The organism is Streptomyces sp. NPDC002754, assembly GCF_053592315.1.
Genome location: NZ_JBSFVM010000007.1, coordinates 1 through 115,343 on the forward strand (window position 1 = coordinate 1; position 115,343 = coordinate 115,343).

At 69.9% G+C, this 115,343-nt stretch carries 89 protein-coding genes, 1 tRNA gene, 1 rRNA gene, 1 pseudogene and 1 riboswitch (1 of these 93 running past the window's edge); of the genes and pseudogenes, 60 read left to right on the forward strand and 32 right to left on the reverse strand.

Annotation, left to right across the window (positions count from 1 at the left end):
- The first annotated feature begins 163 nt into the window (after window positions 1–163).
- From rrf to ACWD2L_RS17210, 3 genes are all read left to right on the forward strand, one after another.
- Window positions 164–280, forward strand: a 5S ribosomal RNA gene (gene rrf, locus ACWD2L_RS17200).
- A gap of 119 nt (window positions 281–399) precedes the next feature.
- Window positions 400–1,065 (forward strand): DegT/DnrJ/EryC1/StrS family aminotransferase, encoded by a 666-nt coding sequence (locus ACWD2L_RS17205; protein ID WP_351333077.1) that lies wholly within the window; start codon window positions 400–402, stop codon window positions 1,063–1,065.
- Between the two features lie 84 nt (window positions 1,066–1,149).
- Window positions 1,150–1,222: transfer RNA gene (locus ACWD2L_RS17210), tRNA-Thr, on the forward strand.
- Between the two features lie 62 nt (window positions 1,223–1,284).
- Here the strand turns inward: ACWD2L_RS17210 and ACWD2L_RS17215 are convergent.
- Window positions 1,285–3,906: a SpoIIE family protein phosphatase gene (locus ACWD2L_RS17215; RefSeq protein ID WP_351332886.1), complete on the reverse strand. Its 2,622-nt coding sequence runs from the start codon at window positions 3,904–3,906 to the stop codon at window positions 1,285–1,287.
- Between the two features lie 378 nt (window positions 3,907–4,284).
- On the opposite strand from ACWD2L_RS17215, the gene ACWD2L_RS17220 reads away from it, so the two are divergent.
- The 9 genes from ACWD2L_RS17220 (at window position 4,285) to ACWD2L_RS17260 (ending at window position 18,685) form a co-directional block, all read left to right on the forward strand.
- Window positions 4,285–9,834, forward strand: coding sequence for a HAMP domain-containing protein (locus ACWD2L_RS17220; RefSeq protein WP_351332888.1), 5,550 nt, complete (start codon window positions 4,285–4,287; stop codon window positions 9,832–9,834).
- A gap of 274 nt (window positions 9,835–10,108) precedes the next feature.
- Window positions 10,109–10,789: a response regulator gene (locus tag ACWD2L_RS17225; RefSeq protein ID WP_351332890.1), complete on the forward strand. Its 681-nt coding sequence runs from the start codon at window positions 10,109–10,111 to the stop codon at window positions 10,787–10,789.
- 136 nt (window positions 10,790–10,925) lie between these two features.
- The gene (locus tag ACWD2L_RS17230; RefSeq protein ID WP_351332893.1) at window positions 10,926–13,703 is read left to right on the forward strand and encodes a DNA translocase FtsK; all 2,778 of its coding nucleotides are present in this window, start codon (window positions 10,926–10,928) and stop codon (window positions 13,701–13,703) included.
- 216 nt (window positions 13,704–13,919) lie between these two features.
- On the forward strand, window positions 13,920–14,774 hold the full coding sequence (locus ACWD2L_RS17235) for a helix-turn-helix domain-containing protein (RefSeq protein ID WP_351332895.1): 855 nt from the start codon (window positions 13,920–13,922) through the stop codon (window positions 14,772–14,774).
- A 66-nt stretch (window positions 14,775–14,840) separates the two neighbouring features.
- Entirely contained in the window at window positions 14,841–16,301 is a 1,461-nt protein-coding gene (gene rimO / locus ACWD2L_RS17240) for a 30S ribosomal protein S12 methylthiotransferase RimO (protein WP_351332896.1), read from the forward strand.
- Window positions 16,298–16,978, forward strand: coding sequence for a CDP-diacylglycerol--glycerol-3-phosphate 3-phosphatidyltransferase (gene pgsA, locus ACWD2L_RS17245; RefSeq protein WP_351332899.1), 681 nt, complete (start codon window positions 16,298–16,300; stop codon window positions 16,976–16,978). The genes rimO and pgsA overlap by 4 nt, the downstream gene beginning before the upstream one ends.
- Window positions 16,975–17,544: a CinA family protein gene (locus tag ACWD2L_RS17250; protein WP_351332901.1), complete on the forward strand. Its 570-nt coding sequence runs from the start codon at window positions 16,975–16,977 to the stop codon at window positions 17,542–17,544. The genes pgsA and ACWD2L_RS17250 overlap by 4 nt, the downstream gene beginning before the upstream one ends.
- A gap of 109 nt (window positions 17,545–17,653) precedes the next feature.
- Window positions 17,654–18,034: a helix-turn-helix domain-containing protein gene (locus tag ACWD2L_RS17255; protein WP_351332903.1), complete on the forward strand. Its 381-nt coding sequence runs from the start codon at window positions 17,654–17,656 to the stop codon at window positions 18,032–18,034.
- A gap of 177 nt (window positions 18,035–18,211) precedes the next feature.
- The gene (locus tag ACWD2L_RS17260; RefSeq protein ID WP_351332906.1) at window positions 18,212–18,685 is read left to right on the forward strand and encodes a Dps family protein; all 474 of its coding nucleotides are present in this window, start codon (window positions 18,212–18,214) and stop codon (window positions 18,683–18,685) included.
- Between the two features lie 462 nt (window positions 18,686–19,147).
- On the opposite strand, the gene ACWD2L_RS17265 is transcribed toward ACWD2L_RS17260, so the two are convergent.
- The 3 genes from ACWD2L_RS17265 to ACWD2L_RS17275 all read right to left on the reverse strand — a co-directional run bounded on the left by ACWD2L_RS17265 (window position 19,148) and on the right by ACWD2L_RS17275 (window position 25,744).
- Window positions 19,148–19,924, reverse strand: coding sequence for an SDR family NAD(P)-dependent oxidoreductase (locus ACWD2L_RS17265; protein ID WP_351332907.1), 777 nt, complete (start codon window positions 19,922–19,924; stop codon window positions 19,148–19,150).
- 117 nt (window positions 19,925–20,041) lie between these two features.
- Window positions 20,042–20,848, reverse strand: a complete 807-nt coding sequence (locus tag ACWD2L_RS17270; RefSeq protein WP_351332910.1) for an Fpg/Nei family DNA glycosylase — start codon at window positions 20,846–20,848, stop codon at window positions 20,042–20,044.
- A gap of 45 nt (window positions 20,849–20,893) precedes the next feature.
- Complete coding sequence (locus tag ACWD2L_RS17275) at window positions 20,894–25,744, reverse strand: ATP-dependent helicase (RefSeq protein WP_351332912.1); 4,851 nt, start codon at window positions 25,742–25,744, stop codon at window positions 20,894–20,896.
- An 88-nt stretch (window positions 25,745–25,832) separates the two neighbouring features.
- Between ACWD2L_RS17275 and ACWD2L_RS17280 the strand changes: the two genes are divergently transcribed.
- The 3 genes from ACWD2L_RS17280 to ACWD2L_RS17290 are packed head-to-tail and all read left to right on the forward strand — an operon-like array spanning window position 25,833 to window position 27,858.
- Window positions 25,833–26,852, forward strand: a complete 1,020-nt coding sequence (locus ACWD2L_RS17280) for an AraC family transcriptional regulator (protein WP_351332915.1) — start codon at window positions 25,833–25,835, stop codon at window positions 26,850–26,852.
- Entirely contained in the window at window positions 26,783–27,553 is a 771-nt protein-coding gene (locus tag ACWD2L_RS17285; RefSeq protein ID WP_351332918.1) for an AzlC family ABC transporter permease, read from the forward strand. Before ACWD2L_RS17280 ends, ACWD2L_RS17285 begins: the two co-directional genes overlap by 70 nt.
- Complete coding sequence (locus ACWD2L_RS17290) at window positions 27,550–27,858, forward strand: AzlD domain-containing protein (RefSeq protein WP_351332921.1); 309 nt, start codon at window positions 27,550–27,552, stop codon at window positions 27,856–27,858. The genes ACWD2L_RS17285 and ACWD2L_RS17290 overlap by 4 nt, the downstream gene beginning before the upstream one ends.
- On the opposite strand, the gene ACWD2L_RS17295 is transcribed toward ACWD2L_RS17290, so the two are convergent.
- Together ACWD2L_RS17295 and ACWD2L_RS17300 are read right to left on the reverse strand one after the other, a co-directional pair.
- A complete protein-coding gene (locus tag ACWD2L_RS17295) occupies window positions 27,848–29,137 on the reverse strand; it encodes an MFS transporter (RefSeq protein WP_351332924.1) in 1,290 nt (429 codons plus the stop codon). The genes ACWD2L_RS17290 and ACWD2L_RS17295 overlap by 11 nt on opposite strands.
- Complete coding sequence (locus ACWD2L_RS17300; protein ID WP_351332927.1) at window positions 29,137–30,555, reverse strand: alkyl sulfatase dimerization domain-containing protein; 1,419 nt, start codon at window positions 30,553–30,555, stop codon at window positions 29,137–29,139. Before ACWD2L_RS17300 ends, ACWD2L_RS17295 begins: the two co-directional genes overlap by 1 nt.
- Before the next feature lie 157 nt (window positions 30,556–30,712).
- On the opposite strand from ACWD2L_RS17300, the gene ACWD2L_RS17305 reads away from it, so the two are divergent.
- Window positions 30,713–31,891, forward strand: a complete 1,179-nt coding sequence (locus tag ACWD2L_RS17305; protein ID WP_351332930.1) for a PucR family transcriptional regulator — start codon at window positions 30,713–30,715, stop codon at window positions 31,889–31,891.
- Window positions 31,892–31,937: 46 nt separating this feature from the next.
- On the opposite strand, the gene ACWD2L_RS17310 is transcribed toward ACWD2L_RS17305, so the two are convergent.
- A complete protein-coding gene (locus tag ACWD2L_RS17310) occupies window positions 31,938–32,888 on the reverse strand; it encodes a hypothetical protein (protein WP_351332933.1) in 951 nt (316 codons plus the stop codon).
- 79 nt (window positions 32,889–32,967) lie between these two features.
- On the opposite strand from ACWD2L_RS17310, the gene ACWD2L_RS17315 reads away from it, so the two are divergent.
- Complete coding sequence (locus tag ACWD2L_RS17315; RefSeq protein ID WP_351332936.1) at window positions 32,968–33,162, forward strand: DUF3046 domain-containing protein; 195 nt, start codon at window positions 32,968–32,970, stop codon at window positions 33,160–33,162.
- A 57-nt stretch (window positions 33,163–33,219) separates the two neighbouring features.
- The gene (locus tag ACWD2L_RS17320; RefSeq protein ID WP_351332939.1) at window positions 33,220–34,455 is read left to right on the forward strand and encodes an AI-2E family transporter; all 1,236 of its coding nucleotides are present in this window, start codon (window positions 33,220–33,222) and stop codon (window positions 34,453–34,455) included.
- 6 nt (window positions 34,456–34,461) lie between these two features.
- Here ACWD2L_RS17320 and ACWD2L_RS17325 read toward each other — a convergent pair whose 3' ends face one another.
- Both ACWD2L_RS17325 and ACWD2L_RS17330 read right to left on the reverse strand, forming a co-directional pair.
- The gene (locus tag ACWD2L_RS17325) at window positions 34,462–35,226 is read right to left on the reverse strand and encodes a hypothetical protein (RefSeq protein ID WP_351332942.1); all 765 of its coding nucleotides are present in this window, start codon (window positions 35,224–35,226) and stop codon (window positions 34,462–34,464) included.
- 82 nt (window positions 35,227–35,308) lie between these two features.
- Window positions 35,309–36,223 carry an aminoglycoside phosphotransferase family protein gene (locus ACWD2L_RS17330; RefSeq protein WP_351332945.1) on the reverse strand — a complete coding sequence of 305 codons (915 nt, stop codon included), beginning with the start codon at window positions 36,221–36,223 and terminating at the stop codon, window positions 35,309–35,311.
- Between the two features lie 244 nt (window positions 36,224–36,467).
- Here ACWD2L_RS17330 and recA point away from each other — a divergent pair, with 244 nt between their 5' ends.
- Window positions 36,468–37,589, forward strand: coding sequence for a recombinase RecA (recA, locus tag ACWD2L_RS17335; RefSeq protein WP_351332948.1), 1,122 nt, complete (start codon window positions 36,468–36,470; stop codon window positions 37,587–37,589).
- 6 nt (window positions 37,590–37,595) lie between these two features.
- Complete coding sequence (gene recX, locus ACWD2L_RS17340) at window positions 37,596–38,378, forward strand: recombination regulator RecX (protein WP_351332951.1); 783 nt, start codon at window positions 37,596–37,598, stop codon at window positions 38,376–38,378.
- A 130-nt stretch (window positions 38,379–38,508) separates the two neighbouring features.
- Here the strand turns inward: recX and ACWD2L_RS17345 are convergent, their stop codons facing one another.
- From ACWD2L_RS17345 to ACWD2L_RS17380, 8 genes are all read right to left on the reverse strand, one after another.
- Window positions 38,509–38,910 carry a rhodanese-like domain-containing protein gene (locus ACWD2L_RS17345; RefSeq protein ID WP_451190186.1) on the reverse strand — a complete coding sequence of 134 codons (402 nt, stop codon included), beginning with the start codon at window positions 38,908–38,910 and terminating at the stop codon, window positions 38,509–38,511.
- Entirely contained in the window at window positions 38,901–39,470 is a 570-nt protein-coding gene (locus ACWD2L_RS17350) for a cupin domain-containing protein (RefSeq protein WP_351332956.1), read from the reverse strand. The genes ACWD2L_RS17345 and ACWD2L_RS17350 overlap by 10 nt, the downstream gene beginning before the upstream one ends.
- Before the next feature lie 82 nt (window positions 39,471–39,552).
- The gene (locus ACWD2L_RS17355; protein WP_323187227.1) at window positions 39,553–39,642 is read right to left on the reverse strand and encodes a putative leader peptide; all 90 of its coding nucleotides are present in this window, start codon (window positions 39,640–39,642) and stop codon (window positions 39,553–39,555) included.
- A gap of 85 nt (window positions 39,643–39,727) precedes the next feature.
- A complete protein-coding gene (locus tag ACWD2L_RS17360; protein ID WP_351332960.1) occupies window positions 39,728–41,413 on the reverse strand; it encodes an FAD-dependent monooxygenase in 1,686 nt (561 codons plus the stop codon).
- Between the two features lie 212 nt (window positions 41,414–41,625).
- A complete protein-coding gene (locus ACWD2L_RS17365; protein WP_351332963.1) occupies window positions 41,626–42,624 on the reverse strand; it encodes an amino acid ABC transporter permease in 999 nt (332 codons plus the stop codon).
- Window positions 42,621–43,268 (reverse strand): amino acid ABC transporter permease, encoded by a 648-nt coding sequence (locus ACWD2L_RS17370; protein WP_326021166.1) that lies wholly within the window; start codon window positions 43,266–43,268, stop codon window positions 42,621–42,623. Before ACWD2L_RS17370 ends, ACWD2L_RS17365 begins: the two co-directional genes overlap by 4 nt.
- Before the next feature lie 144 nt (window positions 43,269–43,412).
- A complete protein-coding gene (locus ACWD2L_RS17375; RefSeq protein WP_351332965.1) occupies window positions 43,413–44,333 on the reverse strand; it encodes a glutamate ABC transporter substrate-binding protein in 921 nt (306 codons plus the stop codon).
- Window positions 44,334–44,426: 93 nt separating this feature from the next.
- The gene (locus tag ACWD2L_RS17380; RefSeq protein WP_351332969.1) at window positions 44,427–45,206 is read right to left on the reverse strand and encodes an amino acid ABC transporter ATP-binding protein; all 780 of its coding nucleotides are present in this window, start codon (window positions 45,204–45,206) and stop codon (window positions 44,427–44,429) included.
- 247 nt (window positions 45,207–45,453) lie between these two features.
- Here ACWD2L_RS17380 and ACWD2L_RS17385 point away from each other — a divergent pair, with 247 nt between their 5' ends.
- Entirely contained in the window at window positions 45,454–46,140 is a 687-nt protein-coding gene (locus ACWD2L_RS17385) for a response regulator transcription factor (RefSeq protein ID WP_351332971.1), read from the forward strand.
- Window positions 46,141–46,161: 21 nt separating this feature from the next.
- Window positions 46,162–47,676 carry a sensor histidine kinase gene (locus ACWD2L_RS17390; RefSeq protein ID WP_351332974.1) on the forward strand — a complete coding sequence of 505 codons (1,515 nt, stop codon included), beginning with the start codon at window positions 46,162–46,164 and terminating at the stop codon, window positions 47,674–47,676.
- On the opposite strand, the gene ACWD2L_RS17395 is transcribed toward ACWD2L_RS17390, so the two are convergent.
- Entirely contained in the window at window positions 47,655–48,650 is a 996-nt protein-coding gene (locus tag ACWD2L_RS17395) for a TAXI family TRAP transporter solute-binding subunit (RefSeq protein WP_351332976.1), read from the reverse strand. The two genes, ACWD2L_RS17390 and ACWD2L_RS17395, sit on opposite strands and share 22 nt — an antisense overlap.
- Window positions 48,651–48,795: 145 nt before the next feature.
- Between ACWD2L_RS17395 and miaB the strand changes: the two genes are divergently transcribed.
- On the forward strand, window positions 48,796–50,328 hold the full coding sequence (gene miaB, locus ACWD2L_RS17400) for a tRNA (N6-isopentenyl adenosine(37)-C2)-methylthiotransferase MiaB (RefSeq protein ID WP_351332978.1): 1,533 nt from the start codon (window positions 48,796–48,798) through the stop codon (window positions 50,326–50,328).
- Window positions 50,329–50,413: 85 nt separating this feature from the next.
- Window positions 50,414–51,130 (forward strand): class III extradiol dioxygenase subunit B-like domain-containing protein, encoded by a 717-nt coding sequence (locus ACWD2L_RS17405; RefSeq protein ID WP_351332981.1) that lies wholly within the window; start codon window positions 50,414–50,416, stop codon window positions 51,128–51,130.
- Between the two features lie 79 nt (window positions 51,131–51,209).
- On the opposite strand, the gene ACWD2L_RS17410 is transcribed toward ACWD2L_RS17405, so the two are convergent.
- Together ACWD2L_RS17410 and ACWD2L_RS17415 are read right to left on the reverse strand one after the other, a co-directional pair.
- Window positions 51,210–51,494 (reverse strand): antitoxin, encoded by a 285-nt coding sequence (locus ACWD2L_RS17410; protein ID WP_351332983.1) that lies wholly within the window; start codon window positions 51,492–51,494, stop codon window positions 51,210–51,212.
- A gap of 43 nt (window positions 51,495–51,537) precedes the next feature.
- Window positions 51,538–51,816, reverse strand: coding sequence for a hypothetical protein (locus ACWD2L_RS17415; RefSeq protein ID WP_351332985.1), 279 nt, complete (start codon window positions 51,814–51,816; stop codon window positions 51,538–51,540).
- Window positions 51,817–51,998: 182 nt separating this feature from the next.
- Here ACWD2L_RS17415 and miaA point away from each other — a divergent pair, with 182 nt between their 5' ends.
- From miaA to hflX, 6 genes are all read left to right on the forward strand, one after another.
- On the forward strand, window positions 51,999–52,937 hold the full coding sequence (miaA, locus tag ACWD2L_RS17420) for a tRNA (adenosine(37)-N6)-dimethylallyltransferase MiaA (protein ID WP_351332988.1): 939 nt from the start codon (window positions 51,999–52,001) through the stop codon (window positions 52,935–52,937).
- Window positions 52,938–53,045: 108 nt separating this feature from the next.
- Entirely contained in the window at window positions 53,046–53,513 is a 468-nt protein-coding gene (locus ACWD2L_RS17425; protein ID WP_351333083.1) for a hypothetical protein, read from the forward strand.
- 67 nt (window positions 53,514–53,580) lie between these two features.
- Window positions 53,581–54,450, forward strand: a complete 870-nt coding sequence (gene dapF / locus ACWD2L_RS17430; RefSeq protein WP_351332991.1) for a diaminopimelate epimerase — start codon at window positions 53,581–53,583, stop codon at window positions 54,448–54,450.
- Window positions 54,451–54,589: 139 nt separating this feature from the next.
- The gene (locus tag ACWD2L_RS17435; RefSeq protein WP_351332994.1) at window positions 54,590–56,719 is read left to right on the forward strand and encodes a RelA/SpoT family protein; all 2,130 of its coding nucleotides are present in this window, start codon (window positions 54,590–54,592) and stop codon (window positions 56,717–56,719) included.
- Between the two features lie 78 nt (window positions 56,720–56,797).
- Window positions 56,798–58,252: a M1 family metallopeptidase gene (locus ACWD2L_RS17440; protein ID WP_351332997.1), complete on the forward strand. Its 1,455-nt coding sequence runs from the start codon at window positions 56,798–56,800 to the stop codon at window positions 58,250–58,252.
- A 176-nt stretch (window positions 58,253–58,428) separates the two neighbouring features.
- Window positions 58,429–59,937 (forward strand): GTPase HflX, encoded by a 1,509-nt coding sequence (hflX, locus tag ACWD2L_RS17445; RefSeq protein ID WP_351333000.1) that lies wholly within the window; start codon window positions 58,429–58,431, stop codon window positions 59,935–59,937.
- 111 nt (window positions 59,938–60,048) lie between these two features.
- On the opposite strand, the gene ACWD2L_RS17450 is transcribed toward hflX, so the two are convergent.
- A complete protein-coding gene (locus ACWD2L_RS17450; protein ID WP_351333003.1) occupies window positions 60,049–61,272 on the reverse strand; it encodes a trypsin-like serine peptidase in 1,224 nt (407 codons plus the stop codon).
- 462 nt (window positions 61,273–61,734) lie between these two features.
- Between ACWD2L_RS17450 and ACWD2L_RS17455 the strand changes: the two genes are divergently transcribed.
- From ACWD2L_RS17455 to ACWD2L_RS17475, 5 genes are all read left to right on the forward strand, one after another.
- Window positions 61,735–63,150 (forward strand): diaminobutyrate--2-oxoglutarate transaminase family protein, encoded by a 1,416-nt coding sequence (locus ACWD2L_RS17455; protein WP_351333086.1) that lies wholly within the window; start codon window positions 61,735–61,737, stop codon window positions 63,148–63,150.
- Window positions 63,151–63,249: 99 nt separating this feature from the next.
- Entirely contained in the window at window positions 63,250–65,250 is a 2,001-nt protein-coding gene (locus tag ACWD2L_RS17460) for an IucA/IucC family protein (protein WP_451190050.1), read from the forward strand.
- Between the two features lie 15 nt (window positions 65,251–65,265).
- Window positions 65,266–66,129: a GNAT family N-acetyltransferase gene (locus ACWD2L_RS17465; RefSeq protein WP_351333006.1), complete on the forward strand. Its 864-nt coding sequence runs from the start codon at window positions 65,266–65,268 to the stop codon at window positions 66,127–66,129.
- A gap of 40 nt (window positions 66,130–66,169) precedes the next feature.
- Window positions 66,170–68,104 carry an IucA/IucC family protein gene (locus ACWD2L_RS17470; protein WP_351333009.1) on the forward strand — a complete coding sequence of 645 codons (1,935 nt, stop codon included), beginning with the start codon at window positions 66,170–66,172 and terminating at the stop codon, window positions 68,102–68,104.
- Between the two features lie 40 nt (window positions 68,105–68,144).
- Window positions 68,145–70,121 carry an ATP-dependent DNA helicase gene (locus ACWD2L_RS17475; protein WP_351333011.1) on the forward strand — a complete coding sequence of 659 codons (1,977 nt, stop codon included), beginning with the start codon at window positions 68,145–68,147 and terminating at the stop codon, window positions 70,119–70,121.
- Between the two features lie 101 nt (window positions 70,122–70,222).
- Here ACWD2L_RS17475 and lexA read toward each other — a convergent pair whose 3' ends face one another.
- Window positions 70,223–71,008 carry a transcriptional repressor LexA gene (gene lexA / locus ACWD2L_RS17480; protein WP_327661174.1) on the reverse strand — a complete coding sequence of 262 codons (786 nt, stop codon included), beginning with the start codon at window positions 71,006–71,008 and terminating at the stop codon, window positions 70,223–70,225.
- Between the two features lie 530 nt (window positions 71,009–71,538).
- On the opposite strand from lexA, the gene nrdR reads away from it, so the two are divergent.
- Together nrdR and ACWD2L_RS17490 are read left to right on the forward strand one after the other, a co-directional pair.
- Window positions 71,539–72,084 (forward strand): transcriptional regulator NrdR, encoded by a 546-nt coding sequence (nrdR, locus tag ACWD2L_RS17485; RefSeq protein ID WP_351333092.1) that lies wholly within the window; start codon window positions 71,539–71,541, stop codon window positions 72,082–72,084.
- Between the two features lie 136 nt (window positions 72,085–72,220).
- Entirely contained in the window at window positions 72,221–75,121 is a 2,901-nt protein-coding gene (locus ACWD2L_RS17490; RefSeq protein WP_351333015.1) for a vitamin B12-dependent ribonucleotide reductase, read from the forward strand.
- A 116-nt stretch (window positions 75,122–75,237) separates the two neighbouring features.
- Here ACWD2L_RS17490 and ACWD2L_RS17495 read toward each other — a convergent pair whose 3' ends face one another.
- The gene (locus ACWD2L_RS17495; protein WP_351333017.1) at window positions 75,238–75,777 is read right to left on the reverse strand and encodes a TerD family protein; all 540 of its coding nucleotides are present in this window, start codon (window positions 75,775–75,777) and stop codon (window positions 75,238–75,240) included.
- 147 nt (window positions 75,778–75,924) lie between these two features.
- Between ACWD2L_RS17495 and ACWD2L_RS17500 the strand changes: the two genes are divergently transcribed.
- The 3 genes from ACWD2L_RS17500 to ACWD2L_RS17510 all read left to right on the forward strand — a co-directional run bounded on the left by ACWD2L_RS17500 (window position 75,925) and on the right by ACWD2L_RS17510 (window position 78,218).
- The gene (locus tag ACWD2L_RS17500) at window positions 75,925–76,530 is read left to right on the forward strand and encodes a YdbC family protein (RefSeq protein WP_351333020.1); all 606 of its coding nucleotides are present in this window, start codon (window positions 75,925–75,927) and stop codon (window positions 76,528–76,530) included.
- Between the two features lie 110 nt (window positions 76,531–76,640).
- Entirely contained in the window at window positions 76,641–77,300 is a 660-nt protein-coding gene (locus tag ACWD2L_RS17505; protein ID WP_351333023.1) for a histidine phosphatase family protein, read from the forward strand.
- Between the two features lie 12 nt (window positions 77,301–77,312).
- The gene (locus ACWD2L_RS17510; protein WP_351333026.1) at window positions 77,313–78,218 is read left to right on the forward strand and encodes an ADP-ribosylglycohydrolase family protein; all 906 of its coding nucleotides are present in this window, start codon (window positions 77,313–77,315) and stop codon (window positions 78,216–78,218) included.
- Between the two features lie 30 nt (window positions 78,219–78,248).
- Here ACWD2L_RS17510 and ACWD2L_RS17515 read toward each other — a convergent pair whose 3' ends face one another.
- Complete coding sequence (locus ACWD2L_RS17515) at window positions 78,249–79,805, reverse strand: MFS transporter (protein ID WP_451190058.1); 1,557 nt, start codon at window positions 79,803–79,805, stop codon at window positions 78,249–78,251.
- A gap of 256 nt (window positions 79,806–80,061) precedes the next feature.
- On the opposite strand from ACWD2L_RS17515, the gene ACWD2L_RS17520 reads away from it, so the two are divergent.
- From ACWD2L_RS17520 to ACWD2L_RS17530, 3 genes are read left to right on the forward strand one after another with little or no spacing between them, the layout of a single operon-like run.
- Window positions 80,062–80,688 (forward strand): TetR/AcrR family transcriptional regulator, encoded by a 627-nt coding sequence (locus ACWD2L_RS17520; protein WP_351333098.1) that lies wholly within the window; start codon window positions 80,062–80,064, stop codon window positions 80,686–80,688.
- Window positions 80,689–80,739: 51 nt separating this feature from the next.
- On the forward strand, window positions 80,740–81,441 hold the full coding sequence (locus ACWD2L_RS17525; protein ID WP_351333028.1) for a ribonuclease HII: 702 nt from the start codon (window positions 80,740–80,742) through the stop codon (window positions 81,439–81,441).
- A gap of 45 nt (window positions 81,442–81,486) precedes the next feature.
- Window positions 81,487–82,146 carry a hypothetical protein gene (locus ACWD2L_RS17530; protein ID WP_351333101.1) on the forward strand — a complete coding sequence of 220 codons (660 nt, stop codon included), beginning with the start codon at window positions 81,487–81,489 and terminating at the stop codon, window positions 82,144–82,146.
- A gap of 81 nt (window positions 82,147–82,227) precedes the next feature.
- On the opposite strand, the gene ACWD2L_RS17535 is transcribed toward ACWD2L_RS17530, so the two are convergent.
- Window positions 82,228–82,866, reverse strand: a complete 639-nt coding sequence (locus tag ACWD2L_RS17535) for a hypothetical protein (protein ID WP_351333031.1) — start codon at window positions 82,864–82,866, stop codon at window positions 82,228–82,230.
- Window positions 82,867–83,090: 224 nt separating this feature from the next.
- Window positions 83,091–85,253, reverse strand: coding sequence for a RecQ family ATP-dependent DNA helicase (locus ACWD2L_RS17540; protein ID WP_351333034.1), 2,163 nt, complete (start codon window positions 85,251–85,253; stop codon window positions 83,091–83,093).
- Window positions 85,254–85,385: 132 nt separating this feature from the next.
- Between ACWD2L_RS17540 and ACWD2L_RS17545 the strand changes: the two genes are divergently transcribed.
- The 7 genes and pseudogenes from ACWD2L_RS17545 to ACWD2L_RS17575 all read left to right on the forward strand — a co-directional run bounded on the left by ACWD2L_RS17545 (window position 85,386) and on the right by ACWD2L_RS17575 (window position 96,229).
- Window positions 85,386–86,795, forward strand: a complete 1,410-nt coding sequence (locus ACWD2L_RS17545) for a DUF4192 domain-containing protein (protein WP_451190063.1) — start codon at window positions 85,386–85,388, stop codon at window positions 86,793–86,795.
- A 167-nt stretch (window positions 86,796–86,962) separates the two neighbouring features.
- Window positions 86,963–89,145, forward strand: a pseudogene (locus tag ACWD2L_RS17550) (glycogen debranching N-terminal domain-containing protein).
- A 107-nt stretch (window positions 89,146–89,252) separates the two neighbouring features.
- The gene (locus tag ACWD2L_RS17555; protein WP_351333039.1) at window positions 89,253–90,014 is read left to right on the forward strand and encodes an NUDIX hydrolase; all 762 of its coding nucleotides are present in this window, start codon (window positions 89,253–89,255) and stop codon (window positions 90,012–90,014) included.
- 223 nt (window positions 90,015–90,237) lie between these two features.
- Entirely contained in the window at window positions 90,238–92,181 is a 1,944-nt protein-coding gene (locus ACWD2L_RS17560) for an ATP-binding cassette domain-containing protein (protein WP_351333042.1), read from the forward strand.
- A gap of 163 nt (window positions 92,182–92,344) precedes the next feature.
- Window positions 92,345–93,229: a FadR/GntR family transcriptional regulator gene (locus ACWD2L_RS17565; RefSeq protein ID WP_351333044.1), complete on the forward strand. Its 885-nt coding sequence runs from the start codon at window positions 92,345–92,347 to the stop codon at window positions 93,227–93,229.
- A 456-nt stretch (window positions 93,230–93,685) separates the two neighbouring features.
- Window positions 93,686–95,236, forward strand: coding sequence for an RNA polymerase sigma factor (locus ACWD2L_RS17570; protein WP_351333047.1), 1,551 nt, complete (start codon window positions 93,686–93,688; stop codon window positions 95,234–95,236).
- A gap of 159 nt (window positions 95,237–95,395) precedes the next feature.
- Window positions 95,396–96,229 (forward strand): serine protease, encoded by an 834-nt coding sequence (locus tag ACWD2L_RS17575; protein WP_451190067.1) that lies wholly within the window; start codon window positions 95,396–95,398, stop codon window positions 96,227–96,229.
- 102 nt (window positions 96,230–96,331) lie between these two features.
- Here the strand turns inward: ACWD2L_RS17575 and ACWD2L_RS17580 are convergent, their stop codons facing one another.
- On the reverse strand, window positions 96,332–96,562 hold the full coding sequence (locus ACWD2L_RS17580; protein WP_266714963.1) for a DUF7455 domain-containing protein: 231 nt from the start codon (window positions 96,560–96,562) through the stop codon (window positions 96,332–96,334).
- 440 nt (window positions 96,563–97,002) lie between these two features.
- On the opposite strand from ACWD2L_RS17580, the gene ACWD2L_RS17585 reads away from it, so the two are divergent.
- From ACWD2L_RS17585 to ACWD2L_RS17610, 6 genes are all read left to right on the forward strand, one after another.
- Entirely contained in the window at window positions 97,003–99,126 is a 2,124-nt protein-coding gene (locus tag ACWD2L_RS17585) for a DNA gyrase/topoisomerase IV subunit B (RefSeq protein WP_351333051.1), read from the forward strand.
- Window positions 99,127–99,321: 195 nt separating this feature from the next.
- Window positions 99,322–99,828, forward strand: a complete 507-nt coding sequence (locus ACWD2L_RS17590) for a DUF1453 domain-containing protein (protein ID WP_351333052.1) — start codon at window positions 99,322–99,324, stop codon at window positions 99,826–99,828.
- A complete protein-coding gene (locus ACWD2L_RS17595; RefSeq protein WP_451190071.1) occupies window positions 99,825–100,982 on the forward strand; it encodes a sensor histidine kinase in 1,158 nt (385 codons plus the stop codon). Before ACWD2L_RS17590 ends, ACWD2L_RS17595 begins: the two co-directional genes overlap by 4 nt.
- Window positions 100,979–101,686 carry a response regulator transcription factor gene (locus ACWD2L_RS17600; protein WP_351333054.1) on the forward strand — a complete coding sequence of 236 codons (708 nt, stop codon included), beginning with the start codon at window positions 100,979–100,981 and terminating at the stop codon, window positions 101,684–101,686. The genes ACWD2L_RS17595 and ACWD2L_RS17600 overlap by 4 nt, the downstream gene beginning before the upstream one ends.
- Window positions 101,687–101,791: 105 nt before the next feature.
- On the forward strand, window positions 101,792–102,325 hold the full coding sequence (locus tag ACWD2L_RS17605) for a DUF485 domain-containing protein (protein WP_351333055.1): 534 nt from the start codon (window positions 101,792–101,794) through the stop codon (window positions 102,323–102,325).
- The gene (locus ACWD2L_RS17610; RefSeq protein ID WP_351333058.1) at window positions 102,322–103,932 is read left to right on the forward strand and encodes a solute symporter family protein; all 1,611 of its coding nucleotides are present in this window, start codon (window positions 102,322–102,324) and stop codon (window positions 103,930–103,932) included. Before ACWD2L_RS17605 ends, ACWD2L_RS17610 begins: the two co-directional genes overlap by 4 nt.
- A gap of 16 nt (window positions 103,933–103,948) precedes the next feature.
- On the opposite strand, the gene ACWD2L_RS17615 is transcribed toward ACWD2L_RS17610, so the two are convergent.
- The 4 genes from ACWD2L_RS17615 to ACWD2L_RS17630 form a co-directional block, all read right to left on the reverse strand.
- The gene (locus tag ACWD2L_RS17615) at window positions 103,949–104,626 is read right to left on the reverse strand and encodes a response regulator (RefSeq protein WP_351333061.1); all 678 of its coding nucleotides are present in this window, start codon (window positions 104,624–104,626) and stop codon (window positions 103,949–103,951) included.
- Entirely contained in the window at window positions 104,623–106,275 is a 1,653-nt protein-coding gene (locus ACWD2L_RS17620) for a sensor histidine kinase (RefSeq protein ID WP_351333063.1), read from the reverse strand. The genes ACWD2L_RS17615 and ACWD2L_RS17620 overlap by 4 nt, the downstream gene beginning before the upstream one ends.
- Before the next feature lie 176 nt (window positions 106,276–106,451).
- On the reverse strand, window positions 106,452–106,688 hold the full coding sequence (locus tag ACWD2L_RS17625; protein WP_351333065.1) for a hypothetical protein: 237 nt from the start codon (window positions 106,686–106,688) through the stop codon (window positions 106,452–106,454).
- A gap of 129 nt (window positions 106,689–106,817) precedes the next feature.
- Complete coding sequence (locus tag ACWD2L_RS17630) at window positions 106,818–107,348, reverse strand: DUF6082 family protein (RefSeq protein WP_351333068.1); 531 nt, start codon at window positions 107,346–107,348, stop codon at window positions 106,818–106,820.
- 344 nt (window positions 107,349–107,692) lie between these two features.
- Here ACWD2L_RS17630 and ACWD2L_RS17635 point away from each other — a divergent pair, with 344 nt between their 5' ends.
- Entirely contained in the window at window positions 107,693–108,805 is a 1,113-nt protein-coding gene (locus tag ACWD2L_RS17635) for a CobW family GTP-binding protein (RefSeq protein ID WP_351333070.1), read from the forward strand.
- A 13-nt stretch (window positions 108,806–108,818) separates the two neighbouring features.
- Here ACWD2L_RS17635 and ACWD2L_RS17640 read toward each other — a convergent pair whose 3' ends face one another.
- Entirely contained in the window at window positions 108,819–111,275 is a 2,457-nt protein-coding gene (locus ACWD2L_RS17640; RefSeq protein WP_351333072.1) for a DNA gyrase/topoisomerase IV subunit A, read from the reverse strand.
- A 294-nt stretch (window positions 111,276–111,569) separates the two neighbouring features.
- Here ACWD2L_RS17640 and ACWD2L_RS17645 point away from each other — a divergent pair, with 294 nt between their 5' ends.
- The 3 genes from ACWD2L_RS17645 to ACWD2L_RS17655 all read left to right on the forward strand — a co-directional run.
- Window positions 111,570–112,913, forward strand: coding sequence for a M16 family metallopeptidase (locus ACWD2L_RS17645; RefSeq protein ID WP_351333105.1), 1,344 nt, complete (start codon window positions 111,570–111,572; stop codon window positions 112,911–112,913).
- 17 nt (window positions 112,914–112,930) lie between these two features.
- On the forward strand, window positions 112,931–114,298 hold the full coding sequence (locus ACWD2L_RS17650; RefSeq protein ID WP_351333107.1) for a M16 family metallopeptidase: 1,368 nt from the start codon (window positions 112,931–112,933) through the stop codon (window positions 114,296–114,298).
- Between the two features lie 239 nt (window positions 114,299–114,537).
- Window positions 114,538–114,699: riboswitch (cyclic di-AMP (ydaO/yuaA leader) on the forward strand.
- Between the two features lie 13 nt (window positions 114,700–114,712).
- Window positions 114,713–115,343, forward strand: partial view of a M23 family metallopeptidase gene (locus ACWD2L_RS17655; protein ID WP_351333074.1) — the 5' portion only. The gene runs 170 nt beyond the window's last position; 631 of the gene's 801 nt are visible here — the first part of the coding sequence; its start codon is at window positions 114,713–114,715; its stop codon lies off the right edge, out of view.

Here is a 115,343-nt window from a genome sequence, read left to right on the forward strand (position 1 = left end):
TTGATAGGCCAGATCTGGAAGCACCGCAAGGTGTGGAGGTGACTGGTACTAATAGGCCGAGGGCTTGTCCTCAGTTGCTCGCGTCCACTGTGTTGGTTCTGAAACCACGAACAACCCCGTATGTCGGGCCACGACTACGGTGCGGTTGACAGTTTCATAGTGTTTCGGTGGTCATAGCGTGAGGGAAACGCCCGGTTACATTCCGAACCCGGAAGCTAAGCCTCACAGCGCCGATGGTACTGCAGGGGGGACCCTGTGGGAGAGTAGGACGCCGCCGAACTAATTTTAGAGAAAGAGCTGGTCCCCGAACCTTTTGGTTCGGGGACCAGCTCTTTTTTGTTGCGCTTCACCCGTCGTTCACGTCGCCTGGGCACGATCCCTGTCATGGGCACAGTTGAAATGCTGCGAGCCGCAGGTGTCGGTACCGGGGACGAAGTCATCGTGCCGGCCTTCGGGAACGCCGAGGTCGCAGAGGGCGTCGTGCGGGCGGGAGCCGTGCCGGTCTTCGCCGACATTCACCCGGAGACGTACTGCATCGATCCCTCCCACGTTGCCGCCGGCGTGAGCGCACGCACCGCGGCGGTTGTCGCCGTACACCGTTTTGGGCACCGGGCGGATCTTGCTGGTCTGCGGGAGCTGGGCCGGCGGCATGGACTGCTGGTCCTGGAAGAGCCGGGCGAGTCCGAGAAGTCGTACGACGAGGTGGCTCAACGCCGCGTCCACGCCGCCTATTTGAGTGCGAGGCTCACCGGCGTACGGACCCCTGTGGGGGAGGAAGGGCACACCTATCAGCAGTACGTGGTGCGGGTGCCCGGTAATGGGCGGCCGGATCGGGATGCTTTCGCGCGGGTGTTGCGTGGGAAGGGCGTCGAGTGCCGGGTGCCGGTGAAGACGCCGGTGCACCGACTGCCCGGATTGCGATGCGACATCGCACTTCCGGAAACCGAGCTGGCCGCCGACGAGACGCTTGCTCTGCCGATCGAAGCGGCAATGTCGCGGCGGCAGTTGCAACGGGTCGTACATGCCTGCAACGCATTGGGCGGACTACTGCAACCGGCCTTCTAGGACGCACTACTCGGTGGTCCGTAGGGGGTCCAACATCAGGTAAGCTTTGTTCCGTTGCCGAGCGGGAAACCGCGAAAGCGACAGGCCCCTATAGCTCAGTCGGTAGAGCGTCTCCATGGTAAGGAGAAGGTCAGCGGTTCGATTCCGCTTGGGGGCTCGTTCGTTCAAGGCCTCCGCCCATTGGGCGGAGGCCTTTTTTGCTGTCCCGTCCCGGCGGGCTCAGTCGTGGTGCAGGCCGGGCACGCGCATCGCGAGGATCGCCATGTCGTCCGACGGAGCGTCAGCGGCGAAGCGCTCCACCGCGCGCATGATGCGTGCGGCAACGGCCCCTGCCGTGAGGCCCGTACAGGTGGAGAGGACATCCGCCAGGCCGTCGTCGCCGAGCATGCGGCTGCCCTCACGGCGCTCGGTGATGCCGTCCGTGACGCAGAGCAGCACGTCGCCCGGGTCGAGCGTCAGCGTCTGCTCGTACAGCTCCAGGTCGTCCATGACGCCGAGCAGCGGCTGGGGCTCCGCGTACGGTGCGACGGAACCGTCCTGGCGCAGGCGCAGCGGGAGCGGGTGGCCGGCGCAGACCATCTTCAGGATCGCCGAGCCGTCCTCCTGCGGCCACAACTCCCCGTAGAGCAGGGTCAGGAAACGGCTGCGGGCGCCCTCGTCGAGGATCGCCGCGTTGAGGCGCTCCAGGACCGCGGGGCCGCCGAAGCCCTCGCGAGCGAGCAGGCGCAGGGCGTGGCGGGCCAGGCCGGTGACGGCCGCAGCCTCCGGGCCCGTGCCACAGACGTCGCCGATGGCGAAGCCGTACGCGCCGTCCCGGATGGGGAACAGGTCGTAGAAGTCGCCGCCCACCTCGTTGCCCTCGCCGGCCGCGCGGTAGATGACCTCCACCTCGACACCGGGGACGTCGGGCAACTCCGGGGGCAGGAGGCTGCGCTGGAGGGACTGGCTGATCGCCATGCGCTCCGAGTAGAGGCGCGCGTTGTCGAGGGCGAGGGCCGCCCTGCGGCTCAAGTCCTCGGCCAGCTCCAGGATTTCCTGGCGGAAGTGTTCGTCCGTCGGCTTGCCGAGGGTCAGCATGCCGATGACGCGGTTGCGGGCCACCAGGGGGAGCACGACGGTCTCGCCGCCGACCGCTGAGGCCGTCTGGAGCGTCGTGCCGATGCCGGAGCTGACGCTGGCCGGTTCGCCGAGCCCCAGGCTCCTCATGGACGTACGCAGAGCCGCCTGGTGGGCGGCTTCCGCGGGGGCCGCCCAGACGCGGGCGCCGGGAGTCGGGACCGGGTCCGGCGGGGCGATCTTCGAAAGGAGTGCCTTCAAGCCGTCGATACGCTCCTCGTCCTCGTGCAGCACATAGGAGAGGTACGGCTCCGAGGCCTGATCGGCGATCGTGTAGACGGCGCACCACGTGGCGAGGGTTGGAACCGTCATCTGGGCCATGAGCGCCAGGGTTTGGTCCCTGTCGAGCGTTCCCGCCAGGAGGTCGGAGGCTTCGACGAGGAAGCTGAGCGAGCCGCGGCGGAGCTTTTCGAGTTCGCCGAGGCGGGCCGATTCGACGGCCAGCGCGATGCGGTCGGCGGCGAACTGTAGGCGCAGTGCTTCTTCGTTGGAGTAGCGGTCGGGGGATTCCGCCGCCACTCCTAGGGAGCCCGTAAGCCGGCCTTCTACCTTGAGGGGCACCGTGACGACCGAGCGCATGCCCGTGCCGTTCAGGAGCGGGACGGCGCCTGGCACTTGGGTCAGGTCCTCGTGCACGGCGGGCATCCGGGCCGAGCCGTAGCGGTTGGGGCCGACTTCCACGGGCACGCGCGCGAAGCGCTGCCGTGCGGAGGGCAGGCCCGTCGACGCGCGGACCTCCAGCTCCGTCTCGTCGTCCGTGGCGAGCAGGAGGAACGCGGAGTCGCCGTCGAGCATGTCGCGGGCGCGCTCGACGGTGCGCTGGAGCAGCCCGTCGAGGTCGTCGGGGGCCGGCGAGCCGATGAAGACCTCGAACGGGTCGGAGCCCTGGCTGTCCGAGTGCGTCGCGGGGTCGGGCGAGGGGAGGCGCAGCGGGGTCTGGAGGATGGCCCGCTCGTGATCGCGTACCAGGAGGCACACGGTCGACGGCTCGCCGTCGGTGTCGCGGACACGCAGGTGCGAGGCGTACACGGGCGTCACACGGCCATTGGCGGTGCGGATGCCGTAACTGCCCTCCCAGCGCGAGAGCTGCAGCGCCTCGACGATGCCGGTGCTGGTGCCGGGCGTGTGCGGCCATGCCGCGAAGTCCGTGAGGGGCTTGCCGGTGACCTGCTCGGCCGCGTACCCGAAGAGCTCCTCCGCGTCCTCGTTCCACCCGGTGATCGCGCCGACCCGGTCGATCTGGACGACGGCCACGCGGACCCGCTCGTCCGCGAGCGGGAGGAGGTCGATGGGGAGGTTGGGGCCTGCGGCGCGGGTGCCCACCGAGCGCTCGGGCAGGTCGAGTTGGAACCAGACCCGCTTGTGCATGGCCGAATAGTCGACGCCCCAGCGGCCGGCGAGCGCGGCGCAGAGCTGGAGGCCGCGGCCGCCCTCGCGGTCGGGGCTGCCCATGTTCATGCCGGACGACTGAATCGGAATCTCGCGCTCCGGATAGCGGTCGGAGACCTCGATGCGGACGTGATCCTCACTTCGCAGGCACAGAACCTCCGCGGATGTGCCCGCGTGAACTACGGCATTTGTCACGAGTTCGCTGGTCAGGACGACGGCGTCGTCGATGATGTCGGCATGGCCCCACCCTTGGAGGGTGTCGCGCACGAAGGAGCGGGCGGTCGCGACGGATCGCCCGACCGGTTCGAAAGTGGCAGCCGCGCGCGCGGTGATCACAGAACTCCCTGTACGAGTTGTACTCGTTGTCCGAGTGTCGAGGCCCAGGTCTCCCGTACCCATGTCTCGGCCGCCCCTCCGATGCCCGCTCGTTTTTCGCCACCGCCCAGGCCGGGCAGACCGGGGTGGGTGGACAGCCGCTGCCAAGGTTACTTACCTTCGCCGTCCATGCGGATGCCGGTCGTCTGTCTTTCCGCCCGGAGGGTGTGCGGACGGTGTGCGAAGCTGCCGAACTGTTATGGCCTGGTTCAGCCATGGTGAAACACTGGGCAAGCTTCCATAGAAGAACGCATTGAACTGTCGATGCGGCGGTAGAAGCGAATCCGAGAAACCCGAGCTACCCGAGCAGTACAGGTCGACCCCTGCGGGAGGGACACAGTGGAGTCTGGCGCAGCGACGCGGAGCAAAAAGACGCGCGCAGAAGACGGACAGTCCCTGGCAAAACAGCGCAAAACGCGCGGTGGCGGCGGAACGACGACGGTGGATACCGCGGCGCTGAACAGGCTGCTCGCAGGCCTTGTCGCGATGAGAGACGGCAACGCCCGCAAGCGCCTGACCGTCAGCGGCGACGGAGTGATGTCGGAGATCGCGGCCGTCTTCAACGAGGTGGCCGACCGAAATCTGCACCTGACGGGTGAGATCTCGCGGGTGCGCCGCATGGTGGGCCGCGAGGGCAAGCTCACCGAGCGGCTCGAGACGGGCGCCTGTGAGGGTTCCTGGGCCACCGCGATCAATGCGTCCAACGCGCTCGTGGACGACCTCGTACGGCCCGTCTCAGAGGTCGGGAGGGTGCTCTCGGCGGTCGCGGACGGCGATCTGTCGCCCCGTATGGAGCTGCGGGCCCAGGTGCCGGAAGGGAAGCCGGAGGCGCACGGGCATCCGCTGCGCGGCGAGTTCCTGAAGGTCGGCCGGACGGTCAACAATCTCGTCGATCAGCTCTCCACGTTCACCGACGAGGTCACGCGCGTGGCCAGCGAGGTGGGTACCGAGGGCAAGCTCGGCGGGCAGGCGCGCGTACGTGGAATGTCCGGTTCGTGGAAGGATCTCACGGATTCCGTCAACACCATGGCGTACCGGCTGACCGCGCAGGTACGTGACATTGCTCTCGTCACCACCGCGGTGGCCAAGGGTGACTTGTCTCGAAAGGTCACGGTTCACGTCGCGGGCGAGATGCTCGAGCTGAAGAACACCGTGAACACGATGGTGGACCAACTGTCGTCGTTCTCCTCCGAGGTCACGCGTGTGGCCCGCGAAGTGGGTACGGAGGGTGAGCTCGGCGGCCAGGCGCAGGTGCCCGGTGTGGCCGGAGTGTGGAAGGACCTCACCGATTCGGTGAACCTCATGGCCGGCAACCTGACCGCGCAGGTGCGTGGAATCGCTCAGGTCACCACGGCCGTGGCCAATGGTGACCTGTCGCAGAAGGTCACGGTGTCGGCGCGCGGCGAGGTCGCCCAGCTGGCCGAGACCATCAACCAGATGACGGAGACCCTGCGAACTTTCGCGGACGAGGTCACGCGTGTGGCGAACGAGGTCGGCGCCGAGGGGCAGCTCGGCGGTCAGGCCAACGTGCCGGGAGCCGCCGGCACGTGGAAGGACCTCACCGATTCGGTGAACACGGTTTTCCGAAACCTCACAACTCAGGTGCGGGACATCGCCACCGTCACGACGGCGGTGGCCAACGGCGATCTGTCGCAGAAGGTCACCGTCGACGTCGCGGGCGAGATGCTCGAGCTGAAGAACACCGTGAACACGATGGTGGACCAGCTGTCCGCCTTCGGTTCCGAAGTGACGCGTGTGGCCCGGGAGATCGGTGTCGAGGGTGAGCTCGGCGGTCAGGCTCTCGTGCCGGGAGCAGCCGGGACGTGGAAGGACCTGACCGACTCCGTCAACACGGCGTTCCGGAACCTCACCGGACAGGTGCGCAACATCGCCCAGGTGACGACGGCGGTGGCGAACGGTGACCTGTCGCAGAAGGTCACCGTCGACGTCTCCGGCGAGATGCTTCAGCTGAAGAACACCGTGAACACGATGGTGGACCAGCTGTCGAGCTTCGCCGACCAGGTGACGCGGATGGCGCGTGACGTGGGCACGGAGGGCCGACTCGGCGGTCAGGCCCGCGTGGACGGCGTGAGCGGCACGTGGAAGGAACTGACCGATTCCGTCAACTTCATGGCCGGAAACCTGACTTCACAGGTACGGCAGATCGCTCAGGTCACGACCGCGGTGGCGCGGGGTGATCTGTCGCAGAAGATCGACGTGGATGCCCGCGGCGAGATCCTGGAGCTGAAGAACACCATCAACACGATGGTCGACCAGCTCTCCGCCTTCGCCGACCAGGTGACCCGCGTGGCCCGCGAGGTGGGCACGGAAGGCCGCCTGGGCGGCCAGGCCCAGGTGCCCGGCGTCGCAGGCGTGTGGCGCGACCTGACGGATTCCGTGAACGGCATGGCCGGCAACCTCACGGCGCAGGTGCGCAACATCGCCCAGGTGGCCACGGCGGTGGCGCGGGGTGATCTGTCGCAGAAGATCGACGTGGACGCGCGCGGCGAGATCCTGGAGCTGAAGAACACCCTCAACACGATGGTGGACCAGCTGTCGGCCTTCGCCGAGCAGGTGACGCGGGTGGCCCGCGAGGTGGGTACGGACGGCATCCTCGGCGGACAGGCCGAGGTGCAGGGTGTGTCGGGTACGTGGAAGGACCTGACGCAGTCCGTGAACGGCATGGCCAACAACCTGACGCTTCAGGTGCGCAACATCGCCGAGGTCACGACGGCCGTGGCGCGAGGCGACCTCTCCAAGAAGATCACCGTCGACGCCAAGGGCGAGATCCTCGAACTCGTCACCACGGTGAACACGATGGTGGACCAGCTCTCGGCGTTCGCGGAGCAGGTGACGCGGGTGGCCCGTGAGGTGGGCACCGAGGGGCAGCTGGGCGGCCAGGCCCGGGTGCCGGGCATCACCGGCATCTGGAAGGACCTGAGCGACAACGTCAACCTGATGGCCAACAACCTGACCATGCAGGTGCGCAACATCTCCCAGGTCGCCAACGCGGTGGCCAACGGCGACCTGACCCGGCAGGTCACCATCGAGGCGCGCGGCGAGGTCGCGCAGCTCGCCGACACGTTCAACACGATGGTACGGACCCTGAGTTCGTTCGCCGACCAGGTCACCAAGGTGGCCCGCGAGGTGGGCACGGACGGCATCCTCGGCGGCCAGGCCCGCGTACCCGGAGTGTCCGGTACGTGGAAGGACCTGACCGAATCCGTGAACGGCATGGCCTCGAACCTGACCGGACAGGTGCGCAACATCGCGATGGTCACGACCGCCATCGCCAAGGGCGACCTGACCAAGAAGATCGACATCGACGCGCGCGGCGAGATCCTCGAGCTGAAGACCACGATCAACACGATGGTGGACCAGCTGTCGTCGTTCGCGGAGCAGGTGACCCGGGTGGCCCGTGAGGTGGGCACCGAGGGTCAGTTGGGCGGCCAGGCGCGGGTGCGCGACGTGGACGGCACGTGGCGCGACCTGACCGAGTCGGTGAACGAGATGGCCGGGAACCTGACCCGTCAGGTGCGCGCCATCGCGGCCGTCGCCACCGCGGTGACCCGCGGCGACCTCAACCTCAAGATCGACGTCGATGCCGCGGGCGAGATCCAGGTCCTGCAGGACAACATCAACAAGATGATCTCGAACCTGCGCGACACCACGATCGCCAACGAGGAGCAGGACTGGCTCAAGGGCAACCTGGCCCGTATCTCGGGTCTGATGCAGGGCCGTCGCGACCTCGACGACGTGGCGGGGCTCATCATGAGCGAGCTGACGCCGGTGGTGTCGGCGCAGCACGGCGCGTTCTTCCTGGCGCTGCCGCTGGACGACAGCGCCGACGTGGCGATCGCGGACGAGGACGCGTACGAGCTGCGCATGTGCGGGAGCTACGGCTACTCCATGGGCTCCATGCCGACGGCGTTCCGGCCCGGCGAGACGCTCATCGGGACGGCCGCGCAGGAGCGGCGCACGATCCTTGTGGACAACGCGCCCAGTGGCTACCTGAAGATCGCCTCCGGGCTCGGCGAGGCGCCGCCGGCACAGGTCATCGTGATCCCCGTGCTGTTCGAGGACACGGTGCTCGGTGTGATCGAGCTGGCGTCGTTCACGCCGTTCACGCAGATCCAGAAGGACTTCCTCGGGCAGATCGCCGAGATGATCGCGACGAGCGTCAACACGATCTCCGTCAACACGAAGACGGAGGTCCTGCTGCGGCAGTCGCAGGAACTGACCGAGCAACTCCGTGAGCGTTCCGCCGAGTTGGAGAACCGGCAGAAGGCCCTCCAGGCGTCCAACGCCGAGCTGGAGGAGAAGGCCGAACTGCTCGCCCAGCAGAACCGTGACATCGAGGTGAAGAACACCGAGATCGAGGACGCGCGGCAGGTCCTGGAGGAGCGCGCCGAGCAGCTCGCCGTCTCGATGCGCTACAAGAGCGAGTTCCTCGCCAACATGTCGCACGAGCTGCGCACGCCGCTCAACTCGCTGCTCATCCTTGCCAAGTTGCTGGCCGACAACGCCGACACGAACCTCACCCCGAAGCAGGTCGAGTTCGCCGAGACGATCCATGGAGCGGGTTCCGACCTGCTCCAGCTGATCAACGACATCCTGGACCTGTCGAAGGTCGAGGCGGGCAAGATGGACGTCTCTCCGACGCGCATCGCCCTGGTGCAGCTTGTCGACTACGTAGAGGCCACGTTCCGGCCGCTGACGGCGGAGAAGCAACTCGACTTCTCCGTAAGGGTGTCGCCGGAACTGCCCACTACGTTGCACACCGACGAACAGCGGCTCCTTCAGGTGCTGCGCAACCTGCTCTCCAACGCGGTGAAGTTCACCGACTCCGGTGCCGTCGAGCTGGTCATCAGGCCGGCCGGCGCCGACGTACCGAACGCGATCCGTGAACAGCTCCTGGAAGCGGGCTCGTTGACCGAGGTCGACGGGGACGTGATCGCCTTCTCGGTGACCGACACCGGAATCGGCATCGCGGCCAGCAAGATGCGCGTCATCTTCGAGGCGTTCAAGCAGGCCGACGGCACGACGAGCCGCAAGTACGGCGGTACGGGCCTCGGTCTGTCCATCAGCCGGGAGATTGCCCGCCTCCTGGGCGGCGAGATCCACGCGCAGAGCGAGCCCGGACGCGGCTCGACCTTCACGCTGTACCTGCCGATGCACCCGAGCGAACTGCCGCCCCAGGGGTACGCGCAGCTCGCGCCGACCATCGAACCGGGGGAGCGGCTCGCCCTCGACGCGGCGCCCGAGCCCGCGGAGGTGGTGACCCCGTCCGAGGTGAGGTCCTACCAGGACACCCAGAACGGGCCCGCGGCGCTCTTCCGGCGCCGCCGCAGGTCGACCCCGACGCAGCCCGAGCGGACGACGCTCCAGGGGTCGCCGCAGAGCCAGCCGATGCCCGCTCAGGAGCGCGCGGAGGAGCACTGGGACGGCGGCATGGCGGGTGCGACGGGTGCGGCCGAGAAGAGCTCGCCCACGCCGCGGCGCGGGCTGCTGTTCGGCGGCGAGAAGGTGCTCATCGTCGACGACGACATCCGTAACGTGTTCGCGCTCACCAGCGTCCTGGAACAGCAGGGCCTCTCGGTCCTGTACGCGGAGAACGGGCGGGAGGGCATCGAAGTCCTCGAACAGCACGACGATGTGACAGTTGTGCTGATGGACATCATGATGCCGGAGATGGACGGCTACGCGACGACGACGGCGATCCGTAGGATGCCGCAGTTCGCCGGGCTGCCGATCATCGCGCTCACCGCGAAGGCGATGAAGGGCGACCGGGAGAAGGCGATCGAGTCGGGTGCTTCCGACTACGTTACGAAGCCGGTCGATCCGGACCATCTGCTCTCTGTGATGGAGCGGTGGATGCATGGTGAGTGACAGGAATCCGAAATGTTCAAGATGAGTTGCTGACTGAGTGTGGTCGAAGTCGTGTAGAGGCGCGGGATTCGGGGAACCTTCTGGTCTCCCACCGCGTTTCTGCTACGTGCACGGTGACATCGCGGTGACAGGGTGTGGCGACAGGCGGGGTGCGGCTACCATGACCGGCACAAGGACGGGCGACGCAAGGGAGTCGTTCCCTGGGGCGGCGAAAGGAGCCTCCCCGAGTCCTGCGGACAGGGGCGGCCCCATGCCGGGGCGAGGAGGGCGGGCCATGGTGCAGAAGGCCAAGATCCTCCTGGTCGATGACCGGCCGGAGAATCTGCTGGCGCTGGAGGCCATCCTCTCCGCGCTCGATCAGACACTGGTACGGGCATCGTCCGGGGAGGAAGCGCTGAAGGCGCTGCTCACGGACGATTTCGCGGTCATTCTGTTGGACGTTCAGATGCCAGGAATGGACGGTTTCGAAACCGCTGCGCACATCAAGCGGCGCGAGCGGACACGGGACATCCCGATCATCTTCCTGACCGCGATCAACCACGGACCGCATCACACGTTCCGTGGCTACGCGGCAGGAGCGGTCGACTACATCTCCAAACCGTTCGACCCCTGGGTGCTGCGCGCCAAGGTCTCGGTGTTCGTCGAGCTGTACATGAAGAACTGCCAGCTCCGGGAGCAGGCGGCGCTGCTGCGGCTCCAGCTGGAGGGCGGCGGCAAGGCCATCGGGGACGCCAAGGAGCCCGCCGGGCTGCTCGCCGAGCTGTCGGCGCGGCTCGCCGCGGTCGAGGAGCAGGCCGAGGCGCTGTCGAAGCAGTTGGACGACGAGTCCGCGGACGCCGCGGCGGTGGCCACGGCGGCACACCTGGAGCGCAAGCTCACCGGACTGCGCAGGGCGCTCGACGCCCTGGAGCCCGGGGCGGGCAGCGGAGCGCCCTCACTGCCGTCCCAGAACTGAGGCGGCCGCCCCGGAATCGGGGGCGGCGCTCGGGCTTTGAGGGCACGTCAGTTTTCGCCCCGTCAGTTCGCGACACGATCGGGTGAAGCAGTGGGCACACGTGTCCAAGGTCGGCTCCCCCGGTAACCTCACACCTATGGCCTCACGTCCCGCAGCCAAGAAGTCGCCCGCGAAGAAGACGGCGGCGCCGACCAAGGCTCCGGCGAAGAAGGCCGCTGCCAGAAAAGCCCCCGCGAAGAAGGCCGCGGCCAAGCCGGCGCCCAAGAGGGCACCCGCCAAGAAGGCCGTGGGGAAGAAGCCCGCCCCCAAGGCGGCACCCAATCCGACCGGGGGCCTGTACAAGCTCGTACGAGCCCTGTGGCTCGGCGTCGCGCACAGTGTGGGGGCCATGTTCCGCGGGATAGGGCGTGGTGCGAAGGGGCTCGACCCGGCACACCGCAAGGACGGGCTCGCGCTGCTGCTGCTCGGGATCGGGCTGATCTGTGCGGCCGGCACCTGGTCCAATCTGCAGGGCCCGGTCGGTGACCTGGTCGACATGCTGGTGACCGGCGCGTTCGGGCGCCTCGACCTGCTGGTGCCGATCCTGCTCGGGGTCATCGCCGTGCGCTTCATCCGGCACCCCGAGAAGCCCGAGGCCAACGGGCGGATCGTGATCGGCCTCTCCGCACTCGTCATCGGCGTGCTCGGACAGGTCCACATCGCGTGCGGCTCACCCGCGCGCGGGGACGGCATGCGCGCCATAAGGGACGCGGGCGGACTCATCGGCTGGGCCGCCGCGACACCGCTGAGCTTCACGATGACCCAGGTGCTCGCGGTCCCGCTGCTCGTTCTGCTGACGGTGTTCGGGCTGCTCGTGGTGACCGCGACGCCCGTCAACGCCATTCCGCAGCGCCTGCGCCAGCTCGGCGTGAAGCTCGGCGTCGTGCACGAGGACGCGGCCTTCGCCGAGGGCGTCCCGGACGAGTACGACGACGATTGGCGCGAGGCCGCGCCCGTGCGCTCGCGCAAGCGCCCCGGCGCCCCTGCCCCGGAGTCGTACGACCCGGATCGGGCCGAGGAGGAGGCGTTCGCCAAGCGGCGCAAGTCGCGGCGGTCCGTGCAGCCCGCGATGGAGCGGCCGATGGACGCGGTCGACGTGGCCGCAGCGGCCGCCGCCGCGCTCGACGGGGCCGTGCTGCACGGCATGCCGCCGTCGCCGCTCGTCGCGGACCTCACGCAGGGCGTCTCCGGCGAGAGCGGCGGCGAGAACAGCGGTGAGACGTCCACAGATGGCCGCTCGGCACCCGTCCCGGGGGCCAGAGTCAAGAAGACCCCGGCAGGCGCTCAGAAGGAGCCTGAGCCGACCCCCACGTCCCTCGGCGTGCCGGACCTCACCAAGTCCGCGCCCGACGCGAGGGGGGACCTGCCGCCGCGCGCCGAGCAACTCCAGCTCGCCGGCGACATCACGTACGCGCTGCCCTCCCTTGACCTGCTCACGCGCGGTGGCCCCGGCAAGTCGCGCAGCGCCGCCAACGACGCCGTCGTCGAATCGCTGCAGACCGTCTTCACCGAGTTCAAGGTCGACGCGGGCGTCACGGGCTTCACGCGCGGCCCCACGGTCACGCGGTACGAGATCGAGCTCGGCCCCGCCGTGAAGGTCGAGAAGATCACGGCCCTGGCGAAGAACATCGCCTACGCCGTCGCGTCCCCGGACGTCCGGATCATCTCGCCGATCCCCGGCAAGTCCGCGGTCGGCATCGAGATCCCGAACACGGACCGCGAGATGGTCAACGTCGGCGACGTGCTGCGTCTCGCGGACGCGGCCGAGGACGAGCACCCCATGCTGGTCGCGCTCGGCAAGGACGTCGAAGGCGGCTACGTCATGGCCAACATGGCCAAGATGCCGCACATCCTGGTCGCCGGCGCCACCGGTTCCGGTAAGTCGTCGTGCATCAACTGTCTGATCACCTCGATCATGATGCGGGCGACACCCGAGGACGTCCGGATGGTCCTTGTCGACCCCAAGCGCGTGGAGCTGACCGCGTACGAGGGGATCCCGCACCTGATCACGCCGATCATCACCAACCCCAAGAAGGCCGCCGAGGCACTTCAGTGGGTCGTGCGGGAGATGGATCTGCGCTACGACGACCTCGCGGCCTTCGGCTACCGGCACATCGACGACTTCAACAAGGCGGTCAAGGACGGCAAGCTCACCACGCCCGAGGGCAGTGAGCGGGAGCTGAAGGCGTATCCGTACCTGCTGGTGATTGTCGATGAGCTCGCCGACCTGATGATGGTCGCGCCGAGGGACGTCGAGGACTCCATCGTCCGGATCACACAACTCGCGCGCGCGGCCGGTATCCACCTGGTCCTCGCCACGCAGCGGCCGTCGGTCGACGTCGTCACCGGTCTCATCAAGGCGAACGTGCCCTCCCGGCTCGCCTTCGCCACTTCCTCGCTCGCCGACAGCCGGGTCATCCTCGACCAGCCGGGCGCCGAGAAGCTCATCGGCAAGGGCGACGGCCTGTTCCTCCCCATGGGGGCGAACAAGCCGACCCGTATGCAGGGCGCTTTCGTCATAGAGGACGAGATCGGCGCCATCGTGCAGCACTGCAAGGACCAGATGGCGCCCGTCTTCCGGGACGACGTCACGGTGGGCACCAAGCAGAAGAAGCAGATCGACGAGGACATCGGCGACGACCTGGACCTGCTGTGCGCGGCAACCGAACTGGTTGTCTCCACGCAGTTCGGCTCGACCTCCATGCTGCAGCGCAAGCTGCGCGTGGGCTTCGCGAAGGCCGGTCGGCTCATGGACTTGATGGAGTCGCGAAGCATCGTCGGACCCAGTGAAGGTTCGAAGGCTCGTGACGTTCTTGTGAAAGCAGATGAGCTGGAGGGAGTGCTCGCGGTGATCCGCGGGGAGGCTCAACCCTAAGGTGACCCCTCGAACGACGTCACCCGTACGGGTATCGGAGCAACCGTTTCCTCGTCGGTTACGTCAAGTTGAGGAGGAGGCAGCCGCGTACGTCGCCAGCGGGATGGCGGGCCATTCCGATGGCGTACAAAGTCCGACCGCCCGGTTGCCTCACCCATTCACACCCCCCCTACACTGAACCTCCAGCAGGTGGCTACACGCTCGAAAGGCGCCCCCGTGTCCATCGGCAACTCCCCTGAAGACGACCGCCCTTCGGAAGACCGCACCCAGCACGCGGACGACGACCGGCCGTCGATCGGTCGTGCCCTTGAGCAGGCACGCATCGACGCGGGTCTGTCCGTCGACGAGGTCAGCCAGTCCACCCGGGTGCGCATCCCCATCGTGCAAGCCATCGAGCAGGACGATTTCTCGCGCTGCGGTGGCGACGTCTACGCACGGGGCCACATCCGCACGCTCGCGCGTGCCGTGGGCCTCGACCCCGAGCCGCTGCTCGAGCAGTACGGCGACGAGCACGGCGGACGCCCCGCGCCGACGCCGGCCACGCCGCTGTTCGAGACCGAGCGGATCCGCTCCGAGCCGCGCAGGCCCAACTGGACGGCCGCCATGGTCGCGGCGATCGTCGCGGTCATCGCCTTCGTCGGCTACACCGCCTTCAGCGGTGGTGACAGCGACGGCGGGCAGCAGCAGGCCGCCGAGGGCTCCACCCCGGCGACCGGCAAGCCCACGGCCAAGAAGCCGAGTCCCAGCACCAAGAAGCCCGTCGACCCGAAGCCGGATCCGACCGACAGCGCGATCGCCGCGGCCCCCGCCGACAAGGTCACCGTCAAGGTGAACGCGTCGGAGGGGCGAAGCTGGATCTCCGCCAAGGACCACAACGGGCGGACCATGTTCGACGGGCTGCTGCAGGACGGCCAGACGAAGACCTTCCAGGACAACCAGAAGATCGACCTCGTCCTCGGTGACGCGGGCGCGATCAAGCTGTATGTAAACGGCAAACAGATCGAGGACGAGTTCAGGTCCGGGCAGGTCGAGCGGCTGTCGTACACGAAGGGCGACCCCGAGGTCGGCTGAGCCCGGAGATCCGGCGGTAACCCCTCGCGGCGAGGGCTGTCAGTGGGACGAAGTAGTCTTGATTCCATGCCCGAACGCCGTACCGTCGCACTTGTCACCCTTGGCTGCGCCCGTAACGAGGTGGACTCGGAGGAGCTCGCAGGCCGCTTGGAGGCGGACGGCTGGGAGCTCGTCGAGGACGCCGACGCAGCCGATGTCGCCGTCGTGAACACCTGTGGCTTCGTGGAGGCCGCGAAGAAGGACTCCGTCGACGCCCTCCTCGAAGCCAATGACCTCAAGGGTCATGGCAGAACGCGGGCGGTGGTCGCGGTCGGCTGCATGGCCGAGCGCTACGGCAAGGAGCTCGCCGAGGCGCTGCCCGAGGCCGACGGCGTGCTCGGTTTCGACGACTACGAGGACATCTCCGGCCGCCTCCAGACGATCCTGTCCGGGGGCAACGTGGAGGCGCACGCCCCGCGCGACCGCCGCAAGCTGCTGCCGATCAGCCCGGCCGAGCGCCAGGAGGCGGGCGCCGGAATCGCGCTGCCGGGGCACGCTCCGGCGGACCTTCCCGACGGCCTGGCGCCCGCGTCCGGGCCGCGTGCGCCGCTGCGTCGCCGGCTCGACGGCACCCCTGTGGCATCCGTGAAGCTGGCCTCCGGGTGCGACCGACGCTGCTCGTTCTGCGCCATTCCGTCGTTCCGTGGTTCGTTCATCTCGCGCCGCCCCAGCGACGTACTGAACGAGACGCGCTGGCTCGCCGAGCAGGGCGTCAAGGAGGTCATGCTGGTCTCCGAGAACAACACGTCGTACGGCAAGGACCTGGGCGACATCCGGCTCCTGGAGTCGCTGCTGCCCGAGCTGGCCGGGGTCGACGGGATCGAGCGGGTGCGGGTCAGCTACCTGCAGCCCGCCGAGATGCGGCCGGGCCTGATCGACGTACTGACGGGGACCGACAAGGTCGTCCCGTACTTCGATCTCTCCTTCCAGCACTCGGCGCCCGGTGTGCTGCGCGCGATGCGGCGCTTCGGTGACACGGACCGGTTCCTCGAGCTGCTCGACACCATTCGGGCCAAGGCGCCGCAGGCAGGTGTCCGGTCGAACTTCATCGTGGGCTTCCCCGGCGAGACCGAGGCGGACTACGCGGAGCTGGAGCGCTTCCTGAACGGCGCGCGCCTGGATGCCATCGGCGTCTTCGGCTACTCCGACGAGGAGGGCACGGAGGCGGCGACGTACGAGCACAAGCTGGACGAGGACGTTGTCGCGCAGCGTCTCGCCCGCCTGTCCCGGCTCGCCGAGCAGCTGGTGTCGCAGCGCGCCGAGGAGCGCGTGGGCGAGACCGTGCAGGTGCTCGTCGAGTCCGTCGACGAGGAGGACGGTGTCGTCGGCCGCGGTGCCCACCAGGCGCCCGAGACCGACGGGCAGGTGCGCCTCACGAGCGGCGCCGGTCTGACAATCGGCCGTATGGTCGAGGCAAAGGTGGTCGGCACCGAAGGTGTCGATCTCATGGCCGAGCCGCTGGAGATCGCTGAGGAGGCGGACAGATGACCGGAGTCCCGGCGTCCGCTGCGGGCGGCACCGGCAGGCCGTCGTCCGGAGGCAAGCTGGGTACTGCGGCCGTCCATCAGGTGAGCCTGTGGAACATCGCGAACATCCTGACGATGATCCGGCTCCTTCTGGTGCCGGGCTTCGTGGCGCTCATGCTGACCGACGGCGGGTACGACCCGGCGTGGCGGGCCTGGGCGTGGGCGGCGTTCGCCGTTGCCATGATCACGGATGTTTTTGACGGGCATTTGGCGCGTTCGTACAACTTGGTCACCGATTTCGGAAAGATCGCCGACCCCATCGCCGACAAAGCGATCATGGGCGCCGCGCTGATCTGTCTCTCGTCGCTCGGTGATCTTCCGTGGTGGGTGACCGGCGTCATTCTCGGGCGCGAGCTCGGGATCACGCTGCTGCGTTTCATTGTCATTCGCTACGGAGTCATTCCGGCCAGCCGCGGCGGCAAGGTGAAAACACTCGCGCAGGGCACGGCTGTCGGCATGTACATCCTGGCGCTGACCGGGCCGCTCGCGAGCCTGCGCTGGTGGGTGATGGCGGTCGCCGTCGCGCTCACGGTGGTGACCGGGCTCGACTACGTGAGGCAGGCCGTCGTGCTGCGGCGCGCGGGTCTCGCCGAGTCGAAGGCCGCGGCGCGGGCGTCCGCGGGGGCTGCCGAGAAGTGACGTACGAGGCGGTCGAGGCGCTGCGCCTGTTGACGGAGCGGGAGGAGACCCTCGCCGTCGCGGAGTCGCTCACCGGGGGCCTGGTGGCCGCGGAGCTCGTGGCGGTACCCGGGGCGTCCAAGGCCTTCCGCGGCTCTGTCACGGCGTACGCGACCGAGCTCAAGCACCGGCTGCTCTGCGTCGACGCGGACCTGCTCGCCGCGCACGGGCCCGTGCACCCCGAGGTCGCGCTCGCCATGGCGGCCGGAGTGCGGGACGCGCTGGGCGCGGACTGGGGCGTTGCCACGACCGGCGTAGCGGGGCCGGAACCGCAGGACGGGCAGCCGGTCGGGACCGTGTACGTGGCCGCGGTGGGGCCCGGAGCTGATCATTCCGAAGGTGCGGCGGATTTCGCTGGTAGCCGCAAAGTGGCCGCCCTGCGATTGAACGGCGGCCGGACGGAAATCCGTATGGAGAGTGTACGGAGCGTGCTCGGGCTGCTAGTCAAAGAGCTGGTCGGAGCGCATTCCGGCGAACGTACGGAGAAAGCGCGGGCACAGGATACGGAACAGAACGGGGGGTTTTGATGTTTGCAGCCCTGAGTGAACACGACATCGCTCCCCGCACGGCCGCAGCACGAGGCGGTACGGTGGGGCGTGAAGGATGCGGCTACGCGGTCCGAGGAGGGAGCCACCGATGATTCTGCTCCGTCGCCTGCTGGGTGACGTGCTGCGTCGGCAGCGCCAGCGCCAGGGCCGTACTCTGCGCGAAGTCTCCTCGTCCGCCCGAGTTTCGCTCGGCTATCTCTCCGAGGTGGAGCGGGGGCAGAAGGAGGCTTCCTCTGAACTGCTCTCCGCGATCTGCGACGCGCTTGACGTACGGATGTCCGAGCTGATGCGCGAGGTGAGCGATGAGCTCGCTCTCGCCGAGCTGGCCGAGTCGGCGGCACGGGTGCCGTCGGAGCCGGTGCCCGCACCGGTTCGTCCGATGCTCAATTCCGTCTCTGTGGCCGGCGTCCCGCCGGAACGAGTGACGATCAAGGCGCCTGCGGAGGCTGTGGACGTCGTAGCGGCGTAACGCCTGCGCTCAGCGCTCTGAGCCCAGTTTGAACATGGGGAAAGCCCCGGCCGAGAGGTATCGGCCGGGGCTTTCTGCTGCGCGTTCTGGGTCTGCGTGGGCGAGAGTTGGGCTCGATGTGTCCGTAATCACCCATGTGTGCCATGGTTGATGTTGGTTTCGATACGGAGGTGACGTATGGACGTCGTGAAGAGCCCGCTGCCCGATGGCGACCTGAAGATCGTGGGCGAGGCGCTGCAGGGTGCGCTCGTGGATCTGGTGGACCTGTCCCTTGTCGCGAAGCAGGTGCACTGGAACGTGGTCGGCCCGCGGTTCCGGTCTGTGCACCTTCAGCTCGACGAGGTCGTGGACACCGCGCGGCAGCACTCCGACACGGTGGCCGAACGGGCCTCGACGCTGGGTGTCCCGCCGGACGGTCGCGCGAAGACCGTGGCGGACACGAGCGGCGTGGGAGTGGCTCCCGACGGCTGGGTGAAGGACACGGACGCGGTGGGGACGCTCGTGGACGCGCTCGGCGCGGTCATCGCGCGGATGCGTGCGCGGGTGGACGCGACCGGCGAGGCGGATCCCGTGAGCCAGGACATCTTCATCGGGATCACGGCCGACCTGGAGAAGCATCACTGGATGTTCCAGGCGGAGAACCGGGGCTGAATCGGGGCTGATCCGGGGCTGAACGGGGTCGAGAGTCCCGGTGGCCCGCCGCCTCGCGTGTCCTGCGTGCTCTGAGTGTCCTGTGTGCTTCGGATGCTTCTGGGTGTGGTGCTGAAAGCGCGGGGCAGATTGGTCGTGGTCCGTGGTCCCGGAGGTCGACGGGCGGAGGTGAGCGGTCGGTGGCACGGCCTGGGTGGTGGATGCTCCGGTGGGCGCCGGCCGTCGTGTGCGGGGCGCTGTGGTGGTGGGGCGCCTTGCGGCTCGTCTTCGCGCCGGGCTCAGGGTTGTTCGAAGGGGCGCTCGTCGCCGGAGGTTGGGGGCTGAGCCTGCTGCCGGTGCACGCGCTGCCGAAGGCGCGGGCGGCCGGCGTGGCCGGTGCGCCCGGGCGGCACGGCGCGCGGCGCGTGCGGACGCGGGCCGTGCGCGCCGGGCGCGAGGCCGCCGGCGGGGTGTGGCGGCTGGTCACCAGGGCATGGCGACGCCCCCGTTCGGGCGGAGGATCTGGCCCGTCGTGAACGACGCGGCGTCCGAGGCGAGGTGCAGCACCGCGTGCGCGATGTCCTCCGCCTCGCCGACCCGGCCGAGCGGTGACATGCGCACCATCAGGGCCTCGGTGTGGGCCTGCGCGCTCGCGTCGTGGCGGGTCGTCATGGGTGTTCGGATCCAGCCCGGCGCCACCGCGTTGACGCGGATGCCGTGCGAGCCGATCTCCGTGGCCAGCGTCTTCGTGAGCTGGACGACGGCGGCCTTCGCCGCGCCGTAGCAGAGCAGTCCCGGACCGCCGGTGTCGACCGCCCCTGAGGCCATGGTGACGATGCTGCCGCGGGTGCCGGCCGCGATCATGGTTCGGGCCGCTTCCTGGCACGCGTACAGGACGCCCTTGAAGTTGATGGCGAGGACGCGGTCCAGGTCCTCTTCGCGTGTCTCCAGGACCGTGCTGTTGTGCATGACCCCGGCGATGGCGGCCATGATGTCGAGGCCGCCCGAGGTGGTGGTGGCGCTCGCGACGGCTTCTGCGATCTGGGAGTGGTCGGCCACGTCGAGGGTGTGGGTGTGGGCCGTTCCGCCGCTCTCCTTGATGAGGGCCGCTGTCTCGTGCAGGCCCTGTGCGTCGCGGTCGGCGCAGTGGACGGTGGCTCCCGCCTGCGCGAGGAGCGTCGCCGACGCGCGGCCGATGCCGCTCGCCGCGCCGGTGACGAATGCGGTGCGTCCGGTGAGGTCGTACGCAGTGAGGGGCATGCAAGGGACCGTACGAGGTTGTCTGACGGGTCGTCAATTGCCGTGCGGTGGTTGTGTTTTGTGGGCCTATTGCGGTGCGGCGTGAGGTCGGTGCGCGAGGTCGGTGTGCGCGGTCCGCTACGCCGTGGGGGCCGGGCCCTGTTGGCAGTGCGGGCACCAGTACGTGGGGCGTTCGCGGGAGCCGTCGCCCTGGTCGGCCGTGCGGATGGGGGTGCGGCAGCGTAGGCACGGGCGGTGGGAGCGGCCGTAGACGTAGAGGCGTTCATCGGGGCGGGGGCGGCCGGTGGTGACACGGGCGGGGCGGTCGCGGTTGGCCTCGAGCAGCTTCTTCGCGAGGAGGGGGAGGCGGTTGGCGGCCTCGGCGGGCAGCTCACCGACCGGGAGCCACGGGGTGACGCGCAGCAGGAAGCAGAGCTCTGACTTGTAGATGTTCCCGATGCCTGCGAGGTTCCGCTGGTCGAGGAGGGCCTCGCCGAGGGAGCGGGCGGGGTCGCCGAAAAGGTTGCGCAGCGCGGTGTCCGGGTCCCAGTTCGGGCCGAGAAGGTCGGGGCCCAGGTGGCCGACGGCCTTGGACTCCTCGGTGGTGCGCAGCAGTTCCAGGACCGGGAGCCGGTAGCCGACCGCTGTGCGGGTCTCGGTGCCGAGGATCGCGCGGATCTGGTGGGCCGGGCCGCCGCGCCAGCGCTCGCCCGGCGCATAGACCTTCCACGAGCCGTCCATCCGCAGATGCGAGTGCAGGGTGAGGCCGCCCTCGATCCGGGTCAGCAGATGCTTGCCGCGCGGGGTGACCTCGAGGACCGTGCGCCCGGTGAGGTCTGCTGTGGCGTACCGGGGGACACGCAGGTCGGAGCGGGTGAGCACCTGGCCCGCGAGGGCGCTGTGCAGCCGCTTCGCCGCCTGCGCGACCGTGTCTCCTTCGGGCATGGGGTCAGGGTAGGCGGGTCGGAGTCGCTCGGGCGGGCGTCACCGTCAGGCGCGCAGGCGCAGGCCGCGCGGTGTCGCGTGGAATCCGGCTCCTTCCAGGAGAGGGGCATACGGGGACGTGAGCGCGGATTCCGCGTTGACGCGCTCGACCGTGATCGTGCCGAGGACGCCCGAGCGGGCGGCTTCGGCGAGTGCCTGCGCCGCGGCGGGCATGCGGGGCTCCTCCGCGAGCTGGGCGGGGGTGAGGGCAGGGCTCGGAGTGCGCGCCCCGGTCGTGGTCCCAGCCGCTTCGGAAGCAGAGGTGGTGGGGTCCGGGGAGGTGTGGGCCGGGTCGGACGCGGACCAGGCCAGGAGGGTCTTGCCACCCCGCTCCATGTAGAGCGTCAGCTCGCCGTCGACCAGGACCACCAGGGAGCCTGCCTTGCGTCCCGGCTTGTGCCCGGGCTTCTGGCCCGCGCCGGCGGGGGGATCGGGCCAGGGCAGAGCGGCCCCGTACGCGTTGGCCGGATCGGCCGCCGCCAGGACGAGGGCGCGGGGCGCGGCGGTCCTGCCCTTGCCGGCGGGGGCGTCGACCGGGGCGTACGGATCCGGGGGAGCGGCGCCGCGCTCCTGCGCGTTCGCTGCCGCGCGCAGGCGGTCCACGGCGCCGTCCATGGCGAACTGCGCCGCGCCGAGACCCTCCACCACGTAGCCACGCCGTGCCTGGCCGCTCTCCTCGAAGACGGACAGCACCCGGTACGTCGCCGAGAACCCGCCCTGGACGCCTTCGGCGGCCACCGCTCCCCGGGTGACCACTCCGTGGCGGTCGAGGAGCGTGCGGGCCAGGGTGTGGGCGCGCATGGTCGGGTCGGGCTCCTGGTCGGGCAGCAGTGACCAGCGTCCCGCGACTGTGGGCGGGCCGGTGCGTGACGTGGGACGGGCCCCCGCGGTGATGCCTCCGTAGCGGCCGCGCGGCACGGCTCTGCGCGCCCGGTGCGCGGTGGAGCCGGCGGTGCGCCCGGAGCCGAGGACGGCGCGCATCGGGGCCAGTGTGTCGTTTGTGAGGCGGCCCGACCAGGCCAGCTCCCAGAGGGCGTCGGCCAGTTGGGGATCGGTGACCTCGAAGGGGGTGCCTCGCTGGCCCTCGAGGCCTTGAGGGAGGGGCGTGGCGCGGACCTGGTCGGCGATCTGGCGGAAGAACAGGCCGTAGCCGCCGGAGAGCGCGTCCAGGACCGACTGATGGAGCGGCGTGAGCTCCAAGGGATGCGGGGACGGAAGGAGCAGCGGGGCCGTATCGGCGAGGTAGAGGCTGACCCAGCCGTCCTTGCCGGGCAGCGAGCCGGCGCCAGCCCACAAGACCTCGCCGGACGCCGTGAGTTCGTCGAGGAGTGCGGGCGCGTAGCCGGAGACGCGTGAGGGCAGGACGAGCTTCTCCAGGGCGGAGGCGGGCACCGAGGCGCCCTGGAGCTGTTCGACCGCCCGGACCAGCCCGTCGACCCCGCGCAGGCCGTGCCCGCCCACGTGCTGCCACTGGGGCAGGAACTGGGCGAGCGCCGCGGGCGGCACCGGCTCCAGCTCATGGCGCAGCGCGGCCAGTGAGCGGCGGCGCAGCCTGCGCAGGACCGTGGCATCGCACCACTCCTGGCCGATGCCCGCCGGGTGGAACTCGCCCTGGACGACCCGGCCGTTGGCGGCCAGGCGCTGGAGCGCGCCCTCCGTGACCGCGGCGCCGAGGCCGAAGCGGGCCGCTGCCTGCGTGGAGGTGAACGGGCCGTGTGTGCGGGCGTAGCGGGCCAGGAGGTCGCCGAGAGGGTCCTTGACCGGCTCGGTGAAGGCTTCGGGGACGCCGACCGGAAGCGCCGTGCCCAGGGCGTCGCGCAGGCGGCCCGCGTCCTCGATCGCCGCCCAGTGCTCGGTGCCCGCGATCCGTACGCGAATGGCGCGCCGGGCGCCCGCCAGGCTCTCGGCCCAGCCGGTCTCGGCGCCCCGCTCGGTCAATTCCTCGTCCTTGAGCGGTCCGAGGATGCGAAGCAGATCCGCGACGCCTTCGGCGTCCTTGACGCGACGGTCCTCCGTGCGCCACTGCAGCTCCTGTTCCAGGTCGGTGAGGACCTCGGCGTCGAGCAGCTCGCGCAGCTCGGCCTGGCCGAGGAGCTCGGCGAGCAGGCGGGAGTCCAGGGACAGCGCGGCCGCGCGGCGCTCGGCCAGCGGTGAGTCGCCCTCGTACAGGAACTGCGCCACGTATCCGAACAGCAGTGAGCGGGCGAAGGGGGAGGCCTCCGGGGTGGTGACCTCGACGAGGCGGACCTTGCGGGACTCGATGTCGCCCATCAGCTCGGCGAGTCCCGGAACGTCGAAGACGTCCTGAAGGCACTCGCGGATCGCTTCCAGGACGATGGGGAACGAACCGAACTCGCTCGCCACCTGCAGCAGTTGGGACGCTCGCTGGCGCTGCTGCCACAGCGGGGTGCGCTTGCCGGGGCTGCGGCGGGGCAGCAGCAGCGCGCGGGCGGCGCACTCGCGGAAACGTGAGGCGAACAGGGCGGAGCCGCCCACCTGGTCGGTGACGATCTGGTCCACGTCACCCTTGTCGAAGGCGACGTCGGCCGCTCCGATGGGGGCCTGCTCGTCGTCGTACTCCATACCCGGCTTGGCGGGTTCCTGGTCCAGGAGGTCCAGGCCCATCAGATCGGCGTCCGGGAGGCGCAGCACGATGCCGTCGTCGGCATGCATCACCTGGGCGTCCATGCCGTACTTCTCGCTGAGCCGGGCGCCGAGGGCCAGCGCCCACGGAGCGTGCACCTGGGCCCCGAACGGGGAGTGGACGACGACGCGCCAGTCACCCAGCTCGTCCCGGAAGCGCTCGACCACGATCGTGCGGTCGTCGGGGATGTGGCCGCAGGCCTCGCGCTGTTCGGCGAGATACGACAGGACGTTGTTCGCGGCCCACTCGTCGAGTCCCGCCGCTGTGAGGCGCACGCGCGCGTCGTCGGGCTTCTGGGAGCCGACCTCGCGCAGGAACGCGCCCAGCGCACGGCCCAGCTCGAGCGGGCGGCCCAGCTGGTCGCCCTTCCAGAACGGGAGGCGGCCGGGGACGCCCGGGGCGGGCGAGACGAGGACACGGTCGCGCGTGATGTCCTCGATGCGCCAGGAGCTGGTGCCGAGCGTGAACACGTCCCCGACCCGGGACTCGTAGACCATCTCCTCGTCGAGCTCTCCGACGCGGCCGCCGCCCTTCTTCGGGTCGGCTCCCGCGAGGAAGACTCCGAAGAGACCGCGGTCGGGAATCGTGCCTCCGGAGGTGACGGCGAGGCGCTGCGCTCCGGGGCGGCCCGTGACGGTGCCGGCGACGCGGTCCCAGACGACGCGCGGCCGCAGCTCGGCGAAGGCGTCGGAGGGGTAGCGGCCCGCCAGCATGTCGAGCACGCCTGTGAACGCGGACTCGGGCAGTGAGGCGAACGGGGCGGCGCGGCGGGCCAGCGCCAGCAGATCGTCGACCTGCCAGGTGTCCAGGGCCGTCATCGCGACCAACTGCTGCGCGAGCACATCCAAGGGGTTCGCCGGGAGGCGCAGAGCTTCGATGGCGCCTGAGCGCATGCGCTCGGTCACGACCGCCGACTGCACCAGGTCACCGCGGTACTTCGGGAACACGACCCCCGTGGAAACCGCGCCCACCTGGTGTCCCGCACGGCCCACGCGCTGCAGCCCCGACGCGACGGACGGGGGCGACTCCACCTGGACGACGAGGTCGACCGCGCCCATGTCGATGCCCAGCTCCAGGCTCGACGTGGCGACCACGGCGGGGAGCCGGCCCGCCTTCAGGTCCTCCTCGACCAGCGCACGCTGCTCCTTGGAGACCGAGCCGTGGTGGGCACGCGCGATGACCGGGGGAGCGCCCTTCGCGGCGCCGGATTCCGCCATCAACTCGGCCGGGGAGTGATCCTCGGGAAGAGGCTCGCCGGTGGCGCGCTCGTAGGCGATCTCGTTCAGACGGTTGCACAATCGCTCGGCGAGACGGCGGGAGTTGGCGAACACGATGGTCGAGCGATGGGCCTCGATCAGGTCAGTGATCCGCTCCTCCACGGAGGGCCAGATCGAGGGGCGCTCGGCTCCCTGGCCCCCGGCGTCGGCGACCGGCGAGCCGCCCAGCTCTCCCAGGTCCTCGACCGGGACGACCACCGACAGGTCGAACTCCTTGCCGGACGGCGGCTGGACGACCTCCACCCGGCGCTGCGGCGAGAGATAACGCGCCACCTCGTCGACCGGCCGGACCGTCGCGGACAGGCCGATGCGGCGGGCCGCGCGGGGCAGCAGCTCGTCGAGCCGCTCCAGGGAGAGGGCCAGGTGGGCGCCGCGCTTGGTGCCCGCCACCGCGTGCACCTCGTCCAGAATCACCGTGTCGATGCCCACCAGCGCTTCGCGCGTGGCCGACGTGAGCATCAGGAACAGCGACTCCGGCGTCGTGATGAGGATGTCCGGCGGGCGCGTGGCGAGCGCGCGGCGCTCGGCCGGCGGGGTGTCGCCGGAGCGGATGCCGACCTTCACCTCGGGCTCGGGCAGCCCCAGGCGGACGGCCTCCTGGCGGATTCCCGTGAGCGGGCTGCGCAGGTTGCGCTCCACGTCCACCGCGAGGGCCTTCATCGGGGACACGTACAGGACCCGGCAGCGCTTCTTAGGGTCGGCCGGCGGAGGTGTCGACGCCAGCTGGTCGAGCGCCGCGAGGAACGCGGCGAGCGTCTTGCCCGATCCGGTGGGCGCGACGACCAGCACGTCCGAACCCTCGCCGATCGCCTTCCACGCCCCGGCCTGCGCGGCTGTGGGCGCGGAGAAGGCGCCCGTGAACCAGCCGCGGGTCGCGGGGGAGAAGCCGCTGAGGGCCTGCGAGGCGCTGTGGGCCTCTTGCCTGGACCTGACCATGCCCCCATCCTGCACCCCGCCACTGACAACGGCGGTGACCTGCGGAAACTGGTGGTTCATCGCAGGCGCCCTGACGCAGAATGGGGTCATGGCACGGACAGCGGGAAAGGGCGAATGGGCGCGGCACTGGCGCTATGAGCGGCTGCCGGGCCTCGATCTGCTGCGGGCCCGCTATGTCCGGCACACCTTCCCGCGCCACAGCCACGACGGCTTCGTGATCGGCGCGGTCACACGAGGGGTCGAGGCCATCGGCCTGCCCGACGGGACCTTGCACGCGGGCCCCGGGACCGTCGTCATGCTCAATCCGGAAGTGGCGCACACGGCGCGGGCGGGCGGCCCCGACGGTTGGGCGTACGCCACGCTCTACCCCTCCGCCGAGGTCATCGCCGAGATCGCCGCGGAGACCGGCACCGGGCGCGGCACCACGGTCTTCGGTGAGCGGATGGTCGCCGACCCACAGGCCTCGCAGATGATCAACGAGGTGCACAGGGCGGCGGAGCAGGGCAACGCGCTGGCCGCCGACAGCCTTCTCAGGGTCGTGCTCGCCCGGCTGCTCCGGGCCCATGGGACCTCCCTCACCGTGCGACCCCGGCGGTCCGCGGGGGCCACGGCCGTGGACCGCGCACGCGAGCTCCTCGAAGAGCGTCTCGCGGACCCGCCGTCCCTGGAAGCCCTCGCGGCCGAGCTCGGAACCAGCCCCTTCGCGCTGCTGCGGGCCTTTCGTGACGCGTACGGAATGCCGCCGCACACCTGGCTCACCAACGCGCGGGTGCGCGTGGCACGGCGGCTCCTGGAGGCGGGGACGGCGCCGGCCGATGCCGCCGTGGCCCTCGGCTTCACCGACCAGCCGCACCTGAACCGGCACTTCACCCGGATCGTCGGGGTGCCGCCGGGCGCGTACCAGCGCGAGCGCAAGAACGTACAAGAACAGGACCCGTCCCTCCTCGTACCGTGCGAGGCGTGGCAGACAGGACAACATCCCCAGACATACGTGGAGCCGAGGCCGGCCCTCCCGAGTCCGAGCAGTCGACCGAGCGCTTGCTCGGGTCCGAGGCATCCGAGGCCGAGTGGGAGTCCCGGTCCGAATCCGGGCGGGTCGGCGCGGTAGCCAAGCCGGACTCTGCCGTCGTCCGTGACGCGCTCGGTGTCGGCGTCGCCGTGGGCCTCTCCGGATTCGCCTTTGGGGTGACCTCGGCGGGGAGCGGACTCAGCGTGCTGCAGACCTGCGCGCTCAGCCTCCTTGTCTTCACTGGGGCGTCGCAGTTCGCGCTCGTCGGGGCGCTCGCGGCCGGCGGCAACCCGCTCACCGCCGCCGCGGGAGCGTTCTTCCTGGGCGTGCGCAACGCGTTCTACGGGCTGCGCCTGTCCCAGCTGCTGGCTCTCCCGCGCGCGGTGCGGCCGTTCGCCGCGCACTGGGTCATCGACGAGACGTCGGCCGTCGCGCTGGCGCAACCGACGCGGCGCAGCGTGCGGCTCGGTTTCACCGTCACAGGACTGACCCTGTACGTGCTGTGGAACCTCACCACGCTGCTCGGCGCCCTGGGCGCCTCGGCCATCGGCGACACCGATGCGTGGGGGCTCGACGCGGCCGGGCCCGCGGTGTTCCTGGCGCTGCTCGCGCCGATGCTGAAGTCCACCACGGAGCGGGCCGTCGCCGCCCTCGCCGTGGTCCTGATGCTCGGCCTGCTTCCCGTGCTGCCTGCCGGGGTGCCGGTGCTCGTGGCCGCCCTGGCGGCCCCGGCCGTGCTCTACGTAGAGGGGCGCCGCCGCACCGTGGCGTCCAATGCACGACAAGGAGAAGACCGTTGAACTTCTGGATCGCCATCGCGGTCACCGCGGTCGGCTGCTACGCCGTGAAACTGATCGGTCTGCTGGTGCCCGCGGGCGCCCTGGAACGACCCGTGGTGAAGCGTCTTTCAGTGCTGCTCCCGGTCGCTCTGCTGGCCGCCCTCACGGCCCAGCAGACATTCGCGGACGGACGCGTGCTCGTCCTGGACGCCAGGGCGGCCGGGCTCGCCGCGGCCGCCGTCGCGCTCGTGCTGCGGGCCCCGTTCCTGGTGGTGGTCGCGGCGGCCGTGGTGGTCACCGCGGGGGTGCGGGCACTTACGGGGTGACCTGGTGCGCGGGGAGGGCGGCCGGGGCCTCAGGGACGCCGAGCTGCGCCGCCGTGCGCTCGGGGCGGCAGAAGACGGCCGCGAGGACACCACCCGTCACCAGGAGGGCCGCGGTCAGCAGCCAGCCGTGTTCATAGCCTGCCGACACGGTGGCAGCGCCGTCCACCAGGCGCCCCAGGACGAGCGGCGAGACGATGCCCCCGAGGGCGTACACACACGTCAATACGCCCAGGACCGTGCCTCGTTGGATCGGGGGCACGATACGGGAGCAGGCTGTCGCCGCAACCGTGAGCATCACCATGGCGAGTGCCATCGGCCCCAGCATCATCGGTACCTTCACGGCCTGCGAGTCGGACAGGCCGAACAGCGCGGTCGCGCAGCCCGAGACCGCGACCAGGAGGCCCGCACCCGCACCTACGGGGAAGCGGGGAGACGTGCCCTTCAGGGCGGAGCGCCGGGCGAGCAGGCCGTGCGCCAGGAGGATGACACCGTGAGCGACGGCGCCCGCGCCGACCATGGTGCTCGCCTGGTGCAGATCCCAACCCATGACGTTCTCCATGTAGTCCGGCGCCCACGTGAGCGTCGCACTCATCGACCAGTACGCGGCGAACGAACCGAAGGCCGCGGTCAGGAATGTGGGCGACAACAGGACACGGCGCAGCGGCACCGTGAGGCTGTCCTGTGGCGTCCCTCCCGCCTGTTTGCCGAGGCTCGGGGCCAGGGGGCCCTCCTTGCCCCACAGGAGCCACGCCGCCGCCCAGACAAGGCCAACCAGGCCCACCGCGCCGAACGACCAGCGCCAGCCCCAGTGGACGATCACCCAGCTCAGTGCGGGCGCGGCCACCGCGACCCCGGCCGCGGCACCGACGAGCAGCAGCGCGGTCGGCAGCGCCCGCTCGCGCTGCGGAAACCAGCCGTGCACGTGATGCATCGCCACCGGCGACGCCGGCCCCTCGGCGGCGCCCAGAAGGACGCGCGTGACCACCAGCGCGCCGAAGCCCGCCGCGCCCCACAGCATCGGCAGCTGTGCCGCCGACCACAGCAGGGCGAGCCCCAGGAGCAACGGCGTCGTACGCACCCGCTTCGTGAGGGCCGAGACGCCGAGGGCCGCGACCGAGAACAGCGCGAAGAACGCGGACTGCGCGGTGCCGAACTCCTGGCGGCTGATGCCGAAGTCCGCCCGGATCTCGGGACCCGCGAGCCCCAGGACCGCCTTGTCCGCGAAGTTCACCACCATGAAGGCGAGCAGCAGCCACGTGGTACGCCAAGCTCCGCGCATCAGCAGCAGCCGTCCTCGTCGTCGACCACGCCGACGCTGATCGAGCCCTCGGCCCGCTTGCGGCCCTCGGGGGAACGCGTCAACTCCGTGGCGACATCCGTGCCTTCGACGACCGCGGCGGACTCTGCGGCCGCCCAGGAGAAGACCCCGCGCGCCATGGTCGAGGTCTCCTTGCCCGCCCGCTGCGCGTACACCTCGGCACGCGTGCGTGCCACTTCGGGATCCGTGGGGGCCGCCAGGGCCGCCGTCTCCGCCAGGTGCGAGGCGAGCCGCGTGTCGCCCGCAGCGAGCAACTCCCGTGCCCGCTCGGACAGTGCCGCGGCGCCGCCCGCCGCGCGCGCGTACTCGGCCGCGACGGCCGCCTCCGGCGCGGGCTTGAGGTGGGCCGGGTTCTGGTCGTACCAGCCGCCCCACAGGCGCCACAGGTTCCGGACGACGAACTCCGGCTCGTCATAGGCGGGGTGGAGGTACGGGCGGGACAGGAGGTCTTCGGGGACCTTCACCTCGTGAATGACCGTGTCGAGCCGGTGACCCGCGTTCATCAGCTCCCGCGTCTGCTCGCAGAGCGACTCCAAGAAGCGCGCGGTGTCGTCCAGGGCGCGGTTCACGCGTTCGACGCCCATGATGGGAACGCCGTGCCCCGGCAGCAGCAGCTCCGCGCCCAGCTCCTGCATGGAGCGCAGGGCCCGCGCCCAGTCCTCGGGGTAGCGCTGCACCTTCTGCGGATTGCCCGCGTTCGGCGTGTTCCAGATGAACAGATCGCCCGTGCACAGGGCCTTGAGTTCCGGCACCCATACGTAGGTGTGGTCGTCGGTCTCCCCGCGCGCGTGGACGAGTTCGAAGGTCAGCTCGCCGCGGCGGAATGTCAGCCGGTCCCGGTAGACGGTGTCCGGGTAGCGGTACGTGGTGGGCCATTCCAAGGTGGGCACGCCGAACTGCCGCCGGTTGATCCACGAGTTGTAGCCGGCCGTCCGTATGTAGCGGTCGAACCGGGCCGACACAGCCTCGTGCGCCACCACCTCGGGGCGTGCGGCGCCGCTTTCCGCCGCCTCCTTGTCGAAGGGGAACACTCCGAAGACATGGTCCACGTGCCCGTGCGTGTAGACCACGGAGTGCACCGGGCCCGCCCCGAATCCCTTGACCGCCGTGTGCAGTTGCGCCGCAGTACGGAAGTCGCCCGAATCGACGAGCACCGCACCGTCACCGGTGTCGAAGACAGTCACGTTGGCGAAGGCGGGGAAGAAACCCACCCGTGGGCTCAGCCGCACCAGTTCGTCCGCCGTGTAGGCGCCCGAGAGATGCGGAAGCAGCGTCTCGGACCCCTGCCAGACCCGGTCCGCGTAAGCGGCGTAATCCACCGGCTTGTAGTCCACCGGCTCCGGCGAGGTCGTCTCCGGTGCGGGGTTGTGCTCGGTCATGGGTGCGGCTCCTCCGGGTACGGGGCGATCTTTCGGCGTTCCCCGAGTCAAGGCGCACAAGAAGGCCCGGAACAGCGCTTGGCGTCACATCCCGATTGTCTCAGCGCTGTGACGCGTCACAATGGGGCGCCCTGTAGCCGATATCGGTGGAGGTCCCGTGCCGTTGTCCCCGGAAGCGCGTTCTCTCGCCGCACGCTGCGAGCCGCGCGTCAACGAACTGGCGCGGCGCATGGCCAGGGATGCCTTCGAGGAACTCCCCGGCTACGCGGAGCTGCCGGACGACGTGAAGGACCTGGAGGTCGCGGCGACCGCGCGCTACGGCGTACGGCTGTTCCTGCGCCACGTCGGCGACCCGGACACGCAGCAGCCCGGAGGCCACCGGCTGTTCCGCGAGAGGGCCGCTCAGCGCGCCGAGGAGGGCATGCCGCTGCACCTACTGCTGCGCACGCACGCGCTCGGCTCCTACGTCCTGTGGCGGGCCCTGCGTGAAGCGGCGGAGCCCGGCGACGAGGCGGCCCTCGTCGAACTCGTCGACCTCCTGCTGCGGGCGCAGCCCGGAGTCGTCGGCTCGGTCGCCGAGACGTACCTGGACGAACGGTCCGCCCTTGAGGCCGAACAGCACGCGCAGCAGCGGTCGTTGGTGCGCGGGCTGCTCGACGGGATGCTCCCGCCCGGACACGTGCTGCTCGACCAGCTACGGCTCACGGGACCCGCCCATGTGCTTGCGCTCGGCACGGACGCGGCGCCCTCGGAGGAGCCCGTCGCGGTACGCCGCCGGCTGCGCCGTATCCAGAGCGTTCTGGACCGCACCTTCGGTGCGCCTGTGCTCGCCCTCCTGGACGGCGGCGGGGGACGGGTCGTCGTCCCGAAGGACCGCCCTCCGCCCGACGACCTGCCGCACCACCTCAGCCGGGCGAGCGGCCTGCCCGTACGGGTGGCCGCGGTGCGGGCGGGCGGCCCCGAGCTCATACCCGACGCGGCCCGTACCGCGACCGAGGTCCTGCGCATCACGCGCGTGTGCGGCCTGCCACCGGGTCTGCACCGTCTGGACGACGTCCTGCTCGAGTACCACCTCTCCCGGCGCAACGAGAGCAGCCACCTCATCGCCGCCCTCCTCGATCCTGTCGCCGAGCGGCCCGAACTCCTGGAGACGCTCCGCACGCATCTGACCCACCAACAGGACCGCAGGGCCACCGCGGAAGCGCTCGGGCTGCACCCGAACACGGTCGACAACCGGTTGGCAAAGATCGCCGAGTGGACCGGCATCGAACTGTCCTCACCCCGCGGCTCGGCCCTGGCCATCGCGGCGCTGCTCCTGCGCGACGCGGATCACTGAGGGGGAACGCGACACTACAGAGGACCGCGGCACGACAACGGTGGCACTACAAGGGACGTCCGTAAGCGCGCAGCGTGCGCAGTGCGTCGATGGTCACCATGGGGCGTGCCTCCATGACGATCGTCGGCGCCCACTGTCGCCAATTCATCGGCCAACCACCATCCTCCTGTTGCTCGCTCACCAGATGGTCGAGCGAACTGGCCATCTCCTCGTCGGTGAACCAGGAGCGGGCCAGCGACTCGGGCGCCTTGGCGAAGTCGTACGGGAAGTGGTGCTCGTCCGGGGCGTAGCCGGGCGCGACCGGGTAGTCCTCCCTGCGCTCCGGATCGAGCACCACGAGCCGCTGCTCGCGCACGAGGCGGCCGAGGCGGTCGGCGGCGACCCGGGCGCGCGGGCGGTCGGGTGCGCTGTCCAGGAAGGCGACCGCGGCCTGTACCTCGTACGGGTGGGACGTCTTCAGGGACTCGACGGCCGACCAGCAGAAGTCGGTGGCCCGGAACAGCCAGGCGTGCCACACCTCGTTGCGGTGCAGCAGGCCTACGACGGGCCCGGTGGCCAGCAGCTCACTCGGCGGATCGTCCACCACAGGGACGAACGGGGCGCAGGGAAAGCCGCGTTGGCTGGGGTGGACCGCCGGGAGCGCGCCTTCCGGGGTGGAGACGGCGGTCAGGTAGCGGCACAACCGCTCCACGCGCTGCCCCGAGCATCGCCCGATCGAGTCGAGGACGCGCAGCGCGTGCACGGTGTGCAGGGGCTGGCTGACCGGGCCGCGCAGGTCCGGTTCGAGTGCGTGTCCGTAGCCCTCGTCATCGTTGCGGTACGCGGTCAGAGCCGTCTCGACGGAGTCGGCCGCGGTGGGGGACCCGTCCAGGAAGTGATAGACGAAGCGGCGCTGTTCAAGGACGCGTGCGGTCAGCCAGATGAACGTCTCGGCACGGGAGAGCGGGGAGCGTGCCGGGGGCGACGGGGGGAGTGGGGAAGCTCCGGTTTCGGCCATGCACCGACCGTAGGACGGAAAGCGTTCTCGACAAGCCTCCCGAGCACGGCTGCACTCTCAGGGGCGGGATACTGGACGCATGCGGTTGACGGTCTTCTGGCAGCGAATGACGGATCACTTCGGATCCGGTTACGCCGACACATTTGCGAGCGATCATGTAATGGCGGGGCTCGGCGGGCGAACGGTCCACCAGGCGCTCGACGCGGGCTGGGAAGCCAAGGACGTCTGGCGTGTCGTGTGCACAGCGATGGACGTACCGGACGGGAAGCGCTGAAGGGTGAAGGAACGGGGGCGGCCGACGATTGTCGGCGGCGTGGGCGAGACTGGCAGCGTGGCACCGACAGACGAAACCTTCCAGGTGGCGGACGACGCCGCGCCGCCCGGCACTACGCCGCCCGAGCGGCCGCCGGGCTCGGCGCCGACCCCACGCGCGAGGATGCCGCGCTGGCTGCCGCGCGCCATGGTGCTCGCTCTGGCCCTCATCGCCTGTTTCCAACTGGGCTATTGGGCCTTCCACCAGCTGACCGGGCTGTTGATCAACGTACTGATCGCGTTCTTCCTGGCACTCGCCGTGGAGCCCGCGGTCAGCAGGATGTCGGCGCGCGGGCTGCGCCGGGGCTTCGCCACGTTCCTGGTGTTTCTGGCCGTGATGATCGTGAGCGCGGGCTTCGTCGTGCTCATGGGGTCGATGCTCGCGGGCCAGATCGTGGACATGTTCGACGACTTCCCGAAGTACCTCGACCAGCTCATCCGTTGGGTCAACGACACGTTCCACACTGAACTCAGCAGGGTCGAGGTGCAGGACAGCGTGCTGCACTCGGACTGGCTCCAGCGGTACGTCCAGAACAGCGCCACCGGCGTCCTGGATGTCTCCACCCAGGTACTCGGCGGGCTGTTCCAACTCCTGACGATTCTGCTGTTCTCGTTCTACTTCGCTGCCGACGGCCCGCGTCTGCGGCGTGCGCTGTGTTCGGTCCTGCCGCCCGCCAAGCAGGCCGAGGTGCTGCGCGCCTGGGAGATCGCCGTCGACAAGACCGGCGGGTATCTCTACTCACGTGGCCTCATGGCGTTGATCTCCGGGGTCGCGCACTACATCCTGCTCGCGGCGCTCGGCGTCCCGTACGCGCCCGTGCTCGCTGTGTGGGTGGGGCTCGTCTCGCAGTTCATCCCGACCATCGGCACGTATCTGGCGGGCGCCCTGCCGATGCTGATCGCCTTCACGGTGGACCCCTGGTACGCGCTGTGGGTGTTCATCTTCGTAGTCGTGTACCAGCAGTTCGAGAACTATGTGCTGCAGCCGAAGCTGACCGCGAAAACCGTGGACATCCACCCGGCCGTCGCCTTCGGTTCGGTCATCGCGGGCACCGCGCTCCTGGGGGCCGTCGGTGCCCTGATCTCGATTCCGGCCGTCGCGACGCTGCAGGCGTTCCTGGTGGCGTACGTGAAGCGCTACGACGTCACCGACGACCCGCGCGTGCACGGGCACCGCAGACGCGGGGCGTCTCTGCTGGCACGGATGCGGCGCATCGTGAAGGAACCGAACGAGCCGCATCCCGGGGGCCAGTAGTCCGGCTCAGTACGTGACGGCCGCCCAGAGCGCGGACGCGAGGACGGCGGCCACGTAGCAGCCGACTGCCGCGTACATGACGCGCATCTTGAGGCGGTCGCTCCAGGACGTGCGCGACATCAGCCAGGCGACGGCGGGGAGTACCAGCACGGCGTGCAGGCTGACACCGTGCAGCGGCTTGAGGGCGGCCGTCGAGTGGTAGGCCGCCTCCTGGTGCCCGGTCCGCGTCAGGACGACACCGCGCGCGATCATCGCCGCGCCGGACGCGAGAGCCACCAGAAGGACGGCGAACCCGGTGCGCACGGCGAGGGGCATCCCTGTGGGGCCGCTCGGCCGCTTCCTGAGGGACACGACGGCGAAGGAGGTCAGGAGTGCCACCAGGATGCCGCCGCCCACCGCGAGGGACATGGAGACGACACTGTCGAAGGCCGTCTCCATGTCGAGGTGCGACGGCACTTTGCGCCATGCCTGAAGGGTGATTCCGGCGACCTCCAGGACACAGTCCGCGGCGAACACCACGAGCAGGGTGTCGCGCACCCGGGCACTGACCTTGAGGTGCGAGGTCACCCAGGTGATGGCCATGAGGGTCAGGCCGAAGGAGAGCCCGAAGGTGATGGGCTTGCGCCAGGAGACCGGCCCGTTCCAGGGGCCGCCGTCGACTTCGAAGACGACGAGGTGCAGGAGACCGGACACGACCAGGGCCGCGCCGGTCGCGTAGCAAACGCGCTCGGCGGGTCGGCGGGCCGGAGCTCGGTTCGCGTGGGTGGCCATGGGACAAGGCTCGTCACATGGGCCCCTGTGGTCGTCGTCCGGCTGAAGACACTCGCCGTACGACGCGGGGAGTACGCGTGTGTCAGCGCGCGGCCGACGCGACCAGGCGGCGCAGCGAGGCGTGGCCGGGCGGCCCCCAGGTGGGTTTGCCGCCGGGGAGGCCGTGGTCGCCGGCGTGCCCGATGATGATGCAGACCAGGGCCTTCATGACCGCCCAGCCGCGGGCGCGGCGCAGGGTGGCGGCGTCGAGGGCCGGCCGATAGGCGTCGTGGAAGCGTTCGGTGGAGCCGTCCGGCAGCAGCAACCAGGCGGCGGCCAGATCGCAGGCCGGATCGCCTACGCAGAGGTCACCGAAGTCGATCACACCGCAGAAGGTGTCGTCCCTGGTGAGGACGTTCGCCGGATGCAGGTCCGCGTGGAGCCACAGCGGCGGGCCCGACCAGTCCGGCGCACCGGCGGCGTCCTCCCAGACCGCGCGGACGGCGTCCGGGTCGGGGATCAGGCCGAGCTCGGTGGCCTCCGAGAGGTACTGGGCGAACCCCTCGGCATGCTCGGCCAGCGGGCCCCCACGGTTGCGGCCGGTCGGCGCTCCCTCGGGGGCCGGCCGGTGAAGAGCGGTCAGGAAGGCTCCCAGGGTGTCGGCCGAATCGGCGGCGACGGCGGGTGCCCGGTCGGCAGGTGAGCCCGGCACCCAGGTGGTGACGATCCAGGGGCGGGGAAACCGCTCGGAGGGCTCACCGAGGCGCTGGGGGACAGGAACGGGCAGGGGAAGACGTGGGGCGAGGGCAGGGAGCCAGGCGTGCTCCTTGCGCAGCAGCGCGTCCGCCGACTCGGTGGCCCAGGGCAACCGGACGGCGAGATCGTCGCCGAGCCGCCACAGCTGGTTGTCCCATCCGCGGGCGCCGAGTCTCACGGGGCGGTCGGCCAGGTCGGGGTGCTGTTCGTGGAGCAGCTCCTGGACCAGCTCTGCGGTGATCTCGATCGCTGTGTTGGTCATGCGGAGTCACGGTAGCCGAGGCGTACCGGCCCGCGTGGTGCGCTTGACACCGAAATCGAACATCCATTCTTATGGAGTGTCCAGAGCCACTTTCCCCCAGTGTTTCCAAGGGATTCGGGGAAGGTGGCCGGGCGAGGAGCCTCGAGTTATCCACAGGCGAGACAGGCGTCGAGGCCGATTGTCAGTGGCAGGCGTTAGCGTCTTTGGCGTGAAGCGATCGACTCAAGCAAACCGGGTGGAACCCATGGCAGGAACCGACCGCGAGAAGGCGCTCGACGCCGCGCTCGCGCAAATTGAACGGCAATTCGGCAAGGGCGCAGTGATGCGCATGGGCGAGCGGCCGAATGAACCCATCGAGGTCATCCCCACGGGGTCGACCGCGCTCGACGTCGCGCTCGGCGTCGGCGGTATTCCGCGTGGCCGTGTGGTGGAGGTGTACGGGCCGGAAGCCTCCGGTAAGACGACCCTGACCCTGCATGCCGTGGCCAACGCACAGAAGGCCGGCGGCCAGGTGGCCTTCGTGGACGCCGAGCACGCGCTCGACCCCGAGTACGCCAAGAAGCTCGGCGTCGACATCGACAACCTGCTCCTGTCCCAGCCGGACAACGGCGAGCAGGCCCTCGAGATCGTCGACATGCTGGTCCGCTCCGGCGCCCTCGACCTGATCGTCATCGACTCCGTCGCCGCGCTCGTGCCGCGCGCGGAGATCGAGGGTGAGATGGGCGACTCGCACGTGGGTCTGCAGGCCCGCCTGATGAGCCAGGCGCTCCGGAAGATCACCAGCGCGCTCAACCAGTCGAAGACCACCGCGATCTTCATTAACCAGCTGCGCGAGAAGATCGGCGTCATGTTCGGCTCGCCGGAGACCACGACCGGTGGCCGCGCGCTGAAGTTCTACGCCTCGGTGCGTATCGACATCCGTCGTATCGAGACCCTGAAGGACGGCACGGACGCGGTCGGTAACCGCACCCGCTGCAAGGTCGTCAAGAACAAGGTCGCGCCGCCCTTCAAGCAGGCCGAGTTCGACATCCTCTACGGGCACGGCATCTCCCGCGAGGGCGGCCTGATCGACATGGGCGTGGAGCACGGCTTCGTGCGCAAGGCCGGCGCCTGGTTCACATACGAGGGCGATCAGCTCGGCCAGGGCAAGGAGAACGCCCGCAACTTCCTGAAGGACAACCCCGACCTGGCCAACGAGATCGAGAAGAAGATCAAGGAGAAGCTGGGCGTCGGTGTCCGCCCGGTGGAGCCCGGCAGCGAGCCGAGCGCGGACGCGGCGGAGACGGCCGCCCCTGCCGAGGACGCGGCCAAGACGGTCCCCGCGCCCAAGGCAGCCAAGTCCAAGGCCGCGGCGGCCAAGAGCTAGTCCGCCGTGACACGACGAACCGACTGGGCCGATGACGACGTACGCTTCGCCGTTCCCGAGGACCGGGGGAGCGGGGGCAGCGAGGTGTACGACGGCATGGCGTACGGCGAGGCCGGAGATGACGTCGAAGCGGGGAGCGGTGCGGCGGGCGGGCCGCGCCGTGGTGGACGCAAGCGAGGCGGGGCCGAGCCGCGTGGGCGTCGGCGCCGGGGCGGATTCGGGGATCCGTCCGGCGCCGTACAGGACGACGGCCCCCCTGACTCGTCGAGGGCCGAGCGGGGGGCGCCGTCAGGAGACCCGGCTGAGCGGGCGCGGAACATCTGTCTGCGTCTGCTCACCGGGACTCCGCGTACGCGCAAGCAGTTGGCCGACGCGCTGCGCAAGCGCGAGATCTCCGATGACGTGGCGGAGGAGGTGCTGAGCCGGTTCGAAGAGGTGGGGCTGATCAACGACAGCGCCTTCGCGGACGCGTGGGTGGAGTCGCGGCACCACGGCCGGGGACTTGCCCGCCGGGCGCTCGCCCGTGAGCTGCGCACCAAGGGCGTGGACTCGACGGTGATCGATGAGGCGGTCGGGCAGCTCGACTCCGAGCGGGAGGAGGAGACCGCGCGTGAACTCGTCGCGCGCAAGCTCCGTTCCACGCGAGGTCTCGACCGCGACAAGAGGCTGCGCCGCCTCGCGGGGATGCTCGCTCGCAAGGGGTATCCGGAGGGCATGGCGCTGAGAGTGGTGCGGCAGGCGTTGGAGGAAGAAGGGGAGGAAACCGAGGACCTGGAGTTCGGGGACTAACGACTCGGCCGGAAGCCGGAAGCCGGAAGCCGGAAGCCGGAAGCCGGAAGCCGGAAGCCGGAAGCCGGAAGCCGGAAGCCGGAAGCGCTCTCGCGCTTCCGGGTCGCGGCTGCCTGCCACGGTCTGCCCCTCACGCCTCCGTGACGGGCAGACCTGCCGTTCGCCAGGCCTGGAAGCCACCCACCAGGTCCGTCGCGCGGCGCAGGCCCAGTTGGTGCAGGGAGGCGGCGGCGAGGCTCGACGCGTAGCCCTCGTTGCAGACGACCACGACGCGCAGGTCGTGACCGGTGGCCTCCGGAGCGCGGTGACTGCCCCGAGGGTCGAGGCGCCACTCCAGTTCGTTGCGCTCGACCACAAGAGCCCCGGGGATCAGGCCGTCGCGCTCCCGCAGCGCCGCGTACCGGATGTCGACCAGTAGCGCCTCGCCGCGGGACGCCGCGTCGAACGCGTCCCGCGCCTCGACCCGGTCGAGCTCGGATCGCACCCGCTCAAGAAGCTCGTCGATGCCCACTGGTGAAGCGCTCACTGCCAGTCCTCCGGGCGCTCCACCGACTCCAGACGCAGCACCGGGCCCGTGCGGCTGTAGCGCCGGATCCGGGGGAGCGGTGGGTAGTAGGCGTGGACCGAGACGGCGTGCTCGATGGCGGACTCGTTCAGGACCTCGTGCACGTGGTGGCGGCCGAAGGCGCGTCCCTCCCCCACCGTCAACTCCCGTGCCCTGTCGACGTCTTCGGAGAGTTCCAGGGTCTTCCACCCGTCGGTGGGAAGGCGCGCGGCGAGCGAGTTCTCCGTGAGCGCGCCGCCCGCGGTCAAGAAGGCACCGACGGACTCGGCATGGTCGTGCCAGCCCGTGCCGGTGCCCGGCGGCCAGCCGATGAGCCAGGCCTCGCTGCCGTCGGGGCCTTCGAGCCGCACCCATGTGCGGCCCTCCGGATCGAGCGGCAGTGAGGCGATCAGGTCGCGGTCCTGAGCGACGCTGCGGACGAAAGCGAGGAGGTCGGCCTGCGTGGGCGCGGCCGACGGCGTACGGGAAGGAGCCGTACGGGAACGCGCAGTGGATTGCGCGAGAGCGGATTGCGTGAGACTGGACACCGGTACCGTCCTGGGAGTTCGCGAAAAGCACGCGCCGCCGAAACGCCGCACGGCGGGCACGTGAAAAGGAAGAGATGCGAATTCAGCAGGAGGGGTGACACACGCAGCCCGCATAGCGGATGAGGTCCATATGGACCCTCCGCCACAGGCGTACATCGGTGTCGACCGTCACGCTCCGGAGTACACCATGGGGGCAGGTGACGGTCAACTCATCGATCTCGGCGAGCGGCTCAGGCGAGGCGGCTTAGGCGGGCGGCTCAGCGGCCGGCGCCGCTTTTCACCGGACCCTTCTCCTCCGCGGGCCTGCCGAGGGCCGTGCGCGCGGCCTCGTAGAGCTCCGCCGGACGTACGCCGCTCAGTGCCGTGACCAGATGGCCGTCGGGCCGGATCAGCAGCACTGTGTGCGCAGGGGCCTCCGGGTAACGCTCCGCGACAAGCAGCTCGGCCTCGTGGGGGAGCGCCGCGACGGCCGCCGCGAGCCGTGGCATCAGGCCCGCCGACATCCAGTGCTTGCGCTCCCACACCACGGTCCCGGGGGCGACGAGGACGACGAGCAGTGGCCCGCGGCCGAGCCGGTCCCGGAGGCGTACGAACGAGCCGTCCGGCGCGGTCACCTCGACATCCGCGATCGGCGCGCCGGGCGCCGTGCCCACGTCCACCTGCGACTCGGAGCGCGCAGGCGCGAGCCGCGAGTCGGCGTACGCCCCCGGCGCGCCGAGCGGCCCGTGCCCCAAGTGACCGTCCGTGAGCAGCGCGTCGTGCCCGCGCGCGGCACCGGGGACGTACCCCCGCAGCCCCCCGCCACCGCGCAGTATCGGCAGCGCCTGGTCCGCGGCGCGCAGCCGCCCGGCCACCACGGCACGGCGCTCGGCCTGATAGCTGTCGAGCAGCGCGTCGGTGGCGGCGTGCGCCCCCTCATGCCAGGCGAGGGCCAGCTTCCAGGCGAGGTTGTCGGCGTCGCGCAGCCCCTCGTCCAGGCCCTGCGTGCCGAGCGCGCCCAGCAGGTGCGCCGCGTCCCCCGCGAGGAAGACACGGCCCACGCGCCAGCGGCGGGCGAGCCGGTGATGGACCGTGTGGACTCCGGTGTCGAGCAGTTCGTACGGCGGGGTGGAGCCTCCGCACCAGCCCGCGAGCGTCTCCCGGATGCGGGTCACGAGGACATCCGGGGTGACCAGGTCGCTGCGGGGCGGCAGCAGCCAGTCCAGGCGCCAGACGCCGTCGGTGAGGGGGCGGCCGACGACCTCCGAGCCCGAGCGGCCCGAGGTCCGCCACGGAGGGCTCCTATGGAGCAACGCCTCACCGGGCCACGGAAGTTCCGCACGCAGCGCGGCGACCGCGTGGCGTTCGACGGCGGTGCGGCCGGGGAAGCGGATGTCGAGGAGCTTGCGGACCGTGGAGCGCGGCCCGTCGCAGCCCACGAGGTAACTGCCGCGCCACCACGTGCCCTTGGGGCCGCGGGTGTGAGCGGTCAGGCCCGTCTTCTCCTCCTCGAGCGAGTCGAGACGGCTGTCGACGGCGAGCTTGATGAGTCGTTCCGAGTCCACGGCCCTGCGCAGGGCGTCGGTCAGGTCGTGCTGGGCGATGTGCAGGGGCGCGGGCAGCGCGTTGGCGGGTGCTACCGGGGCACCGGACGCCCCCGGTCCACCGGATGCTCCGGTCTCACCCTCCGTACTCTGCTCACCGAAGGTGAGCACACCCATCACTTGCTTGCGGCGCATGGAGCGCCAGCCCGTCCAGCGGGCGCCGATGCCCTCGAACGACGTCCCCGCGAGCCGCTCGGCCAGCGCCGCGGTGTCCTCGCGCAGCACCACCGTGCGGGCGGGCCGCTGTTCGTCCTTGCCGGGGCCCTCGTCGAGGATCACGGAGGGTACGCCGTGCCGCGCGAGAGCGAGGGACAGTGCGAGCCCGACGGGACCCGCGCCGACGACGATCACCGGGTCCACGGCGCGGCCCCTCCCGCCCCGAGAGACCCGCCGGGAAGTGTCCCGTGCCAGGGCACGGGCGGCGTACTGGACCTACAAGGACGGGCAGTTGGAGCGGGGTGCGCGTTCACAGAGCGTATGCAACCCATTGCCGGTGCTTGCGTCAAGTGACGGCGGCAGTGGCGATCACGCCACTGCCGCCGTGCAGCTCAGGCCCCGCGCGCGGGGTCGGGTCAACTTCTTGGCGAACCGGGTCCTTCGGATCGGTCATCACCCTGCGGCCGCTCGTCAACGGTCCCGGAGGCAGCCGTGCCATGGCCGGCCCCGCCAGGCAGGTCCGCGGAGTCCATCAGGCCCCCCTCGGCGACGGGTTCGGCGGCCGCGGCCACCTTGATGCCGGTCTTGGCGCGGCGGCCGCGCCGCTCGATCCAGTTGGCGAGCCCGGACAGGGCCAGACACATCAGGACGTAGATCGTGCCGGTCACGACGAGTACCGGAACGTACGGGTATTCGCCCTCGATCAAGGTGTTGTTGGCCAGCTTGCGGGCGGCGTACAGGAGCTCCGCGTACGTGATGATGTAGCCGAGCGAGGTGTCCTTAAGGGTGACGACCAGCTGGCTGATAATCGTCGGCAGCATCGAGCGGATCGCCTGCGGCAGCAGCAGCATGGTCATCACTTGATACTTGCGCAGGCCCAGTGCGTACGCCGCTTCGACCTGGCCGCGCGGCACGGCCTGGAAGCCGGCCCGCAGCACCTCGGCCTGAACCGAGCTGTTGTAGACCGTGAGGCCGATCACCAGCGCCCAGAAGGCGTTGTTCTCGCCGATCACACCCAGGTCGCTCTTGTAGGTGAGGAAAAGAACCCACAGGGCGTAAATGGTGATCAGTAGCGGGATGGCGCGGAACAGCTCGATGAAGCCCGTGGCGAACCAGCGGATCGGTCGGTGATCCGAGTACCGGGCCACCGCGAGGACGACGCCGAGCACCAGTGAGAGGACGCCCGCGGCGGCGAAGACCTTCAGGGTGGTCAGGATGCCGTCACGGATCGCGGCACGCACGTTGGCGTAGTTGAAGATGTCCCACTTGGCGGCGGCGAACTGGTCCTTGGACGCGAGCTGCGCGACCACGAAGACGATGAGCCCGACGACCGCGAGCGTACCGACGACGGTGTAGATCCGGTTGCGCGTGCGGGCCTTGGGGCCCGGGGCGTCGTAGAGAACGCTGGCACTCATCGGGCGACCTCCAGGGTCCTCTCGAGCACCCGGAACAAGATGCTGATGGCGAAGGTGATGACCAGGTAGCCGAGCGCCACCCACAGGAAGACCCAGGCGATCGGGTACCCCTGGTCGCTCAACAGCTTCTGCCAGCCGAACAGTTCGGTGACGCTGAAGGCGCCCGCGATGGCCGAGTTCTTGGTCAGCGCGATGAAGATGGAGCTCAGCGGCGGCAGCACGGTGCGCACCGCCTGCGGCAGGATGATCAGGCCGAGCGTCTGGAAGAACGACATGCCGATCGAGCGCGCCGCCTCGGCCTGCCCGAGCGGCACGGTGCTGATGCCGGAGCGCACCGCCTCGCAGACGAACGAAGAGGTGTAGCAGCTCAGTACGATCAGGGCCTTGACCCACGGGCTGAAGCCGAAGTCGAGGACCTGGGGCACCGCGAACCAGATGACGAGGAACAGCAGCGTCAGTGGGGTGTTGCGGAACAGCGTGACCCAGGCGGTGCCGAAGTACCGCAGAGGCGGTACGGGCGAGACCCGGAAACCGGCGAGGACCGTGCCGAGCAGCATCGCGAGGAGGCCGCTGGCCAGGGTCAGGCCTATGGTGCCGAGGAATCCCTCGCGGAATTCCGAAAGGTGGTCGAGCAGTACATTCACGGGGAGTTCCTCGTGGGGCGGCAGCGGTCGGGCAGGGGGAGCCGCGCCCTGTACGCCGATACGACGTACAGGGACACAGTCAACTCACTGCCTGCGAGTAACAGGCGGCTGGACGCTCAGGAGCGGCGAACGCTCAGCAAGCGCTCAGTAGCGCTCCAGGGCCGGCGGCTCGGTGAACTCGGCGCCGGAGAGGCCGAGCGTCGCGTCGTAGGCCTTCTTGTAGTCGCCGTTCTTCTCGTGCGCCTCAAGGGCGTCGGCGACCGCGTCGCGCAGGGCCTTGTCGTCCTTGCCCATGCCCACACCGTAGGGCTCCTTGGTGAAGGGCTTGCCGACGACCTGCAGCTTCTTCGGGTTCTGCGCGGCGTAGCCCTTCAGGATCGCGTCGTCGGTGGTGACGGCGTCGACCTCGTTGTTGAGCAGCTGCTGCACGCACTCCGAGTACTTCGCCAACTCGACGGTCTCGGCGCCGTACTTGGGCTTCTTGATCTCCTGCAGCGGGGTCGAGCCCTTGATGGAGCAGACCTTCTTGCCCTTCAGGGAGGTCGGGCCCGTGATGCCCTTCTCGTCGCTGCGTACCAGAAGGTCGGCACCGGCCATCATGTACGGGCCCGCGAAGCCGACCTGCTTCTTGCGCTCGTCGTTGATCGTGTACGTGCCTACGTAGAGGTCGACATCTCCCTTGGAGATGGTGGTCTCGCGGACGCCGGAGTCGATCGTCTTGAACGTGATCTGGTCGGCCTTGAAGCCGAGGTCGGCCGCGACCATCTTGGCGATCTCGATGTCGAAACCGGAGCGCTTGCCGCCGGAGTCCTGGAAGCCCAGGTACGGCTGGTCGTCCTTGGAACCGATGACGATCTTGCCGGCCTTCTGGGCCTTCTTCAGAGTCGCGGAGTCGACCTTCACATCACTCTTCACCGCGTACGTCGGCAGCTTGGGCTGGTCCTTGCCACCCGAGGCCCCGGCGGCCTTGTCACCGGCGTTGCCGGACTCGCCGCCACAGGCGGTGGCGGTCAGCGCGAGCGCGGCGACGGCGGCGGCCGCCGCGGCGGACTTTCGGAGCTTCATGGTGAACATCCTTCGTGTCGGCAGATTCGGCAGTAGGGAAAAGGCAACACGCGCGCGTGGGGCGCCGGTTGTGGCCCCGCGCGGGGCGCGCGTCTAGTGGTGCAGGATCTTCGACAGGAAGTCCTTGGCCCGGTCGCTGCGCGGATTGCTGAAGAACTGGTCGGGGACGGCCTCCTCGACGATCCGTCCGTCCGCCATGAAGACCACGCGGTTGGCCGCGGAGCGGGCGAAGCCCATCTCGTGCGTGACCACCACCATCGTCATGCCGTCCCGGGCGAGCTGCTGCATCACTTCCAGGACCTCGTTGATCATCTCCGGGTCGAGGGCCGACGTCGGCTCGTCGAAGAGCATCACCTTCGGGTCCATCGCCAGCGCCCGCGCGATGGCGACGCGTTGCTGCTGGCCGCCTGAGAGCTGCGCGGGGTACTTGTCGGCCTGCGCGGCGACACCGACCCGGTCGAGGAGCGCACGCGCCTTGTCCTCGGCCGTCTTCTTGTCCGCCTTGCGGACCTTGACCTGCCCCAGCGTCACGTTCTCCAGCACCGTCTTGTGCGCGAAGAGGTTGAAGGACTGGAAGACCATCCCCACGTCCGCGCGCAGGCGTGCCAGCTCCTTGCCCTCCTGGGGCAGCGGCTTGCCGTCGATCGTGATGTCGCCGGAATCGACGGTCTCCAGGCGGTTGATCGTGCGGCACAGCGTCGACTTGCCGGAGCCCGACGGGCCGATGACGACGACGACCTCACCTCGCGCGACGGTCAGGTCGATGTCCTGGAGCACGTGCAGCGCGCCGAAGTGCTTGTTGACTCGGCTCAGTGCGACCAGCGCGTCGCCCGCAGGGGGAGTGGCGTCCTTGGTCACCGAAACTTCGGTCATCGGGGTCTTGCTCCGTCCTCCTCGGTTGGGAGGACAGTAGTAACCCCGTACGACCAGCGTCATTACATCTGAGGGGAAATTGAGCATAACGATCCGGCCGCAACCGGACACTATGCGTGAAGGGGGCGCGGGGCGCTCATACCGGCTGCATAACGGAACACGGCCGTAACCGGAAGGCTCTTGACGTCGTCCTTGCTTTTCGGAGTGGATGCCTTGATGAACCGCGCGGGAGAGGTGAGGGGGCGTAATGAGACTGCTGCTCGTCGAGGACGACGACCACGTGGCCGGTGCCCTTTCGGCGGTCCTGTCCCGGCACGGCTTCGAGGTGAAGCACGCGCGCAGCGGCGAGGAGGCACTGCAGGCACTGGTGCCCGAGGCGGACGCCTTCGGTGTCGTGCTGCTCGACCTGGGCCTGCCCGACCTTGACGGCTACGAGGTGTGCGGCAGGATCCGCAAGCGCACCACGACGCCCGTGATCATGGTGACCGCGCGCGCCGACGTACGGTCACGCATCCATGGGCTCAACCTCGGCGCGGACGACTACGTAGTGAAGCCGTACGACATAGGGGAGCTACTCGCCCGCATTCATGCGGTGAGCCGCCGCACGGTGCAGGAGGAACCCGCTGCCACCGTCGACCATGAGGTGCAGTTCGGGGACGTCAGCATCGATCTGCCCACCCGTAAGGTCGCGGTCGCGGGAGAGGCGGTTCAACTCACCCGTAAGGAGTTCGACTTGCTCGCGCTCCTGGCGCAGCGTCCGGGCGTCGTCTTCCGTAGGGAGCAGATCATCAGCGAGGTGTGGCGGACCAGCTGGGAGGGCACGGGGCGCACCCTGGAAGTGCATGTCGCCTCGCTGCGTTCCAAGTTGCGCATGCCCATGCTCATCGAAACCGTGCGGGGAGTCGGCTACCGGCTCGTCGCCCCGGCCGCGTAACAGAAGCCGTAGAGTCCTGGCGTGCGCGCCCGCCTGCTTCCGCTGCTCATCGTCCTCATGGCGGGCGTGCTGCTCGCACTCGGCTTTCCGCTGGCCGTGAGCGTGGCCTCCGCCCAGCAGCAGAAGGTGGTCGTCGACCGGATCGACGACACCGCGCGGTTCGCTTCCCTCGCGCAGTTCGTGACCACGCGCCCGGACAAGGCCGGCAAGGGCGAGAAGCTGGTGAGCGACGAGCGGCAGCAGACGCTGCGCACCGAACTCGCCCGCTACCACGAGGTGTACGGAATCAAGGCGGGCGTCTTCTACCGGGACGAGGAGCCCATGGGGCGCGCGCCCGACGACTTCCGGGTGCCGCCACCGGGCTCCGGCGGTGCGCTGCGTGCCGCGTTCGACGAGGCGCTGTACTCGCGCGGCAGCCACGATCCGCCGCAGGTGTGGCCGTGGCAGCGCGGCCGGCTCGTGGTCGCCTCGCCCGTCATCCGGGACGGTGACGTCGTCGCGGTCGTGGTCACCGAGTCGCCGACCGGCGCGATGCGCAGCAAGACACTGCGCGGCTGGCTGGTCATCGGTGCCGGTGAGGTGGCCGCGATGCTGCTCGCCGTGAGCGCCGCACTGCGGCTGACCGGCTGGGTGCTGCGGCCCGTACGGGTCCTGGACGCGACGACCCACGACATCGCCACAGGACGCCTGAAGTCGCGGGTCGCGGCGGCCGGCGGCCCGCCGGAACTGCGGCGCCTGGCCCGGTCGTTCAACGAGATGGCGGACAACGTCGAGGACGTGCTCGAGCAGCAGCGCGCCTTCGTCGCCGACGCCTCGCACCAACTGCGCAACCCGCTCGCCGCCCTGATGTTGCGCATCGACGTACTGGCACTCGAACTGCCGGAGGGGAACGAGGAGATCGGGTCGGTGAAGGCCGAGGGCAAGCGCCTCGGCCGGGTCCTCGACGACCTGCTCGACCTGGCCCTGGCCGAGCACGCCGCCGCGGATCTTCAGCTCACCGACATCGGTGAGCTGGCCGCTGAGCGGGTGGAGGCCTGGCGCCCGCTGGCGGAAGAGGACGGCGTACGGCTCGTGGCCGACTGCCCCGCCGTGACGGGCTGGGCCGACCCGATCGCGCTGTCCAGCGCCCTGGACGCCGTGGTCGACAACGCCCTGAAGTTCACGCCCGAGGGTGAGCAGGTGACCGTCACGGCCAGGGCCACCGGCGACGCGACGGTGATCGAGGTCGCGGACGGCGGACCGGGCCTGAGCGAAGAGGAACTCGCCCGGATCGGCGACCGGTTCTGGCGCAGCGGTCAGCACCAGAACATCAAGGGCTCGGGCCTCGGCCTGTCCATCTCACGAGCGCTGCTGACGGCGGGCGGCGGCTCCCTCGGGTACGCGCGGCGGGAACCGCACGGCCTGGAGGTGACCCTGCGGGTGCCCAGGACGGCGCCGGTGCCGGTCCAGGGGGTCGCGGAGGTCGGCGGCGAAGCAGGCAGCGCGGAGAGCGGTTCAGGCCGGGAGACGGCCGCTCAGGGCTTGACCGAGCGGTAGTAGCGGCGCGCGCCCTCGTGGAGGGTGAGCGGGTTCGTGTAGACGGCCGTTCTGAGGTCGACGAGCTGGGCCGCGTGCACCTGCGCCCCGATGTGGTCGCGGCTGTCGATGACGGTACGGGTGACCGCCTCGGTCAGTTCCGGGTCCACCCGGTCGGTCGTCACCAGCAGGTTCGCCACCGCCAACGTGTTGACGGGCTCGCCCTGTTGGGCTGCCGGGTAGGCGTCGGCGGGCATCACGGCGGCCCGGTAGTAGCGCGAGTAGCCACCCATGGCGTGCAACTTGTCGACCAGCGAGCCGAGTTCGACGAGCCGGATGGGGGCGTCCTGGGACAGCTTCCGTACGTGGTTGGTGGGCAGGCCCCCGGACCAGAAGAACGCGTCGATCTCGCCCGACTCCAGGGCGCGCGGCATGGCGTCTATGCCGATGCCCACCTCGGTGACGTCCTTGCGGACGTCGAGCCCCGCCGCCTTCAGGATCCGCTCGGCGATCAGCCGCACCCCGGAACTCCGGCCGCCCACCGCCACTTTCATGCCGCGCAGGTCGGCGACGTTCCGCACGGACGAGGAACGCTTCACCACGAGCTGCATGTAGTCGTCGTAGAGGCGGGCGCAGCCGCGCAGCCGGTCCGCGCCGGGCTGCCCCTCGGACCGGTACTTGGCGACCGCGTCCGCCGCGGCGATGGTGAAGTCGGCCTTGCCGGTGGCCACGCGCTCCACGTTCTCCCAGGAGCCCTGGCTGCCGGTGAGGGCGACCCCCAGGTCGGGCAGGTCGCGGTCCACGGCACGCTTGAGGAGCTTGCCGTACCTCTCGTAGACGCCCGTGCGCGCGCCGGTACTGAAGGTCACCTGGCCCCGGGGCGACTGCTCGCCGAGCGGCAGCAGCCACCACAACAGCAGGCCGAACACCACGAGTCCGGCCACGGAACCCATGAGGGCCTTGCGGCGGGACACGCGAAGGGGCGGCTGCGGCATGGCGTGATCCTGCCAGCCCAGGCCGTGCGGTGGCCAGGTTCGGAACGTCCCCTTGTGGTCACGTTCGGTGACGTCGTTACCGCGCCGCAGGGAGGGCGAGGACGGCGCCACAGAACCACTCCGGGAACCCCATACCCTTGTTGTCATGAGCAGCAGCGACCCGCGTCCGGCCGTGGACGACCGTTCACCCAATCCCACGAAGACCTATGAAGTACGTACCTACGGGTGCCAGATGAACGTCCACGACTCCGAGCGCTTGTCGGGCCTCCTGGAGGGCGCGGGTTATGTGCGCGCCCCCGAGGGCTCCGACGGCGATGCCGACGTCGTGGTCTTCAATACGTGCGCGGTGCGGGAGAACGCTGACAACAAGCTCTACGGCAACCTCGGCCGCCTCGCTCCCATGAAGACGCAGCGCCCCGGGATGCAGATCGCCGTGGGTGGCTGCCTCGCCCAGAAGGACCGCGACACCATCGTGAAGAGGGCGCCCTGGGTGGACGTCGTCTTCGGCACGCACAACATCGGCAAGCTGCCCGTCCTCCTGGAGCGCGCCCGCGTCCAGGAGGACGCCCAGGTCGAGATCGCCGAGTCCCTGGAGGCGTTCCCCTCCACGCTGCCCACCCGCCGCGAGAGCGCGTATGCGGCCTGGGTCTCCATCTCGGTCGGCTGCAACAACACCTGCACCTTCTGCATCGTCCCGGCGCTGCGCGGCAAGGAGAAGGACCGCAGGACGGGCGACATCCTCGCGGAGATCGAGGCGCTGGTCGGCGAGGGCGTCTCCGAGATCACGCTGCTCGGCCAGAACGTCAACGCCTACGGGAGCGACATCGGCGACCGTGAGGCCTTCAGCAAGCTGCTGCGCGCCTGTGGTGGCATCGACGGCCTGGAGCGCGTGCGCTTCACGTCCCCGCACCCGCGCGACTTCACGGACGACGTGATCGCCGCCATGGCCGAGACCCCGAACGTGATGCCGCAGCTGCACATGCCGATGCAGTCCGGCTCGGACACGGTCCTGAAGGCGATGCGCCGCTCGTACCGCCAGGAGCGGTTCCTGAACATCATCGACAAGGTTCGCGCCGCCATGCCTGACGCGGCGATCTCCACCGACATCATCGTGGGCTTCCCCGGCGAGACCGAGGAGGACTTCGAGCAGACGATGCACGCCGTGCGCGAGGCGCGCTTCACCAACGCCTTCACCTTCCAGTACTCCAAGCGCCCCGGAACCCCGGCGGCCACCATGGAGAACCAGGTCCCCAAGGAGGTCGTGCAGGCCCGCTACGAGCGCCTCGTCGCCCTCCAGGAGGAGATTTCCTGGGAGGAGAACAAGAAGCAGATCGGCCGCACCGTGGATCTCATGGTCGCCGAGGGCGAGGGCCGCAAGAACGGCGCCACCCACCGTCTCTCCGGCCGCGCCCCCGACAACCGCCTCGTCCACTTCACCAAGCCCGAGGCCGAGGTGCGCCCGGGTGACGTCGTGACCGTCGAGATCACGTACGCGGCCCCGCACCACCTGCTTGCCGAGGACGACGTCCTGAACGTGCGCCGCACGCGCGCGGGCGACGCGTGGGAGAAGCGCAACCAGGAGGAGCAGGACAAGCAGCGGGGCGTGCTGCTCGGCCTCCCGCAGATCGGTGTTCCCGAGCCGTTGCCCGCGATGACCGGAGGCTGCGCCGTCGACTGACCGGCCTCGCTTCCTTCCGGCCTCGCTTCCTGTGCAGTACGGCCGCCTTTCCGGTGTGCGGCGGGCGCGCAGTAGGCTGCCGATCATGCTTGTCGCCGCTGCCGCCTGCCCGTGCCCGCCCCTGCTCGTGCCCGACGTCGCCGCGGGCGCGGCTCCGGAACTGGACGCCGCGCGCGCGGCCTGCGACGAGGCGATCGCGGCGCTGCTCGCGGCGGACCCCGACCTGGTGTGCGTCATCGGCGAGGGCCCGGGCACGGGCATCCACGAGCCGGGTTCCCGCGGCTCCTTCCGCCCCTTCGGCGTCGACCTCGATGTGTACCTGGGAGCGGCGCCGCCCGACGTTGTGGAGGCGACACTCCCGCCGTCCCTCTCCGTAGGCGCGTGGCTGCTCGCGCGCGCGGGGTGGACCGGTGAGGTGCGCGGCTACGAGGTGGCGGGTGGCGGCTCGGGTTTCGCCGACGCCGACGGGGCGATCCGCCTCGCGGAGGGCAGGACAGGAGCCGAGCGCGTCGCCTTCCTCGTCATGGGCGACGGCACGGCCTGCCGCACGCTGAAGGCTCCCGGCTACCTGGACGAGCGCGCCGAGGGCGTGGACGCGGCCATCGCCGCGGCCTTGCGCGACCTCGACGCCGACGGCACGCTCGCGAACCTCGACGCCGACCTCGCCCGTGAGCTGAAGATCTCGGGCCGCGCCCCGTGGCAACTCCTCAGCGCCGCCTGGGGCGAGCAGGACGGCACGGGCCGTCTGCTGTACGAGGACGCACCCTACGGAGTGGGCTACTTCGTGGCGTCCTGGACGTAGTGCGAAACGCTCCACAGACGGCGGCGGCCGCGAAGCCCAATGGGTTCGCGGCCGCCGCCGTCTGTGAAAGCGCAGTGGGTCACGATGCCCCGGAAGGGGGCGACGGCGGGGTGTTCCCACCGTCGGTGTCCTTGGCGCCCCCGGCGTTCTTGCCCTCCGCCGTTGACATCCGGTCGACGGCGTCCTTCGCCTTGTCCGTGCCCGTCCGGATCTTGTCGCTGTACTTGCCCTTGGTCTTCTCGTCGACCATCTTCCCGGCCTTGTCCAAGCCCTGGTCGATCTTGTCCCCGTGCTGCTGCGCGAGGTCCGAGACCTTGGCCCGGGCGGGGCCGAACTTGGCTTTCAACGTGTCCAGGATGCCCATGGCTGTACCTTCCGTGCCTTCCGTCGCACCGAGCTCTCGGGAACTATTTGCGGGCGCCCTCACTGGCCTCGTTGTCCGCGGCCTGCTCAGCGGACTGCTGCTTCGGGATCTCCACGCCCTCCGACACGGCCACCTCGGCCGTCTCGCCTTCGGGTGCGGTCTCCGTGGCCTCCTGGTCCGCTGCGGGGCCCGCGGTGGCCTCGATGGGCTCCTCGGCCTCCGCCACCTCCGGAGCGGCCGTCAGAGTGGCGGCCTGGGCCTCGGCGGTTGACGCCTCGTCCGCAGCGTTGACCTTCCGGCGAAACCTGGCAAAAACGCCCATTTCAACTCCATACGTTACTCGTGTGGGCGAAATCCCGCCCTACCCGGTGCGTCCCATTGCGGCGACCGGGGCGCCGGCCCTCGAAACCGGCGGCTGGAACCTCGCAACAGGCAACGAACCCGAACCTGTGGCGTCACGTCGCTCATTCGTGAAGACGTGCCCGGGTTTGCGAGACTGGGGCGGTGAGTAGCGCAGCTCCCGCCCCGCGGGTCATCGCCGTCGTCGGGCCGACCGCGGCAGGAAAGTCAGATCTAGGCGTGTTCCTCGCCAAGGAACTCGGCGGCGAGGTGGTCAACGCCGACTCCATGCAGTTGTACCGGGGGATGGACATCGGTACCGCCAAGCTGACGCCCGAGGAACGCGACGGGGTGCCGCACCACCTCCTGGACATCTGGGGCGTCACGGAGGCCGCCAGCGTCGCCGAGTACCAGCGCCTCGCCCGCACGGAGATCGACCGGCTGCTCGCGGCCGGCCGCTGGCCCGTCCTCGTCGGCGGATCGGGGCTCTACGTAAGGGGCGCCGTCGACAAGATGGAGTTCCCCGGCACCGACCCGGAGGTCCGTGCCCGTCTGGAGGACGAGCTCAGGCTGCGCGGTTCCGGCGCCCTGCACGCGCGCCTTGCCGCCGCCGACCCGGAGGCCTCCGTGGCGATCCTGCCGAGCAACGGCCGGCGCATCGTCCGCGCCCTTGAGGTCATCGAGATCACCGGCAAACCGTTCACCGCCAACCTGCCGGGACACGACTCCGTCTACGACACCGTCCAGATCGGTGTGGACGTGGCGCGGCCCGAACTCGACGAACGCATCGCCACGCGCGTGGACCGGATGTGGGAGGCGGGCCTCGTCGACGAGGTGCGCGCACTGGAGGCCCAGGGGCTGCGCGAGGGGCGTACGGCGTCGCGCGCACTCGGCTACCAGCAGGTGCTCGCGGCGCTCGCGGACGAGTGCACGCTGGACGAGGCGCGCGCGGAGACCGTCCGCGCCACCAAGCGGTTCGCGCGCCGCCAGGACTCGTGGTTCCGGCGCGACCCGCGGGTGCATTGGCTCAGTGGGGCAGTGGCGGAACGCGGGGAACTCCCGGCTCGCGCAATGTCGTTGGTCGAACGACCGGTTACAGCCTGATCACGTGATGGCATCGGGACGCTCCGCCCGTCATCCCGGCCTCTGTGGGCGTGCCATCATCGACCATCGATCGACCAAGTGGAGTCCGGAGTGGGAGGGCGCGTGGCGATGGAGGCCGGCCCTCGTGACACCGCACCAGGCGGAGAGCAGCTCAGTACCGATGGTCCTGAGGCGAGCGCCGACGGCGTGATCGCCGACGGTCCGACCGCGGAGGAACTCGCCGCGCAGGACGAGGGCCAAGAGGTCGAGGTCGAGCTGCGCCCGCAGCGCAGGCTCCGCATCTGGCAGCTGGCACCCATCGTAATGCTGGCTGCGATCGGCTCCCTGATGTTCGCGTTCCCGCTGTTCTTCGACTTCGGCGACGGCGGCGCGGTCGTGGCGATGCTCGGCCTCCTGATCAGCTCCTGCGCCGCCGGCTGGGGCATGATGGCGGCCCGCCGGGTCGGGTACACGCTGCCGGGACTGCCGCCGCGCGGCTCGGGCCGGTGGCCGGACTGGCGGGTCGTGGGCGCGTACGTCGTCGTGGTCGCGGCCGTCGCGGTGCTCGCCGTGTGGCGCGTGGCGCGGCTCCGCTGACCGTGCCCGGCGCCTCGTGCGGCACTCCGCCGACCGGATTGTCGGACCGATCTCGTACGATCGAGAAATGAGCACCTTCCTCAAGGGTCACGGGACCGAGAACGACTTCGTGATCATCCCGGACCCGGAGAACGCCATCGCGCTCTCGCCGACCGCCGTCGCCGCACTGTGCGACCGTCGGGCCGGCGTCGGGGGTGACGGTGTGCTCCACGTCGTGCGCACCGCCGCGCACCCCGAGGCGCGGCACATGGCCGACGAGGCGGAGTGGTTCATGGACTACCGCAATGGCGACGGTTCGGTGGCCGAGATGTGCGGCAACGGAGTGCGGGTCTTCGCCCGCTACCTCCAGCACGCGGGACACGTCGGCGAGGGAGACCTCGCCGTGGCCACCCGAGGCGGCATCAAGGCGGTCCACATCGACAAGGAAGGCCTGATCGCCGTTGGCATGGGCAGGGCGACGCTCCCCGAGGGCGACGTCACGGTCAGTGTCGACGGGCGGACCTGGCCCGCGACGAACGTGAACATGGGGAACCCGCACGCGGTCGCCTTCGTGGCCGACCTCGCGCACGCGGGCGCGCTGTACGACCCGCCCCCCTTCGCGCCGGCGAACGCATACCCGGAGGGTGTGAACGTCGAGTTCGTCGTCGACCGAGGCCCGAGGCACGTCGCCATGCGGGTGCACGAGCGGGGCTCAGGCGAGACCCGCTCCTGCGGCACCGGCGCCTGCGCCGTGGCCGTCGCGACCGCCCGCAGGGACGGCCTGGACCCGGCGGTGACCGGGGCTCCTGTCACGTACGAGATCGATCTGCCCGGAGGCAGGCTGACGATCACCGAGCGTGCGGACGGCGAGATCGAGATGACCGGTCCCGCCGTGATCGTCGCGGAAGGTCGGCTCGACACCGACTGGTTCGCGGCAATCGAAACCGTAAACCAGTGAACCTTCGCTCGAATGGGTGATCCGTTTCACGCTCGGCGAGAGCGGGACTGCGCCACGTGATGGGCTCGGTAGCATCAAGCACCGGTCCGGACGGGTGCCGCCGCCAGCCCGCCGCCGGTCGACAAAGCCGGAGGTGCTCATGAGTGCGGAGGCGACCAACCCCGCGAACCCGGGACCGATCACGCCCGGAGCGCACCGTCGGCGTGGCCGCCCCCGGATCGACCTGCGCCGTCTCGGCCGCGCGGCGTTCCTCGGCCCCACCGCCCGCGGCCGCCTCCCGGACGCGATCGGGCACGTGGCGGAGGCCCACCGGGCCCACTATCCCGACGCCGCTCTGGAGCCGCTGCACCGCGCCTACGTACTGGCCGAGTCCTCGCACCGCGGCCAGATGCGCAAGAGCGGCGAGCCGTACATCACACACCCGCTCGCGGTGACGTTGATCCTGGCCGAGCTGGGCGCGGAGACCACGACGCTGACCGCCTCCCTGCTCCACGACACCGTCGAGGACACCGAGGTCACGCTCAAGCAGGTGCGCGAGGAGTTCGGCGAAGAGGTCGCCTATCTCGTCGACGGAGTGACCAAGCTGGAGAAGGTCGACTACGGAGCGGCGGCCGAACCCGAGACCTTCCGCAAAATGCTGGTCGCGACCGGGAACGACGTGCGCGTCATGTCGATCAAACTCGCCGACCGCCTGCACAACATGCGCACCCTCGGCGTCATGCGCCAGGAGAAGCAGGAGCGGATCGCCAAGGTCACCCGCGACGTCCTGATCCCGCTCGCCGAGCGGCTGGGTGTGCAGGCGCTGAAGACCGAGCTCGAAGATCTCGTGTTCGCGATCCTGCGCCCCGAGGAGTACGGGCAGACGCGCGAGCTCATGACGGCCTACGCGCAGCAGACGGAGGACTCCCTCGCAGGGTTCGCGACCGAGCTGCGCTCAGTGCTGCGCGAGGCGGGCTTGAGCGCCGAAGTCCTCATCAGGCCGCGGCACTTCGTGTCCGTCCACCGGGTGCGGCGCAAGCGCGGTGAGATGCGCGGGGCCGACTTCGGGCGCCTCCTTGTCCTCGTGTCCGAGGACGCGGACTGTTACGGCGTCCTCGGCGAGCTGCACACGTGTTTCACGCCGGTGGTCTCGGAGTTCAAGGACTTCATCGCCGTACCGAAGTTCAACCTGTACCAGTCGCTGCACACCGCGGTAGCCCGCACGGACGGCGAGGTCGCCGAAGTCCTCATCCGTACGCACCAGATGCACAAGGTCGCGGAGGCGGGCGTCGTGGCGCTCGGCAATCCGTACACGCCCTCCGGAGAGGAGCACCTGGACACCGATGGCGAGCGCTCCGACCCCACGCGCCCTGGCTGGCTGAACCGGCTGCTCGACTGGCAGCAGTCCGCGCCGGACACCGACACCTTCTGGTCGACGCTGCGCGAGGACCTCGCCCAGGATCGCGAGATCACCGTCTTCCGGCCCGACGGCGGTTCCATCGGCCTCCCCGCAGGCGCCAGTTGTGTCGACGCCGCGTACGCGCAGTACGGCGAGGACGCCCACGCCTGCATCGGCGCGCGGGTCAACGGCCGCCTGGCGACGCTCAGTACGGTCCTCGGTGACGGCGACACCGTCCAGCCGCTCATGGCCGGGGTGGAGGGCAGCGCCGCGTCCGAGCCGTCGGTCGCCTGGCTCGACCACGCCCGTACGCCCGCCGCCCGCATCGCCATCCGCCGCTGGATCGCCACCCACCCGGAGGGTCCGAGCGCGCCCCAGTCGGCGCCCAGAGCCCCGTACAGCGGCCCATCGGCGCGGCCCTCCGCGGCGAACGCCCTGGTCGACCAACAGGGCGCCACGGTGCGCCTCGCGGGCTGCTGCACGCCCGTACCGCCCGACGAGGTGACCGCGTTCGCCGTACGCGGCGGCGTCGTCACCGTGCACCGTGTCGCCTGCGCCGGAGTGGCGCGCATGAAGGCCGCGGGGCGCGCGGAGGTCGGCGTGCGCTGGGCGGACGCCGACGCGGAGCCCGCCGAGTACCGGGTGACCCTGATCGCCGAGTCGTTCAGCCGCCCCCATCTCCTCGCCGACCTGACCGAGGCCATAGCGCTGGAGGGCGTCGCCATCATCTCGGCGACCGTCGACCCGCCCGACCAGGGCCGCGTCCGGCACACGTACACGCTCCAACTCCCGGACGCCGGACACCTTCAGGGCGTCATGCGGGCGATGCGGAACGTGCCGGGCGTGTACGACGTGGGGCGCACCCGACACGCGGCGGCGGGCGCCCTGTAGGCCCACCCGGAACCCTCGTTCGGGTGGTGCGGCGCGTGCCGCACCGTGCCCGGAGGCGCGCGCTGATAGCCGTAGTTCATGCTGCTCAGCTCCCGAACGCCCCGCGTCGCCGCACTTCTGGCCGCCGGCGCCTCGCTCGCCCTTGTCGCCGCGGCCGCGCCCGCCGAGCCGCTCGGCATCGGCGACCGGCTCTTCCCGCATCTCGGCAATCCCGGCTACGACGTCACCGACTACGACATCTCCTTCACGTACCACGGTGACAACAACAAGCCTCTCGATGCCGTCACCAAGATCGACGCGCGGGCGACGTCCTGGCTCGACCGGATCAACCTCGACTTCTCGCACGGCACCGTGCGTTCGGTGACGGTCAACGGCTCGCGGGCGCACCACGCCACCAAGGGCGAGGACCTGGTTGTCACGCCCGCTGCGCCCGTCGCTCCCGGTCAACCGCTGAACATCACCGTGCAGCACACCAGCGACCCCCGGCCCGGCAAGAAGGAAGTCGGCTGGGTGCGGACCAAGGACGGGCTCGCGATGGCCAACCAGGCCGACGCGGCGCACCGCGTCTTCCCGTCCAACGACCACCCCTCCGACAAGGCCTACTTCACCTTCCGGGTCACCGCGCCCAAGGAGTACACCGCGGTCGCCAACGGTCTCCCTGTCGCGAAAACGCGACAAGGAGGAGCCACGAAGTGGGCCTACCGCACCCTCCACCCCATGGCCACAGAGCTGGCCCAGGTCTCCATCGGCCGTTCCGCCGTGCTGCACCAGGAGGGCCCGGACGGACTTCCCGTACGCGATGTCGTGCCGGCCAGGGACGCCAAGGCCCTGAAGCCGTGGCTCAAGAAGACGCCCGGCCAGATCGCCTGGATGGAGGGGAAGGTCGGCAACTATCCCTTCGAGAACTACGGGCTGCTGATCGCCCATGCGTCGACCGGCTTCGAACTCGAGACACAAACGCTCTCTCTCTTCGAGAGAGACCTGTTCACGCGCTCCGAGTACCCGAAGTGGTACGTCGAGTCGATCATGGTCCATGAACTGGCACACCAGTGGTTCGGCGACAGCGTCAGCCCTCGCACCTGGTCCGACCTGTGGCTCAACGAGGGCCACGCCACCTGGTACGAGGCCCTGTACGCCCAGGAGAAGGCGGACCGGCCCATGGTGAAGCGGATGCGCGCCGCCTACCGTGCGTCCGACGCCATGCGCGCCGACGGCGGACCGCCCGCCGAGCCCAAGGCGCCCACGAGCGACGGGAAGATCAGCATCTTCCGGCCGGTCGTCTATGACGGCAGCGCCCTGGTCCTCTACGCCCTGCGTCAGGAGATCGGCGCGGACGCCTTCCGGCGCCTTGAGCGCACGTGGGTGGGCACGCACCGTGACTCCACCGCCACGACCGCGGACTTCGTAAGGCTCGCCTCGCAGCTGTCGGGGCGTGACCTGACCGGCTTCTTCGATGCCTGGCTCCACGCGAAGAAGACGCCGCCCATGCTGGGTCATCCGGGCTGGAAGTCCGAGCCGGTGTCGAAGCACTGACACAGGGAAACAATCCAGATGACGAGACGGCCCGTACCGTGCGAATATCGTCGACGTCGACGGCGCGGGCCACCGGATCGGCGCTCGCGGGAATCCCCGGAGCAGGCCGAGCGTTGTCACATATGACGGGTGTGACGCCCGTCGCGTATTCCGTATCCCACAGACGTAAGGACCAAATGACCTCCTCTTCTTCCCCTTCCCAGGACGCGCAGAACATGGTGCAGAACCACACCGAGAGCCTTCGGGCCGATGCCCTGATGGAAGAGGACGTCGCCTGGAGTCACGAGATCGACGGTGAGCGGGACGGCCAGCAGTTCGACCGTTCCGAGCGCGCGGCTCTGCGCCGCGTCGCGGGCCTCTCCACCGAGCTCGAGGACGTCACCGAGGTCGAGTACCGACAGCTCCGCCTGGAGCGCGTCGTCCTCGTCGGCGTCTGGACGTCGGGAACGGTTCAGGACGCGGACAACTCCCTCGCGGAGCTCGCCGCCCTCGCCGAGACCGCGGGCGCGCTCGTGCTCGACGGCGTCACGCAGCGCAGGGACAAGCCGGACGCGGCGACGTTCATCGGCTCGGGCAAGGCCCAGGAGCTGCGGGACATCGTGCTCGAGACCGGAGCGGACACCGTCGTGTGCGACGGTGAGCTCAGCCCCGGCCAGCTCATCCACCTCGAGGACGTCGTCAAGGTCAAGGTGGTCGACAGGACCGCTCTGATCCTCGACATCTTCGCCCAGCACGCCAAGTCCCGAGAGGGCAAGGCGCAGGTCGCGCTCGCGCAGATGCAGTACATGCTGCCGCGGCTGCGCGGCTGGGGTCAGTCGCTCTCCCGGCAGATGGGTGGCGGTGGCTCCGGCTCCTCGGGCGGCGGCATGGCCACGCGTGGTCCCGGTGAGACCAAGATCGAGACGGACCGGCGCCGGATCCGCGAGAAGATGGCGAAGATGCGCCGTGAGATCGCGGAGATGAAGACCGGCCGCGACATCAAGCGCCAGGAGCGGCGCAGGCACAAGGTGCCTTCGGTGGCCATCGCCGGATACACCAATGCCGGCAAGTCCTCGCTCCTCAACCGCCTCACGGGCGCGGGCGTGCTGGTGGAGAACTCGCTGTTCGCCACTCTGGACCCGACCGTGCGCCGCGCGGAGACCCCGAGCGGTCGGCTGTACACACTGGCCGACACGGTCGGTTTCGTACGGCACCTGCCGCACCACCTCGTCGAGGCGTTCCGCTCGACCATGGAGGAGGTCGGTGACTCCGACCTGATCGTGCATGTGGTCGACGGTTCGCACCCGGTGCCTGAGGAGCAACTCGCCTCCGTACGTGAGGTCATCCGCGACGTCGGGGCGACGAACGTGCCCGAGATCGTGGTGATCAACAAGGCGGACGCGGCCGACCCGTTGGTGCTGCAGCGGCTGCTGCGCGTGGAGAAGCGTGCGATCGCCGTCTCGGCCCGTACGGGCCAGGGCATCGAGGAGCTGCTCGAGCTCATCGACGCCGAACTGCCGCGCCCCGCTGTCGAGATCGAGGTGCTCGTGCCGTACACACACGGCCAGCTGGTCGCGCGGGCACACGCCGACGGCGAGGTGATCTCCGAGGAGCACACCCCGGAGGGCACGCTCCTGAAGGCGCGCGTGCACGAGGAACTCGCAGCGGAATTCGCGCCGTACGTTCCGGCGGCGGTCGCGGGCTGACGGCTCGTACCGAAGTACGTGAAGCACCTGAAGTACTGAACATGGCTGAGCCCCTCTCCGGTCGACCGGAGAGGGGCTCAGCCAGAGACCGGCCGCCTGCGCGGCGCGTGCTTACTGCCCGGCGAACTTCTTGCTCACCGAGTCGTAGATCCCCTTGGCCTCCTTGCCGAGCCGCGGGCCCGCGAGCCAGCCCGCCGTCACCGGGCCGATCGAGGTGTTGGACACCAGGGCTGGCTTGCCGTCGGAGCCCTGGCCGACCCAGCCGCCGCCGGAAGAACCGCCCGTCATCGTGCAGCCGATGCGGTACATCGTCGGGTCCGCGTCGTTCAGCGAAAGACGGCCCGGCCTGGCCGCACACTGGTACAGCTTCTGCCCGTCGAACGGCGCCGCCGCCGGGTAGCCCTTCGCGGTCAACTGCGAGACCTTCGGCACCGCCGGCGCGTTGAAGTTCACCGGAAGCGCCGAACCCACCGTCTCCTCAAGCGACTTGGTGGTGCCGCCCTTCTCCGGCGTCACATGGATCACAGCGAAGTCGTACGAGGCGCCCGCCCCGCCGCTCGGGCCGCCCTGCGCGATCCACTGGTCGGACGTCAGCGCCGCGTCGCCCCACCACACGCCGTACGGCGCCACCTCGTTCCTGGGCGCGTTCTGCAGCTCCTGCGCGGACTTGCCGCTGTCGTTGTACGAGGGCACGAACGCGATGTTGCGGTACCAGCCGCCGTTCTTGCCGGCGTGCACACAGTGGCCGGCCGTCCAGAGCATGTTGGACCTGCCGGGGTGCGCCGGGTCGGTGACCACGGTCGCCGAGCAGACCATCGAACCCTTGGGGCCGTCGAAGAACAGCTTGCCCGCGTACGGGGCGTTCGCGTGGTACGGAGTGGAGACGCCCGCAGCCGCCACCGGCCTCGGCTCCGGGTCCGTCACACCCTGGTCGCCGGAGAGGTCGTTCTCGTCGACCTCGCCTCCGGTGGGCTTGTCGGCGTCCCGCATCCGGTTGCTGTCCCACAGCCCGTCGATGATCGGGTTGACGAAGTCCTGCGCCTCACGCAGCCACTGGTCCTTGTCCCAGTTCTTCCACTCGCCGTCCTTCCACTTGTCCGGGTCGATCCCGTGTTCCTTCAGCCGATCCTGAATATCGTCCGGGATCTTGAACTTGCCATCGCCCGCGGATGCCGAGGCGGTCGGCTTGTCGTTCGCGTCGTCCTCGCTCGAGCCGCACGCCGTGGCGGTCAGAGCGACCACAGTGCCGAGCGCGACCGCCGCCGCTACGGGGAACGTTCTGCTTCGCGCGCCTCGAGTGCGGCGCGCGGCGAACTGCGGGCGTATGGGTCGCATGTCGTGAATCCCCCTGGGCTTCGAAAGGGTTGAACTGCCGTACGTGTGCGGTGGAGTCGAGTCGAAACCTCGCCTCCGAACGGCACACCACCCTATGCCGGTGCCGCCGGGGTCGGCCGACGGAACAGCAACGGTTCCGTCACGGAGGGATCTTCCGGCCGGTACGGATCGTTGGAGCATGGCTCGCCTCGGGCCCGCGATGAACGAGGGGCGGCTGCGACGGCCCATTGGGTGCCGCGGGCGCCCGGCAAAGGTCTGTTCATCAGTCCCGTACGAGCCGTGTTCCTCCGCCCGCCCCGTCGTTGGTACGTACGGGGGAACCGAGGCCGGCGTTCAGCGCGCGCCGACTCACCCCGCCGTTCGGTGAGTCGAGGGGCCTTTTCGGCCGTATATCCAGCGGGAGGACCAACAGCCGTGGCGGTGACCGATCCTGTGCCTGTGACCGATCCTGAGACCGTGGCGGTGCCGGCCCCGTATGACGGGGAGGCCGAGAGGGACCCTGTCCGCGACACCGTCGCGCACGAGGGGATCCTGCGCCGCCAGTGCGCGCGGGAGTCCGCGGCGCGCACCTACGCGCGCGCCCTGCCGATCGTGCCGGTGCGGGCGCGCGGGCTCACCATCGAGGGCGCCGACGGCCGGCGCTATCTGGACTGCCTGTCCGGCGCGGGGACGCTCGCGCTCGGCCACAACCACCCGGTGGTGCTCGAGGCCATCCGCAAGGTGCTCGACTCGGGTGCACCGCTGCACGTCCTCGACCTGGCCACTCCGGTCAAGGACGCGTTCACCACCGAGTTGTTCCGCACGCTGCCGCAGGGTCTTGCCGACCGGGCCCGCGTCCAGTTCTGCGGTCCCGCGGGCACCGACGCCGTCGAGGCGGCGCTGAAACTGGTCCGCACCGCCACCGGACGCTCGGGCCTGCTCTCCTTCGCGGGCGCCTATCACGGCATGACCGCGGGGGCGCTCGAAGCGTCCGGCGGGGCGCAGGACGTCCGCGTCACGCGCCTGCCGTATCCGCAGGACTACCGCTGCCCCTTCGGCATCGGAGGCCCGCGCGGCGCCGAACTCGCCGCCCGCTGGACCGAATCGCTCCTCGACGACACCAAGTCCGGGGTGCCGCAGCCGGCGGGCATGATCCTCGAACCGGTGCAGGGGGAGGGTGGTGTCATCCCCGCCCCCGACGCCTGGCTGCGCCGGATGCGAGCCGTCACCGAGCACCGCTCGATCCCGCTGGTCGTCGACGAGGTACAGACCGGCGTGGGCCGCACCGGAGCCTTCTGGGCCGTGGAGCACAGCGGAGTCGTGCCCGACGTCATGGTCCTGTCCAAGGCCATTGGGGGCAGCCTGCCGCTCGCCGTGATCGTCTACCGCGACGACCTCGACGTCTGGCCCCCGGGCGCGCACGCCGGTACGTTCCGCGGCAATCAGCTCGCCATGGCCGCGGGCGCCGCGACCCTCGCGTATGTCCGCGAGAACGGCCTCGCCGAGCGTGCCGCCGCTCTTGGCGCCCGCATGCTCGACCAACTCCGGCAGCTGTCCGACGAGTTCGCGTGCGTGGGCGAGGTCCGTGGGCGTGGCCTGATGATCGGCATGGAGCTCGTCGACCCGGAAGGCGCCGTTCCCGCTCCCACCGTGGAACTCGCCGGCGACCCCCTGCTTGCCGGGTCCGCCGCCCCGCTCCCGGCCGCGCCCCAACTCGCCGCAGCCGTGCGCGATGCCTGCCTCCACCGCGGCCTGATCGTCGAACTCGGCGGCCGTCATTCCAGCGTCGTGCGCCTGCTTCCTCCCCTCACCATCACCGACGAGCAGGCCGCAGCCATCGTGGACCGGCTCGCGGACGCCCTGGCGGCCGTCGCTCGCGCTCGCCGTCACGAGTCGTAGGAGCGCCCGACGACACACCACCACCAGCGACGGCAGTGACACGCCGGGCCCACCGGACCACCGCCTCACGGAGCCCACCACCCCACGCAAGGAAGCCAGTTGAACGCCACCCCCGCATCCGACGGCCGTTCCCGTCCCACCGCCGGCGGATCCTGTGACACGCAAGCCCCGCGCGCCCAGGAGCGTGACTCGATCCCGTGGCAGCAGGGCGGCGACCAGGACGCGGAGCGTCCATGCACCCCCGTCGACCTCCTGGAACACCCGGACCCCGCGACTGCCGCCCAGGTGGCAGCGGTCGAGAACCTGCTGCGCTGTTGGGTGCGTGAGAACAACATCGCTCCTCCTTCCTCGGGTGCGCTCCGCGTCCCGCTGCCCGCGAGCGGCACCGTCCTTCTCGTCCCGGTCCACTACTGGTCGCCCTCCGGCTGGCACCGCTTCGGCCTGCCCTCCCTGGAGAACGCGCCGCCGCACGCCAACGGCGTGGACGCCGTCGCCCTCGCCGCCCTCCTGAGCAGGGAGTCGGCCCATGGCGAGGCCGACGCCAACGCCCCTGCCGACTCCGGCGATCCCGCCCAGGGAGCCCCCGCCCCCGGGGGCGACAGTGGTGAACTGGTAGTCCGCGTCGCCGACTCCCTGCGCCGCACCACCGAGTTCATCGCGGACCGCCGTCACCGCCCCGCGGACGAGGCCGACCCCTTCCTCGCCGCAGAACAGGCGCTGCTCCTCGGGCACCCGCTGCACCCGACTCCGAAGAGCCGCGAGGGGCTGTCCGACGCCGAAGCGGGGCGCTACTCACCGGAGTTGCGTGGCTCCTTCCCCCTGCACTGGATCGCCGTGTCCCCGGGCGTGCTCGCCCACGACTCGGCCTGGACCGAACAAGACATCGCCCGCACCGCCGCCGAACTCACCTCCCAACTGGCAGGACCGGGACTCCCACTGCCCGCAGGGCACGCCGCGCTGCCCGTACACCCATGGCAGCTGCGCGAGCTGCGTGAACGCCCCGCCACGGCCGCCCTCCTGGACGCCGGACTGCTGAGCGACCTGGGCCCGCACGGTGAGCCCTGGTTCCCCACCTCCTCCGTCCGCACGTTGTACCGGCCCGGTGCGCCGGCCATGCTCAAGCTCTCCCTCGGCCTGCGCATCACCAACTCCCGCCGGGAGAACCTCCGCAAGGAACTCCACCGGGGCGTCGAGGTCCACCGACTCCTCGGCGCCGGTCTCGCCGAGCAGTGGCAGGCCGCGCACCCCGGTTTCGACGTCGTCCGCGACCCGGCCTGGCTCGCCGTCGACGGCCCGGACGGCGAACCGGTGCCCGGCCTTGACGTGATGATCCGCACCAACCCCTTCCGCTCTCACGACGACGCGGTGTGCGTCGCCGGCTTCGTCTCGCCCAGGCCGACCACCGACCCGACCGCAGACCCGACCGCCGACCCAGCCGACGCCCCGGCCGACGGCAGCGCCCACCCGGCCATGAGCTCCCGCCTCGCCGAGACCGTGACCCGGCTCGCGGCCCGCACCGGACGAGCCCGCGGAGCCGTCTCCGCCGAGTGGTTCCTGCGGTATCTGGAACACGTCGTACGGCCCGTGCTCTGGCTCGACGGCGAAGCCGGCGTCGCCCTGGAGGCCCACCAGCAGAACACCCTGGTGCTCCTGGACGCCGAAGGCCGGCCCGTCGGCGGGCGCTACCGGGACAACCAGGGCTACTACTTCCGCGAGTCCCGCCGCGCCGAACTCGACCGGCGCCTGCCCGGCATCGGCACGCACAGCGACACGTTCGTCGACGACGACGTCACCGACGAGCGATTCGCCTACTACCTCGCCATCAACAACGTCCTCGGCCTGATCGGAGCCTTCGGTTCCCAACGGCTTGCCGACGAGCAGCTGCTGATCGCCGAGTTCCGCCGCTTCCTCGGCGAAGCCGCCACCGGTCCGAACCGGCAACGCAGCACACTGCCGAGCCTGCTGCTCGACTCACCCACGCTGCGCTGCAAGGCCAACATGCTCACCCGGCTGCACGGCCTCGACGAACTCGTCGGACCTGTCGACACCCAGTCCGTCTACGTCACCATCCCCAACCCCTTTCATTCCCGTCGTACCTGAGAGAGGAGCGTCGCCTTGCCTCCCACCGATGCGAGCACCGACGCCGACACCACTCCCACCGCCGTCCCGCACGCCCCCGCCCCACCCGCGGAGCAGGCGGAGAGCGCAGGGAGCGCGGAGAGTTCGGAGGGCGCCGAGAACGCGGAGCACACGCGGAGCGCGGACGGTGCGGACAGCGCCGATTTCCAGGACACCCTGGACCTGCGCCTGCCCGACGAACTGCTCGCGCTCATCGCGGGGCAGGACAGCGGGCACCGGCTCGCCCCCGACCCCACGGCCCTGACCGAGCACGACCTGCTGGACGGCGTGGGGGAGTGGGGACCGGTCACCACTCCCTCAGGCGTGTTCCAGCTCGTCCCGGTGCGCGTCGAGCGAGACCTGGCACTCCTCAGCCGCTGGATGAACGACCCCGCCGTGGCCGCCTTCTGGGAGCTCGCGGGACCCGACACCGTCACCGCGGACCACCTGGGCCCCCAACTCGACGGCGACGGACGCAGCGTGCCCTGCCTCGGAGTCCTCGACGGCGCGCCCATGAGCTACTGGGAGATCTACCGCGCCGACCTCGACCCGCTGGCCCGCCACTACCCCGCCCGCCCGCACGACACCGGAATCCACCTCCTCATCGGTGGCATCACCGACCGCGGACGAGGTCTCGGCACCACGCTGCTCAAAACCGTCGCCGACCTCGTACTCGACCATCGACCGCGCTGCGCGCGCGTCATCGCGGAACCCGACCTTCGCAACACCCCCTCCGTCTCCGCCTTCCTGGGCGCGGGATTCCGCTTCTTCGCCGAGGTGGACCTCCCCGACAAAAGGGCCGCGCTCATGGTCCGTGACCGCGCCCTGCGCAACGTGCTCCAGGCCAATCACTCTCTGTAACGAACCTCGACCCGATCCGGTTCCCGTCCGAGGAGTCCCCGTGCCGAATCCGTCCGTCGCCCCGAGTTCCGAAGAGCCGGCCGAGCTCTACGACCCGCCCGAGCTCACGTCCGGGAACTGGGGCAGGGCGGGCGCACGGCTCCTGGCCAAGCTGATCGGCGAATTCGCCTACGAGGACATCCTGCGACCGACGGCCCTCACCCCGGCCGGCCCCGACCCCCGCCCCTACGCCCTGCCGCTCCCCGGCGGCCCCGGGGTCGAAGAGAGGGAGACCGGCGGCACCATCCATTTCCGCGCCCGCCGCGGCGCGTACGGCAGTTGGCAGGTCGACCCGGCGAGCCTGGAGTGGGAAGCCGGCCTGCCGGGCAAGGACGGGCCGACCGGGCATGCGGAAAGCGAGCCGACCGGGACAGCGGGAACGGCTCCGGCCGAAGGCGGACGCGAGCCCGTCACCGACCCGCTCGCCTTCCTCCTGCGGGCCAAGCACGCTCTCGGCCTCGACGGCAGCACCCTCGGCCATCTCATCCGCGAACTCACCGTCACCCTCGCCGCCGACGCCCGCCTCGACCACACGGCGCTCACCGCGTCGCAGCTGGCCGACCTCGGATACGCCGAGCTCGAGGGGCACCAGACCGGCCACCCCTGGCTCGTACTGAACAAGGGGCGTCTGGGGTTCTCCGCGACCGACACCGCACGCTGGGCACCGGAGTCGCGTCGCCTCACCCGCCTCCCGTGGCTCGCGGTGCACACTGCCCTCGCCAGCTACCGAGGCGTCGCGGGCCTGGAGGATCCCGCCTCCCTCTATGACGGCGAACTCGACGGGCCGACCCGGGCGTTGTTCGCGCAGGCGCTCCGGTCGCGCGGACTGGACCCGGCGGCGTATCTCTATCTCCCCGTGCACCCCTGGCAGTGGGACGACACCGTGCTGCCGCTCTTCGCGCCGTCCATCGCCACGAACGACATCGTTCCGCTCCCCACGGACGGTGATCTGCGCCTGCCCCAGCAGTCCATCCGTACGTTCCTGAACACGGCTCGCCCCGACCGGCACACCGTGAAGCTGCCGCTCTCCATCCTCAACACCCTTGTATGGCGCGGACTTCCCACGGAACGCACCTGGGCGGCGCCCGCCGTCACCACATGGGTGCACGCACTGCGCGATGCCGACCCCTTCTTGCGCGACGAATGCGGTGTCATCCTGCTGGGCGAGGTCGCATCCGTGACCGTGGAACACCCGCTGTACGACGGGCTCGACGAAGTCCCCTACCAGTACAAGGAATTGCTGGGCGCCATCTGGCGCGAGCCCCTCACCCGGCACCTCGCCCCTGGAGAGCGCGCCCGAACGCTCGCCTCCCTGTTGCACATCGACACTGAAGGGCGCGCGTTCGTCGCGGAGCTCGTCGCCCGCTCGGGCCTGGACCCGAAGACATGGCTCCGTAGGCTCTTCGCCGCGCTGCTGCCCCCACTGCTGCGCTTTCTCTACCGCTACGGGACCGTCTTCTCTCCGCACGGGGAGAACGCCATCGTCGTCTTCGACGACCAGGACGTGCCCGTGCGGCTCGCGGTCAAGGACTTCGTGGACGACGTCAACATCAGCTCGGAGGCGCTCCCCGAGCACGACTCCATGCCTGACGACGTGCGCGAGGTCCTGCTCACCGAGGACCCCGCGTTCCTGACCCAGTTCATCCATTCGGGACTCTTCGTCGGCGTCTTCCGCTACCTGGCGCCGCTGTACGAGGAGCAACTAGGGCTCCCCGAGGACGAGTTCTGGTCCCTGGTGCGCGCCGAGATCCTGCGCCACCACGCGCGCTTCCCGGAGCTCAAGGAGCGGTACGAGATGTTCGACCTGCTGACTCCGCGGATCGAGCGCCTGTGCCTCAACCGCAACCGGCTGCATCTCGACGGCTACCGCGACCGCGCCGACCGCCCGCACGCGGCCGTGCACGGCACCGTTGCCAATCCGCTGCATCAGCCGTGATCGCCGGATTGTCAGTGGCTCCGTTTAGGGTGGTCGAGCTATGACGAAGCCCTCACTCCCCGAGCTCCTGCACGCCGCCGTCACCGCTGTCGGCGGCACGGAGCGCCCTGGCCAGGTGACCATGGCCGAGACCGTCGCCGAGGCGATCGACGACGGTTCCCATCTGCTTGTCCAGGCGGGCACCGGCACAGGTAAGTCGCTGGGCTACCTCGTGCCGGCCCTGGCCCACGGGGAGCGCGTGGTCGTGGCGACCGCCACGCTGGCGCTGCAGCGCCAGCTCGTGGAGCGGGACCTGCCGCGCACGGTCGAGTCGCTGCACCCACTGCTCCGGCGCCGCCCCAGTTTCGCAATGCTCAAGGGCCGGTCGAACTATCTGTGCCTGCACCGTCTCCACGAGGGCGTACCTCAGGAGGAGGAAGGGGGCCTCTTCGACCAGTTCGAGGCGGCCGCGCCCACCAGCAAACTGGGCCAGGACCTGCTGCGCATGCGGGACTGGGCGGACGAAACGGAGACGGGCGACCGGGACGACCTCACGCCCGGCGTCTCGGACAAGGCCTGGTCGCAGGTCTCGGTCTCCTCGCGCGAGTGCCTGGGAGCGTCGAAGTGCGCCTACGGCCAGGAGTGCTTCGCCGAGATGTCACGGGAGCGCGCCAAGCTCGCCGACGTCATCGTGACCAACCACGCGCTGCTCGCGATCGACGCGATCGAGGGCGCGCCGGTCTTGCCGCAGCACGAGGTGCTGATCGTGGACGAGGCGCACGAACTGGTCTCGCGGGTGACCGGGGTGGCGACGGGGGAGCTGACTCCCGGCCAGGTCACCCGGGCGGTGAGACGCGCGGCGAAGCTGGTCAACGAGAAGGCGGCGGACCAGCTGCAGACCGCCTCCGAAGGCTTCGAGCGGGTCATGGAGCTCGCCCTGCCCGGCCGCCTCGAGGAAGTCCCCGAGGACCTCGGCTACGCGCTCATGGCCCTGCGCGACGCGGCCCGTACGGTGATCACCGCAATCGGCACCACGCGCGACAAGTCGGTCCAGGACGAGGACGCCGTCCGCAAGCAGGCCCTCGCCGCCGTGGAGAACATCCACGACGTGGCGGAGCGGATCGCGAACGGCTCGGAGTGGGACGTCGTCTGGTACGAGCGCCACGACCGCTTCGGAGCCTCCCTGCGCGTCGCACCCATGTCGGTGTCCGGCCTCCTGCGGGAGAAACTCTTCAGCGACCGCTCTGTCGTCCTGACCTCGGCGACACTGAAGCTCGGCGGCGACTTCAACGGGGTGGGGGCCTCGATGGGCCTCGCCCCCGAAGGCACCGAGGGCGAGGACCTGCCGGTCTGGAAGGGGATCGACGTCGGATCGCCGTTCGAGTACCGCAAGCAGGGCATCCTCTACGTCGCCAAGCATCTGGCGAAGCCGACGCGTGACGGTACGCGCACGGACATGACGGACGAGTTGAGCGAGCTGATCCAGGCGTCCGGCGGCCGTACGCTCGGCCTCTTCTCGTCGATGCGGGCGGCGCAGGCGGCGGCCGAGGAACTGCGGACGCGGATTCCGGAGTTCCCGATCCTGCTGCAGGGCGAGGACACCCTGGGGGAGCTGATCAAGGCCTTCGCGGCGGACCCGGAGACCTGTCTGTTCGGAACCTTGTCGCTGTGGCAGGGCGTGGACGTACCGGGCCCGAACTGCCAGCTGGTCGTGATGGACAAGATCCCGTTCCCGCGGCCGGACGACCCGCTGATGAGCGCGCGCCAGAAGGCCGTAGAGGAAGCGGGTGGCAACGGCTTCATGGCTGTGGCCGCGACACACTCGGCGCTCCTGATGGCGCAGGGCGCGGGCCGCCTCATCCGGGCCATGGGCGATCGCGGCGTGGTCGCGGTCCTGGACCCCCGGCTGGCGACGGCACGCTATGGCAGCTATCTGAAGGCCTCGATGCCGGACTTTTGGTTCACGACGGACCGGAACCAGGTGCGGCGTTCGCTCTCGTCGATCGACGCGGCTGCGAAGAAGGCGGAAGCGGAATAGGACCCGACCCGCACGCACGGAGCACGCACGGAGCCTGGCGCGGACAGCGCTGGGCCCCGGAACCGGCGCAGTTGGTTCCGGGGCCCGGTCAGGGAGGAGCGTCAGACGCGCCGCAGGACGGCCACCACCTTGCCGAGGATCGTCGCCTCGTCACCGGGGATCGGCTGGTACGCGGAGTTGTGCGGCAGGAGCCAGACATGGCCGTCCTCCCGCTTGAAGCGCTTGACCGTGGCCTCGCCCTCGAGCATCGCGGCGACGATGTCGCCGTTCTCCGCGACGGGCTGGCGGCGGACCGTGACCCAGTCCCCGTCGCAGATCGCGGCCTCGATCATCGAGTCGCCGACGACCTTCAGGACGAACAGCTCACCGTCACCGACGAGCTGCCGGGGCAGCGGGAAGACGTCCTCGACCGACTCCTCGGCGAGGATCGGACCACCGGCGGCGATCCGGCCCACCAGGGGCACATACGAAGCCGCGGGCTTGCCCGCGGTGTCCGTGGGCTGCGCGCTGGGCTGGTCCGAACCACGGACCTCGTACGCGCGCGGGCGGTGCGGGTCGCGGCGCAGGAAGCCCTTGCGCTCGAGCGCCATCAGCTGGTGCGCGACCGACGATGTGCTGGACAGGCCGACCGCCTGGCCGATCTCCCGCATGGACGGCGGGTACCCCCGACGCTGCACCGAGTCCCGGATGACCTCGATGACGCGGCGCTGCCGGTCCGTGAGCCCCGAGCTGTCCGCGCGGATACCTGGGGGCCGGCCGGGCAGTGAGCGCCCCGGCTTGGGGCCCTCCTGACTCATGGCTGTGTCATTCATGGCATGCACCGGCTCGAGTCGGCCCTGGGCGCGGCCCTGGGCAGTGATGGTGGCACTGTCTGCGGTCGTGGTCACGTCGGTAGGCCCCTCTCGAGAATGTCTCCCTAGCTAGCCAACGGTAGTTCCTTTCGAAAGGTTGCGCCAAACACACGTTCGAGTGAAAAACCGTCGATTGCTTGTCGTGATCATGTACCTGGGTGTACGGCGACCTCGAAGCGGGGCGGCAATTCAGCTCAATCCGGTACGCTTCTTCGTTGGAGTCGAGGCTCGGCCCGTGGGTCCCCACATTCTGCCACTCGCCTCTCCGTCGACCAGGCACCGCCCTTGTTCCTTCTCGTGTCGTGCCGGTGCGGATTCGAGCGTCGCGCGGCCCTTGCCGCAGCTGGTGCGAGGCGTTCCGCGCGTGCGACACGCCCGACACGCGCATGGGCCCTAAAAAGCGACCGAACCCCAGATGTAGTGGTTGGATTGGATCCGCAGCCCAGAAGTTGTGGTCCCCGGTCCATCTTGGTCGCGGTCATCGCCTATGCTTGGGGCTGCTTCGAGAGGCGTGATTCAGCCTCTTGTGGCTATCGAGTCGTGCCGTGAAGGAGGGTTGGGAGATCATGCACTGCCCCTTCTGTAGGCATCCCGACAGTCGTGTCGTCGACAGCCGCACCACCGACGACGGCACGTCGATCCGCAGGCGCCGTCAGTGTCCGGACTGCTCCCGCCGTTTCACGACGGTGGAGACGTGCTCACTGATGGTCGTGAAGCGGAGCGGGGTGACCGAACCCTTCAGCCGTACCAAGGTCATCAACGGCGTACGCAAGGCGTGTCAGGGTCGTCCGGTCACCGAGGACGCCCTCGCCCAGCTCGGCCAGCGGGTCGAGGAGGCGGTACGCGCCACCGGAAGCGCCGAACTGACCACGCACGACGTGGGCCTGGCCATACTCGGCCCGCTTCAGCAGCTGGACCTCGTCGCTTACCTGCGGTTCGCGTCCGTGTACCGGGCGTTCAACTCGCTGGAGGACTTCGAGTCGGCCATCGCGGAACTGAGGGAACAGACGCCCGGCGCGGAAACGGACGGCGCGGGCGAAGAGCGTACGCAGAGCGAGTGCGGGCCCGGCGGGACTGCAGAAGTCCCCGTGCCCGCCCACGCAGCCGACTGACGGCCACGGGCCGGGCGGCGGCGACCCCAAGACCTGTTGCGGGCGGCAAGAACTGCGGCCGCAACACAAGACAGACACCGTGCACGGGAAGATCCGGGCACTTTAGGGCGTTTTAGCCCGATATATGGGAGGCGGCATGACAGAGACGGCGAGCGGCCCGGCACGAGGCTCCCGAGCCAAGGGAGCCAAGGCCAACAAGGGTCTGCCTGTCGAGCGCGTCCACACCACCCCTGGTGTGCACCCGTACGACGAGGTGGAATGGGCGCATCGTGACGTCGTCATGACCAACTGGCGCGACGGCTCGGTCAACTTTGAGCAGCGTGGCGTCGAGTTCCCCGAGTTCTGGTCGGTGAACGCGGTCAACATCGTCACCAGCAAGTACTTCCGGGGCGCCGTCGGCACCCCGCAGCGCGAGGTGAGCCTCAAGCAGCTCATCGACCGCATCGTGAAGACGTATCGGAAGGCCGGCGAGGACAACAAGTACTTCGCCTCGCCCGCCGACGCCGAGATCTTCGAGCACGAGCTGGCCTACGCGCTCCTGCACCAGATCTTCAGCTTCAACTCGCCGGTGTGGTTCAACGTCGGCACGCCCCAGCCCCAGCAGGTCTCGGCCTGCTTCATCCTGTCCGTCGACGACTCCATGGAGTCGATCCTCGACTGGTACAAGGAAGAGGGCATGATCTTCAAGGGCGGCTCCGGCGCCGGCCTGAACCTCTCCCGCATCCGCTCCTCCAAGGAGCTGCTCTCCTCCGGCGGCAACGCCTCGGGTCCCGTGTCCTTCATGCGCGGTGCCGACGCCTCCGCAGGAACGATCAAGTCGGGTGGCGCCACGCGCCGCGCGGCCAAGATGGTCATCCTCGACGTCGACCACCCCGACATCGAGGGCTTCATCGAGACCAAGGTGAAGGAAGAGGAGAAGGTTCGCGCCCTGCGTGACGCGGGCTTCGACATGGACCTGGGCGGCGACGACATCACGTCCGTCCAGTACCAGAACGCCAACAACTCGGTCCGTGTGAACGACGAGTTCATGAAGGCCGTCGAGTCCGGCTCGAAGTTCGGCCTGCGCGGCCGCATGGACGGCGAGGTCATCGAAGAGGTCGAGGCCAAGTCCCTCTTCCGCAAGATGGCCGAGGCCGCCTGGGCCTGTGCCGACCCCGGCATCCAGTACGACGACACCATCAACCACTGGCACACGTGCCCGGAGTCCGGCCGCATCAACGGCTCGAACCCGTGCAGCGAGTACATGCACCTGGACAACACGTCCTGCAACCTCGCCTCGCTGAACCTGATGAAGTTCCTGAAGGACGACGGCAAGGGCCACCAGTCCTTCGACGTCGAGCGCTTCTCGAAGGTCGTCGAGCTGGTCATCACCGCGATGGACATCTCCATCTGCTTCGCGGACTTCCCGACGCAGAAGATCGGCGAGAACACCCGTGCCTTCCGTCAGCTCGGCATCGGCTACGCGAACCTGGGCGCCCTGCTCATGGCGACCGGCCACGCCTACGACTCGGACGGCGGCCGCGCTCTCGCCGGTGCGATCAGCTCGCTGATGACGGGTACGTCCTACAAGCGCTCGGCCGAGCTCGCCGCGGTCGTCGGCGCCTACGAGGGCTACGCGAAGAACGCCACGCCGCACCAGCGCGTCATGAAGCAGCACGCCGACGCCAACACGGCGGCCGTCCGCATGGACGACCTGGACTCTCCGATCTGGGCCGCCGCCACGGAGGCCTGGCAGGACGTCATCCGCCTCGGCGAGAAGAACGGTTTCCGCAACGCTCAGGCGTCCGTCATCGCCCCGACCGGCACCATCGGTCTCGCGATGTCCTGCGACACGACCGGTCTTGAGCCCGACCTCGCCCTGGTCAAGTTCAAGAAGCTGGTCGGCGGCGGCTCGATGCAGATCGTCAACGGCACCGTGCCGCAGGCCCTGCGCCGCCTGGGCTACCAGGAGGAGCAGATCGAGGCGGTCGTCGCCCACATCGCCGAGCACGGCAATGTGATCGACGCCCCGAGCCTCAAGCCCGAGCACTACGAGGTGTTCGACTGCGCCATGGGCGAGCGTTCCATCTCCGCGATGGGCCACGTCCGCATGATGGCGGCCATCCAGCCGTGGATCTCCGGCGCGCTCTCCAAGACGGTCAACCTGCCGGAGACGGCGACCGTCGAGGACGTCGAGGAGGTCTACTTCGAGGCCTGGAAGCTGGGCGTCAAGGCGCTCGCCATCTACCGCGACAACTGCAAGGTCGGTCAGCCCCTCTCCGCCAAGAAGAAGGAGCAGGCGAAGACCGAGGTCACCGAGAAGACCGAGGCGACGATCCGTGAGGCCGTCGAGAAGGTCGTCGAGTACCGCCCGGTCCGTAAGCGCCTCCCGAAGGGCCGTCCCGGCATCACCACCTCCTTCACGGTGGGCGGCGCCGAGGGCTACATGACCGCCAACTCCTACCCGGACGACGGTCTCGGTGAGGTCTTCCTGAAGATGTCCAAGCAGGGGTCCACCCTCGCGGGCATGATGGATGCCTTCTCCATCGCCGTCTCGGTCGGCCTCCAGTACGGGGTGCCGCTGGAGACCTACGTCTCGAAGTTCACCAACATGCGCTTCGAGCCGGCCGGCATGACGGACGACCCGGACGTGCGGATCGCGCAGTCGATCGTCGACTACATCTTCCGCCGCCTGGCGCTCGACTTCCTGCCCTTCGAGACGCGCTCGGCGCTCGGCATCCACTCCGCCGAGGAGCGTCAGCGTCACCTGGAGACGGGTTCGTACGAGCCGTCCATCGACGACCCCGAGGTCGACGTCGAGGCCCTGGCCCAGTCGGCGCCCCGCGCCCAGGAGCTGAAGGCCGTCGAGACGCCGAAGGCCGGGGACGCCACCGCGCAGTCGGTGCCGCAGCAGGCGCACACCAGCGCCGAGCTCGTCGAGATGCAGCTGGGCATCCAGGCCGACGCCCCGCTCTGCTTCTCCTGCGGAACGAAGATGCAGCGGGCCGGCTCCTGCTACATCTGCGAGGGCTGCGGTTCGACCAGCGGCTGCAGCTGATCCGGCTGAACGCCTGATCCGGCTGAACGCCTGAACTGAGGGGCGGCGGAACCACTACGGTTCCGCCGCCCTTTGGCGTAGGCGTCCGAACCCCGCAGTGGGCGCGCCGAATGTGCCTAGAGAGCGCCCATCGCCGCGGCGAACGCGTTCAGATCGCCGTCGTCGAAGCCCCGTACCGCCTCGTGGAACACCCACTCCCCGTCGGCACCCCGGGTGAACTCCGCGACCGTGGTCGCAGAAGCGCCGGAGACCACCGCGAAGTCGTGCTGCGACAGGTCGGTGTAGCCCTCTCTTATGCGGACCGCCGTGTTCGGGATGTCCGCGAAGACCTTGGCACGACCGGGCTCCTGCTCGCTCTGCTGGATGGCCACGCCCACGACCACGCGCGCGTACGAGGACGCGAGCCGCTCCAGTTCGAGCGTCATGACCTCGTCGAAACCGAAACCCTGTCCGGTCCTGCTGTCCCGGTTCAGCGTGATGGTCCCGTCCGGCGAACGGCTGTCGAAATGGACGATGTAGGCGGGGCTGCCGTGCGGGTCGTCGTCCGTGTACGCCGCGGCGATCAGGTCCAGGTCGTGGGGAGGCGAGCCCATCGGGCTCGGGTCCCACTTCAGGCCGATCTCGATCTTCTCGATCCCCTTGCGGAGGCTGCTCACCGAACTCCCCCTCCTCGGTGCGATGTTGAGTACTACGGACACGCTACGTGGTCCCACTGACAACAACACGACCATCTCCTCAGAGGCGTCTCGACCGTGGGTTCGGGACCACCACGGCAGGCAGCCGGCGCGCCGTACGATGGCGCGGTGCTGGTCAAGTGGATTCGTTGCACTGTGGTGGATCGTCGGGGTTTCGAGCGGGGACAGCGGAAATGGGCGGGGCTTCTGGGAGAGCCGGGATTCCGTGGTCAGGGCGGGGGCTGGAGCAGGCAACGGCCCGGTGTGGCCCATGTATTCGGCTTCTGGGAGAGCCGTGCCTTCTACGACTCCTTCATGGCGCGCTCCCACGACCGGCTCGCGGCCGCGCAGTCGGGGACGTACAAGAACCTCCAGGCGAAGCTCTTCGATCATCGCTTCGATGTGAAGACCGGGTTCGAGCCGCGGTTCACCGACGCGGACGTTGTGCGGGTGGCGCACTGCACGGTGCGCGCCGACCGGGCCGAGCACTACACGTTGATGCAGCAGAAGGTGTGGAACCCGGCGATGGCCGGCTCGCCCGGCATGGTCCGGGGACTGTTCGGCGACGCCCCAGGAGGCGAGTTTCTGGTCCTCTCCATGTGGCGCTCGGCGGCCGAGCACGGAAAGTACCAGGTCGACCGGGTGGAGCGGCTCTCCGCGCGCGCCCAGACGGATGCCGACATCGCGGCCATCACGGGGGACATCGTGGAACTGGAGTCGACCTGGACGGTCTGAGCGGGTGACCACGCGCGCGTGCCCGTCGCTCTGTCGTTGTGATCCACATGACCTCCGCCGCAGGGCCCGCACGGGTGCTCGAAGCCGCCCGGCGATCTAGGGTCGTGTGCATGGCACGACCGCGGCGCATCGTTCTTGTCCGGCACGGCGAATCCGAAGGGAACGCCGACGACACCATCTACGAGCGCGAGCCCGATCACGCCCTGACGCTCACCGACAAGGGGTGGCGCCAGGCCGAGACCACAGGCGAGGACCTCCGGCGTCTGTTCGGACGCGAGCGGGTGAGCGTGTACGTCTCTCCGTACCGGCGCACCCACGAGACCTTCCGCGCCTTCCGGCTCGACCCCGACCTCGTACGCATCCGAGAAGAGCCCAGGCTCAGGGAGCAGGACTGGGGGAACTGGCAGGACCGCGCGGATGTGCGGCTGCAGAAGGCGTATCGCGATGCCTATGGGCACTTCTTCTACCGGTTCGCCCAAGGGGAGTCGGGGGCGGACGTGTACGACCGGGTGGGCGCGTTCCTGGAGAGTCTGCACCGTAGCTTCGAGTCCGCGGACCATCCGCCGAACGTCCTGCTCGTGACCCATGGGCTGACCATGCGGCTGTTCTGTATGCGCTGGTTCCACTGGTCCGTCGCGGATTTCGAGTCGCTGTCGAATCCTGGGAACGCGGAGATGCGCGTGCTCGTTCTCGGGGAGAACGGCAAATACACCTTGGACCGTCCGTTCGACCGCTGGCGCGAACCGGAATCGTACGGAGTCACCGGATAGAGTGTCGATGCGATGACCACCGCTGACTCCTCACCCGACGGGCGCTTGAACCGCGCCCTGTCCAGCCTGCGCGGACTCTCCGTGGGAGACGCGCTGGGATCACAATTCTTCGTTCCGGCGAACTACCCGCTGCTCAAGGCCGGCGCACTGCCGGACGGCACATGGCAGTGGACCGACGACACCGAGATGGCTGCCTCAGTGGTGTCCGTCCTGGCCGCTCACGAGCGTGTGGACCAGGACGAACTGGCGCGGTCGTTCGCGGAGCGCCAGGACGTCGACCGCGGGTACGGGCCCGCCGTGAACCGGCTGCTGCAGCAACTGCGGGAGGGTGGCGACTGGCGGACCCTCGCCTCCGCGCTCTTCGACGGGCGGGGGTCGTGGGGGAACGGCGCGGCGATGCGGATCGCTCCGCTCGGCGCCTATTACGCGGACGACCCCGAGCAGGCCACGCATCAGGCCGAGATTTCCGCCTACCCGACGCACCAGCATCGGGAGGCCGTCGTGGGTTCGATGGCGGTGGCGGCCGCGGCGGCTCTGGTGGCCGATGCCGCGGGGCCTCCCACGCCTCAGGACCTCCTGGACGGGGTGATCTCGCTCGTCCCGCGCAGCGCGGTGGGCGCAGGCTTGCGCCGCGCCAAGGACATGCTCGACTACGGAGACCCGTCCACGGTGGCGGCCGTCCTCGGCTGTGGCCGGAGGACGACCGCGCACGACACCGTGCCGTTCGCCATCTGGTCGGCGGCGCGTGGCCTTGGTGACTTCGAAGGCGCCTTCTGGAGCACGGCCCAGGTCGGCGGCGACATGGACACGACCTGCGCGATCGTGGGCGGCATCGTCGCCTCCGGCGCGGACGGGGCGCCCTCGGCCGAGTGGCTCGGGCGGACCGAGCCACTGCCGGCCTGGGCGCCGACCGCGTAGGGGCACAGAACAGGTCCGGGGGAGTGCCCCTCAGACCGAGGCCCCGGGCTTCCCGCTCAGCGCCTCGAGGTCGCTCTTGCGTACCTGGATGACGAACAGGGCGATCAGCGCCGCGACCACGGCCAGCGACGCGGCCGCTATGAAGGCATTGCTGATGCCGTGGGCCAGCACCGAGTCGGTCCATGGAGCGGGCAGTCGGTGCGTCTTGGCGAACTCGGCCTTCTGCTCCGGTGAGCCTTCCGCGAGGAACTTCGGTATCTGCTTCTTGGCCTCGCTCTCGCTGGCGCTGCTGAAGATCGTGGTGAGGACCGACAGTCCGAGGGCGCCGCCGACCTGCTGTGTGGTGTTGAGCATGCCGGAGGCCGCACCGGACTCGCTGTCGGCTATGCCGGAGACGGCCGTCAGGGTCAGCGTGACGAAGTTCAGGCCCATACCGAAGCCGAACAGGAGCATCGGGCCGAGAATGCCGCTGAGGTAGGAGCTGCTGGGGTCGATGAGTGTCAGCCAGCCCATGCCCGTGGCGGTCAGCAGACAGCCCACGGCCATGAAGGGTTTGGGGCCGAGCCGGGGCAGCAGGTTCGTGGCGATCCCTGCGCCGAGCACGATGGCGGCGGTCACCGGTAGGAAGGCGAGGCCGGCCTTGACCGGGGTGTAGTGCAGCACGTTCTGCACGAAGAGCACGATGAAGAAGAACATCCCGAACATCGCTGCGGCGAGGCTCAGCATCATCGCGTAGGTGCCCGACCGGTTGCGGTCCTTGAACAGCGTCAGGGGCGTGATCGGCTGGCTGGTGCGCCTCTCGATGGCGATGAAGGCGATCAGCAGGACCGCGGCCGCGCCGAAGGACGCGGTGGCGAGCGTGTCGCTCCAGCCTTCGGAGGCGGCACGGATGAATCCGTACACGAGGGCGGCCATGCCGAGGGTCGAAGTGAGGGCGCCCGGCAGATCGAACCGGCCGGGGTGGCGCTGCGACTCGTTGATGTAGCGAGGGGCGAGGAGGGCGATCAGTACGCCTATGGGCACGTTGACGAACAGCACCCAGCGCCAGTCCAGCCAGTCGGTGAGCATGCCTCCTGCGAGCAGCCCGACGGCGCCGCCACCGGCGGAGACGGAGGCGAAGACCCCGAACGCCCGGTTCCGCTCGGGCCCTTCGGGGAACGTGGTGGCGATGAGGGCCAGCGAGGTGGGCGACGCGATCGCACCGCCGACGCCCTGAAGCGCACGGGCCGCGAGCAACTGCCAGGGCTCCTGCGCGAATCCGCCTAGGAGAGATGCGAGGCTGAACAGGGCGATACCGGTGATGAACATGCGGCGGCGCCCGAGAAGGTCGCCGGCCCGGCCGCCCAGGAGCAGCAGTCCACCGAAGGTGAGCGCGTAGGCATTGATCACCCAGGTCAGGTTGTTGGTGGAGAAGCCCAGTGCCGTCTGCATGTGGGGCAGGGCGATGTTCACGATGGTGGCGTCGAGGACGACCATCAGTTGACAGGCGGCGATCACTGTCAGCGCGATGCCGGGTCGGTGTGGGCGCGCGGAGGCGCGCGGTTTGCTGGGCGGAGCCGGATGTGCCTGGATCTGATCCTGTGTCACGAGCGATCCCCCATGGGCATGATTAGAGAACGGTCACGTTCCCTGTGTGGGATCGTAGTGTGCCCGCAGTAGTGAACACAAGCGTTCTTTATGGGAGTTGTGAATGCGTCGGCGGAAGCTTGCCGTCGACCCGTCGAAAGAAGGGGCTGAAGCCTGAGATGCTCGGTGGTGGCTCCCCATCAGTGCACGTGGGTGTGTGCTGAGCTCGCTGCCGCGCGTCCGAACCGCTCTCGGACGGCTCAACGGAGAGATGATGATGGTTAGTTCACGTCGGACGGCCGCCCCCGCTCAGGCGGCCGCCGCGCTTCGCAGGCGTGGCCCCGTGCTGGAACGGGCCATTCTGGAAGCGGCGTTGGATCAGCTCAGTACGGTCGGCTGGAACGGCCTCACGATGGAAGGCGTCGCCGCGGGCGCGCAGACTGGCAAGGCCGCGGTGTATCGGCGCTGGCCCTCCAAGGAGGACCTCGTCGTCGACGCGCTCCAGGCGGGGCTGCCTCCATTGGACTCGGCGCCGGAGTGCGGAAGCGTGCGGGAAGACCTGCTGGAGCTGTGTCGCCGCTTGCGGGAGGCCATGTACTCCCGGCCCGGCTACGCGCTGCGCTCGGTGCTTCACGAATGCGACACCCTCACCGCCGAACGCTTCCACAGCGTGATCGCCCAAGGTGTGGTCGAGCCCAGCGTCGAGTTGATCAAGGAGGTCGTCCGCCGTGGCGTTGAGCGAGGTGAGGTGCGCCCGGATGTCGACGAGTCCAGCGTGTGCGACGTGATTCCGGCGCTGATGATGTACCGCTCGAAGGTGTGCGGAAGCGAATGGGGAGAGGGGGATCTGGTGGAGATGATCGACCACGTGATGGTCCCGCTGTTGCGTCGGCAGGCGCGTTGAGGCGAGCCGGGTATCGCGGCGCTCCCCGGGCGGCGTACGCTGTTTGCCGCCATGCCGTACGAAGCACCCACCCACACCGTTGAGCGCTCACTGCGCGCCACTACCGGTGCCAAGATCATTGCCGGTGTCGACGAGGTCGGCCGCGGTGCCTGGGCGGGTCCCGTCACCGTCTGCGCCGCCGTCACCGGGCTGCGCCGTCCGCCGGAGGGCCTCACCGACTCCAAGCTCATCAGCCCCAAGCGCCGCGAGACTCTCGCGGTCGAGCTGGAGAGCTGGGTGTCCGGACATGCCCTCGGGCACGCTTCACACGAGGAGATCGATGACCTGGGGATGACGGCGGCCCTCCGACTTGCCGCCGTGCGGGCCCTCGAGGATCTGCCGGTGCGGCCGGACGCGGTCATCCTCGACGGGAAGCACGACTACCTGGGTACCCCTTGGCAGGTTCGTACGGTGATCAAGGGGGACCGTTCCTGCATTGCCGTCGCCGCGGCGTCGGTGATCGCCAAGGTCCGCCGCGACAAAATGATGGCCGAACTGGGCATCGACCATGCAGACTTCGGGTTTGCGGCGAACGCCGGATACCCGTCGCCGGTGCATCGCGCCGCGTTGGAGGAACGGGGGCCCACCCCGTACCACCGGCTTTCGTGGGCGTATCTTGATGCGCTGCCCCAGTGGCGGCACCTCAAGAAGGCCCGCAGTTGGGCGAATGTCGGCGTTCCAGAGATCGAGGGCCAGCTCGGCTTCGACTTCTGACCGCCTCGCTCGCACTGACGTGCCACCCGTTGACGCGAGCCGCACCTGCGTTTTGATAGATATCAGCTCAAGCCTCTCAGTCCCGAGGAGCCTCAGATTCACGAGAGTGCCCAGGGTCCCCGCGCCACGCCCGCCAGCGGCCGTACCGCGTCGACCCCCCGCCCTGTACCCGGCCCGCGTCCCGCGGCGCCACCGCGACCCGGACGTCCGGGTCCCTCCAGGCCCATGCCGCCCGCGCAGCGAACGCCGCGCGACTCGGCGGGTGTCCACAAGCCGGGGCCGAACGCCCCTGCCGCCACGTCGACTTCGGTCTCCCAGCCGCAGATCCAGCTCATCCCGGCCTCGGTCGAGGGCGCGCTGGACGCTGCGGAGGAGGCTCTCGACATGCTGCTCGACTCGGGCCGCGCCCCCGGCGACGTCCTGGTGGTCACCACCGGTGACCCGCACCCGTGGGCGGCCCACGAGCTGTCCTTCGGTGAGGACTCCTACTGGGCGCAGCACGACGCGCGTGACGACGTGTTCTACGCCGATTCCTCCGCCCTGGGGCGCGCCGCGTCCCGTCCGGTGGTCGTCGTCGCCGTGAACGGCGGAGCCGACGAGGTGGCCACCACAGCGCTGCCGATCGCGCTCGGCCGGGCCGGTGCGCTGCTCGTCGTGTGCGGCGACCCGGAGCGCATCAACTCGCTGTTGGGCGCCGGGGTCTGACGCGCCGCTTGCCGACTGCCCGCACCGCGAAGCGGTGTCCGGGGAGTCCGGCAGGCGGGCCCGCGGCAGGCGCGGTGCCATTCAGCGCGCCGCGGCGCGGCGGAGCACCTCCGTCGCGGCGCCGCCGGCGCGCGGCGCCGACGGCTCCCCGGACCCCAGGGCCTCGGCCACAGAGCCCACGCTCGGGCGCCGACCGGCTCTGCCCTCTCCGAGTACCTGCCAGCCGTCCCGCGTCATCGTGATGTACGCGCCGCAGCGCAGGCCGTGCAGCGTGCACGCGTCACGCAGTCCCCACATCCAGGCCCCGTCCTCCTCCGTCCAACGGGTGTCCCCCTCGCGGCAGTACAGCACCACCGCGGTGCGCACCGGCGTGCGGCGGCGCAGGTCGTGCGGGATCACCCGGCGTAACTGGGACAGCAGCGCGTTGCGGAACGTCCAGCCGTCGGCGGCGCTTTCGCGGCGCACGAACGAGGCGCTGGCCCGCAACCGCTCATCGGGGTCGAGCACGGCTATGACGACGGTCTGTGGGATCGGCCGGTGGCGGGAATACAGCCCGCTGACCACCTCGCGCGGATCGCGCAGCAGCGGGATGCCGGCCGCCGCCCACTCCGCGGGCTCGAGCAGCCTTGTCGGTCGGTTGACGGAATCGGCGGACCTGTCGGTGCGCATCAAGGACGCGGACATCGACACCGCCGAGGACGGAGCGAATCCAAAGGCCACGGTCCTCCCTTCGGCTACACGCCCACACTGCGGGCGGGGTCGGACTGGGGAGCGCACCGCGACACAGCTCTACCATCCACCGGATAACGGGGAGCCGTGCGGGGAGCAGTACCAATTCTTCCCGTCGCAGTGGCAGACGGCAACGAGCAATTGGGACCGCGTTCCTGTATCTGTCGATGCGTCGCCAATATCCCTGCCCCAAGGGTTGGATCGCTACGCGTCGCTCACCCCTGTACCGCCAGGACCAGTGGCAACACCCCCTCGGCGCCCGCCCGGCGCAGCAACCGGGAGGCCATCGCCAGCGTCCAGCCGGTCTCCATGTAGTCGTCGACGAGCAGAACCGGGCCACCCGCGCGTGAGAGCGCTTCGGACAGCTCGGGCGGAAGCGTCAACGTGCCGTCGAGGGCGCGCAGCCGCTGCGCGCTGTTACTGCGCGGGATGTGTGCGGTGTCGCTGCCCGGTGCGTACGAGATGCTGCCCAGCAGTGGCATGCGGCCGACCTGCGCGATGCCTGCGCCCAAGGACTGGATGAGCTGCGGGCGAGTGAGGGACGCCATCGTCACCACGCCGACGGGGCGCGGCGCGGTGTCGGCGGAGCCAGCCGCCCAGCCGCCCGGCCCCTTCGCCCAGTCGGCGAGCACGTCCACGACGGCTCCCGCCACATCGTCCGGCACCGGTCCGTCCGGGGCCTGCGGGGCGAACATGGGGCGCAGACGGTTCCCCCAGCCGATGTCCGACAGGCGGCCGAGTGCCCGCCCGGTCCCGGCCTGCTCACCCGCGGGGATGCGGCCCTTGAGGTCGATGCCGACGGCCGCGAGCCCGGTGGGCCACATCTTCCTGGGATCCACCTCGACTCCGGGGCGCCCGAGTTCACCTCGCGCCGAGTTCAGCGCTGCGGGCGAGACGGCGTCGGAGAATCGCGGCGGCGCGCAGTTGTCGCAGCGGCCGCACGGGGCCGCCTCCTCGTCGTCGAGCTGACGGCGCAGGAATTCCATGCGGCAGCCGTCCGTCGTCGCGTAGTCCCGCATCGCCTGCTGCTCGGCCTCGCGCTGCTTGGCCACCCACGCGTAGCGCTCGGTGTCGTAGACCCAGGGCTGTCCCGTGGCGATCCAGCCGCCCTTCACCCGGTGCACCGCACCGTCCACGTCGAGGACCTTGAGCATGGTCTCCAGACGTGACCGGCGCAGCTCCACCAGCGGTTCGAGCGCGGGCAGGGAGAGGGGCCTGTCGGACTGCCCGAGCACGTCCAGCGTGCGCCGCACCTGCTCCTCCGGAGGGAAGGCGAGCGAGGCGAAGTAGCGCCAGATCGCCTCGTCCTCCTTGCCGGGAAGCAGCAGCACCTCCGCGTGGTCGACTCCGCGCCCGGCGCGGCCCACCTGCTGGTAGTAGGCGATCGGCGAGGAGGGAGAGCCCATGTGGACGACGAACCCGAGGTCCGGCTTGTCGAAGCCCATGCCGAGCGCCGACGTGGCGATCAGCGCCTTCACGCGGTTCGCCAGGAGGTCCTCTTCGGCCTGCTGCCGATCGGCGTTCTCCGTCTTCCCCGTGTACGAGGACACGGTGTGGCCGCACTGTCGCAGATAGGCCGTGACTTCCTCGGCCGCGGCGACGGTGAGGGTATAGATGATCCCGGAGCCCGGAAGGTCGTCCAGATGGTCGGCGAGCCAGGCCAAACGGTGTGCGGCGTCCGGCAGTTGTAGGACCCCGAGGCTGAGGCTCTCGCGGTCGAGCGGGCCGCGCAGCACCAGGGCGTCAGAACCGGACCCGGTGCCGAGTTGTTCGGCAACGTCCGCCGTCACGCGCGCGTTGGCCGTAGCCGTCGTCGCCAGGACGGGGACGCCCTGCGGAAGGTCGGCCAGCATCGTGCGCAGGCGTCGGTAGTCCGGGCGGAAATCGTGCCCCCAGTCCGAGATGCAGTGGGCCTCGTCGACGACGAGCAGGCCCGTGGCCGCGGCGAGTTGGGGCAGTACGTTGTCTCGGAAGTCGGGATTGTTGAGCCGCTCAGGACTGACCAGGAGCACGTCGACTTCACCGGCCGCCACATCGGCCCGCACGGTGTCCCATTCCTCGGTGTTCGACGAGTTGATGGTGCGGGCGCGGATGCCCGCACGCTCCGCCGCCTCCACCTGGTTGCGCATGAGCGCGAGGAGCGGGGAGACGATCACGGTCGGGCCGCCGCCGCGGTGCCGGATCAGCGCGGTCGCGACGAAGTACACCGCGGACTTGCCCCAGCCGGTGCGCTGCACGACGAGGGCCCGCCGATGGTCGGCGACCAGGGCCTCGATGGCGCGCCACTGGTCCTCGCGCAGTCTGGCCGTGCCGCTCGGGTCGCCGACGAGACGGGCGAGAACGGTATCGGCGGCTGTCCGCAGCTCTTCGTTGCTCATGCCCCCATGCAACCCGATGGCACTGACATCACGCGAACGAGCCCGCGGACTGTGGACAACTTCTGTCGTGTCCCTGATCGGGGTTATCCACAGCCCAAACCGGAGCGCCGCGTTCCGGGGCATGGTCGGCGCATGACGAATCACAGCGAGCCGACCGGGCTGGTCGGCGAAGCAAAGATCACCCTTCGCACGGCAGGCGAACTTGCCGAGGCGCTCCCGTACTTGCTCGGGTTCCGGCCCGACGACAGCATCGTCCTGGTCGCCCTGCACAAGGGGCGTTTCGGCGGTCGTGTGCGCCTGGGCATTCCCGAGCGCACCGAGGACTGGCATGCAGTGGCGCGACAGATGGCCCAGTGTCTGATCGGCGAATGCGAGCGCAGGGACGGCCACCCCGACAGCGTCGTGGCGTTCCTGTGCCAGGACGCCCCGACCCCGGGCCCCGACGCGGGGCTGCGGATCATGCAACAGCTCAGGCCCCTGGCCCAGCTGCTGCGCACCGAGTGCGGCGGCCTCGACGTGCCGGTCACGGAAGCGCTGTGCCTCTCGGAAGGCAGGTATTGGTCGTACTGCTGCGCGCGCGCCGAGTGCTGCCCGGTGGAGGGCAACGTGATCGCGACCGACGGCACCTCGGTGATGGCGGCCACGGCCGCCTTCGCGGGCATTCAGGTACGGGGGTCGCTGGGGCGGATGAAGGCGCGCCTGGCCGTCTTGGAGACAGCGCTCGTCACGGATCAGACGCGCGCCCTCGATGCGGCGGCGATGGACCTCGTGCCGAGGATCTTCGCCGGGACACCTCGCCAGGAGGTGGAGGCGGCGACGCTGGATCTGGCCCGCCTGGTCATGCTGCGCTTCGCGGACGCGCCGGGAGAGGTTGACGCGCTCGCGGCCGACCTCAAGGACGACGAGCTGTTGGCACACGATGAGGCCGCGTCGCTGATTCTCGGTCTCCAGGACCGGCTGACCAGAGACCGGGCGGCGGAGTGGATGGAGGGCGCGGAGGCCGTCCACGCCCTGCGCCTGTGGCGGGCGCTGGCCCGCCGGTGCGTCGGCCCCTACGGGGAGTACGCCGCCGCGCCGCTGGCACTCGTGGGGTGGGTGGCCTGGTCGCTCGGCGACACCGTTGAGGCGGACCAGGCACTGGAGATGGCCCTCGGCGCCGACCCGCGGTACACGTTCGCCCGCTTGCTCAACGAAGCGCGGGCCGACGGGCTCGGCCCCGAGCCGTTGCGGCGCTCCCTGCGAGTGGGGCGGACGGATCCGGATGCGGACTCGGCACCGGACACGCCGTCCGGAGTGGTCGATGACGACTGCACGAGTGCCACCGGAGTCGACGGCTCTCGACCCTCGGCGGTGGCCGTCCCCGGAGGCGCCGCCGATCCAGGAATGTCCCGTGCCACCCGAGGCCTGGAGGCCGCCCTGCGTCGGCGGGGCGAGCGGCGTCCCGGAGCTGGGACGCGCCCTGCGCGGGCGGGTGCGCGTGCACCCCGGCGGCCGACGGAGCTCCGCCGCCCCAGGCGCCAGCGGAGCAGGGGCGACGGATGAGGGCCGGCTGCCCCGCGGGCCCGCTTTCTCGCTTCGTGGCCCTGCGGCGTTACTTGGAGTGGGCGCGCCCCGTTCATCTGGGTGAGCGGTGGCGGCGGCCGGGTCGCACCGCCGAGGTGCAAGGCAGGCCGGCGGCGTGCCGTACCCGCAGGGGGAGGGGAGCGAAGATGACGTCCCACGCTTCGCCGCAGTACGCAGCCACGGTGCGTGACGATGATGTGCCCCGCGACCACCTCGCGGTCCGTGAGACGCCGAGGGCGACGGGCGCACCCGGCCCGCAGCGTGCCCCCGATGACGTTCCGGCCGGCCCCGCGCAAGGGCGACCACGTACGCCACTGGGCCACCCGGCGCTGCAGGCGCCATCGACGGGACCGGCCCGCGCGCTGTGGCGGAGCACGGAACTTGCGCCGGTTCACGAGGCGCTGATCTGTGTCGCGCTGCCCGGCCTCGCGATCTCTTCCAGCCAGGGCCAGTTGACGGGGCAAGGGCTTGAAGGCTTCTACCACCGGGGTAGACGCCTGCTGTCGCGCTGTCAGATTCGAGTGGCGGGGATGGAACCGCTTGCCGTGCAGTCCCGCATGATCTCCTCCGACCGGGCTTGCTTCACGGCCACCCTGCGGGTGGCCTCGGATGCCGGGCCCGATCCGGACGTGGTCGTTGAACGGATCCGGCGCGCGGAGGGCACGGAGGACATCACGCTGCACAGTTCCGCGCAGCGGACACTGCGGCTGCCGCTCGAAGTGGCGCTGGGCACCGACGTCGCCGAGATCGGTGCGGCGGCAGCCGGGAGCGGCGGGCGAGAACTGCCCGCCACGGTTCACGGCTCCGGACTGCGCTGGTCGTCGCCGACGGGCAGCGGGCCGACCGTCCTGGTCACGGTGACGCCACCACCGATGGACGCTCTGGCGTCCGCCGGCCTGCTGCGCTGGGAGTTCGAGCTTCCGCCGGGCGGCAGACGCACGGTGCGGTTGCGGGTACGGGCAACCGACGAGGGCGCCGGCAGTGCGGCGGGGTACGGCGCGATCCGGCCGTTCGCCCTGGCCACGGCACAGGGGGACGACCCGCGTGTGGGCCCGCTGCTGCGCGCCGGCATCTCCGACCTGCAGGCGCTCCTGGTGCGTGATCCCGCGCATCCGGCGGACGTCTGCGTGGCCGCGGGCGCTCCGTGGCGCTGCGGTCCGGCTCCCGCCGAGGCGCTGGCGGCCGCCCGGATGACCCTGCCGCTGGGGACCGGGCTCGCCTTCGGCACGCTACGAGCCCTGGCCCGTACGCAGCTGCGCGAGCCTGGAGCGGCGTTCGGAAAGGTGCCGGGGCCGCGGCGGCAGGCGGGTGGGCAACTGCCGCCCAGTTGCACAGGGATCGAGGCCACTCTCTTGTTTCCGGTCCTGCTCGCCGAGGCCAGACGCTGGGGTCTGGGGGAGTCCGAGGTGGCGGGGTTGCTGCCGACCGCCGAGCGCTGTTTGCAGTGGCTGTGGACCACTGCCCGCGAATGCCTCTACATCCCGGACCCCAGCCCGGGTGGCCCTCATCGGTGCGAGATCCAGGCGCATGCCCATCGGGCCGCTCTGCTCGGCGCCGACCTCTTGGACGCTCATGACAGACCTGGCGGCGGTGAACTGCGCCAGTGGGCCGAGGAACTGCGGCGGCGCTTCCAGGAGGACTTCTGGGTCGAGGACCGCGGCGGGGGTCGACCGGCGGCCGCGCGCACGGCGGATGGGCGCAGGTCGGCAGGGCTGGGTGGTGGCGCCGCCCACCTTCTGGACACCGGGATGCTCGGCGGGGGCGAGCGGGCGCCGGGCCTGCTGGACAAGGTGCAGACCGAGCACCTCGCAAGATTGTTCGGTGGGCCGGGGCTCGACTCCGGATGGGGGCTCAGAAGCCTGGGGGTGAAGGAGGCGTCGTACAACCCGTTCGGGCACCGCTCGGGAGCGGTACGGGTGCACGAGACCGCTGTCGCCGTCGCGGGCCTGTCCGCTGCTGGCTACGAGAAGGAGGCGGCGTCCCTGATCAGAGGCGTCCTCGACGCGGCCGACGCTTTCGACTGCAGGTTGCCCGAGATGTACGCGGGCTGCAGCGGGTCGAGGGAGGCATTCCGCTGCCACACCCCGCCGCGTGCAGACCCGCTGCCGTGTCGGCGGCGGCCGGAGTGCACCTCCTGGCCACCCTCGCGGGCATCCGCCCCGACGTGCCGGCGGGGACGGTGACGCTGTCGCCGATGCGAAGTGCCCCGCTGGGCGAGATCGGGCTGACCGGGCTGCGGGTCGCCGGGCAGGCGTTCTCCGTACGCGTCAGCAGGCTCGGCGTCGCCATGGTGGAGGAGGCGGCGGATGAACTGCAGTTGGGGGTGTGACGGGCGCGGACCCGGGCGGACCGGGGCCACCGCGCGCCGCCCGATACGAGGCGGAGCACGGGAGCCAAGGGAGTGTTTATCGTCAGGCAGACGACTATGATCGTTCCATGTCGCCCTACGACCCATCGGCCTTTCCGCCCTTCGCAGTCACCGTCGATCTGGTCGTGCTGACCGTGCGCCGTCACGCGCTGTGTGCGCTGGCGGTACGCCGTGGTGAACCGCCGTTTCAAGGGCGTTGGGCCTTGCCCGGCGGGTTCGTACGGGACGAAGAGGCCCTGACGGCGGCGGCCGCGCGCGAGCTGATCGAGGAGACGGGGCTGTGCGCCCACGACCCGATGACACCGGCGCAGGACAACGGCGCGCACCTGGAGCAGCTGGCCACATACGGCGACCCGAAGAGGGATCCCCGGATGCGTGTGGTCAGCGTCGCCCACCTGGCGCTCGCCCCTGACCTGCCCGCGCCGCGTCCCGGCGGCGACGCGCACAGCGCACGGTGGGCCCCCGTGGAGGCGCTGCTGAAGCGCGGCGGCTACGGGCGCGAGGACGAGCAGGCGGCACCGTTGGCCTTCGACCACGCGCAGATCCTGGCGGACGGCGTGGAGCGGGCGCGCTCCAAGATCGAGTACTCCTCGCTCGCGACGGCGTTCTGCCCGTCCGAGTTCACCGTCGGCGAGCTGCGCCGCGTCTATGAAGCCGTGTGGGGTGTTGCCCTCGACCCGCGCAATTTTCACCGCAAGGTGACGGGCACGCCGGGTTTCCTGGTGCCGACCGGCGGCACCACTACCCGTCAGGGCGGTCGGCCGGCCCAGCTCTTCCGGGCCGGTGGGGCCACGCTCCTCAACCCGCCGATGCTCCGACCGGAAGCCTGATCGATTCCTGGGGGACGCGGGGCGGCGCACGCTCGGTGTGGGCGGCGATCGATGGGTCACGGCGTACTGGAGCAGGCCCGGAATCGCGGGCACTCCCGTCAGCACGATGCCCGAAAAGTGCTAAATATCGCGTTATCTTGCTGCAGTACAAGGGGTTTGCCCGTCGCCCTGCCGGCGGGTGGGTCCCGGCCGCCGAGCGGTCGCCCATCCTGCGAGAGAAGCGATGATCCAGGCCACCGGACTGACGAGTAACGCACGCAAGGGGAGCCCGCCCGCGGTCGACGACGTGTCCTTCGACGCGCGCGCCGGCCGCGTCACCGCCCTGCTCGGCGCACGGCGGTCGGGCAAGACGACAGCTGTACGCCTGATGCTCGAACTCCAACAAGGCCGTGGCGCCACCTACTTCAGAGGTCGCCCGCTGCACCGCATCGCGCATCCCGCGCGGGAAGTCGGCGTGTTGCTCGGCGATGTGCCGGGACATCCGGCCCGAACGGTCCGGGGGCACCTGCGCATGCTCTGCTCCGCGGCCGGCGTGCCCGTGAGACGCGCGGACGAAGTACTTGAAGTGGTGGGCCTCGTAAGCCTGCGACAGGAACGCCTGGGCACCCTGTCGCGCGGCATGGACCGACGGCTCGGGCTGGCCTGCGCGCTGCTCGCCGATCCCCACACGCTGGTGCTCGATGACCCCGCGGGCGGCCTCTCCGCCCGGGAGGGCAGGTGGCTGCACGGCATCCTGAGGTCGTATGCCGCACTCGGTGGCACGGTCCTCTTCACCACCAGCGACGCCAAAGAGGCGGCCCGGGTCGCCGACCGCGTCGTCACGCTCGACGCCGGCAAGGTGGTGGCCGACCAGGATGTCGCCGACTTCGCGCGGACCCGGCTGCGGCCCCGGGTCGCTGTCCGCAGCCCGCACGCCGCGAGGTTCGGCGTCCTCCTGGCGAAGGAGGCGCGCACGGCCAAGCGCTCGGTCGAAGTGGTCACGGAGGACGGCAGTCGACTCTCTGTGTACGGCAGCACCTGCGCGGACGTCGGGGACATCGCGTTCCGGCACGGCGTCCTCGTGCACCAACTCGCCGACGAGATCGGCGATGCGGGCCCTTCGGCGGCGGTACCCGTGGTCACCGAAGGCCGGTCGGACAGCGACGGTGGCGATGCCGACACGGGCCCCCACGCCCCAACCGGCGTCGGGAGTGACAGCCGGACGCATACCCCTGCGGCGACCGCGCCCCTCAACCCCCTCACCCCCACCAGTACATTCGTGCCACTCGCCGATGCCGCGTCGCCTCCGGCGGCACAGCCTCGAACCGCCTCGAACGACCGTGCGCCTGACGCCGAATCCGCACGCGATACGCCCGTCGCACTCCCGACGTTGCCGCCACCGATCACCGTGCGCACCGCCCGCGGCCCGCTGCGTCCGGTGCGCTACGAACTGCGTCGCGCGACCGGCATCGCGACCGGACATGTCACCGTCGCACTCGTTCTCGCCGTCTCCGCACTCCTTTCCGTGCTGCTCGCACGTACCGGACACACGTCGCAGCCACGTCTGATCGCCGCCTGGCCGCAGGTGCTTCCCCTGCCGCCCGCCGCCCTGGGCGCGGGACTGCTCGGTGCCTTCGCCTTCGGCGACGAGTTCCGCCACCCCGCACTCGCAGCCGACCGCGGAACCGTCCCCCGCCGCCTGGGACTTCTCGCCGCGAAGCTGCTCGTCGGCGCGGCGGCTGCCCTCCTTCTGGGCGTGCTCACCGTCGCCTGCGATGCCGCGCTGCTCCACCTCGTATACGGATCGGAGCTCACACAAGTTCCCGCCGAGTGGCTTTCCCTGAGTGCGAGTTGGCTCGCTCTGGTCGTCGGGTGCGCCTGGGCGGGCGTCCTCGCGTCCGGTCTGTTCCGGTCCACGGCGGCCGGACTGGCCGCCGTGGTGGCCGTGCCGATCATCATCGTGCCGCTCGTACAGAAGGTCTTGGAGGGACCATCTGTGCGAACGGCGGCGGGACTTCCGGGGCGCCTGCGTGATCTTGCCCTGGTGGACTGGCCGTTCGGGATCGAGCGGTTCGCCGCTGCCGGAATGCGGATGATCACTCAACCCGTGGGCGGCGCGCTGATGTTGTCGCTGGGTGCTCTGCTCTGCGCATATCTGCTCACAGCACTGCGTACCCGGGTGCGGTGACGACCGGCCGACGTCTTCCGGTGCCTCGCTGAGCGCAACTCCCCGTGGAACGCCCATTTCTTTCCGATAAGGCGTCAAGTGCGGCGAGGAGGGAGATCACCCTTTCGTGTGCTTTTCACCAAAGACCTCAAGGGAGTTGGGGACGGCGCCGACAACAGATTCCGTGAGTACCCTTGCGCACACCATGATGACCGCCGCCCGCTCCGCCGACTCCGGCCTCGCAGGACCGGGCGAACTCGACCGCTACCCCTACATGGAGTCGACCGCCGGGCGCGTCGGCGGCCCTGCGTGGGAGAGCCCGGACCCGGATCTCGGCCGGGTGGGCCGACGTGCCGGGGGCAGCCGGGGGCGCGGTCTGCACGGCCAACTCGTCCAGCAGCTCGGGCAGATGATCGTCTCCGGCGATCTCGGCGCCGACCGCCCGCTGGTTCCGGAGGAGATCGGCCAGCGATTCGAGGTCTCCCGCACCGTCGTTCGTGAGTCCCTGCGTGTACTGGAGGCCAAGGGCCTCGTCAGCGCCCGGCCGAACGTCGGCACGCGCGTGCGGCCGGTCAGCGACTGGAACCTGCTGGACCCGGACATCATCGAATGGCGCGCCTTCGGGCCGCAGCGCGACGACCAGCGGCGCGAGCTGAGTGAGCTGCGGTGGACGATCGAGCCACTCGCCGCGCGGCTCGCCGCGGGTCACGGCAGGGAGGACGTGCAGCAGCGACTGGCCGACATGGTGGAGATCATGCGGCACGCGCTCGGCCAGGGCGACTCGATCACGTTCTCGCGCGCCGACGCGGAGTTCCACTCGCTGCTCATCCAGCTCGCGGGCAACAGGATGCTCGAGCACCTCTCCGGCATCGTGTCCGCCGCCCTGCACGTCTCCGGCGGTCCCGTCATCGGCTGCGACCGTCCGAACGAGGCGGTCGTCGTGCACCACGCGCGCATCGTCGACGCGCTCGCCGCGGGCGACGGCGCGGGCGCCGAGGCGGCCATGCGGCAGCTGCTCATCGTCCACCCCGAGGTGGAGCGCGTGGTGCCGGCTCCCCGCGAGCACTGACCGCGCCAGGGGCGCGGCAGGGCGAGGGAGGGCGAACCATGTGTCGCCGGACGGTGCCGCATGTGCGACGTGGGTACGGAGCATGTGTAGGAGGGCGCCATCCGGCGACTCGAGGCGTAGGCGGAAGGCCCGTTCTCCTCTAGGAGATCCGTTTCTTCGAGGTCGTTATGTGCCCGGACGAGTTCAGCCGCATGGCCTGTTCTGTCCGTATCGGTCAGTCTTTGACCGATAACGTGGTGTGACTCGGGCCACGCAGATTGGGCGTAACGCTCTTCGGGGCAGCGCGATGACCTAAGAGGTGACAGCCGAGGAGGGAATACAGCAGCCGCTTGTGGCGCTGTCCATCTCCCAGGCTCCTGCCCGCGCCGTCGGCCCATCCCCAAGCCGGCGGTCGTCGGCTCCGGTCCACACAGGACGGGGCCGGAAGCCGTTTTCCAACGTTCCGAGAGGTTGTTCGTGTCGGCCAGCACATCCCGTACGCTCCCGCCGGAGATCGCCGAATCCGTCTCTGTCATGGCGCTCATTGAGCGGGGAAAGGCTGATGGCCAGATCGCCGGCGACGACGTGCGCCGTGCCTTCGAAGCCGACCAGATTCCGGCCACTCAGTGGAAGAACGTTCTGCGCAGCCTCAACCAGATCCTCGAGGAAGAGGGTGTGACGCTGATGGTCAGTGCCGCTGAGCCCAAGCGTCCCCGAAAGAGCAGCGTCGCAGCCAAGAGTCCGGTCAAGCGCACCGCGACCAAGACCGTCGCGGCCAAGACGGTCACCGCCAAGCAGGTCGCCGCCACCGCCACTCCCGAGCCGCCGGCCGTCGAGGCCGTCGACGAAGAGGCCGAGTCGGCCAAGAAGGCTGTGGCGAAGAAGGCGCCGGCCAAGAAGGCCGCTGCCAAGAAGACGGTCGCCAAGAAGGCTGCCGCGAAGAAGACCGCCACCAAGAAGGACGACGACCTTCTTGAGGACGAGGCGACCGAGGAGACCACCCCCGCCGCCGGTAAGGCCGGCGAGGGCGAGCCTGCCGAGGAGAAGGAGGGGCAGGGCTTTGTCCTGTCCGACGACGACGAGGACGACGCGCCGGCCCAGCAGGTCGCCGCCGCCGGTGCCACCGCCGACCCGGTCAAGGACTACCTGAAGCAGATCGGCAAGGTCCCGCTGCTCAACGCGGAGCAGGAGGTCGAGCTCGCCAAGCGCATCGAGGCCGGCCTGTTCGCGGAGGACAAGCTGGCCAACGCCGACAAGCTCGCTCCCAAGCTCAAGCGCGAGCTGGAGATCATCGCCGAGGACGGCCGCCGCGCCAAGAACCACCTCCTGGAGGCCAACCTCCGCCTGGTGGTCTCCCTGGCCAAGCGCTACACCGGTCGCGGCATGCTCTTCCTGGACCTCATCCAGGAGGGCAACCTCGGTCTGATCCGTGCGGTCGAGAAGTTCGACTACACCAAGGGCTACAAGTTCTCGACGTACGCCACCTGGTGGATCCGTCAGGCGATCACCCGCGCCATGGCCGACCAGGCCCGCACCATCCGTATCCCGGTGCACATGGTCGAGGTCATCAACAAGCTCGCGCGCGTGCAGCGCCAGATGCTCCAGGACCTGGGCCGCGAGCCCACCCCGGAGGAGCTGGCCAAGGAGCTCGACATGACCCCTGAAAAGGTCATCGAGGTCCAGAAGTACGGTCGTGAGCCGATCTCCCTGCACACCCCCCTGGGCGAGGACGGCGACAGCGAGTTCGGTGACCTCATCGAGGACTCCGAGGCCGTCGTACCGGCCGACGCCGTCAGCTTCACACTCCTCCAGGAGCAGCTGCACTCCGTGCTCGACACCCTGTCCGAGCGTGAGGCGGGCGTCGTCTCCATGCGCTTCGGTCTCACCGACGGTCAGCCGAAGACCCTCGACGAGATCGGCAAGGTCTACGGCGTGACGCGTGAGCGCATCCGCCAGATCGAGTCCAAGACGATGTCGAAGCTGCGCCACCCGTCGCGCTCGCAGGTCCTGCGGGACTACCTCGACTAGCCACAGGCGCTGTACGGCCCTCAGAAGGCCCGGCACATTCCCGCTCGCGGGAATTGTGCCGGGCCTTCGTCGTCGGCTGTGGGCGGATCCTCGCAGTGCGCGGCGTGTCGCACTGAATGACTCTGGGTGTGCCGTTGCAACCCTGAGTGAGGAGACCGTATGCGTCGCTCTTTCACGAGAGTGCTGACCGCCCCACTGGCCACGCTGGCCGCGGCGGCGGTGCTGCCGTTGGCTTGTCCCCAGCCAGCGGCCGCCGACGAGGGAATTGTCGGAGGCCGTCAGGTCGACGCGGCCAAGAGTCCCTGGACCGTGGCGCTCGCAAGCCGTGACCGGTTCGGCGGTACCCGCGCGGGTCAGTTCTGCGGGGGAGTGGTCGTCGGACGGTCGACGGTCCTCACCGCGGCGCACTGCCTGAGCGAGGACGTACTCGGGGTGCCGCGCGATCAGGTGCGGGACCTCAAGGTGATCTCCGGCCGCGGCGATCTCGAGACGTCCGACGGTGACGAGCTGTCCGTGCGCAGTGAACGAATCAATCCGGCGTACGACAGCCGGACGAACGCCGGCGATGTGGCGGTCCTCACACTCGCCACGCGGCTACCCGAGGGATACGTGCTGCCGATGGCGCACGACGGTGACTCGGCGTACAAGGCCGGCACCGGCGCGTCCGTCTACGGGTGGGGCGACACGACGGGAGCGGGCGACTACGCCCATACGCTGCATGCCGCGAAGGTGCGTGTGCTCGCCGACGCCGAGTGCAAGCGGGCGTATCCGCCGGGCGGCACGGACGGGACGTACAAACCCTCGTCGATGCTCTGCGCGGGCGAGTCCGCCGGTGGCAAGGACGCCTGCCAGGGAGACAGCGGCGGGCCGCTGGTCGCCAAGGGCAAGCTGATCGGTCTTGTGTCGTGGGGGAGTGGGTGCGGGCGCGCGGGCAGCCCGGGTGTCTACACCCGCGCCTCGGAGGCGCTGCGGGTCCTGCAGGGGCGCGCCTGACACGACGTATGGATACGAGGACGGGCGGCTGCCCCTGGGGTCAGGGGCGGCCGCCCGATCACCGGCCTGATGCCGGAGCTGGCTCGTCGTGTGTGCGAGGCGTCAGCGTTCCTCGGTCTCGGCGCTTGCCGGATCGGCGGTGAGCCGCTCCGTCTCGTCCTGTATCTCAGCGGCGATCTTCTTGAGTTCCGGCTCGAACTTGCGACCGTGGTGGGCGCAGAAGAGCAGTTCACCACCGCTGATCAGAACGACGCGCAGATATGCCTGGGCGCCGCAACGGTCACAGCGGTCAGCGGCCGTCAGGGGGGTCGCGGGGGTCAGAACAGTAGTCACGTCGCCTCTTCTCTAGCTCGACGAGCTGTCGTACCAGGGTCAACATCCAACCAGGCCGAAAACGTTCCCGCTCGCGGCTTTTCCTCGAAAAATTTCTCCGAGGCCGGCTGTCTGTCGCCGGGTGGCGGCGAATGTGCCGTATTGCGTCTCTAACGTCTTACGGGTTCGCGCGTTCTGTCAGGTCGGTCCTCCCCCGGCTGGTTGCCGGTTTGTTCATGAGGACGTGCCCGGAGCCTAAATGGTTCATGCCTGGAAGGGAACGTGATGTGGGCGTCACTCCATCGAGGGATCGAACATTCATACGACCCTGGACTAGTCTGGGCTGAGGTGAGGGTGGCGTGACAAAGGCTCTACCAGGCCTCGGTACCCTCTGAACGGCGACCGACGCCGGCCCTTCATTCGTGAGGGGCCCATCTGAAATTCAGCGAGGAGCGAACCGCGTGACCGCCGATACGTCCGTGCCGTCCACAGCGCTGCTGACCGGAGCAGACCGGGACGGTTCCAACTACACCGCGCGGCACCTGCTCGTCCTTGAGGGGCTCGAAGCCGTACGCAAGCGTCCGGGCATGTACATCGGCTCGACCGACAGCCGCGGTTTGATGCACTGCCTCTGGGAGATCATCGACAACTCCGTCGACGAGGCCCTCGGTGGCTACTGCGACCGCATCGAGGTGATCCTGCACGACGACGCCTCCGTAGAGGTGAGGGACAACGGCCGCGGCATCCCCGTGGACGTCGAGCCCAAGACAGGCCTCTCCGGGGTCGAGGTCGTCATGACCAAGCTCCACGCGGGCGGCAAGTTCGGAGGCGGCGCATACGCGGCCTCCGGCGGTCTGCACGGCGTGGGCGCCTCCGTGGTGAACGCGCTGTCGGCGCGCCTCGACGTCGAAGTGGATCTCGGCGGGCACACGCACGCCATCAGCTTCCGGCGGGGCGTCCCTGGCGCCTTCGCCAAGCCTGGACCCGACGCGTCGTTCGACCCCTCGGCACGACTGAGCAAGGTCAAGAAGGTCCCGAAGGCACGCCGGGGGACCCGCGTCCGCTACTGGGCGGATCGCCAGATCTTCCTGAAGGACGCCAAGCTCTCCCTCGGGGATCTGCACCAGCGCGCACGGCAGACCGCCTTCCTGGTGCCAGGGCTGACCATCGTCGTCCGTGACGAGTTCGGTCTCGGCGAGGGCGGCAGCAAGGGCGAGGAATCCTTCCGTTTCGACGGCGGCATCAGTGAGTTCTGCGAGTACCTGGCGCAGGACAGGCCGGTCTGCGACGTCCTCCGCTTCACCGGGCAGGGCACCTTCAAGGAGACCGTCCCCGTGCTCGACGAGCACGGCCAGATGACGCCGACCGAGGTCCAGCGCGAGCTCGCTGTCGACATCGCGCTGCGCTGGGGCACCGGGTACGACGCGAGCATCAAGTCGTTCGTGAACATCATCGCCACGCCCAAGGGCGGTACTCATGTGGCGGGCTTCGAGCGCTCGCTCACGAAGACGATGAACGAGGTGCTGCGCGCCCAGAAGGTGCTGCGCGTGGCCGAGGACGACGTCGTCAAGGACGACGCCCTGGAGGGCCTTACGGCCGTCGTCACGGTGCGTCTGGCCGAGCCGCAGTTCGAGGGCCAGACCAAGGAGGTCCTCGGTACCTCCGCGGCCAACAGGATCGTCGCGAATGTCGTGGCCACGGAGCTCAAGGCGTTCCTGTCGTCCACCAAGCGCGATGCCAAGTCGCAGGCCCGCGCCGTCATGGAGAAGGCCGTCGCCGCGGCCCGTACCCGCATCGCCGCGCGTCAGCACAAGGACGCGCAACGCCGTAAGACGGCTCTGGAGTCCTCGTCCCTCCCCGCCAAGCTCGCGGACTGCCGCAGCGACGACGTGGAGCGCAGCGAGCTGTTCATCGTCGAGGGCGACTCCGCGCTCGGCACTGCCAAGCTCGCCCGGAACTCCGAGTTCCAGGCCCTGCTGCCGATCCGCGGCAAGATCCTCAACGTTCAGAAGTCGTCCGTGACGGACATGCTGAAGAACGTGGAGTGCGGCGCCATCATCCAGGTCATAGGAGCTGGGTCCGGTCGGACCTTCGACATCGACGCGGCGCGCTACGGCAAGATCATCCTGCTCGTCGACGCCGACGTCGACGGCGCGCACATCCGTACGCTGCTGCTGACGCTGTTCCAGCGCTACATGCGGCCGATGATCGAGGCCGGCCGTGTCTTCGCCGCCGTACCGCCCCTGCACCGCATCGAGCTGGTCCAGCCGAAGAAGGGCCAGGACAAGTACATCTACACGTACTCGGACCGGGAACTGCGCGAGACGCTGCTCGAGCTCCAGCGCAAGAATGTGCGGTACAAGGACTCGATCCAGCGGTACAAGGGTCTCGGCGAGATGGACGCCGACCAGCTCGCGGAGACCACGATGGACCCGCGCTACCGCACGCTGCGCCGGATCAACATCGGCGAGCTTGAGGCGGCGGAGCATGTCTTCGACCTGCTGATGGGCAATGACGTGGCGCCCCGCAAGGAGTTCATCAGCAGCTCCGCCTCGACCCTCGACCGGTCGCGCATCGACATGTAGCTGTGGCGACGATGAGGCCGGGGGACGTGCCGAGCGCGCTCCCCACCACGCAGTCCACATCATGCGGCTCCACCCACGGGTGGAGCCGCATGATCCACCCGTGGTCCACCCCGGGTCCGATCTCCTGACCTGCCGGTTTCCGTAGCGTCGAAGGCGTTGAACCACTTCGCTCCCGACCGCTCCACGGAGGCAGTCATGTCCGGGCTCCCCACCGTCTTGGTGATTGTCGCCGTCGTCGCACTCGTCCTGGTGCGCCAGTTCAAGACGGAGCGCCTGTCCGGCGACCGGAAGTGGTGGCTCCTGCCTGCGATCCTCGCGGTCCTCGCGGTGAAGGACGGCGGGGTGACGGATCCCCACCATGTGACGGGTTCAGCCGTGCTGCTTGCCGTCGAGATACTGGTGAGCGTGGGCATAGGTGTCGGGTGGGCGTTCACGACCCGCGTCTGGACGGACGAGCACGGCGACGTGTGGACCAAGGGCACCGTCGCGACGGCAGGTGCCTGGCTCGGTGGGGTCGCGGCCCGCGCGTGCGTGGCCGGCATCGGTCTGGCGCTGGGCATCCATCTCGGCAGCTCCGGCCTGATGCTCGGCTTCGCCGTCTCGCTCCTGGTCCGCTCGGGCCTGCTGATGCTGCGGGCCGACCGGGAGCGCTCGGCGTACGTTGGTCCTGTCGCCCAGCCGGCGTGGGAGGACCGTAGGTGATCCGCGGAAACTGGACGAAATGGCCCTCCCGGGAGGCGCTCTCCCGCGAGGGCGTCACCCGTGCCAGAGTCATGCTCACCCGCGCGGTGCGGGTGGTCGTGGTCGTGGTCCTGGTGTGGACCGCCGTCACGCAGCGCGACGTCAGCGAATGGGCGCTGATCCTCGCCCCCGTGCTGCTGATCGTTTGCGCGGTGGCAGCGTGGGCCTTCTTCCGCACCACGCTCGACCACCGACTGTGGCCCTCTCTCGGGCTGCTGGCGTTTCTGGTGGCGGTCGCCGTGCTGGCTCAGTGGGCCGGATTCATCGGGCCGGCCATCGTGCTGTGGTGCGGCTGCGCGGTCTCGGCGCTGGAGCGGCTGCCCCTGGCCGCGTGCGTGCCCGCCACCGTGGTGGCACTCACCGGGTTCGCGGTGGTCAACAATGACGCCTGGCTGACCACCGCCGCCGTCGCTGTCGGCCTCTGCCTCTCCGGGTACGTGCTGCGTCTGGACGCGGAGGCGCGGGGAAGTACGCAGCGGGCCCTGGAGCAGGAGCGTGCCGCGCGTACCGCCGAGGCCGAGTCGGCGGCGCTCGCCGAGCGGTCGCGCATCGCACGCGAGATCCACGACGTCCTCGCACACAGCCTCTCCGCCCAACTCGTGCATCTGGAGGCGGCCCGGCTCCTCATCGAGCGCGGTGCGGACCGGGACCAGATCCTCGAGCGCGTCGTGGCGGCGCGCGGCATGGCCCGGGACGGACTCGACGAGACCCGGCACGCCCTGTCCGCGCTGAGGGGCGAGACGACACCGCTGGAGGACTTCCTACGGGAGCTGGTCGCGGCCTCGGACGGGGCGGCGCTCACGGTGGAAGGCGGGCGCCGGCCGCTGCCCGTCGAGGCGTCCCAGACCGTGCGCAGGGTCGCGCAGGAGGCGCTGACGAACGTCCGCAAACACGCGCCGGGCGCGAAGACGGACATCCGGCTGGAGTACTGGCCGGGCGAAGTGGCCCTGGAAGTACGGGATTCGGGAGCTTCCCGGCCTCACGAGGAGCTCACTGTCAGTGGTGGCGGTTACGGTCTGTTGGGGATGAAGGAGCGTGCCGAGTTGTTGGGTGGCACGCTCGAGGCGGGGCCGTACGAGGAGGGTTTCGTGGTCAAGTTGAAGGTTCCCGTATGAGCGGAGCAGAGGCGGGGGAGCGCGCGGGGAAGCCACCGGCCCGCGTGCTGGTGGTAGATGACCAGACGGTGGTGCGTGAAGGCATCGTGATGCTGCTCGGACTGCTGCCCGGCATCGAGGTCGTCGGCTCCGGGGGAGACGGTGAAGAGGCGGTCGCGCTCGTGGCCGAACTGTCCCCGGACGTCGTTCTGATGGACCTTCGTATGCCGCGCTGCGACGGTGCGGAGGCGACCAGACGGATCCGGCAGGAGTACCCGGGCACCCAGGTCGTCATCCTGACCACGTACGCCGATGACGAGTCGCTCTTTCCGGCCCTCAGGGCGGGAGCGCGCGGCTATCTCACGAAGGATGCCGACGGGGACGAGATCGTCCGGGCGGTGGAGGGCGTGCTGTCCGGTGACGCGGGCCTCTCGCCGCAGATTCAGCGGCGGCTCCTGGAGAGACTGTCGCAGCCCGAGACCACCGTGCCGGTTCCCATAGAGCCACCCGACGGCCTCACGGCGCGGGAGGCCGAGGTCCTGGTGCTGATCGCCGACGGTCTGACGAACCAGGAGATCGCCCGGGCGCTGCATGTCTCCACGGCCACGGTGAAGACCCACATCAACAACCTGTTCGCGAAGACCGGACTCAAGGACCGTGCCCAGGCTGTCCGTTACGCGTATCGACACGGACTCGCGAAGCCGCCGGGGGCGCCCATCACCTAGCCCATCACCTAATGGGGTGAAGGGGCTGCGGAGAGCGTCCGGGATCTTCCCGATCTGTCCATCCTTGGTCCGCGGCCGCAGTGGGCCGCGGACAAGGAGAGTTCGGTGGACAAGCACGACGGGCGCGCGGCCGCGCGGCCCAGGGCCGTTGCCACGAGGGGCAGCGGCGATCCCTGGTACGGCGAGCCGGACTCGGAATGGGGTGATTGGCGCGGCCCGGGCGTGCAAGTGGCTGCTGTGCCTGCCCCGGCCGTACCGTCCGAGCGGAGCGCGGCGGGGGTCTACCTGGAGGTGCAGCGCAGCGCGGCGTTTCAGGAGGTGCGCAGGCGCTACCGGCGATTCGTCGTCCCGGCCACCGCGCTCTTCTTCGCCTGGTACGTCGCGTACGTCGTGACCGCCACGACGGCGCCCGGCCTGATGGCCCAACCGGTCGCGGGCGTCGTGAACGTGGCGATGGTGGCAGGCCTCGGGCAGTTCGCCAGTACGTTCCTGCTGACGTGGCTGTACGCGCGCCATGCGCGGCTGCGCCGCGATCGCGCCGCACTCGAACTGCGCTGGGACACACAGGAGATGACGCGCGGCATCGTCGAGCAAGCGCGCGTGAACGGTACTGCGCCTGGCGAGGGTGGCCGACTGTGACCGGGGCGCACCAGACTCTGGCGCTGGTCCTGTTCAGCGCGTTCGTGGCGGTCACGCTCGCCATCACGACCTGGGCGAGCCGCAAGCGACACGGTTCGGCGGAGGAGTTCTACGCGGGCGGCCGGCTGTTCTCGCCCATGGAGAACGGATTCGCCATCGCGGGTGACTACATGTCGGCCGCGTCCTTCCTCGGTATCTCCGGTCTGATCGCACTGTTCGGCTACGACGGGCTGCTGTACTCGGTCGGCTTCCTTGTGGCCTGGCTCGTGGTCCTCTTCCTCGTGGCCGAACTGGTGCGCAACTGCGGCCGGTTCACGCTCGCCGACGTCGTCGCGGCCCGGATGCGGGAGCGGCCGGTGCGCATCGCCGCGGGAACTTCCTCGGTCACCGTGTCCGTTCTCTATCTGGTGGCGCAGATGGTGGGTGCGGGAAGTCTGGTCGCGCTGCTGCTGGGGAAGGCGAGTGGCGCCGCGCAGGCCTGGACCGTCGTCGGCGTGGGCGCGCTCATGGTCATCTACGTGTCGATGGGAGGGATGCGGGCCACCACGTGGATCCAGATCGTGAAGGCCGTCCTGCTCATGGGCGGGGCGATCGTCCTGACGGTGCTCGTCCTGGCGCGCTTCCACGGCGACTTCGACCAGCTGCTGCGCACCGCCGCGGCGCGCAGCGGGCACGGATCGGACTTCCTCGTGCCCGGTCTGAAGTACGGCGGGAGCTGGACCGCTCGCTTCGACTTCATCAGCTTGGGCCTCGCGCTCGTGCTCGGCACGGCGGGTCTGCCGCACATCCTGTCGCGCTTCTACACCGTGCCGACCGCGCGGGCCGCGCGCCGCTCGGTCGTGTGGTCCATCGGGCTCATCGGCAGCTTCTACCTGATGACGATCGTGCTCGGGTTCGGTGCCGCGGCTCTCGTGGGCCCCCAGGCCGTACGGGGCTCGAATGCCGCGGGGAACACGGCGGTACCGCTGCTCGCCCTCGACCTGGGCGGCGGCGCGGACTCCACGGGTGGCACGGTGCTGTTCGCGATCGTCGCCGCGGTCGCCTTCGCCACCATCCTCGCCGTCGTCGCCGGGATCACGCTGGCATCCTCGGCCTCCGTGGCGCACGACCTGTACGCCTCACTCCGTAACGGCGGCCCCGACGGAAGGCCCGGTGGCAGGCAGTGGAGCGAGGTCGCGGTGGCGCGGATCGCCGCGGCCGGTGTCGGCGTGGTCGCGATCGGCCTCGGGCTGCTCGCGCGGGACCTGAACGTGGCGTTCCTGGTCGGGCTCGCGTTCGCGGTCGCCGCGTCGGCCAATCTGCCCGTGCTGCTCTACTCGCTGTTCTGGCGGGGCTTCACCACGCGGGGCGCTGTGTGGTCGGTGTACGGCGGCCTGGTGCCCGCGTTGGTGCTCGTGGTGCTGTCCCCGGTGGTTTCCGGGAGCCCCACGTCGCTGTTCCCCGGCGTGGACTTCCAGTACTTCCCGCTGGAGAACCCCGGGCTCGTCTCGATTCCGCTCGGCTTCCTCGCGGGCTGGCTGGGCACCGTGACCTCCCCCGAGGAGCCGGACGATGCCAAGCACGCGGAGACCGAAGTGCGGGCGCTGACGGGCGCGGGGGCGGTCTGAGGGGCCCCCTGGGGAGTCAGCGGCTGGCGGCCCACTCGTAGCGGTGCTCGGGCCGCCCGGTGTCGCCGTACTTGAGGCTCAGCCGTACCCGCCCGGTCCGCTCCAGGAGCTTGAGGTAGCGCTGGGCGGTCTGCCGGCTCAGCCCGGTGGCATCAGCCAACTCCTGTGCCGAGAGGGGGCCTTCAGCGGTCATCATGGCCCGGCGGACCAGCTCGGCGGTGGTGGGCGAGTGCCCCTTCGGCAGTTCGGGCGCGGGCCCGGCGGAGAGCGCGCCGAAGATCTGGTCGACCTCCGCCTGCTCCGCCTCGCCGCCGCCATCGAGGGTGCGCCGCAGCCGCGCGTACGCCTCCAACTTGCCCCGCAGCCCCGCGAACGAGAACGGCTTGACCAGGTACTGCAGCGCCCCGTGACGCATCGCGGCCTGTACGGTCCCCACGTCGCGCGCCGCGGTCACCATGATCACGTCGATCTGGTGGCCGCGTTCGCGGACCGTCCGCGCGAGTGTCAGGCCCGTCCGGTCCGGCAGATAGTGGTCGAGCAGCACCAGATCGACATGGAGCTCCTCGATCCGGTCGAGTGCCTCCGCCGCACTGTGTGCGGTCGCCACGACACGGAAGCCGGGAACCTTCGCCACATAGGCGGCGTTGACGTCGGCCACGCGGACGTCGTCGTCCACGACCAGTACGTCGATCATCGGGCCTCCTCGGTCACATCCGGCACGTCCAGCACGTCCACGGTGAGAGCCTCCGGCAGGACGACGACGAATTCGGCGCCCCCCAGCGGCGACCGGGTCACCTCGGCGGCGCCGCCCTGCCGCTCGGCGAACCTGCGCACCAGGGCGAGCCCGATGCCGCGCTTGCCGTGGGCCGGTGGCTCCTTGGTGGACCAGCCTTCCACGAAGACGCTCTCCCGCTGGTCGGCGGGGACGCCAGGACCCGAATCGCGTACCCGTAGGACCGCACTACGGCCCTCGGCCCGCAGGACCACCTCCACGCGCGCGTGCTGACCCGAACCGGAGGCCGCGTCCATGGCGTTGTCCACCAGGTTGCCGACGATCGTGACGAGGCCGCGCGGGTCGACGAGGCGGTCCGGCAGCCAGGTGTCCCCGGAGATGCCGAACGCGACACCACGCTCCGCGGCCACGGTCGCCTTGCCCACCAGCAGGGCGGAGAGCAGTGGGTCCTCGATCCGCTCGGTGATCTGTTCCGCGGTCACCCGGCGCGACCCCGCCACCTCGCCGACGAAGTCCACGGCCTCCTCGTACATCTCCAGTTCCAGAAGGCCCAACAACGTATGCATGCGGTTCGCGTGTTCGTGGTCCTGCGCGCGCAGGGCGTCGATCAGGCCGCGGGTGGAGTCGAGTTCGCGGCCCAGCTGCTCCAGCTCGGTGCGGTCGCGCAGGGTGGCGACCGCGCCCCCGTCGTCGGTGGGCATCCGGTTCGCGACCAGGACGCGCTGCCCGCGGACGGTGAGCAGGTCGGTCCCGGAGACGTGCCCCGCGAGCACATCCGTCGTACGCCCCGCCCCCAGCGCCTCGTCCAGCGGCTGTCCGATCACCTTCGGGTCCACGCCGAGCAGCCGCTGCGCCTCGTCGTTGAGCAGGCGTATCCGCCCGCCACGGTCCAACGCCACGACCCCCTCGCGAATACCGTGCAGCATGGCCTCACGCTCGGCCAGCAGTGCAGAGATGTCCGAAAAGGCCAGGTCACGGGTCTGCCGCTGGACCCGCCGCGAGATCAGATACGCGGCGAGCGCCCCGACGGCCAGGGCTCCTCCCGCGTACGCGAACAGCCCCGGGATGGCGTGGATGAGGCGCGCGCGGACGCTGTCGTACTCGATGCCGACCGAGACGGCGCCCACGATGGCCCCGTCCGGGGCCTTGAGGGGGACTTTGCCGCGCGCGGAGCGGCCGAGCGTCCCGTCGTCGATCTCCATGACCGCGCGGCCCGCCAGCGCCTCGCTGGGGTCCGTCGACACGACGTGCCCGATCCGGGTGCGATCGGTGTGCGACCAGCGCACGCCCTCCCGGTTCAGAATCACGACGTACTCGGCGCCACTGGCCCGGCGGATCCGCTCCGCCGCGGCTTGCACGGGACCGTCCGGGCTCGGCCGCGAGGAACGCAGCTCCTCGGCGATCCGAGGCTCCGCCGCCGTGGTCTGCGCGATGGCCAGAGCCCGGCGCATCGCCTGGTCGTCGAGCTGGTCGCTCAGTGGCGCCAGGAACAGCCCCGTCGCCAGCACCGCCACCCCCGCGGCGATCGCCACCTGCATCAGCAGCACCTGGGCGAACACCCGTTTAGGGAGGCCGAAGCGCAGCCGACGGGCAGGAGAAGTGGAGCTCATGGCTCAGAACGGTACGGGCCCGTCGGCCCTGGTCGAAGACCTTGTGGCGCGGATCTCCTCCGCCGCTTCCGACCGGGGCGGGGAGGAGGCACTGCGAGGTGAGAGGCGCGACGAAGGCCCGGCGGGCGCTGCTGCCGGGCCTCGGATGCTGTCCTGACGGAATCCGCCTACGGTCGTCAGTTGTCCGGGATGTCCCCCTTGGCGCGTACGAGCGTCTCCCGGTTCACGATGACGATGCGCTCGTAGTCGGCGACCCCGGCGTCCGAGGGGAGTTCACGTCTGAGGTCCGCGGTGGCCTCTGTCCCGATCACGGCGAAGTTCCCATCGCTGAGTTCGAAGACATCGGGGCAGGTGGCGCCGGAGCTGCTTCCGCGTGCGCTCGGGGGCACCCCGATGCGGCGTACGATCTTCAAGGGAACCGGATTCCTTCTCGGGGCGACGTTACGTCGCCACATTAGTGCGTCGCATGGGGCCTGCGGACACCGATTCGCCTTTCGCCAGGGGGAGTTGCCGTGCAACTTCACCGCTTCGGGGGAATCCCGTCAGTCCAACGGTGGCTCGCCGACGACCCACCACTCCTCCGTGTCCGCGGCGGCCTCGATCTCGTGGAACAGGGCCTCTGCCATGCGGCCGATCTCTGCCTCGCTGGACGAAGGGTCCAGGGAGGCGCGGTGGGGGCGCGTGGCCTCCCAGTACTCGCGCATGTGTGGGCTCTGGAACAGCTCCCGAAGGATGCCGAACAGTTCGCGCTGGTCGTGCAGGCCGGACTCGTAATTGTGGAAGGCGTTGATGTACCAGAGGTTGGCGTACATGTACTGACGCCGCTTCTGTGGAGTGAGGTCCAGGCCGTAGTTGTCGATCACGACCGCGAGGGCCGGGTCGTCGATCGCCTTGCTCAGCAACTCCCAGTGCATGCGCTGCTGATGTGCGCGGGCCAGGCGGCGGCGCTCCTGCGAGGCCGACTTCGTGCCCGGTCCGAAGCGATGCCACAGATGTGTCGCGGTGCCACCCGCGAGTCCGCCCACGGCAGCGGCGACTACCGTCCGGCACATTCCTTGGCTCTGTGTGGTCATGTCAACCCCCGATTCAGGCGACCGTGCGCCGGTCGTCGGATGCGGGGCGACGGAGACGGAGACCGGCGGCGGTGGGCGGCGCGCTTGCCGACTCCCAGGATGCCGGGCGGCTCTGACCGGCGGGGAGGCGGAGAGGAGGCGCACGGGTGGATGCTCAGTTCGCGAAAACCGGCGCCATGTCAAACGTGTGCCCAGCGCGCGCCGTTAGCAATCGTTCACTTCGCGGCCTTTCCGCCCGCTCGTATCCTGGGGCGGCATTCATTCTTCGTACGAGAGCCGGACCCTGAACCGGCGTGCGCTGCGGCGCGTGCCGCGGCGTGCGGGTCGGTGTGAGAGAGGTCGAGTTGAGCAAGGCCAGCCCGCAGCAGATCCCCGTCGTCGTCCTTGCCGGCTTTCTGGGGTCGGGGAAGACCACGTTGCTCAATCATCTGCTGCACCGCAGCGGGGGCACCCGGATCGGGGCGATCGTCAATGACTTCGGGGCCATCGAGATCGACGCGATGGCTGTCGCCGGGCAGCTGGGCGACTCGACGGTCGCGCTCGGCAACGGATGTCTGTGTTGCGCGGTGGATGCCAGTGAACTTGACGTGTATCTCGATAAGTTGACTCGGCCCGTCAATGACATGCACGCCATTGACGTCATCGTGATCGAGGCGAGTGGCATCGCGGAGCCTCAAGAACTCGTGCGTATGGTGCTGGCCAGTGACAACCCGCGGATCGTGTACGGAGGGTTGATCGAGGTCGTCGACACCGCCGAGTTCGACGCCACCCGCGAGAAGCACCCCGAGGTGGACCGGCACCTGGGGATCGCGGACCTGGTCGTGGTGAACAAGGGCGACCGCGTCGGCCCGGACGACCGTGAGCGGGTCCTGGGCGCCGTGCGGGCCGCGGCCGGCCGGGCCGCCGTGGTGTCCGCGTCGTACGGGCGCATCGACCCGGCGCTGCTCTTCGACTGCCGCCCCACCGAGGAGCGGATCGGGCAGCTGTCCTTCGATGATCTGCACAGGCATGACGATCATGGCGACCGTGACAGTTGCGGGGTGCACGGCGGGCATCTGCACGCCGCCTACGACAGCGTCGCGTTCACCTCCGAAGTGCCTATGGACCCCCGACGACTGATCGCGTTCCTCGACGGCAGGCCCGAGGGTCTCTACCGCATCAAGGGATATGTCGACTTCGGTGCGGGCGACACGGGTAACCGGTACGCCGTGCATGCCGTGGGGCGCTTTCTGCGGTTCTACCCGGAGCCGTGGCCGAGCGGCGAGGAACGCCTCACACAGCTCGTGCTGATCGGATCCGGCATCGACGCGACCGCCCTCGGCAAGCAGCTGGATGCCGCAAAGGGTGCCGCCACGAGCGACGCCCCACATGCCGCCGACGAGCAGGCCATGTGGGGCGTTCTCCGCTACGTGCAGGACAAGGGCGAGGCGGAGGAAGTCGCGGACTACGCGCCCTAGACCAGTCCCGGCCCTAGACCGGCCCCGCCGTCGCCGCCACCGTCTTCGGCAGGGACAAGCCCGAACCGTCGCGGCGCGGGTCCATCTCGGGCAGCTCCGCCGGCGTGCCGTTCTTCTGCGCCGCACGCGCGGGTGCCGGTCCTGCCCAGGCCAGGCTCAGACAGTCCTCGCCCTTCAGGAAGCGCTGGCAGCGGACGCCACCCGTGGCACGCCCCTTCCTCGGGTACTGGTCGAACGGTGTGAGCTTGGCCGTCGTCTGCACCGAGTCGTCCAGCGTGCCGCGCGAGCCGGCCACGGTGAACACCACCGCGTCGACTGCCGGGTCGACCGCCGTGAACGAGATGACCTTTGCGCCCGTCGCGAGCTTCACGCCGGACATGCCGCCCGCCGCGCGGCCCTGTGGGCGCACGATGGAGGCCTGGAAGCGCAGCAGTTGTGCGTCGTCCGTGATGAACACCAGGTCTTCCTCACCGGTGCGCAACTCCGCGGCGCCGACGATGCGGTCACCCTCCTTGAGGGTGATGACCTCCAGTTCCTCCTTGTTGGACGGATAGTCGGGCACCACGCGCTTCACGATTCCCTGTTCGGTGCCGACCGCCAGTCCGGGCGAGGACTCGTCCAGGGTCATGAGACACACGACCGTCTCGTCCGCCTCCAGGGAGGAGAGGAACTCGGCGACCGGGGCGCCTCCGGAGAGGTTCGGCGCGGCGGCCGAGTCCGGGAGCTGTGGCAGGTCGACCACGTTCAGGCGCAGCAGGCGCCCTTCGGATGTGACGACGCCGATCTCACCGCGAGCCGTCGCGGGGATCGAGGAGACGATCACGTCGTGCTTCGTGCGCTTGGTGTCTTCAGCTTCGGTGAAGGGATCGCCGTTCGCCGTACGAGCAAGGAGCCCGGTCGAGGAGAGCAGTACACGGCACGGGTCGTCGGCGACCTGGAGCGGAACCGCCGACACCGGGGCGCCCGCCGACTCCAGGAGCACCGTGCGCCGGTCGTCGCCGAACTTCTTCGCCACGGCGGCCAGTTCGGAGGAGACCAGCTTGCGCAGCTCGGAGTCGGAGTCGAGGATGCCGGTCAGCTCGTCGATCTCGCCGTTGAGCTTGTCGCGCTCCGCGTCCAGCTCGATGCGGTCGAACTTGGTGAGGCGGCGCAGCGGCGTGTCCAGGATGTACTGCGTCTGGATCTCGCTCAGCGAGAAGCGCTCGATCAGGCGTTCCTTGGCCTGCGCGCTGTTGTCGCTGTCCCGGATGATGCGGATGACCTCGTCGATGTCCACCAGGGCGACGAGGAGGCCCTCCACCAGGTGGAGCCGGTCCTGCTTCTTGCTGCGGCGGAACTCGCTGCGGCGGCGCACCACGTCGAAGCGGTGGTCCAGGTAGACCTCGAGGAGTTCCTTGAGGCCGAGGGTGAGCGGCTGGCCGTCCACCAGCGCCACGTTGTTGATGCCGAAGGACTCCTCCATGGCCGTCAGCTTGAAGAGCTGCTCCAGGACGGCTTCCGGCACGAAGCCGTTCTTGATCTCGATGACCAGGCGCAGGCCGTGCTCGCGGTCCGTGAGGTCCTTCACGTCGGCGATGCCCTGGAGCTTCTTGGAACCGACCAGTTCCTTGATCTTCGTGATGACCTTCTCGGGGCCGACCGCGAAGGGCAGCTCGGTGACGACGAGGCCCTTGCGGCGCGCCGTCACGTTCTCCACGGAGACCGTCGAGCGGATCTTGAACGTGCCGCGGCCGGTCTCGTACGCGTCCCTGATGCCGGACAGGCCGACGATCCGGCCGCCCGTCGGCAGGTCGGGCCCGGGAACGAACTTCATGAGCGTGTCGAGGTCCGCGCCCGGGTGTCGGATCAAGTGCCGCGCGGCGGCGATCACTTCACCCAGGTTGTGTGGCGCCATGTTAGTCGCCATGCCGACCGCGATGCCCGACGAGCCGTTCACCAGCAGGTTCGGGTACGCCGCCGGGAGGACGAGCGGCTCCTGCTCCTGGCCGTCGTAGTTCGAGACGAAGCCGACCGTGTTCTCGTCGATCGACTCAGTCATCAGGCTCGCGGCGGCGTCCGGACGGCACTCCGTGTACCGCATGGCGGCCGGGCGGTCGTCGTTGCCCAGGGAGCCGAAGTTCCCGTGCCCGTCCACCAGCGGGACGCGCATGGAGAACGGCTGGGCGAGGCGCACCAGTGCGTCGTAGATCGACGAGTCGCCATGGGGGTGCAACTTACCCATGACCTCGCCGACGACGCGGGCACACTTCACGTAGCCGCGCTCGGGGCGCAGGCCCATCTCGTTCATCTGGTAAACGATCCGACGGTGGACGGGCTTCATCCCGTCGCGGGCGTCGGGCAGGGCGCGTGAGTAGATGACCGAGTACGCGTACTCCAGGTAGGAGCCCTGCATTTCGTCGACCACGTCGACGTCGAGGATCTTCTCCTCGAAGTCGTCGGGCGGCGGGGTCTTCGTGCTGCGGCGGGCCATCGCGGCTGCGGCTCCTTCACCTACAAGAACGGTTACATGAACGGGAACTGTCGCGGACCATTGTGGACCGCCGCACTGACAACGCCGCTCGCGGCCCTTCAGTACCGGGTGTCGCACGGCCCCGGGAGGGCCGCCTGCTCGCTCACGGCGTAGCTCCGGCGGGAACTTCGCCAGGTGCCAGCACGCTTGCATACAGTGGCAGCACTTGCAGCAGTTCAGTGTTCCAGGACCTGCCGCAGTCCAGAGCTCACTGCGTATTCGCGTTGCACCGCGATCGAAGGGACGTACATGCCCATGGGTCACACGGCCACCGCCGAGGCCGGCTCCGGCGGCCTGACAGCGACCGAGCACCGGCTGGCCAACGGCCTGCGTGTGGTGCTCTCCGAGGATCATCTGACCCCGGTCGCGGCGGTCTGCCTCTGGTACGACGTCGGCTCGCGCCACGAGGTCAAGGGCCGTACGGGCCTGGCTCACCTCTTCGAGCACCTGATGTTCCAGGGCTCGAAGCAGGTGCACGGCAACGGGCACTTCGAGTTCGTCCAGGGCGCGGGCGGCTCGCTCAACGGTACGACGAGCTTCGAGCGCACCAACTACTTCGAGACCATGCCCGCCCACCAACTGGAGCTCGCGCTGTGGCTGGAGGCGGACCGCATGGGCTCGCTCCTGACGGCCCTCGACGACGAGTCGATGGAGAACCAGCGGGACGTCGTGAAGAACGAGCGACGCCAGCGCTACGACAACGTGCCCTACGGCACCGCGTTCGAGAAGCTGACCGCCCTCATGTACCCCGAGGGGCACCCGTACCACCACACGCCCATCGGCTCCATGGCCGACCTGGACGCGGCCACCCTTGAAGACGCGCGGAACTTCTTCCGCACCTACTACGCGCCCAACAACGCGGTGCTGTCGATCGTCGGCGACATCGACCCCGAGGCGACGCTCGCCTGGGTCGAGCGGTACTTCGGCTCCATCCCCGGCCACGACGGCAAGCCCGCCCCGCGCGACGGCGCGCTCCCGGAGGTCATCGGCGAGCAGCAGCGCGAGGTCATCGAGGAGGAGGTACCGGCACGCGCCCTGATGTCCGCCTACCGGCTCCCGCAGGACGGCACGCGTGCGTGCGACGCCGCCGACCTCGCCCTCACCGTTCTGGGCGGCGGCGAGTCCTCGCGCCTGTACAACCGGCTCGTACGCCGTGACCGCACCGCCGTGGCGGCCGGTTTCGGTCTGCTGCGCCTCGCCGGAGCGCCCTCCCTGGGCTGGCTGGACGTGAAGACCTCCGGAGACGTCGAGGTGCCGGTCATCGAGGCTGCCGTCGACGAGGAGCTCGCCCGGTTCGCCGAAGAGGGCCCGAGCCCCGAGGAAATGGAGCGCGCCCAGGCCCAGTTGGAGCGTGAGTGGCTGGACCGCCTGGGCACGGTCGCAGGACGCGCGGACGAGCTGTGCCGCTACGCCGTCCTGTTCGGTGACCCGCAGCTCGCCCTGACCGCCGTGGGGCGCGTCCTGGACGTGACCGCCGAGGACGTCCAGGAGATCGCCAAGGCGTGCCTGCGCCCCGACAACCGCGCGTCCCTCGTGTACGAGCCGACCGCGCCCGCCGACACCGAGAACGCCGAGAACGCTGAGGAGGCGGGCCAGTGACCGAGCAGCTCGCGAACATGGACTTCCACCCCCGGCCGCAGGCGGGCGAGCCCAAGCCCTGGGCGTTCCCGGCCCCGGAGCGCGGCGCGCTCCCCAATGGGTTGACGGTGCTGCGCTGCCACCGGCCCGGCCAGCAGGTCATCGCCGTGGAGGTGCACCTGGACGCGCCGCTGGACGCCGAACCGAAGGGCCTCGACGGCGTCGCGACGATCATGGCGCGGGCCTTCAACGAAGGCACCGACAAGCACTCCGCCGAGGAGTTCGCCGCTGAGCTGGAGCGCTGCGGCGCCACGATGGACGCGCACGCCGACCACCCCGGCGTCCGTGCCTCCCTCGAAGTGCCGGCCTCCCGGCTCGCCAAGGGCCTCACCCTCCTGGCCGACGCCCTGCGCGCCCCTGCCTTCGACGACAGCGAGATCGAGCGCCTCGTCCGCAACCGGCTGGACGAGATCCCGCACGAGAGCGCCAACCCGGCCCGGCGCGCCGCCAAGGAGCTCTCCAAGCAGCTCTTCCCGGCCGACGCGCGCGTGTCGCGCCCGCGCCAGGGCACCGAGGAGACCGTCTCGGCCATCGACGCGGTGGCCGTGCGTGCCTTCTACGACCGGCACGTACGCCCCGCCGCCGCGACGGCCGTCGTCGTGGGTGACCTGACGGGCGTCGACCTGGACGCCCTGCTCGCCGACACGCTCGGCGCCTGGACGGGCGACACCGCGGAGCCGCGCCCCGTGCCGCCGGTCGTCGCCGACGACACCGGCCGCGTGATCATCGTGGACCGCCCCGGCGCTGTGCAGACGCAGTTGCTCATGGGGCGGGTCGGACCGGACAAGCACGACCGTGTGTGGCCCGCGCAGATCCTCGGCACGTACTGCCTGGGCGGCACTCTCACGTCGCGCCTGGACCGCGTACTGCGCGAGGAGAAGGGCTACACCTACGGAGTGCGGTCCTTCGCCCAGGTGCTGCGCTCCGCGCCCGACGGCAGCGGCGCCGCGATGCTCGCCATCAGCGGCTCGGTGGACACGCCGAACACCGGGCCCGCGCTCGACGACCTGTGGAAGGTCCTGCGCACGCTCGCGGCCGAGGGGCTCACGGACGCCGAACGGGACACCGCCGTACAGAACTTGGTGGGTGTGGCCCCACTGAAGTTCGAGACCGCGGGGGCCGTCGCGAGCACCCTCGCCGACCAGGTCGAGCAGCACCTGCCGGACGACTTCCAGGCGCAGGTGTACCGGCAGCTGGCCGCCACGGGCACCGTGGAGGCCACGGCCGCCGTCGTGAGCGCGTTCCCCGCGGACCGCCTGGTGACGATCCTGGTGGGCGACGCCGAGCAGATCGAGGAGCCGGTGAAGGCGCTCGGTATCGGCGAGGTCACTGTGGTCGCGGGCTGAGTTCGTCTCCCGCGGCACGTCCGAAGCCCCGGCGCCGCTCCCGGCAGCCGGGGCTTCGTGGTGTCGGTCACGATCACCCCCAATCACCACACGTTCCCAAATGTCCGTATTGGCGTAGTGGTTGCCTGTCTGCCCTGTGGCGTGCGCTACAAAAGTCGGGTTCTGTTTGTTGATTCAAAGACGCCCCGCTTAGCGTTCCCTCCGGCTGTTCGCCAGACGTACGTCGCGCCCGCGACACCGGACAGTCATCGCCGAGTCCCCGTGGTGCGAGCCAGGGGAGCCGGGGACCCACCGAAGTCCCTGGGGTGAATCGGGCGCTCTTCCCGCAAGGGGAGGGGCCCGTAGGAGACCTTCCTGCTCCGAACCCGTCAGCTAACCCGGTAGGCGAGAAGGAAGGAAAGGACCAGCCACTTCATGGGGTTCACCCGTGCCACCGGGAAGCACCGCCGTCCCAGCCGCCTGACGCGCACCACCGCTCAGTTCGCGGGCGTCGCCGCCATCACCACGACGGGCGTGGTGGGTGGCCTCGCCGCTCCCGCCCTCGCCGCCGACACCGCGACAGCGCCGCACGACGGCCTCACGCAGGCCGTCGCCATCGGCGACTCCCTGGCCGAGCAGATCGACGCGCAGGCCACCGCGCAGCAGAAGGCCGCCGCCAAGGCGAAGGCCGAGGCCGAGGCCAAGAAGAAGGCCGAGGAGGCCAAGCGCAAGGCCGAGGCGGAGGCCAAGAAGCGGGCCGCCGAGAAGGCCGAGAAGGAGCGCGAGGCCAAGGAGCGCGCCGCTCGCGAGGCCGAGCGCAAGCGCCTGAACAGCTTCGTGTCGCCGATCTCCGGCTCGTACGTCTCCACCGCCTACCAGGCCGGCAGCGGACTCTGGTCCTCCGGAAGCCACACCGGCATCGACTTCCACGCCTCCAGCGGCACTTCGGTGCACGCGGTCGGCATGGGCACCGTCGTCGAGGCCGGCTGGGGCGGCGCGTACGGCAACAACGTCGTGATCAAGATGAAGGACGGTACGTACACCCAGTACGGTCACATGTCCTCGA

Bases quoted from the DNA above. Each gene is read 5' to 3' on its own strand.
- ACWD2L_RS17560 (WP_351333042.1), top strand. From the start codon at position 90,238: ATGATCCAGGCCACCGGACTGACGAGTAACGCACGCAAGGGGAGCCCG.
- ACWD2L_RS17300 (WP_351332927.1), bottom strand. From the start codon at position 30,555: ATGACCGAGCACAACCCCGCACCGGAGACGACCTCGCCGGAGCCGGTG.
- ACWD2L_RS17405 (WP_351332981.1), top strand. From the start codon at position 50,414: ATGCTTGTCGCCGCTGCCGCCTGCCCGTGCCCGCCCCTGCTCGTGCCC.
- ACWD2L_RS17260 (WP_351332906.1), top strand. From the start codon at position 18,212: ATGGACGTCGTGAAGAGCCCGCTGCCCGATGGCGACCTGAAGATCGTG.
- ACWD2L_RS17425 (WP_351333083.1), top strand. From the start codon at position 53,046: ATGGAGGCCGGCCCTCGTGACACCGCACCAGGCGGAGAGCAGCTCAGT.
- ACWD2L_RS17620 (WP_351333063.1), bottom strand. From the start codon at position 106,275: ATGAGCTCCACTTCTCCTGCCCGTCGGCTGCGCTTCGGCCTCCCTAAA.
- ACWD2L_RS17380 (WP_351332969.1), bottom strand. From the start codon at position 45,206: ATGACCGAAGTTTCGGTGACCAAGGACGCCACTCCCCCTGCGGGCGAC.
- ACWD2L_RS17490 (WP_351333015.1), top strand. From the start codon at position 72,221: ATGACAGAGACGGCGAGCGGCCCGGCACGAGGCTCCCGAGCCAAGGGA.
- ACWD2L_RS17510 (WP_351333026.1), top strand. From the start codon at position 77,313: ATGACCACCGCTGACTCCTCACCCGACGGGCGCTTGAACCGCGCCCTG.
- nrdR (WP_351333092.1), top strand. From the start codon at position 71,539: ATGCACTGCCCCTTCTGTAGGCATCCCGACAGTCGTGTCGTCGACAGC.
- ACWD2L_RS17475 (WP_351333011.1), top strand. From the start codon at position 68,145: ATGACGAAGCCCTCACTCCCCGAGCTCCTGCACGCCGCCGTCACCGCT.
- rimO (WP_351332896.1), top strand. From the start codon at position 14,841: ATGCCCGAACGCCGTACCGTCGCACTTGTCACCCTTGGCTGCGCCCGT.
- ACWD2L_RS17575 (WP_451190067.1), top strand. From the start codon at position 95,396: ATGCGTCGCTCTTTCACGAGAGTGCTGACCGCCCCACTGGCCACGCTG.
- ACWD2L_RS17225 (WP_351332890.1), top strand. From the start codon at position 10,109: ATGGTGCAGAAGGCCAAGATCCTCCTGGTCGATGACCGGCCGGAGAAT.
- ACWD2L_RS17270 (WP_351332910.1), bottom strand. From the start codon at position 20,848: ATGCCCGAAGGAGACACGGTCGCGCAGGCGGCGAAGCGGCTGCACAGC.
- ACWD2L_RS17600 (WP_351333054.1), top strand. From the start codon at position 100,979: ATGAGCGGAGCAGAGGCGGGGGAGCGCGCGGGGAAGCCACCGGCCCGC.
- ACWD2L_RS17365 (WP_351332963.1), bottom strand. From the start codon at position 42,624: ATGAGTGCCAGCGTTCTCTACGACGCCCCGGGCCCCAAGGCCCGCACG.
- ACWD2L_RS17275 (WP_351332912.1), bottom strand. From the start codon at position 25,744: ATGGTCAGGTCCAGGCAAGAGGCCCACAGCGCCTCGCAGGCCCTCAGC.
- ACWD2L_RS17615 (WP_351333061.1), bottom strand. From the start codon at position 104,626: ATGATCGACGTACTGGTCGTGGACGACGACGTCCGCGTGGCCGACGTC.
- ACWD2L_RS17255 (WP_351332903.1), top strand. From the start codon at position 17,654: ATGATTCTGCTCCGTCGCCTGCTGGGTGACGTGCTGCGTCGGCAGCGC.
- ACWD2L_RS17555 (WP_351333039.1), top strand. From the start codon at position 89,253: ATGTCGCCCTACGACCCATCGGCCTTTCCGCCCTTCGCAGTCACCGTC.
- ACWD2L_RS17645 (WP_351333105.1), top strand. From the start codon at position 111,570: ATGGGTCACACGGCCACCGCCGAGGCCGGCTCCGGCGGCCTGACAGCG.
- ACWD2L_RS17395 (WP_351332976.1), bottom strand. From the start codon at position 48,650: ATGCCGCAGCCGCCCCTTCGCGTGTCCCGCCGCAAGGCCCTCATGGGT.
- ACWD2L_RS17315 (WP_351332936.1), top strand. From the start codon at position 32,968: ATGCGGTTGACGGTCTTCTGGCAGCGAATGACGGATCACTTCGGATCC.
- ACWD2L_RS17375 (WP_351332965.1), bottom strand. From the start codon at position 44,333: ATGAAGCTCCGAAAGTCCGCCGCGGCGGCCGCCGCCGTCGCCGCGCTC.
- ACWD2L_RS17325 (WP_351332942.1), bottom strand. From the start codon at position 35,226: ATGGCCACCCACGCGAACCGAGCTCCGGCCCGCCGACCCGCCGAGCGC.
- ACWD2L_RS17295 (WP_351332924.1), bottom strand. From the start codon at position 29,137: ATGCGCGGAGCTTGGCGTACCACGTGGCTGCTGCTCGCCTTCATGGTG.
- ACWD2L_RS17525 (WP_351333028.1), top strand. From the start codon at position 80,740: ATGCCGTACGAAGCACCCACCCACACCGTTGAGCGCTCACTGCGCGCC.
- miaB (WP_351332978.1), top strand. From the start codon at position 48,796: ATGAGCAGCAGCGACCCGCGTCCGGCCGTGGACGACCGTTCACCCAAT.
- pgsA (WP_351332899.1), top strand. From the start codon at position 16,298: ATGACCGGAGTCCCGGCGTCCGCTGCGGGCGGCACCGGCAGGCCGTCG.
- ACWD2L_RS17545 (WP_451190063.1), top strand. From the start codon at position 85,386: ATGACGAATCACAGCGAGCCGACCGGGCTGGTCGGCGAAGCAAAGATC.
- ACWD2L_RS17505 (WP_351333023.1), top strand. From the start codon at position 76,641: ATGGCACGACCGCGGCGCATCGTTCTTGTCCGGCACGGCGAATCCGAA.
- ACWD2L_RS17590 (WP_351333052.1), top strand. From the start codon at position 99,322: ATGTCCGGGCTCCCCACCGTCTTGGTGATTGTCGCCGTCGTCGCACTC.
- ACWD2L_RS17265 (WP_351332907.1), bottom strand. From the start codon at position 19,924: ATGCCCCTCACTGCGTACGACCTCACCGGACGCACCGCATTCGTCACC.
- recA (WP_351332948.1), top strand. From the start codon at position 36,468: ATGGCAGGAACCGACCGCGAGAAGGCGCTCGACGCCGCGCTCGCGCAA.
- ACWD2L_RS17435 (WP_351332994.1), top strand. From the start codon at position 54,590: ATGAGTGCGGAGGCGACCAACCCCGCGAACCCGGGACCGATCACGCCC.
- ACWD2L_RS17205 (WP_351333077.1), top strand. From the start codon at position 400: ATGCTGCGAGCCGCAGGTGTCGGTACCGGGGACGAAGTCATCGTGCCG.
- dapF (WP_351332991.1), top strand. From the start codon at position 53,581: ATGAGCACCTTCCTCAAGGGTCACGGGACCGAGAACGACTTCGTGATC.
- ACWD2L_RS17280 (WP_351332915.1), top strand. From the start codon at position 25,833: ATGGCACGGACAGCGGGAAAGGGCGAATGGGCGCGGCACTGGCGCTAT.
- ACWD2L_RS17385 (WP_351332971.1), top strand. From the start codon at position 45,454: ATGAGACTGCTGCTCGTCGAGGACGACGACCACGTGGCCGGTGCCCTT.
- ACWD2L_RS17630 (WP_351333068.1), bottom strand. From the start codon at position 107,348: ATGACCACACAGAGCCAAGGAATGTGCCGGACGGTAGTCGCCGCTGCC.
- ACWD2L_RS17230 (WP_351332893.1), top strand. From the start codon at position 10,926: ATGGCCTCACGTCCCGCAGCCAAGAAGTCGCCCGCGAAGAAGACGGCG.
- ACWD2L_RS17440 (WP_351332997.1), top strand. From the start codon at position 56,798: ATGCTGCTCAGCTCCCGAACGCCCCGCGTCGCCGCACTTCTGGCCGCC.
- ACWD2L_RS17415 (WP_351332985.1), bottom strand. From the start codon at position 51,816: ATGGGCGTTTTTGCCAGGTTTCGCCGGAAGGTCAACGCTGCGGACGAG.
- ACWD2L_RS17640 (WP_351333072.1), bottom strand. From the start codon at position 111,275: ATGGCCCGCCGCAGCACGAAGACCCCGCCGCCCGACGACTTCGAGGAG.
- ACWD2L_RS17540 (WP_351333034.1), bottom strand. From the start codon at position 85,253: ATGAGCAACGAAGAGCTGCGGACAGCCGCCGATACCGTTCTCGCCCGT.
- ACWD2L_RS17650 (WP_351333107.1), top strand. From the start codon at position 112,931: ATGGACTTCCACCCCCGGCCGCAGGCGGGCGAGCCCAAGCCCTGGGCG.
- ACWD2L_RS17450 (WP_351333003.1), bottom strand. From the start codon at position 61,272: ATGCGACCCATACGCCCGCAGTTCGCCGCGCGCCGCACTCGAGGCGCG.
- ACWD2L_RS17310 (WP_351332933.1), bottom strand. From the start codon at position 32,888: ATGGCCGAAACCGGAGCTTCCCCACTCCCCCCGTCGCCCCCGGCACGC.
- ACWD2L_RS17520 (WP_351333098.1), top strand. From the start codon at position 80,062: ATGGTTAGTTCACGTCGGACGGCCGCCCCCGCTCAGGCGGCCGCCGCG.
- hflX (WP_351333000.1), top strand. From the start codon at position 58,429: ATGACCTCCTCTTCTTCCCCTTCCCAGGACGCGCAGAACATGGTGCAG.
- ACWD2L_RS17330 (WP_351332945.1), bottom strand. From the start codon at position 36,223: ATGACCAACACAGCGATCGAGATCACCGCAGAGCTGGTCCAGGAGCTG.
- ACWD2L_RS17410 (WP_351332983.1), bottom strand. From the start codon at position 51,494: ATGGGCATCCTGGACACGTTGAAAGCCAAGTTCGGCCCCGCCCGGGCC.